The sequence below is a fragment of the Reichenbachiella agariperforans genome, from assembly GCF_900142205.1.
GTDB lineage: Bacteria > Bacteroidota > Bacteroidia > Cytophagales > Cyclobacteriaceae > Reichenbachiella > Reichenbachiella agariperforans.
This window is the reverse complement of record NZ_FRAA01000001.1, coordinates 975,188-1,090,530: the sequence shown is the minus strand read 5'-3', so window position 1 is coordinate 1,090,530 and position 115,343 is coordinate 975,188. Positions and strand designations below refer to the sequence as shown.

At 43.7% G+C, this 115,343-nt stretch carries 83 protein-coding genes and 3 tRNA genes (1 of these 86 cut by a window edge); 42 read left to right on the top strand and 44 right to left on the bottom strand.

Going from position 1 to position 115,343, the window contains the following annotated elements:
• The first annotated feature begins 86 nt into the window (after positions 1–86).
• A complete protein-coding gene (locus BUB99_RS20680; RefSeq protein ID WP_073119653.1) occupies positions 87–2,021 on the top strand; it encodes a T9SS type A sorting domain-containing protein in 1,935 nt (644 codons plus the stop codon).
• A gap of 50 nt (positions 2,022–2,071) precedes the next feature.
• Here the strand turns inward: BUB99_RS20680 and fabF are convergent, their stop codons facing one another.
• The gene (fabF, locus tag BUB99_RS04150; protein ID WP_073119651.1) at positions 2,072–3,322 is read right to left on the bottom strand and encodes a beta-ketoacyl-ACP synthase II; all 1,251 of its coding nucleotides are present in this window, start codon (positions 3,320–3,322) and stop codon (positions 2,072–2,074) included.
• Between the two features lie 267 nt (positions 3,323–3,589).
• Here fabF and BUB99_RS04145 point away from each other — a divergent pair, with 267 nt between their 5' ends.
• Positions 3,590–5,167, top strand: coding sequence for a SulP family inorganic anion transporter (locus tag BUB99_RS04145; protein ID WP_073119649.1), 1,578 nt, complete (start codon positions 3,590–3,592; stop codon positions 5,165–5,167).
• Positions 5,168–5,377: 210 nt separating this feature from the next.
• Here BUB99_RS04145 and BUB99_RS04140 read toward each other — a convergent pair whose 3' ends face one another.
• Positions 5,378–6,550, bottom strand: a complete 1,173-nt coding sequence (locus BUB99_RS04140; RefSeq protein WP_084190333.1) for an OmpA family protein — start codon at positions 6,548–6,550, stop codon at positions 5,378–5,380.
• Between the two features lie 112 nt (positions 6,551–6,662).
• On the opposite strand from BUB99_RS04140, the gene BUB99_RS04135 reads away from it, so the two are divergent.
• From BUB99_RS04135 to guaA, 3 genes are all read left to right on the top strand, one after another.
• Positions 6,663–7,439: a hypothetical protein gene (locus BUB99_RS04135; RefSeq protein ID WP_139280889.1), complete on the top strand. Its 777-nt coding sequence runs from the start codon at positions 6,663–6,665 to the stop codon at positions 7,437–7,439.
• Entirely contained in the window at positions 7,411–8,091 is a 681-nt protein-coding gene (locus tag BUB99_RS04130; RefSeq protein ID WP_073119644.1) for a DUF6048 family protein, read from the top strand. Before BUB99_RS04135 ends, BUB99_RS04130 begins: the two co-directional genes overlap by 29 nt.
• Positions 8,092–8,188: 97 nt before the next feature.
• Complete coding sequence (guaA, locus tag BUB99_RS04125; RefSeq protein WP_073119642.1) at positions 8,189–9,718, top strand: glutamine-hydrolyzing GMP synthase; 1,530 nt, start codon at positions 8,189–8,191, stop codon at positions 9,716–9,718.
• Between the two features lie 3 nt (positions 9,719–9,721).
• On the opposite strand, the gene BUB99_RS04120 is transcribed toward guaA, so the two are convergent.
• Positions 9,722–10,090 (bottom strand): Hpt domain-containing protein, encoded by a 369-nt coding sequence (locus BUB99_RS04120; protein ID WP_073119640.1) that lies wholly within the window; start codon positions 10,088–10,090, stop codon positions 9,722–9,724.
• A gap of 312 nt (positions 10,091–10,402) precedes the next feature.
• Here BUB99_RS04120 and BUB99_RS04115 point away from each other — a divergent pair, with 312 nt between their 5' ends.
• Complete coding sequence (locus tag BUB99_RS04115; protein WP_073119639.1) at positions 10,403–10,885, top strand: deoxycytidylate deaminase; 483 nt, start codon at positions 10,403–10,405, stop codon at positions 10,883–10,885.
• Positions 10,886–11,001: 116 nt separating this feature from the next.
• Here BUB99_RS04115 and BUB99_RS04110 read toward each other — a convergent pair whose 3' ends face one another.
• Together BUB99_RS04110 and BUB99_RS04105 are read right to left on the bottom strand one after the other, a co-directional pair.
• Positions 11,002–11,703 (bottom strand): LytR/AlgR family response regulator transcription factor, encoded by a 702-nt coding sequence (locus BUB99_RS04110; protein ID WP_073119637.1) that lies wholly within the window; start codon positions 11,701–11,703, stop codon positions 11,002–11,004.
• A 34-nt stretch (positions 11,704–11,737) separates the two neighbouring features.
• A complete protein-coding gene (locus BUB99_RS04105) occupies positions 11,738–12,325 on the bottom strand; it encodes a riboflavin synthase (protein WP_073119635.1) in 588 nt (195 codons plus the stop codon).
• Between the two features lie 132 nt (positions 12,326–12,457).
• On the opposite strand from BUB99_RS04105, the gene BUB99_RS04100 reads away from it, so the two are divergent.
• From BUB99_RS04100 to BUB99_RS04090, 3 genes are read left to right on the top strand one after another with little or no spacing between them, the layout of a single operon-like run.
• The gene (locus tag BUB99_RS04100; RefSeq protein WP_245816789.1) at positions 12,458–13,084 is read left to right on the top strand and encodes a protein-L-isoaspartate(D-aspartate) O-methyltransferase; all 627 of its coding nucleotides are present in this window, start codon (positions 12,458–12,460) and stop codon (positions 13,082–13,084) included.
• A 1-nt stretch (position 13,085) separates the two neighbouring features.
• On the top strand, positions 13,086–13,610 hold the full coding sequence (locus tag BUB99_RS04095) for an acyl-CoA thioesterase (RefSeq protein WP_073120588.1): 525 nt from the start codon (positions 13,086–13,088) through the stop codon (positions 13,608–13,610).
• Positions 13,603–14,121 carry a hypothetical protein gene (locus tag BUB99_RS04090; protein WP_073119631.1) on the top strand — a complete coding sequence of 173 codons (519 nt, stop codon included), beginning with the start codon at positions 13,603–13,605 and terminating at the stop codon, positions 14,119–14,121. Before BUB99_RS04095 ends, BUB99_RS04090 begins: the two co-directional genes overlap by 8 nt.
• Before the next feature lie 12 nt (positions 14,122–14,133).
• Here BUB99_RS04090 and BUB99_RS04085 read toward each other — a convergent pair whose 3' ends face one another.
• The 3 genes from BUB99_RS04085 to alaS are packed head-to-tail and all read right to left on the bottom strand — an operon-like array spanning position 14,134 to position 19,378.
• A complete protein-coding gene (locus tag BUB99_RS04085; protein ID WP_073119630.1) occupies positions 14,134–15,237 on the bottom strand; it encodes a peroxiredoxin family protein in 1,104 nt (367 codons plus the stop codon).
• A 46-nt stretch (positions 15,238–15,283) separates the two neighbouring features.
• Positions 15,284–16,735 carry an Asp-tRNA(Asn)/Glu-tRNA(Gln) amidotransferase subunit GatB gene (gatB, locus tag BUB99_RS04080; protein ID WP_073119628.1) on the bottom strand — a complete coding sequence of 484 codons (1,452 nt, stop codon included), beginning with the start codon at positions 16,733–16,735 and terminating at the stop codon, positions 15,284–15,286.
• 3 nt (positions 16,736–16,738) lie between these two features.
• Positions 16,739–19,378, bottom strand: coding sequence for an alanine--tRNA ligase (alaS, locus tag BUB99_RS04075; protein ID WP_073119626.1), 2,640 nt, complete (start codon positions 19,376–19,378; stop codon positions 16,739–16,741).
• Positions 19,379–19,535: 157 nt separating this feature from the next.
• Here alaS and BUB99_RS04070 point away from each other — a divergent pair, with 157 nt between their 5' ends.
• From BUB99_RS04070 to dprA, 4 genes are all read left to right on the top strand, one after another.
• A complete protein-coding gene (locus BUB99_RS04070; protein WP_073119624.1) occupies positions 19,536–20,519 on the top strand; it encodes a M23 family metallopeptidase in 984 nt (327 codons plus the stop codon).
• Positions 20,520–20,642: 123 nt separating this feature from the next.
• Positions 20,643–21,833, top strand: coding sequence for a CapA family protein (locus BUB99_RS04065; protein WP_073119622.1), 1,191 nt, complete (start codon positions 20,643–20,645; stop codon positions 21,831–21,833).
• A 5-nt stretch (positions 21,834–21,838) separates the two neighbouring features.
• A complete protein-coding gene (locus tag BUB99_RS04060; RefSeq protein ID WP_073119620.1) occupies positions 21,839–22,183 on the top strand; it encodes a MerR family transcriptional regulator in 345 nt (114 codons plus the stop codon).
• 102 nt (positions 22,184–22,285) lie between these two features.
• Entirely contained in the window at positions 22,286–23,395 is a 1,110-nt protein-coding gene (gene dprA / locus BUB99_RS04055; protein ID WP_073119619.1) for a DNA-processing protein DprA, read from the top strand.
• Here dprA and BUB99_RS04050 read toward each other — a convergent pair whose 3' ends face one another.
• The 3 genes from BUB99_RS04050 to BUB99_RS04040 all read right to left on the bottom strand — a co-directional run bounded on the left by BUB99_RS04050 (position 23,396) and on the right by BUB99_RS04040 (position 28,254).
• Positions 23,396–24,247: a hydroxymethylglutaryl-CoA lyase gene (locus tag BUB99_RS04050; RefSeq protein ID WP_073119617.1), complete on the bottom strand. Its 852-nt coding sequence runs from the start codon at positions 24,245–24,247 to the stop codon at positions 23,396–23,398.
• A 1,132-nt stretch (positions 24,248–25,379) separates the two neighbouring features.
• Positions 25,380–26,771, bottom strand: coding sequence for a sodium-dependent transporter (locus BUB99_RS04045; protein WP_073119615.1), 1,392 nt, complete (start codon positions 26,769–26,771; stop codon positions 25,380–25,382).
• An 85-nt stretch (positions 26,772–26,856) separates the two neighbouring features.
• The gene (locus tag BUB99_RS04040; RefSeq protein WP_073119613.1) at positions 26,857–28,254 is read right to left on the bottom strand and encodes a nicotinate-nucleotide adenylyltransferase; all 1,398 of its coding nucleotides are present in this window, start codon (positions 28,252–28,254) and stop codon (positions 26,857–26,859) included.
• Positions 28,255–28,416: 162 nt separating this feature from the next.
• Here BUB99_RS04040 and BUB99_RS04035 point away from each other — a divergent pair, with 162 nt between their 5' ends.
• Positions 28,417–28,962: a hypothetical protein gene (locus BUB99_RS04035; protein ID WP_073119612.1), complete on the top strand. Its 546-nt coding sequence runs from the start codon at positions 28,417–28,419 to the stop codon at positions 28,960–28,962.
• 79 nt (positions 28,963–29,041) lie between these two features.
• Here BUB99_RS04035 and BUB99_RS04030 read toward each other — a convergent pair whose 3' ends face one another.
• The 4 genes from BUB99_RS04030 to BUB99_RS04015 form a co-directional block, all read right to left on the bottom strand.
• Complete coding sequence (locus tag BUB99_RS04030; protein ID WP_139280888.1) at positions 29,042–29,926, bottom strand: NHL repeat-containing protein; 885 nt, start codon at positions 29,924–29,926, stop codon at positions 29,042–29,044.
• A gap of 102 nt (positions 29,927–30,028) precedes the next feature.
• Positions 30,029–30,463 carry a peptidylprolyl isomerase gene (locus BUB99_RS04025; RefSeq protein ID WP_073119608.1) on the bottom strand — a complete coding sequence of 145 codons (435 nt, stop codon included), beginning with the start codon at positions 30,461–30,463 and terminating at the stop codon, positions 30,029–30,031.
• 98 nt (positions 30,464–30,561) lie between these two features.
• Positions 30,562–31,266: an RsmE family RNA methyltransferase gene (locus BUB99_RS04020; RefSeq protein WP_073119606.1), complete on the bottom strand. Its 705-nt coding sequence runs from the start codon at positions 31,264–31,266 to the stop codon at positions 30,562–30,564.
• Positions 31,267–31,434: 168 nt separating this feature from the next.
• Positions 31,435–31,521: transfer RNA gene (locus BUB99_RS04015), tRNA-Leu, on the bottom strand.
• A 262-nt stretch (positions 31,522–31,783) separates the two neighbouring features.
• Between BUB99_RS04015 and BUB99_RS04010 the strand changes: the two genes are divergently transcribed.
• Together BUB99_RS04010 and uxuA are read left to right on the top strand one after the other, a co-directional pair.
• Positions 31,784–33,931 carry an alpha-glucuronidase family glycosyl hydrolase gene (locus BUB99_RS04010; protein WP_084190332.1) on the top strand — a complete coding sequence of 716 codons (2,148 nt, stop codon included), beginning with the start codon at positions 31,784–31,786 and terminating at the stop codon, positions 33,929–33,931.
• A gap of 21 nt (positions 33,932–33,952) precedes the next feature.
• Entirely contained in the window at positions 33,953–35,116 is a 1,164-nt protein-coding gene (gene uxuA / locus BUB99_RS04005; protein ID WP_221407482.1) for a mannonate dehydratase, read from the top strand.
• A gap of 845 nt (positions 35,117–35,961) precedes the next feature.
• Here the strand turns inward: uxuA and leuS are convergent.
• Both leuS and BUB99_RS03995 read right to left on the bottom strand, forming a co-directional pair.
• On the bottom strand, positions 35,962–38,745 hold the full coding sequence (gene leuS, locus BUB99_RS04000; protein WP_073119602.1) for a leucine--tRNA ligase: 2,784 nt from the start codon (positions 38,743–38,745) through the stop codon (positions 35,962–35,964).
• Positions 38,746–38,929: 184 nt separating this feature from the next.
• A tRNA-Met gene (locus tag BUB99_RS03995) sits at positions 38,930–39,003 on the bottom strand.
• A 113-nt stretch (positions 39,004–39,116) separates the two neighbouring features.
• Here BUB99_RS03995 and BUB99_RS03990 point away from each other — a divergent pair.
• Positions 39,117–39,500, top strand: a complete 384-nt coding sequence (locus tag BUB99_RS03990) for an START-like domain-containing protein (RefSeq protein ID WP_073119600.1) — start codon at positions 39,117–39,119, stop codon at positions 39,498–39,500.
• On the opposite strand, the gene BUB99_RS20360 is transcribed toward BUB99_RS03990, so the two are convergent.
• Positions 39,501–39,662 (bottom strand): hypothetical protein, encoded by a 162-nt coding sequence (locus BUB99_RS20360; RefSeq protein ID WP_158584011.1) that lies wholly within the window; start codon positions 39,660–39,662, stop codon positions 39,501–39,503.
• Positions 39,663–39,802: 140 nt separating this feature from the next.
• Here BUB99_RS20360 and BUB99_RS03985 point away from each other — a divergent pair, with 140 nt between their 5' ends.
• Positions 39,803–40,354 carry a thioredoxin family protein gene (locus tag BUB99_RS03985; RefSeq protein ID WP_245816788.1) on the top strand — a complete coding sequence of 184 codons (552 nt, stop codon included), beginning with the start codon at positions 39,803–39,805 and terminating at the stop codon, positions 40,352–40,354.
• Between the two features lie 34 nt (positions 40,355–40,388).
• Here the strand turns inward: BUB99_RS03985 and BUB99_RS03980 are convergent, their stop codons facing one another.
• The 6 genes from BUB99_RS03980 to BUB99_RS03955 form a co-directional block, all read right to left on the bottom strand.
• Positions 40,389–41,606: an MFS transporter gene (locus tag BUB99_RS03980; RefSeq protein ID WP_073120584.1), complete on the bottom strand. Its 1,218-nt coding sequence runs from the start codon at positions 41,604–41,606 to the stop codon at positions 40,389–40,391.
• A gap of 89 nt (positions 41,607–41,695) precedes the next feature.
• Entirely contained in the window at positions 41,696–43,009 is a 1,314-nt protein-coding gene (locus BUB99_RS03975) for a TolC family protein (protein ID WP_073119594.1), read from the bottom strand.
• The gene (locus tag BUB99_RS03970) at positions 43,002–46,157 is read right to left on the bottom strand and encodes an efflux RND transporter permease subunit (protein ID WP_073119591.1); all 3,156 of its coding nucleotides are present in this window, start codon (positions 46,155–46,157) and stop codon (positions 43,002–43,004) included. The genes BUB99_RS03975 and BUB99_RS03970 overlap by 8 nt, the downstream gene beginning before the upstream one ends.
• A 3-nt stretch (positions 46,158–46,160) precedes the next feature.
• Positions 46,161–47,279, bottom strand: coding sequence for an efflux RND transporter periplasmic adaptor subunit (locus tag BUB99_RS03965; protein WP_073119588.1), 1,119 nt, complete (start codon positions 47,277–47,279; stop codon positions 46,161–46,163).
• Positions 47,280–47,282: 3 nt separating this feature from the next.
• A complete protein-coding gene (locus BUB99_RS03960) occupies positions 47,283–47,753 on the bottom strand; it encodes a MarR family winged helix-turn-helix transcriptional regulator (protein WP_073119587.1) in 471 nt (156 codons plus the stop codon).
• A 90-nt stretch (positions 47,754–47,843) separates the two neighbouring features.
• Positions 47,844–49,226: a D-alanyl-D-alanine carboxypeptidase gene (locus tag BUB99_RS03955; RefSeq protein WP_139280887.1), complete on the bottom strand. Its 1,383-nt coding sequence runs from the start codon at positions 49,224–49,226 to the stop codon at positions 47,844–47,846.
• An 85-nt stretch (positions 49,227–49,311) separates the two neighbouring features.
• Here BUB99_RS03955 and BUB99_RS03950 point away from each other — a divergent pair, with 85 nt between their 5' ends.
• Positions 49,312–50,343: a zinc dependent phospholipase C family protein gene (locus BUB99_RS03950; RefSeq protein ID WP_245816787.1), complete on the top strand. Its 1,032-nt coding sequence runs from the start codon at positions 49,312–49,314 to the stop codon at positions 50,341–50,343.
• A gap of 31 nt (positions 50,344–50,374) precedes the next feature.
• Here BUB99_RS03950 and ettA read toward each other — a convergent pair whose 3' ends face one another.
• Positions 50,375–52,054: an energy-dependent translational throttle protein EttA gene (gene ettA / locus BUB99_RS03945; protein WP_073119583.1), complete on the bottom strand. Its 1,680-nt coding sequence runs from the start codon at positions 52,052–52,054 to the stop codon at positions 50,375–50,377.
• 93 nt (positions 52,055–52,147) lie between these two features.
• Between ettA and BUB99_RS03940 the strand changes: the two genes are divergently transcribed.
• Both BUB99_RS03940 and BUB99_RS03935 read left to right on the top strand, forming a co-directional pair.
• On the top strand, positions 52,148–53,419 hold the full coding sequence (locus tag BUB99_RS03940) for a DUF349 domain-containing protein (RefSeq protein WP_073119582.1): 1,272 nt from the start codon (positions 52,148–52,150) through the stop codon (positions 53,417–53,419).
• 169 nt (positions 53,420–53,588) lie between these two features.
• The gene (locus tag BUB99_RS03935; protein WP_073119581.1) at positions 53,589–53,810 is read left to right on the top strand and encodes a DUF2795 domain-containing protein; all 222 of its coding nucleotides are present in this window, start codon (positions 53,589–53,591) and stop codon (positions 53,808–53,810) included.
• A gap of 55 nt (positions 53,811–53,865) precedes the next feature.
• Here BUB99_RS03935 and BUB99_RS03930 read toward each other — a convergent pair whose 3' ends face one another.
• The 9 genes from BUB99_RS03930 to BUB99_RS03890 all read right to left on the bottom strand — a co-directional run bounded on the left by BUB99_RS03930 (position 53,866) and on the right by BUB99_RS03890 (position 63,327).
• On the bottom strand, positions 53,866–54,546 hold the full coding sequence (locus BUB99_RS03930) for a 2-C-methyl-D-erythritol 4-phosphate cytidylyltransferase (protein ID WP_073119580.1): 681 nt from the start codon (positions 54,544–54,546) through the stop codon (positions 53,866–53,868).
• A 69-nt stretch (positions 54,547–54,615) separates the two neighbouring features.
• Entirely contained in the window at positions 54,616–55,662 is a 1,047-nt protein-coding gene (queA, locus tag BUB99_RS03925; protein ID WP_073119579.1) for a tRNA preQ1(34) S-adenosylmethionine ribosyltransferase-isomerase QueA, read from the bottom strand.
• Positions 55,663–55,903: 241 nt separating this feature from the next.
• Positions 55,904–56,134 carry a hypothetical protein gene (locus BUB99_RS03920; protein ID WP_139280886.1) on the bottom strand — a complete coding sequence of 77 codons (231 nt, stop codon included), beginning with the start codon at positions 56,132–56,134 and terminating at the stop codon, positions 55,904–55,906.
• A gap of 130 nt (positions 56,135–56,264) precedes the next feature.
• Entirely contained in the window at positions 56,265–56,825 is a 561-nt protein-coding gene (gene pth / locus BUB99_RS03915; protein ID WP_073119577.1) for an aminoacyl-tRNA hydrolase, read from the bottom strand.
• Between the two features lie 108 nt (positions 56,826–56,933).
• Positions 56,934–57,545, bottom strand: a complete 612-nt coding sequence (locus tag BUB99_RS03910; RefSeq protein WP_073119576.1) for a 50S ribosomal protein L25/general stress protein Ctc — start codon at positions 57,543–57,545, stop codon at positions 56,934–56,936.
• Between the two features lie 10 nt (positions 57,546–57,555).
• Positions 57,556–58,488: a ribose-phosphate pyrophosphokinase gene (locus BUB99_RS03905; RefSeq protein WP_073119575.1), complete on the bottom strand. Its 933-nt coding sequence runs from the start codon at positions 58,486–58,488 to the stop codon at positions 57,556–57,558.
• 53 nt (positions 58,489–58,541) lie between these two features.
• Positions 58,542–58,614, bottom strand: a tRNA-Gln gene (locus BUB99_RS03900).
• 95 nt (positions 58,615–58,709) lie between these two features.
• Entirely contained in the window at positions 58,710–62,378 is a 3,669-nt protein-coding gene (purL, locus tag BUB99_RS03895) for a phosphoribosylformylglycinamidine synthase (RefSeq protein ID WP_073119574.1), read from the bottom strand.
• Positions 62,379–62,481: 103 nt separating this feature from the next.
• A complete protein-coding gene (locus tag BUB99_RS03890; protein WP_073119573.1) occupies positions 62,482–63,327 on the bottom strand; it encodes an alpha/beta fold hydrolase in 846 nt (281 codons plus the stop codon).
• 111 nt (positions 63,328–63,438) lie between these two features.
• Here BUB99_RS03890 and BUB99_RS03885 point away from each other — a divergent pair, with 111 nt between their 5' ends.
• The 4 genes from BUB99_RS03885 to BUB99_RS03870 are packed head-to-tail and all read left to right on the top strand — an operon-like array spanning position 63,439 to position 70,084.
• Complete coding sequence (locus tag BUB99_RS03885; RefSeq protein ID WP_084190330.1) at positions 63,439–64,059, top strand: TetR/AcrR family transcriptional regulator; 621 nt, start codon at positions 63,439–63,441, stop codon at positions 64,057–64,059.
• Entirely contained in the window at positions 64,052–65,401 is a 1,350-nt protein-coding gene (locus BUB99_RS03880; RefSeq protein WP_084190329.1) for a TolC family protein, read from the top strand. The genes BUB99_RS03885 and BUB99_RS03880 overlap by 8 nt, the downstream gene beginning before the upstream one ends.
• Positions 65,402–65,434: 33 nt before the next feature.
• A complete protein-coding gene (locus tag BUB99_RS03875; protein WP_073120579.1) occupies positions 65,435–66,601 on the top strand; it encodes an efflux RND transporter periplasmic adaptor subunit in 1,167 nt (388 codons plus the stop codon).
• A gap of 3 nt (positions 66,602–66,604) precedes the next feature.
• Positions 66,605–70,084 carry an efflux RND transporter permease subunit gene (locus BUB99_RS03870; RefSeq protein ID WP_073119572.1) on the top strand — a complete coding sequence of 1,160 codons (3,480 nt, stop codon included), beginning with the start codon at positions 66,605–66,607 and terminating at the stop codon, positions 70,082–70,084.
• A 113-nt stretch (positions 70,085–70,197) separates the two neighbouring features.
• On the opposite strand, the gene BUB99_RS03865 is transcribed toward BUB99_RS03870, so the two are convergent.
• Complete coding sequence (locus BUB99_RS03865; protein ID WP_084190328.1) at positions 70,198–71,991, bottom strand: ATP-binding protein; 1,794 nt, start codon at positions 71,989–71,991, stop codon at positions 70,198–70,200.
• Between the two features lie 163 nt (positions 71,992–72,154).
• On the opposite strand from BUB99_RS03865, the gene BUB99_RS03860 reads away from it, so the two are divergent.
• Positions 72,155–72,832: a SiaB family protein kinase gene (locus BUB99_RS03860; RefSeq protein ID WP_073119570.1), complete on the top strand. Its 678-nt coding sequence runs from the start codon at positions 72,155–72,157 to the stop codon at positions 72,830–72,832.
• A 78-nt stretch (positions 72,833–72,910) separates the two neighbouring features.
• On the opposite strand, the gene BUB99_RS03855 is transcribed toward BUB99_RS03860, so the two are convergent.
• Complete coding sequence (locus BUB99_RS03855; protein WP_073119569.1) at positions 72,911–74,398, bottom strand: dihydrolipoyl dehydrogenase family protein; 1,488 nt, start codon at positions 74,396–74,398, stop codon at positions 72,911–72,913.
• 163 nt (positions 74,399–74,561) lie between these two features.
• Here BUB99_RS03855 and BUB99_RS03850 point away from each other — a divergent pair, with 163 nt between their 5' ends.
• The 9 genes from BUB99_RS03850 to BUB99_RS03810 all read left to right on the top strand — a co-directional run bounded on the left by BUB99_RS03850 (position 74,562) and on the right by BUB99_RS03810 (position 88,541).
• On the top strand, positions 74,562–75,062 hold the full coding sequence (locus tag BUB99_RS03850) for a paraquat-inducible protein A (protein ID WP_073119568.1): 501 nt from the start codon (positions 74,562–74,564) through the stop codon (positions 75,060–75,062).
• 158 nt (positions 75,063–75,220) lie between these two features.
• Positions 75,221–75,649: an IPExxxVDY family protein gene (locus BUB99_RS03845; RefSeq protein WP_158584015.1), complete on the top strand. Its 429-nt coding sequence runs from the start codon at positions 75,221–75,223 to the stop codon at positions 75,647–75,649.
• Positions 75,650–75,663: 14 nt separating this feature from the next.
• The gene (gene pyk / locus BUB99_RS03840; RefSeq protein ID WP_073119566.1) at positions 75,664–77,088 is read left to right on the top strand and encodes a pyruvate kinase; all 1,425 of its coding nucleotides are present in this window, start codon (positions 75,664–75,666) and stop codon (positions 77,086–77,088) included.
• 80 nt (positions 77,089–77,168) lie between these two features.
• On the top strand, positions 77,169–78,992 hold the full coding sequence (locus BUB99_RS03835; protein WP_073119564.1) for a hypothetical protein: 1,824 nt from the start codon (positions 77,169–77,171) through the stop codon (positions 78,990–78,992).
• Positions 78,973–80,265: a glutamate-1-semialdehyde 2,1-aminomutase gene (gene hemL / locus BUB99_RS03830; protein WP_073119562.1), complete on the top strand. Its 1,293-nt coding sequence runs from the start codon at positions 78,973–78,975 to the stop codon at positions 80,263–80,265. Before BUB99_RS03835 ends, hemL begins: the two co-directional genes overlap by 20 nt.
• 5 nt (positions 80,266–80,270) lie before the next feature.
• Entirely contained in the window at positions 80,271–82,793 is a 2,523-nt protein-coding gene (priA, locus tag BUB99_RS03825; protein ID WP_139280885.1) for a replication restart helicase PriA, read from the top strand.
• Between the two features lie 98 nt (positions 82,794–82,891).
• Complete coding sequence (locus BUB99_RS03820) at positions 82,892–87,106, top strand: CHAT domain-containing protein (protein ID WP_073119560.1); 4,215 nt, start codon at positions 82,892–82,894, stop codon at positions 87,104–87,106.
• Between the two features lie 14 nt (positions 87,107–87,120).
• Positions 87,121–87,777, top strand: coding sequence for a M48 family metalloprotease (locus BUB99_RS03815; protein ID WP_139280884.1), 657 nt, complete (start codon positions 87,121–87,123; stop codon positions 87,775–87,777).
• Positions 87,759–88,541: a hypothetical protein gene (locus BUB99_RS03810; RefSeq protein WP_073119557.1), complete on the top strand. Its 783-nt coding sequence runs from the start codon at positions 87,759–87,761 to the stop codon at positions 88,539–88,541. The genes BUB99_RS03815 and BUB99_RS03810 overlap by 19 nt, the downstream gene beginning before the upstream one ends.
• A gap of 6 nt (positions 88,542–88,547) precedes the next feature.
• On the opposite strand, the gene smc is transcribed toward BUB99_RS03810, so the two are convergent.
• Entirely contained in the window at positions 88,548–92,093 is a 3,546-nt protein-coding gene (smc, locus tag BUB99_RS03805) for a chromosome segregation protein SMC (RefSeq protein ID WP_073119555.1), read from the bottom strand.
• Between the two features lie 56 nt (positions 92,094–92,149).
• Here smc and BUB99_RS03800 point away from each other — a divergent pair, with 56 nt between their 5' ends.
• The gene (locus BUB99_RS03800) at positions 92,150–92,635 is read left to right on the top strand and encodes a hypothetical protein (RefSeq protein WP_073119554.1); all 486 of its coding nucleotides are present in this window, start codon (positions 92,150–92,152) and stop codon (positions 92,633–92,635) included.
• Between the two features lie 81 nt (positions 92,636–92,716).
• On the opposite strand, the gene BUB99_RS03795 is transcribed toward BUB99_RS03800, so the two are convergent.
• The 6 genes from BUB99_RS03795 to BUB99_RS03770 all read right to left on the bottom strand — a co-directional run bounded on the left by BUB99_RS03795 (position 92,717) and on the right by BUB99_RS03770 (position 102,307).
• On the bottom strand, positions 92,717–93,955 hold the full coding sequence (locus BUB99_RS03795; protein ID WP_073119552.1) for a hypothetical protein: 1,239 nt from the start codon (positions 93,953–93,955) through the stop codon (positions 92,717–92,719).
• Positions 93,956–93,977: 22 nt separating this feature from the next.
• Positions 93,978–94,511: a YceI family protein gene (locus BUB99_RS03790; protein WP_073119551.1), complete on the bottom strand. Its 534-nt coding sequence runs from the start codon at positions 94,509–94,511 to the stop codon at positions 93,978–93,980.
• 389 nt (positions 94,512–94,900) lie between these two features.
• The gene (locus tag BUB99_RS03785) at positions 94,901–96,241 is read right to left on the bottom strand and encodes an MFS transporter (protein ID WP_073119549.1); all 1,341 of its coding nucleotides are present in this window, start codon (positions 96,239–96,241) and stop codon (positions 94,901–94,903) included.
• Positions 96,242–96,248: 7 nt separating this feature from the next.
• The gene (locus BUB99_RS03780) at positions 96,249–97,613 is read right to left on the bottom strand and encodes an alpha-amylase family glycosyl hydrolase (protein ID WP_073119547.1); all 1,365 of its coding nucleotides are present in this window, start codon (positions 97,611–97,613) and stop codon (positions 96,249–96,251) included.
• Between the two features lie 143 nt (positions 97,614–97,756).
• Complete coding sequence (locus BUB99_RS03775) at positions 97,757–99,760, bottom strand: glycoside hydrolase family 97 protein (protein WP_073119546.1); 2,004 nt, start codon at positions 99,758–99,760, stop codon at positions 97,757–97,759.
• Positions 99,761–99,892: 132 nt separating this feature from the next.
• Positions 99,893–102,307 (bottom strand): glycoside hydrolase family 31 protein, encoded by a 2,415-nt coding sequence (locus BUB99_RS03770; RefSeq protein WP_073119544.1) that lies wholly within the window; start codon positions 102,305–102,307, stop codon positions 99,893–99,895.
• A gap of 326 nt (positions 102,308–102,633) precedes the next feature.
• Here BUB99_RS03770 and BUB99_RS03765 point away from each other — a divergent pair, with 326 nt between their 5' ends.
• On the top strand, positions 102,634–103,722 hold the full coding sequence (locus BUB99_RS03765) for an SGNH/GDSL hydrolase family protein (protein ID WP_073119543.1): 1,089 nt from the start codon (positions 102,634–102,636) through the stop codon (positions 103,720–103,722).
• A gap of 19 nt (positions 103,723–103,741) precedes the next feature.
• Here BUB99_RS03765 and BUB99_RS03760 read toward each other — a convergent pair whose 3' ends face one another.
• A complete protein-coding gene (locus BUB99_RS03760; RefSeq protein WP_073119541.1) occupies positions 103,742–104,776 on the bottom strand; it encodes a LacI family DNA-binding transcriptional regulator in 1,035 nt (344 codons plus the stop codon).
• 501 nt (positions 104,777–105,277) lie between these two features.
• On the opposite strand from BUB99_RS03760, the gene BUB99_RS03755 reads away from it, so the two are divergent.
• From BUB99_RS03755 to BUB99_RS03735, 5 genes are all read left to right on the top strand, one after another.
• On the top strand, positions 105,278–108,289 hold the full coding sequence (locus BUB99_RS03755; RefSeq protein WP_073119539.1) for a SusC/RagA family TonB-linked outer membrane protein: 3,012 nt from the start codon (positions 105,278–105,280) through the stop codon (positions 108,287–108,289).
• A 23-nt stretch (positions 108,290–108,312) separates the two neighbouring features.
• Positions 108,313–109,929 carry a RagB/SusD family nutrient uptake outer membrane protein gene (locus tag BUB99_RS03750; RefSeq protein WP_073119538.1) on the top strand — a complete coding sequence of 539 codons (1,617 nt, stop codon included), beginning with the start codon at positions 108,313–108,315 and terminating at the stop codon, positions 109,927–109,929.
• Between the two features lie 75 nt (positions 109,930–110,004).
• Positions 110,005–111,090 carry a SusE domain-containing protein gene (locus BUB99_RS03745; protein WP_073119536.1) on the top strand — a complete coding sequence of 362 codons (1,086 nt, stop codon included), beginning with the start codon at positions 110,005–110,007 and terminating at the stop codon, positions 111,088–111,090.
• A gap of 145 nt (positions 111,091–111,235) precedes the next feature.
• Positions 111,236–114,001, top strand: a complete 2,766-nt coding sequence (locus tag BUB99_RS03740) for an alpha-amylase family glycosyl hydrolase (protein ID WP_073119534.1) — start codon at positions 111,236–111,238, stop codon at positions 113,999–114,001.
• A gap of 114 nt (positions 114,002–114,115) precedes the next feature.
• Positions 114,116–115,343 carry the 5' portion of an alpha-amylase family glycosyl hydrolase gene (locus BUB99_RS03735; RefSeq protein WP_221407481.1) on the top strand. The gene runs 296 nt beyond the window's last position, so 1,228 of the gene's 1,524 nt are visible here — the first part of the coding sequence; the start codon lies at positions 114,116–114,118; its stop codon lies off the right edge, out of view.

Here is a 115,343-nt window from a genome sequence, read left to right as displayed (position 1 = left end):
CAAGGTATCTAGTGACGGTGATCCCGTCTGATTTACATTATTTTATGGTGTATTGTTTAATTTGCAAGATGTATAAACTAGTTGGTATGAAATATAGTGTTTGTTTTGGTCTGATTCTACTGTTGGTGGTTCTAGGAGGGGAAATAGAAGCGCAAGAAGTAATTAATGCTTACGCTCGTGTTACTGACGTCTCGGGTACGATACTTACTATTTCTGATGCAGACGTGACTAATGATGATTTTGCGGTAGGAGAACAGTTGATCATTATGCAAATGCAGGATGACGTAATCGGGGGTAATACGGGGAATAATCCTTCTTTTGGAGATATAAGCACCATAGCTAGTGCAGGGCTCTATGAAAAAGCGACTATCGCATCTGTAGATATGGGGACGAATGAAATAGTATTGACTAGTACACTGTCCAATACCTATAATACTGGTGCTAACTCATTGGTACAGGTTATTTCTTTCCCTTCATTCGAAAATTTTTCTACTACAGATGATCTGACAGCTCTGGAATGGAATGGAATTATCGGGGGAGTTTTTGCAATAAAAGTCACAGGTACATTCACACTAAACCATAATATAAATCTTGATGGAGCAGGTTTTAGAGGAGGTGATTTGAATCCGAGCAATGAATCTAATGGGAATTGTGAGGCCTCTGTATATCGTACGAATGACGGTCAATATGGTCGAAAAGGGGAGGGGGTCTATTTAAATAGCAATACAGCCTATGAAGGGGCGCGAGCTAAAATGGCCAACGGTGGAGGTGGTGGTAATAAGCACAACTCTGGTGGTGGTGGTGGTGGTAATTTTACCGCTGGTGGGGCAGGTGGCCCAGGTTATAACGAAAGTGACAATGCAGCTGGATGTTACGATGATCCCGCTGGAGACGCAGGTACCGGTGCAGGAGGATATGGTGGAGTTGATTTGAGCGACTATGTTACCGCCAGTCGTATATTTATGGGAGGAGGCGGAGGTGGTGGCCAACAAGACAACTCAGCTGGTGGGGATTCTGAAGAAGGTGGAGATGGTGGTGGGATCATAATGATTCAGGCCAATACAGTTTCTGTTCCTTGTGGTTCAGGAGTGTCTATTACAGCAAATGGAGAAGGATTCCCATATCCAAGCGTAGACGCAGGTTGGGAAGGTGCTCCTGGTGCAGGTGCAGGTGGTACATTGCTATTTCAAGTTAATACATGGGCACTTTCTTGTTCTTTGGTCACAGAAGCCAAAGGGGGTGAGGGACAGTCATCTACTTATACGCTTCCACACGGTGGAGGAGGTGGTGGTGGAAAAGGGGTGTCTATTTTCTCTGGATCTGTGCCTGCTTCTAATTTTAGCTCAGACAATAGTCAAGGGGCTGGAGGGATTAATGGGACAGAGCCTGCTTCGGGATCAGCGGAGCAAGGGAATGACACCCCCGAAAACCCTGCCTATCAAGGAGGAGCATCCAATGGTGTAATTGAATCAGAAGAAGGTCCATTGCCAGTGGTTTTACGTAGTTGGGAGGGTACTTACGAGAATGGGTACAACTTATTGAAATGGGTTACGGTGAGTGAAATTGAAAATGACTATTTCACTATAGAAAAATTAAAGAATGAAACCGTCTGGATGCGAATAGCTACTGTAAGTGGAAACGGCACCACTAATCAACCAAATGAGTATCTCTATAGAGATCTAAGCAGAGGAGAAGGGACGGCTTATTATCGACTGTCTCAGACAGATTTTGATGGAACAACAGAGCGTTTTGATGTGATCACTGTGTTGCCAAATGTCGAAGTAGGCAATGTATTGGTTTATCCCAACCCGAATAGTGGGCTCTTTACAGTCCAGTTGCCTTTGGACGGTAACTTTGTAAATTTTGAAGTAGTAGATATTATGGGTAAAACTATTGAGGTAGTTTATCGAAGAGTAGGAGATAAAGTCGAGTTTGATATGGGGCAGCAGGCCAAAGGAACTTATTTGCTTAAGCTCAGTACAGAAACTGTTGTGCAAATACAACGTGTTCAGTTGAGATAATCAAAAGGCTTCAACTAGAAAGTTGGAGCCTTTTGATTTACTTGATTGCTTTATTTTAATTCTCTAAACAGAGCGATCCCGTTGTGTCCTCCGAAACCAAAAGTGTTACTCATGGCTATTTTTACTTCTTTTTCGCGGGCTTCTTTGATGACGATATCTAAATCATCGCCTATGACTGGGTCTATGGATTCGGTATTGATAGTAGGAGGAATGATGTTGTGAATGATACTGTTGATCGATAGAATCGCTTCTACTACGCCTGCTGCGCCGAGCAGGTGGCCTGTCATCGATTTGGTACCGCTGATGGATGCGTTGTTGGTTTGACCTTCCATTAACCTGCGAATTGCCTGAGGCTCACTGATATCACCGACGGGCGTGGAGGTCGAGTGGGTATTGATATAGTCTACTTCGGACGGATTGATATGGCCTTCGTTTAGGGCAAGTTTCATCGCTTGATAGGCACCTAATCCTTCTGGGTGTGTGGCTGTCATGTGGTAGGCATCATTAGTCATAGATGAACCAACTAGTTCGGCATAGATATGCGCTCCACGTGCTTTGGCATGTTCATAGTCTTCGAGTACGAGTGCGCCACCTCCTTCACCCATGACAAAACCATCACGATCTGGATCATAGGGTCTAGAAGCGGATTCTGGGTTGTCATTTCTGGTGGATAGTGCTTTCATCGCACTGAACCCGCCAATGGATGCTTCAGTCACGGGTGCTTCCGAACCACCTGTGACGATGATTTTGGCTTTGCCGAGCTTGATATAGTTCATGGCATCCATGATTGACGTGTTGGATGTAGCACATGCCGACACGGTAGAGAAGTTGATGCCCATGTATCCGTATTTGAGTGCGATCATGCCTCCTGCCATATTCCCGAGCATTTTAGGGATGAGGAAGGGGTTGAACCTTGGTTCGAACCCGTTGGTAGTATAGTTTTGAACCTCTTTTTCGAGGGTTTCGAGACCACCCTGTCCTGTACCCCAGATGACGCCCACATCAAACGGATCCATTTTATCAAATTCAAAACCTGCGTCATCGATGGCTTGTGCCGCAGCATCTATCCCGAATTGGGTATATAGATCGGTTCGTTTGATTTCGTTGCGTTCGAGCCGTAGTTTGGGATCAAAATCTTTGACCTCACAAGCGAACTGTGTTTTGAATTTTTCGGGATTGAAACGGGTGATACGGGCTGCACCACTGACACCATTTACGGCATTCTCCCAAAAGGTTTTAACATCATTACCTAGGGGTGTGACAGCTCCCATTCCTGTGACTACTACTCTTTTATCTGACATAACTATGCTATTGACTCAATTGTGCTGATGATTAATCGGGCGCAAACATAGCCACACTTTCAAAAAGTTCCAGAATAGAGATTTGAAATCTACAATGGTGGTCGATTTTGAGATTTATTACTGCCTGTTAAGAGGCGCGGTTTGGCCTTAGCTTGTTGTATGATTTTATCGGTAAAATTCCTAATTATTTGATATTTCATAATAATATCTGTGTTTGATGGGTATGCTGACTAAGTTTGCGCTCCATTTTAGAAATACACGATTGTTATGATTGAATTGATCAAGAAGAAATCTAAAAACGCTAAGAATGATGTTTTGTCTGGGATCACTGTGGCTTTGGCTTTGGTGCCAGAGGCAGTAGCCTTTGCCTTTGTGGCAGGGATTGATCCATTGATAGGTCTTTATGGTGCCTTTATGATGGGGTTAGTGACTGCTATATTTGGTGGTAGACCAGGGATGATTTCGGGAGCCACAGGAGCTTTGGCAGTCGTGATGGTGGCGTTGGTCGCTGAGGGTAATGAGCTGATGCCTGGTGTGGAGAATGGTGGAGTGCAGTATTTGTTTGCGACGCTGATTTTGATGGGACTCATGCAGGTGGCTGCTGGTGTATTCAAACTCGGTAAGTTTGTTCGTTTGATTCCACATCCTGTGATGCTTGGTTTTGTCAATGGTTTGGCAATCGTGATCTTCTTATCTCAGCTTGGGATGTTCAAATCTGGTGGCGAATGGCTGGCAGGGTCAGATTTATTGGTTATGCTAGGTTTAGTCGCTTTGACCATGGGAATCATGTTTGGGCTTCCCAAACTCACCTCTAAAGTACCAGCAGGATTGGTAGCAATCGTAGTAGTCACGCTAGTGGCGGTATTCGGAGGAGTAGATACTGCGACAGTGAAGACCTTTATCGTTGCGAATGGAGGTGAAGGAATAGAAGGTGGTTTGCCATCCTTTTTGATTCCACAGGTACCGTTGACTTGGGATACTTTGGTGTTTATATTTCCTTATGCATTGATTTTGGCGGCTATTGGCTTGATAGAGTCTCTGATGACACTGACCCTGATCGATGAAATCACAGAGACGAGAGGTAGTAGCAATAGAGAATGTATCGCACAAGGAGGAGCGAACCTGCTGAACGGTTTCTTCGGAGGAATGGGTGGATGTGCCATGATCGGTCAGTCCATGATCAATGTGAACTCAGGGGGTAGAGGGCGACTATCAGGTGTAGTTGCAGCGCTGATGTTGTTATCGTTCATTTTGTTTTTCTCTCCTTATATAGAGCAGATTCCTATTGCGGCCTTGGTCGGAGTGATGTTTATGGTAGTGATTGGGACTTTTGCTTGGTCTAGTTTCAGAATCCTGCACAAGATTCCATTGGCGGATGCTTTTGTACTAATACTGGTGTCAGGTGTGACCGTAGTGTTTGACTTAGCGATCGCAGTAGTATGTGGAGTGATTGTATCGGCACTGGTGTTTGCATGGCAAAATGCGACGAAAATTCGTGCGCGCAAGACCATGAAAGAAGACGGCACCAAAGTGTATGAGATATGGGGACCATTGTTTTTCGGATCTGTAACGGCATTCAATGCGAAGTTTACAGTCAAGGAAGACCCAGACCAAGTAGAAATTGACTTTATCGACTCTAAAGTATCGGATCATTCGGGGGTAGAAGCGATCCAGACGATTGTTAATAAATATGAGGAAGCGGGTAAGTCGCTGAAATTGAAACACCTTAGTGCAGATTGTAAGAATATTCTGACGAAGGCCAATCCAAAACTAGAGGAGATTATCATCTCTGATGTAGACGATCCGAGGTACTACGTGATGGCTAATGTTGCTATGGATGCCTAATAGGTTTTAGAGAATGCCTGTGATAGTTGTCGACTGTCGGGTATCAAAAAAGCGCTGAACCGGAAAGTGAATCTTCCAGTTCAGCGCTTTTTTTATCGTAGAATAGCCTGTAGGGTTTAGCTCGCAGAAGAGTTCCCCGATCCCTTGAGTTGAGGTGATTGATTGCCTTATTAGAGAGTTAATGTCTCGTGGATTTGCTCAGAGGATGATTTAGTTCTCCAAGATAGAAAATTCGACCCGGCGATTGAGTGCACGGTTTTGTGGTGTGTCGTTGGGGACGATGGGGTAGGAGCTACCATGTCCGATGTACTCTAGGCGAAAATCACTGATGCCATTGGCAATCAGGAATTCTACTACGGATTTGGCTCTTTCGGTCGATAGTTTTTGATTGATCTCACGAGACCCCACATTGTCCGTATGTCCTTCGATTTGGATTTTGATATGGGGGTGTTTTACCAGATAGTCTTTTAGCTTGTTTAGTTCTAGGAGTGAACTACGCAGTAGTGTGGCTTTCTCAAATTCGAAGTAGATATTCTGTAAAGTAAATTTCATACCAACTTCAGCGGGTCCATAATATTCGATATCAATAGGCTGCATAGCTACAGTTTCAGGGAATATCGGCTCGGTAGGATCTACTGGTCTGACGATGATGTCATCGATGAGATAGTAAGCGATCATGGGTTGGAGATGTTTGGGTAGGTTCTTGTCGCGACCTGTGATGAATTTTCGTTTGGTACGCTTGGTCTCTAGGGAAGAGTCGGGTAGGAAGGTGCCTAGTGTCAGTGCCAGTTCGCCTCCCTTGGCAGTGAAGGTGCCAGAGACCTTCGTCCACTCCTCGTTATCATCTAGTTGTTGGTCTGGGTCACTGTTTATTTGAGCTTTGTAGTGATGGAAGTTCATGGTCTGCCAGTCAAAGTTAGGCATGTCTTTGGTGAAGTACATGCCGATGTTGTTGATAGAGAATTCGCAGGCGTCTACTAGATTGACCCAGAATTCACCGTAGTATTCATTGCCCGCGACGAGAGGCTTGGTTAGCTGCACCATGACATATTCTCTATGGTTGGCAGGGACTTTCCAGCCACGACCACTACGAGAGGTGAGGTAGCAGATCATCCCGACGTAGGACTCGCCAGAGTGTGCTGTTTGCTCTCCGAACATGTTGTTTGGGACTCCCATGAAACCATCACTGGCACATCCGTGGAAAAAATCTGGAGAGGGGTCTGCCGTCCCGAAAGGAAACCAAGACTTGACATACTTCAGTTGATCCATGGTATATGGGCAGTCCCATATCTCCTCAAAACTAGGGTTGATGACCATATTTTGAGAATGGAGTTGACCGACATAGAAGCAACAAAAGAATACTAATACGAATACTTTGACCATCGCCGCAAGATAAGTGGAAATATGAATTAGTCCGCTGTTATCTTTTGACCATATATTTAAAGAGATAATTTTTCTCGTCAACTAAAGAAGTCTAAGTCTAAAGTGATTTAATATGGCTAATGGATTAAGTTTGCGAAGAATGGAAATGAGTCGATTTTTTGTAAAACATGTCGGGCTGGTACTAGGTCTCAGTCTAGGATTTTTGGCGATAGTATCCTGCGAAAAGGAAAGTGATTTAGTGGAAAGAGATCCTACTATTGATCTAGTCTTTTACAACATCGATAGTTTAGTGCAGGTGGAGGATACGCTGGAAATAGTGGCTGATTCTATAGAAGTATTGACAGATACTTTGACTCACTTTGCAGATAGTGCAAGTGTCTTGACAGATAGTATTGCTGTGTTGAATCAGTTGATCAGTCAGGGGGATGATTCATTGATAGCTACTCGTGATGAATTGTTAGAGGAACGTCGTCTTGTTAATTTGGATTATGCCTATTTTGATCAACAAGATTCGATCATGAATGTTTCCAAAAAGAAATGGACATCAGTCCAAACGACTATAAATAGCGGTGACTTGCTGGTCTCATCTATTACCAATAAAGCCAATAATCGAACTTTATATTATACGGATAGTGCTGTTTTTTGGTCTGTCCCCTTAGATATGAATAGTGATTTTTCTTTGCTATCAGTAGAGATTGATGGGGAGTTCTATGATTTGGATATTTATAGGTATTCTAAGAATATCGTAACAGACGAGTACAGCAATGTATTGATCGAAACCTATGGTTTTGATGAGAGGAATATGACACATACGTTTGATAGTCTACAGTTAAATTGTAAAACATCTGATTGTTTTGATTTTGAATCATCGATATACATATATTTTTAGTCTGATTCTGTTTTTGGGCGTGGTGACTCATCGAGGGGCAGCGCAATCAACGGGTGCATCTGATAGTACGCGTATGCCTGTTCTGTCTTCTGCTTCTATATTGGTGGATTATGGTAAGTTAGCGACTGGCTTGTTCATGGAGAGTGAGACGAAATATGAAGGAGGAGTGCAGCTAGAATTTTGGAACAAGCTGGTGCTCATAGGCGAGTATGGTATGGCACGTTTAGAGCCAAGAGGAGCCTATGTCAATGCTAACTATGTGTCAGAAGGGAGCTATTACCGAGTAGGGTTGGGATACAAAATCGATATGAACCCTAAGAACAACTTTGTCTTCAGTGTTCGCTATGGCAACTCAACTTATTCGGATAGTGGAGAAGCAGTGATAGAGAGTGCGTCAGGGCTTTATGATCCGTTTGTACTGCCGTTCGAACGACAGGAGGTTTCGGCTTTTTGGACAGAAATTGTGATGAGTTCTGAACGACGAATATGGAAAGGTCTGTACACAGGTTTTCATGTCAGGTTGCGTGTGATGGTAGATTATGATGATCAAGCACCATTGGATGTGTTTTCTATCCCAGGCTATGGTCGTACTTTTGACAAGAGTGTCCCTGCATTCAACCTATATATCAAGTATTCTTTAGAGCGCTTCTGATTTTTCTACCTATAGAATAAGTCTGTTCAATTCACGTTTTGTTGAAATCTATTTTAGAAAAAGGTTGTGCGAATGCTATGTGGTGTTAATTTTGCGCATGGCAGAAAAGATCATCATTCTCGACTTTGGTTCTCAGTACACACAATTGATCGCTAGACGCGTCAGAGAGCTAAATGTATATTGCGAAATCCACCCTTTTAGTAAAATACCAGCTTTTGACGACAATGTCAAAGGGCTTATTTTGTCTGGTAGTCCTTGCTCGGTAAGGCAAGAAGAAAATCCAGATATTGATCTAGATGCCTTGGTAGGAAAAGTACCGATCTTAGGTGTATGCTATGGTGCACAACTCATTGCACATAAGTTAGGGGGAGAGATTTTACCCTCGGAAATTAGAGAATATGGACGTGCTAACCTATCGCAAGTGGATCAACACAGTGAGTTGATGAAAGAAGTAAACATCGGTTCGCAGGTGTGGATGTCTCACGGCGATACCATTTTAGAAGTGCCAGCAGGATTAAAGGTGATCGCTAGTACAGATTCTGTCCGAGTTGCTGCCTTCCAGAGTACTGAACACCCGATGTGGGGGATACAGTTTCATCCCGAAGTGACGCATTCGGATGATGGAAAGAAACTTTTAAGGAATTTTGTGGTTCACATCTGTGAATGTAGTCAGGACTGGACACCAGACATCTTTGTAGAGGCGACAGTCGAGGGGTTGAAAGAGAGACTAGGAGATGATCAGGTCGTGTTAGGTCTTTCTGGAGGTGTTGATTCATCTGTAGCAGCCATGCTCATCCATAAGGCCATCGGCAAGAACCTTCACTGTATTTTCGTCGACAATGGTCTACTCAGAAAGAACGAATATGAAGATGTCTTAGAGTCATACAAGGGGATGGGACTCAATGTCAAAGGCGTCAATGCTTCTCAGGAGTTTTACGCGGCACTTGCTGGGCTGACTGATCCAGAGGACAAAAGAAAAGCAATAGGTCGTGTGTTTATCGAGGTGTTCGATAAGGAGGCACATGCGATTCAGAATGTAAAATGGCTAGGTCAAGGAACGATCTATCCAGATGTGATCGAGTCGGTATCTGTTAATGGACCTTCTGTTACGATCAAGTCTCACCACAACGTCGGTGGTCTGCCTGAGAAAATGAAAATGAAAGTGGTAGAGCCACTCAATACCCTCTTCAAGGACGAGGTAAGACGAGTAGGTAGAACCTTGGAAATAGACGAGAGCATTTTAGGGCGTCATCCTTTCCCAGGACCAGGTCTTGGTATTAGAATTCTGGGAGATGTCACTGCAGAGAAAGTAAGAGTGCTGCAAGAGGTAGATCATTTCTTTATCAAGGGATTGAAAGACGCAGGGTTGTACGATGAGGTGTGGCAAGCAGGAGCGATGTTGCTACCTGTGCAGTCAGTAGGTGTGATGGGTGATGAGAGGACTTACGAAAGTGTAGTTGCACTCAGAGCAGTTGCTAGTGTGGATGGTATGACAGCAGACTGGTGTCACCTGCCTTATGATTTCTTAGCCAAAGTGTCTAATGATATCATCAACCGCGTCAAGGGAGTGAACAGAGTGGTCTACGATATCAGTTCGAAACCACCTGCTACTATCGAGTGGGAATAAAAATTAATAATCGTCCGAAGCGATGTCTTTCTTGATTTCGGATACCAACAGATCGCAGAATTCCTTGAGTTCTGCGATCTGTTTTTTTATGGTTGCTGGGGCTGCTTGTGATTTAGCGTTGCTTTCCAGTGACTTGACCAAGTCTGTCAAGGAAGCAATGTTTAGCAATAGAAGCGAAGGCTTTAGTTTGTGCACTGAGCGTGCTAGTTCGTTCCATTTTTGACCTTGTTCTGCTGCACCGATTTCGTCCAGATTTCCAGGGGTGTTTTTTACAATCGTGTCCAACATGTCTTTGATGAAATCTCGGTCATTGTCACTGATTTCATACAGGTATGAGTAGTCTATAGGGAGTGGTATGCTGATATCGCTCATGGGATATTTATGAAGTTTTGAGATGATTAATCTGAGGCAAATTAGTACTTTATTCTCATTTATTAAAACAACTTTCTCTCGATAGATTTAGTATAACTTCTCTGATAGATAAAATTGATATAGCTGTTTTAATTTATTTTAACTCAGTTGTTTGCAGTCGGTAATGTAAAGTGATACTATTAATTGGTTAAGTGCAATTTGAATTGTTGGAACGATGGAGTTTGTTTCATTTAATATAGAGACCCTTTTACGAATAGGTCATGGATAATGCCGTGGGTTCATTAATTTAGCCATGGGTAAAAGAATAGAGAAATGGATAAGCCGGCTTTTGAGGATATTTTTATGGAATTGGCAGTGAATCTAGCCAAGCGATCTCATTGTATCAAACGTCATGTTGGTGCAGTACTGGTCAAGGATACACGGATCATTTCTATAGGTTACAATGGGCCTCCATCGGGTACGCACAACTGTGATGAAGAGTTCGCAGGAGAAGGGTGTGCCAGAGACTCGAAAGGCAGCTGCTCGCTGGCGATTCATGCCGAGCAAAATGCCATTCTGTATGCTGTAAAAAATAAGGCTTCCGTAGAAGGATCTACACTTTACGTGACGCTGTCTCCATGTCTCTCATGTGCCCGCATTATTTTTTCTATGGGGATCAAAGAAGTCATTTATCTTAAATCTTATGCGGAATATAAAGGTTTAACTAGTGACGAAGGTGTTGACTTTTTGGAGACTTTTGGCGTTAAGTGCAGCAAGTACAGTGGTGACATAGCACATGTCACTGAGATGATATAGGGTCGAGCTATGGATCAGGATAGTTGTATTAAAACGATCACTAATTTTTCCAAAGTTGTTTTCTAGCTAAGTAGATAAAAGATAAACTTTGGAAAAGCTGCAATCCATTGTCGTACTTATAGCATGTTTAGCCGATCGAATACTTTTTCACGATAGGAGACTCCCACTGGGATGTACTTGTCGTTGATCACTACATTCATGTCTTCAAAGTATTCGACCTTGTCAAAGTTAATGATGTAGGATCGGTGCACGCGCCCAAACATACTGCCGGGCAGTTTTTTCTCGATACCTTTCATCGTATGGTGAACGATATGTTTGCCCTTGACCGTATTGAAGATGACGTAGTCTGCCATGGCTTCTATGAAGAGGATGTTTTCCAACCAGATTTTGTAGATTCTAGAGTCAGACTTAACATAGAGTTCATGAAACGTCTCTGCTTTTTTGCGTTGATTTTCGAGTGTTTCGTTGGCTTTGACGGCCGCTTTGAGGAAACGACCGTAGCTGAACGGCTTGACCAGATAGTCGGTAGCATTTTTTTCGAACGCACGAACGGCATATTTTTCAGCCGAAGTAATCATGATTACTTGATAGTCTGAGGTCAGTGATTCCATCAGTTCTATTCCTGACATTTCAGGCATTTCCACGTCTAAGAAGATGATGTCTACATCAGGGTTGTCCTTTTGCAACAGGATGTTGGATGCTTCGATACCACTGGATAACTCATGCGTTAGCTCTAAGAAATCAGTCTTCTCCACATACTTTCGAATCATTAGTCTTGCTAACTCATCATCATCAACTACCATGCACTTTAATGCCATTCTACTTAGGGGTTAGATTTACCAAACAGTTAATTTAGCGGTTATTTAAAAGTTTAGAAACATATTTTCCAATTATATCGAACTCTAGGTTTACTTCATCGCCTGATTCGAGTTGTTTAAAGTCTGTGTGCTCCATCGTGTAGGGGATAATGGTCACTGAGAAGGTGTTTGTTCCTGATTTAAAACAGGTTAAACTCACACCATTGATACATATCGAACCTTTTTCTACCGTTACATTTCCTAGGGCTGCATCATACTCAAAGTCAAAAATCCAGCTGCCATCTAGTGTTGTTTTTGCTGTGCAAACAGCGGTTTGGTCTACGTGTCCTTGAACTACATGACCGTCGAATCGACCATTGGCGATCATGCACCTTTCGAGGTTGACTTCATGTCCTATTTCTAACTGCTTCAGGTTAGTTTTTTTTAACGTTTCATCTACTGCAGTGACCGTGTGCGTACCGTTGCCCATTTTAACGACTGTCAGGCAGACACCATTATGAGCTACACTTTGATCGATTTTGAGTTCGTGGCTCAGCGGACTTTCCAGTGTGAAGTGCAGGTTGCTACCTTCTTTTTCGATCGCTATGACCTTACCAAGGGTTTCGATTATTCCTGTAAACATGAGGCTTGACGCTTAGTTTTTTGAGATTGTAATGTTAGCAAAAATATGTTTTGCTGAGGGGATCAGTTGTTAAATATTGCCCTATTTTTGAAATTCAATATGGGGGTAAAGGATAGTTATAAACATAAAGGAATGCGTCGCTCTCTCGTGAGAATATTACGAGAAAAGGGAATCGTGAATGAAGGAGTTTTAGAAGCCATAGGGACAGTGCCTCGTCATGTTTTCTTCGATGAGATATTTGATAGTCATGCCTACCAAGACAAGGCATTTCCTATCGCTGAAGGACAGACCATTTCTCAGCCTTATACCGTCGCATTTCAGAGTGATTTGTTAGATGTCAAACCTGGGGCTAAGATATTAGAGGTAGGAACAGGCTCGGGGTATCAGTGTTGTATTCTGCTAGAATTGGGAGCAGATGTAGTGACGATCGAGTACAAAGAAAAGCTCTCTATGCTTGCCAAGCAGATGCTTGGGAAAATGGGGTATCATGCACATTTTTTGGTGGGAGATGGGTCCAATGGCTATCCTCAATTAGGCCCCTACGATGGAATTATTGTTACGGCTGGAGCACCTATACGGGCGATTGATCCTTTGGTAAAGCAGCTCAAAGTAGGCGGTAAATTGATTATTCCTGTAGGGGATTTGAAATCCCAAAAGATGCTTCGTATATCTAAAATCAGTGAACAGCAGATAGTACAGGAAGAATTCAATAATTTCGCATTTGTCCCGCTACTTGGTGACAATGGATGGAAAAATTAAAATGACAACAGCAACCCACAAAACACCCAACGAATCGGAGGTCGTAATGACCGAACTCGTACTACCTAACGACACCAATACCCTAAATAATCTGATGGGAGGTAGACTCCTGCACATGATGGATATTGCATCTGCAGTATGCGCGCAGCGTCATTCTCGTAGTATTGTAGTGACTGCTTCGGTGGATAATGTGTCTTTCGCTCAGCCCATCGCACTGGGTGAGGTAGTGACACTCAAGGCCAAAGTGACACGTGCATTTAACTCGTCGATGGAGGTTTTTATCGAAGTAACTGCTGAGGATATTCCGAATGGAAAACTGAAGCAGAGTAACTCTGCCTACTACACCTTCGTGGCGGTGGATGATGCTGGGAAACCGAGGCGTGTGCCAGAAGTGACGCCAGAAACTGCGGTGGAAAAATCACATTATGAAGGAGCATTGCGCAGACGACAAATGAGACTGGTGCTAGCCAATCGTATGAAACCACAAGAAGCTAACGAACTAAAAGCTATATTTTTCGATGAGTGAAAGTCAGGAATTTTTAAAATATCTGATCAATGAGACCTTGTATCAGATTGATCCTGTGGAGATGTCTTCTGCCGTGAATGAAGTAGCAGCGACCAAATCCCCTATTCAGCAGCCATCTGCTTCTAAAGTAGAAGCAGTACCACAGGTCAGTGATCCCAAACCTTCCTATCAAGCACCAATCAATAAGGTGCTGATCCTGTTTGAAAACCCAAATGGGGAGGAAATGCTCGCAGTGCAAAAGGACTATTTGACCAAAATATTAGGGGCAGTTAAACTGACATGGGATGGAGTCGATAGTAGAAATGTACGAACGTTTCCTCTGGAGCAGCCCCCGGTACATCAGTATGTGATTGCTTTTACAGCGGCACATGAATTGGGCGTATTGTCTCCTTATCAAATGGGAGTAAAGGGAAACCAAAAAGTGGTGATGGCGCATGATTTATCAACCATAGCTGCCTCCGTAGAATATAGGAAACAGCTATGGTCTGCTTTGCAGCAAATGTTCTTGTAAGCCCTGCCTAACTTATCCGAAGATTTCCTTCAGCTTGGCTTCTAGTGCTGGTCCTCGTAGGTTTTTAGCCACTATTTTGCCATCAGGACCTATCAAAAAGGTGGCTGGTATGGCGTTGATTTGGTAGGTAGCTGCAGCTTCTGACTGAAAGTATTTCAGATCCGAAACGTGTGCCCAAGGCAATTGATCTTTTTCTATGGCTTCTACCCAAGCATCCTTTTTTCTATCCAGAGAAACACCTAGGATTTCAAACCCTTTGTCATGATAGGTATTGTACATTCTGAGTACATTAGGGTTTTCCATTCTACAAGGTCTACACCATGCAGCCCAAAAGTCTATCATGACGTAGTTGCCTCTAAAAGAGCTCAACTTAACAATGTCTCCATCTGGATTTGGTAGGCTTATTTCAGGTGCTTCTGACCCGATAGCCAAGTTTCTCATGTCATTGACACGATTTTGTAGGCTGATGGTATAGCTCGAGTTAGGCAGTTGTTCGTTGTATTTTTTCGCTAGGCTATCTAGGAAGCTAAACTCATTTTCCTCGTCCAAGAAAGAGGTTGCTAGGAGTCCAGCGATCGAGTTGTCCATCTTCCATATTTCTTTTTTGATATCTTGCGTGCTGGCTGCTTGCATTTCCATGAATTCAGCCTTGATAGCTTCTAGTGCTTCTATGTCATTTTCGTTGCGAGCAGTCATGAATTCCTCATTGAGACCTTGGATTTTATTTTCAAAAACCTTTTTCAAGTCGGTGAGGATGTAGATGTAGTCAGTATCTTTTGATCCTTTGATTCGGTAGGGTTGATCTATGTCATCTTCCGATTTGAGGAGGGTTACTTCGTCATCATTGTCTAGCACCATATTCACGATGTGCTTGTTGTAGAAGTTTAAACGCAAAAATGAGGGCTCATCTAAGAGGACAGTACTAGAGAATTTTCCAGATTTATCTATGTAGAATGAATCTATAACGGCTAATTCATTGTTTTTGATAAGTTCTAATTTGACTAATTCATCAGTAATCGGATTTTCGTAAGTGCCAGAGATGCTGGCACCTTCTTTCTTCTCCGAACATGAAAATATGACTAGGCTAATGAGTACTGTATAAAACGTGTTTTTCATTGTGTGTTTTTTTACTTTCACAACGTAGTGATGTGAAAAGGGTTTGTTACTTGCTGAGCGTTTCGTTGAGTAGTTTAGTTGTGATCTGTGGATTGGCTTTGCCACGAGACTTTTTCATGACTTCTCCTACGAATAGCCCCATCAGTCCTTTTTTACCTTTCTTGAATGCTGCGACCTTGTCGGGCATACCCTCAAGTACTTCATCCACTATTTTTTGAAGTCCAGACTCGTCATTGTCCTGAAAGAGCGCTAGGTCTTTGGCAGTTTCGCTGGCCGATTTGTCAGGATTGGCAATCATATCTAGAAAAACCTTGGTGGAGGCCGTGCTGTAGTTCAGTTTTCCACTTTCTACCAAATCGATCAAGTCGTGGAGTTTTTCAGGAGTAATACTGAATTGGGCTAAACTCTGGTTGTGTTCTGCTAAGTAGTTTTGGATAGGACCTATCATCCAGTTCGCGATCTTTTTGTAATGAGAACAGATTTTGGCAGTATGAAAGAAATAGTCCGCACGATCTTCGCTCTCTGCGATGATGTCAGCATCATACTCTGTTAGATTAAATTTTTCTTGCAGTTCTTTGACAATCTCAGCGGGGAGTTTTGGCATCATAGCCTTGATCTCTGTGAGATAGCTATCAGATATCTTGATAGGTAATAGGTCGGGACATGGGAAGTAGCGGTAGTCATTTGCTTCTTCCTTGCTACGTTGTGAGGTAGTTTTGCCCGTCGCATCGTCAAAACCTCTGGTCTCTTGTTTGATCGTTTTTCCCTGATCCAAAAGGTGCGATTGTCTCGTGACCTCATGCTGGATGGCTCTCTGTACGTTTCGGATAGAATTCATGTTCTTGATTTCTACTTTCTGTCCTAGCGTTTGTGTTCCTTTTGGTCGGAGAGAAATGTTGGCATCACACCTGAGTGATCCTTCTTCCATATTGCCATCTCCAACGCCTAAGAATCTGACTATTCTTCGGATTTCGGTGATGAGGTTGCCAGCCTCTTCGGCTGTACTGATGACGGGCTCTGTGACCATTTCTATGAGTGGCGTTCCAGCACGATTGTAATCCAACAGCGTGCCTTGGTGCGCTGCATCATGCATTGATTTGCCTGCGTCCTCTTCTACATGTATCCTGTTGAAGTCAATGCGTCTCATGCTTTCACCGCTTTTTACATCCAAGTAGCCACCGATACAGATGGGCTGGTTGTCCTGAGTGGTTTGATAGCCTTTAGGTAGGTCTGGATAGAAGTAGTTTTTGCGATCAAAACTAGTCACCTTGGCAATCTCGCAATTGCAGGCCAGCCCCATTTTGATAGCGTACTCTATGGCTTTTTTATTAGGTTTTGGGAGCGTACCAGGATGAGCCAATGTAATTGGACTCACGTTGGTGTTGGGAGCATCCCCAAAACTGTTTTTGTCCGAAGCGAACAGCTTGCTTTCTGTGGCGAGTTGTACGTGTACTTCTAGACCTACTACTAATTCGTATTTAGATGATTTTTCTTTCAAACCTTATGAATGACTGGTCATACTTTCGATTAATTCTTTTGCTTTGGTCACAGCCTGTGGCAGCCCATTGATTTCCTTGCCACCAGCAGTTGCGAAAAATGGCTGACCACCACCACCGCCTTTGATTTCCTTGGCAAGCTCTCTCACCATATTGCCTGCATGAAGTGCATGCTCTTTGACGAGATTGTCCGAAATCATCACGGCTATCTGCGGCTTGCCCGCAATATTAGCAGCAATAACCATGATAAGGTTCTCTACTTCATTTTTAAATTCGAAAGCTAATTTTTTAAGTGCATCTGCATTGGGTAGCTCCGCTTGTTCTATGAGAAGGTTGAATCCATTGACAGCCTGAACTTTTTGCTGTAGTAGGATTTTCTGCTGTTTGCCTTTTTCAAGGTTGACTTCTTCGATCTCTTTGGTCAGTTCGAGTTTCTCTTTTACCAATGCCTCGATTGCCTTGACGGTGTCTTTAGGGTTGTTGAGTAGTTCGTTGACTTGTTGTAATACTTCGTTTTGCTTGAGTTGGTAGTTTTCAGCAGCTTCTGCAGTGAGTGCTTCGATACGGCGTACACCAGCAGCTACGGATCCTTCAGAGATGATCTTGAATTGCCCAATGTTGCCCGTGGCAGGCACATGTGTACCCCCGCAGAGTTCTACGGAGTAGTTTTTGTCAAATGTAATGACACGAACAAAATCCCCATATTTCTCTCCAAAGAGCGCCATTGCACCGAGGTTTTTGGCTTCCTCAATTGGTACGTTGCGTTGCTCATTGAGCTGAATATTTTCTCTGATTTTTTGGTTCACGATTTTCTCTACTTCGAGGATTTCTTCATCTGTCATTTTAGAGAAATGCGAGAAATCAAATCGCAAGGTTTTGTCATTGACCAAAGACCCTTTTTGTTGTACATGTGTGCCCAATACCTGTCTCAGTGCAGCATGTAGTAGGTGGGTTGCACTGTGGTTGTTTTCGGTCAATCGACGTTTGCTTACGTTGACTACTGCTTTGAAATTCGCTTCGAGGTTTTTGGGTAGCTCCTTCGCAAAGTGGATGATCAAATTGTTTTCTTTTTTGGTGTCTATGATGGTCGTCTTTTGGTTGCCATCTGCTAGATATCCTGTATCACCTATTTGTCCGCCACTCTCAGCATAGAATGGTGTTTGGTCTAGTACGATGTGGTAGAGTGTTTTGCCTTTCTCTTCTACTTCTCTGTACTTTGATATCTGAGCGGAAGAGGTCACAGCGTCATACCCTAGGAAGGTCACCTCATCTATGTGTTTTATTTCTATCCAGTCACCTTTTGCAGTAGCAGCGTCTTTTTTAGAGCGGCTCTTCTGTACCTGCATTTCGTTTTTGAATCCTTCTTCGTCCACACTTAGTCCATTCTCTCTGGCGATCAGGGAGGTAAGGTCAAATGGAAACCCATAGGTGTCGTATAGTTCGAAAACTATTTTCCCTTCTATAATCTTGCTGCCTGATTCCGCTTGTTTTGTGATGACGTCTAGCTTAGTGAGCCCCTTGTCCAGCGTTCGGAGGAAAGAAGTTTCTTCTTCTCTAATCACCTTAGCAATGAAATCCTGCTGAGAGATTAACTCAGGAAACACACCATCGAACTGACCTGCCAGTACAGGGAGCAATTGATATAGGAACGGTTCTTTGAAGTCCAAGAAGGTATAACCATAACGTACGGCTCTTCTTAATATACGTCGGATGACATATCCAGCTTTGTTGTTAGAGGGGAGCTGGCCATCTGCTATTGTGAAGGCAATCGCACGAATGTGATCCGAAATCACGCGTAGCGCGATGTCTGTTTTTTCGTCTTTGCCATAGTCTACACTTGCTTTGTTTGCGATGAAATTGATCAGCGGAGAGAAGACATCTGTGTCATAGTTGGAGGTCTTTTTTTGGATGGCCATTGCGAGACGCTCAAAACCCATTCCTGTATCGACATGTTGTGCAGGTAGTTTGACCAGCGACCCATTGGCCATGCGGTTAAACTGCATAAAGACCAGATTCCATATTTCTACCACCTGAGGGTGATCCATATTGACCAAGTCTTTTCCAGGGATTTTTTCCACTTCTGTTTCAGGACGTAAGTCAATGTGAATTTCGGAACAAGGACCACAAGGCCCTGTTTCTCCCATTTCCCAGAAGTTGTCTTTTTTGTTGCCGTAGACAATTCGGTCTTCAGGGATGATGCTTTTCCAGAGGTCTAAGGCATCTTGATCCAAAGGCATATTGTCTCCTTCGTCTCCTCCAAATACTGATGCATAGAGTCGGTCTTTCGGGAGCTGAAACTCTTCTGTCAATAATTCCCATGCCCATTCGATTGCTTCTTTTTTGAAGTAGTCACCAAAAGACCAGTTACCCAGCATCTCGAACATTGTATGATGATAGGTATCGAGTCCTACTTCTTCGAGATCATTATGTTTGCCAGAGACACGCAGACATTTTTGGGTGTCTGCGATACGTTTTGAGGAGGGGTCTGCATTGCCCAAAAAGAAATCTTTGAACTGATTCATCCCCGCATTGGTAAACATCAAGGTAGGGTCATTGTGTATGACTAGGGGGGCAGAGGCAACTATTTCATGTTGTTTTCTCTTAAAAAATTCTAAAAAACGCTGTCTAATCTCTTTCGACTCCATCTATGCTTTTCCTCGATCAGACCTTGTAAAGGCTGATTTTCTTTTAGTTTTAAAATTGTATTAAATTGCGGTTATATTTACGAATCATTTAAGCCGTAAGCGAAAATATTGACTACCAATCAAAAACGAAGCACAAAGTTAGATATTCTGATTTAATATGGCTAGAATAAAATACTATTACGACACGGAATCATGCAAATATGAACGTGTCAAGGTGTCCACCTGGGATATCATATTAAATGCGCTAGGATTTTTATCACTTTCGGTGATGTTGTCCGTAGGGATGTTTATTGTCTACAATAAGTATTTTAAATCCCCTGTAGTAGCACAGTTAGAGAAGGAGAACGAGGAGTTGGTCTATTACTATGAGCGCTTGCAGGACGAGATGGCAGATGCGTCACAAATGCTGACTTCCCTACAAGAGCGTGATGATAACGTTTATCGTGTGATTTTCGAAGCTGAGCCGATTCCTTCTTCTATCCGAAATGCGGGTGTGGGTGGAACTGATCGATACAAAGAAGTTTCGGAAAAGGGGCTAGAGAGAGAAGATTTATTGTTGGAGGCATATACCAAAATAGATAAGCTCAAAAAACAGATGTACATCCAGACCAAGTCTTACGATGAACTCATAGAAATGGCTAGTAACAAGGAAGCGTTCTTTGCTTCGCTACCAGCGATACAACCTGTGTCAAATAAAGAATTAAAGCGTTTTTCATCAGGTTTTGGGTATAGAACCGATCCTATATTGAAAACGAGAAAGATGCACTGGGGAGTGGATTTTTCAGCACCCAAAGGGACGCCTATTTATACGACTGGCGATGGAGTGGTAAGCCGAGTCCATTCTAGTTTTGGTGGGTATGGGAAGCAAATAGAGATCGATCATGGATATGGTTATGTGACTAAATATGCACACATGAGCAAATTCAATGTAGAGAAAGGACAGAAAGTTAAAAGAGGTGAGTGTATAGGTTATGTGGGAGATTCAGGAAAGTCTACTGCGCCACACTTGCACTATGAAGTGAGTAAAGATGGAAAGAAGATTAATCCAGTTCACTTCTTTTATAAGGATTTGAATGCTGCAGAATACGAAGAGATTCTCCGGTTAGCTGCGATAGAGAACCAAGCTTTGGGTTCTTATTAAGCGTTGTATGATTCAAGTTATTGAACCCTGGTGCTGTAAGTGTCAGGGTTTTTTATTGGCTATTGTGGAAAACTTGACCGTTGACATGTCGACTCTTTTCGAATTGCGGTATAATTTTGAATCATGAAGAAAATCTTGGTGGTAGGTGTTTTGGCGATGTGGCTCGCAGGGTGTAAGACTCAGCGTCATATGCCACAGTCGGACATGACTGTACCTCAAGATACCGTAGTGATGGATACGGTGGTTCAAGAACCCGTTTATTACATCACCGCGCAGCAAGATACCCTTATGTCATTAGACGAAGAGGTTGATGTTGAAATCCATCGTGTACTGAAGGATACGTTGACGATCATAGGTGTAGGGGATATTATGATGGGGACTAATTTTCCAGAGAAGGGCTATCTACCACCGAATAACGGTAGAGATCTATGGTCTGAAGTGTCTGACACCTTGCAGCAAGCTGACGTGACTTTTGGTAATTTAGAAGGCGTTATTTTGGATGAAGGTGGAGATCAAAAGAAGTGTAATAACCCTAAGGTTTGTTATCTGTTTCGATCGCCAGTTTCTATGCTTTCTAATCTCACGGATGCTGGGTTTGATGTAGTGAGTCTGGCGAATAACCATGCAGGAGATTTTGGGGACGCAGGTCGCCAGAGTACTATGCGTTCGTTGGATACTTTGGGGATCAATTATGCAGGGCTAATAAATGCACCATATACTATCTTTGAGCGCGATGGGATGAAGTATGGGATGGTGGCCTTCTCTCCCAATAAAGGTACGATATTGATCCATCATCACGAACAAGCGAGGAAACTGGTGGCTCAGTTGGATTCTATGGTGGATGTGGTGATTGTTTCTTTTCATGCGGGAGCAGAAGGTAAAGAACATCAGCATGTAACACGCACCTCTGAGTACTATTATGGCGAGGATAGGGGCAATGTGTATGAGTTTGCCCGGATGATGATAGACGAAGGAGCAGATGTGATCTTTGGACATGGCCCTCATGTGACACGAGCAGTAGATTTATACAAAAATCGATTTATTATTTACAGTATGGGTAACTTTTGTACCTATGGTAGGTTTAATCTAAGTGGTGTGAAGGGGGTAGCGCCCATAGTCAAAATTCAGACGGATGGTACAGGTCGATTTATACAAGGTCAGCTCATACCTATTTATCAGCCAGGCGCTGGAGGACCTAAGTTTGATTTGAATAATCGTGCCATTAAATTGGTGAAAAGTTTGACCGAAAAAGATTTTCCTGAAAGCAAATTGAAGATTGAAGATTCAGGTTTAATTACCTATATTGACAACTGAAAACTGTGCCTTACAAAGAGAAACAAATAGAAAAAAGATACTACACCATCGGAGAAGTCGCTGATGACTTAGGTGTGGCTACTTCCTTGATTAGGTTTTGGGAAACCGAGTTTGATATCATTAGTCCGAAGAAGAACCGCAAAGGGAACAGGCAGTTTACGATTGATGACATTAAGAAGATCAAGCTAATATATCATTTGGTAAAGGTCAAAGGATATACACTGCACGGTGCACGGGATTTTATCAAAAGTGATGTCAGTGCAGCAACTGACAAAATAGAAATGATAGAATCACTAAAGGGAATTCGTCAATTCCTCTCTCAGCTAAAAGACGGCTTACAGAAAAATTAATTATTAGAATAGTTATGGGTGAAGTTTGATGCTTCACAAAGAGCACAGTGAATCACTGTGCCCAAACCATAATGTGTTTGAACATTAATGTATTCGAAGTAAGTGGAAAAAGATTATGTATATATACTAGCGCTTAAGCTGACCACAGGTGTTGGTGATGTGCTGGCGAAGCAACTTGTTAGTTATTGTGGATCGGCGCAGGCTGTTTTTAATTTGCCTAAAGGTCGCTTACTCAAGATACCTGGAATAGGACCCAAAGTCGCTGAAATGTTGCTTAATAAGGAAGCATTATCAGCTGCAGAAAAGTGTGTAGCAGCCTGTGAAAAGCAAGCCATTCAAATAATTCCCTACTATCACCCTGCCTATCCCGATAAACTGAAAATGGTGAATGATGCGCCTTTGGTACTATACTATAAGGGAACTCAGAATTACAATCAAAGAAAAATAATTGGTATAGTCGGAACACGGAATGCTACCCAATATGGACGCCAGACTACTGCCAGAATCGTAGAGGGATTGAAAGCACATGATGCACTGATTTTAAGCGGACTGGCCTACGGGATAGATATAGCTGCTCATAAAGCTGCCTTGAAAAGTGACCTGTCAACCATAGGTGTATTGGCAGGAGGATTAGATATGATTTACCCCGCAGCGCACAAAGGTGTTGCCAATGATATGCAAGTAAATGGGGGGCTATTGACAGAGCATCCACCAGGGACTAAGCCAGATCCGCATCATTTTCCTGCCCGCAATCGCATCATCGCTGGGATGTGTGACGCCTTGATCGTAGTAGAGGCCGCAGCGAAAGGTGGCGCATTGATCTCTGCAAACATTGCTTACTCATACAATCGTGAGGTGTTTGCTGTGCCAGGGGAATTAGGTAGTACCTACTCTGAGGGATGCAATGCCTTGCTACGAGCCCAAAGGGCATTGATCTACACGGATATCAGGGATATCGAGTATAATATGAATTGGACTCCTGGAGATAAAGAAAAACCTAAGGCAGTGCTTGATTTGTCAACTTTTACGTCAGAGGAGCAGCGTATACTCACAGTGTTAAGCGAATTTAAGAAAGGAGTACATCTTGATGAATTGTGTTGGAAGACACAGCTAACGATCAATCAAGTCGTGACGATGCTTTTGAACCTGGAGTTTTCTGGTTTAATTGAATCCTTGCCGGGTAAACAATACCGTCTAATCCAGCGGATTTGATCATTTACCTAGGAAGAGACCTGGAGCCATGTTGATGGCTTGGTTAATGGCTTTGCCGTCATAGTTGACGGATACGCCTTTGTCTTCGAAATAAGCGAGTATAGTTTCGGTAGCGATGTTGCCGACTAGCTTGTCTTCTGCCATCGGGCAACCTCCGAAACCATTGATTGCACCATCGAACCGAGTGCACCCCGCTTTGTATGCAGCCTCTACTTTATCGATTGCCGAATCCAGATCTGAGTGCAAGTGTGCCCCAAACTCCGTATCAGGAAACTGCTCCGTCACGGCACGAAACGTCGTTTTGATCAGTTCTGGCGTAGCGAGCCCTACCGTATCGGCAAGAGAGATGATCTGTACGTCTAGTTTTTTGAGTTTCTCGATCATATCTATAACATCACTTGCTTCATAAGAGTCTCCATAGGGGTTGCCAAAACCCATCGATAGGTAGGTTACAAGTGTTTTGTTATGTTCTTTGCAGATGTCTTGGATGATCGTCAGTTCTTCTAGTGCTTGGGCTATGCTTTTTTTGGTATTGCGTTGCTGAAACGTCTCTGATAGAGATAGCGGGAAGCCTAAGTAGTCAACCGTATCGAATTCTGCTGCCTCATGCGCTCCTCTGGTATTGGCGATGATAGCGAGCAATTTGGTTTTGGTGTGCTTGAGGTCTAGTGAACTTAGCACTTCTTTGGTGTCTCGCATCTGAGGGATAGCCCTGGGAGAGACAAAACTCCCAAAATCAATGGTGTCAAAACCCACACGTAAGAGTTGGTTGATATATTCTATTTTCTGTTCGGTAGGGACAAATCCATGCAAGCCTTGCATGGCATCACGTGGGCATTCGATGATTTTCATTCTCAGGTAGTTTGATTAGGCTAATATAATTGACATTGGTTAGAAAAGCGTACCTTAAACGGAGGAGCTGTTTAGATATGCCGCAGCGCTGATTGGATAGAACGCTGGGCTCATACATTGGTCAAAGCAGAAGGACTAGTTGAGCAGGAGTAGGATTCGGGTGTTGATTCCTGAGGTATGGCCTATCTTTCTGACTCGATCATCCCCCACTTCGTAAAAGCACAATGAAGTGCAGGGGGTAATCGTAACTCTTTTTAATAACCTGAGTAATCAGGCTATCCCCCATCAAGGTCTTGAATGTGGTTTTGTCTTATGGTTTATTGGTCACAGTAGGCGTTAAAACGATGCACTTTAGAGCATCTCGCTTTAGCTTCTACCAACCTCAATAGGATACTAGTATTTAGATAAAAATTTGATGCTTTTTTGTCTGCCATTATAAACTCTTGGAGAGGTTGCTAAGATAGCCTTGACCTTCAAGGCAACTGTTATTTAGCATCTAACTCAGGTTAGTAATTGGGCACAAGAGGGTATAGATGTAAGGTGATGCTGTATGACTCCACAGCATCTTACAACAAAAAGATATATATCTAAATATAAAACAGTATATATCTAAACTTAAAAAGATTTATATCTAAAATGGTTTAGATATATATCAAAATGCTACAACCTAACGAGGTTTAATACACTTTGTGCTTATGTCTCATGCTCATCTACCTTTTAACCTGAGTTCGATTAAAAATGAATCATGCTCTATATACTTTATTCAAGGGGTTTGAAAATTATACTGTTTGAGCGGTAGCGCGTTTATAGGTTTCTAGCCTTTTAGCTTCTTTCATTGATAATGAAAAAGAGGGGGTATTTATCTACCGGAGACATGGTCTATCTGGCTTGAAGACAAAGTATGATTGATGCATTTCCGACAAGGGGTTAATGAAGGTTGAAATCGACTCAGGTTAATAGGTGATATGGTGGGGTAGTCTTTGTGTAGTTGATTGGTAATCCAGCTTCTATATGGTTGTTTCTATAGAGTTAACCAACTAAATGTTGTTTTCCTAGCAGAAAATTGGGGCTCTGATTTTCCATCTAAGTCAAATCAGAGTAATGTGTGAAGCGGTGTTCTTTAAAACTTATATTAGTTGATGATATCGATACCAAAGAAGTTGTTGAGAACGACTAGTACGAATAGCATACCTAGTAAGGCTGGACATAGGTAGCTCACCGTGATATTGATAAAGGTTTTAACCCAAGACTGGTGGTAGCCTTCATGTCCTTGAGCGAGTTCTTCATGAAGATTGGCTTTCTTCCAGACATAGGCAGCAAAGGTTACGATTAAGAATCCTCCAAGGAGCAAGAATATATCAGCCAGCTGACCTAAGAATGTCATAAAGTCTGTCGGGTTATCTGCTCCGACATAGGTTATGAAATTAGTCAGCATATCGCTGTAACCGTTGCCTAATAGTGAGGGGATACCTGCTATGAATATGATGACAGCCATGATGATGACCGCAGTGTTTCTATTGGCTTTGTATTCATCTACAATGTAAGATACAGGTACCTCTAGCAGTGAGACTGTAGAAGTCAGTGCTGCAAATGAAAGTAGCAAAAAGAATAATGAACCGATCACTATGCCTAGTACGGGTCCTAAAGATTCGAAGACACCAGGTAGTGTAACGAATATTAATCCTGCACCTCCTTGTATGTTGCTCATGTCTCCACCGGTACTATAAGCCACCAATGGAAACAACATAAGACCTGCAAAAAAGGCTATCCCTACGTCAAAAAGCGTGATGGAAGCAGCTGAAGACACGATGTTTTCTTTCTTGGATAGGTAACTGCCATAGGTGATCAATGCACCCATACCGAGTGATAGGGAAAAGAATGCTTGTCTCAGCGCACCACCTACTACGCGCAGGTTGAGTTCCGAAAACTCGGGGACTAGGTAGTACTTGATACCTGTCATGGCATTGGGGAGTGTGAAAGAGTATGCCAGTATCCCGAGGATCATTAAGATCAGCGTAGGCATCAATATCTTAGCAGCTTTTTCTATCCCACCCGAGACACCTTTGGATACGATGAGTGCGGTAGCTCCCATGAATAGGATCGCGTATACTGCTATTCTCCATATATTGGTGATGTAGTCGGAGAACTGATTGCCAATGTCAAAATTGCCCTGAGCCATTTCGATAAAGTAACCAAATGCCCAGCCAGCTACGACGTTGTAGAAGGATAGGATGATGATCCCACTGATGATCCCGAGTACACCGAGATATTTCCATTTTGGGAATCCCAAAGCGACAAATGCTCCTGCAGGGTTTTTCTCTGTCTTTCTGCCAATGGCGATCTCTGTGACTAGTACAGGAAAGCAAAGGGTGAAACAGAAAATCAAATAGACCACAACAAATGCTGCACCGCCTCCAGCTTCTACCTCGAATGGGAACTTCCATATATTACCAAGACCCACTGCGGATCCTGCTGCTGCTAATATAAAACCCAATCTGTTGCTGAAATTTCCTCTTGCGGCCATTTGTGTTGTATTTGTAAATCACGAAGATATATGAAAAACTATCATCCGTGAAATATTCGTGATGTACGGTGTGATATCCGTTTGATTATTTGCTCTGATAGCCAAACATACCGTGTTCCTTGATGAGTTCGGCGACTTTGGGTGGGACATTTTCTTCCCAGCTCATGTCTTGGCTTTTGATTTTTTGGAGCACCTCGATGGTTTGGATGTGTTGGATGTCACGCTTGGCAGTAACTATGTCCTCAATGAAGTTATTCTCCTTCAGGTAGAGGTAGAGGTGCTCAAGATGTTTTGGAGGTGTAAAATTGATAGACGTCTCTATTTTTCCTTGGTAGAGAGTAGGGTAGATGAGCAGCTTGACATTAGAGCCAAAGAGTCGACTAAAAGATTCTAATAGCCCACCTTGTAGGTTCTGGTAGTAGGATTCGTCGAACATCTTGCGTAGATTTTCTGTACCTACTACGAAGGACATGCGCTTGCCTTTGGTGAACTGGTAGAGATAGGCGGCTAGTTTGTAGTGTTCTGAATAGTTAGAGATGAGTACGTTGTGATCTAGCGAATTGAGTAATTCTACTCTATCGAGGAAGTCTTGTTCGTCTACTTTACCATCATGGGTTAGGTCATTGAGTGTGAGCTCAGTTGTGATCAGTAGCTTTTCGTGATCCAGTGTGGGGTCTAATTTAAACTGTGTAATAGCCGACTCTATCATGTCCTCACTGACCACTGTGACGGGTCTGAAGTACCCCCTAAGTACGCATATGTTCTTTTTGTAGAGGAAAGTGGAAGGTTGTTGGTTGTTGCCTCGCTTGTCAAACATCGCGGCGTGCGTCAATCCATACTTGACAAGTTTTAGACTCATCAGGCGGTTGTCGATGTTTTTAAAACTAGGACCTGAGACTTTGAAGTAGTCGATCTCCACTCTGCCTTCGCTGATGTTGTCTACGATGGAGACCATCATGCGATCCGCATTGGTATGGTGATTAAAACACGCGTAGATGAGATTGACTCCTATTTTACCCAGTACTTCTTGTTGCCAGATGGTTTCTGGGTCTTTAAGTACCACGTGAATGATAATGTCATTGTAGGGAGCATTAGGTTCTAGCTGGAACCGTACACCGAGCCATCCGTGTCCTTGGTTGGTTTTTTTGAAGTTGATCGTTTCGATTGTGTTTGCAAACGCAAAAAACTTGCTGTTTTCAGCTCGTTTGGTGAGTCGAACCGAAAGCAGTCCGTACTCTTTTTCGATCATTTTCATGAGTTTTTCTTCGCATACATATCGCTCAGTAGCACCGTAGATGGCATCCGAAAATTCCATGTCATAGGCCGACATAGTCTTTGCAATAGTGCCAGATGCGCCACCCGCTTTGAAAAAGTTGGAAGCGACCTCTTGTCCTGCACCGATTTCTGCTAGAGAACCGTAGATGGACTCATTTAGGTTAAGAGATAAGGCTTTTTCTTTTGTGGTATGTACACCTGATTCCATATGCGTTTTTCGTTTGAACAAAAGTATGGACTTGTCTATCTTTAACGAATATCAAGGCCTTTATTTTTTGATAAAATGTCTTATTTGAATGCCTTCTAAATCATTTCTGTTCTTTGTCAGAAATGAAGACGATATTTGTTCTCTTATAATAGAATCACAACCATGCAATTCGCCGAAATCATTCTAAATGAAGTGAGTGATGGCCTTCTACTGGGAGGCTTAGTCTTCTTCCTGTTGATCGGGCTGATACTCGTGGCATATTATATTGATTCGCTCAATCTGTTCTACTATCGCAAGGTTAATTTTCGCTATGAGGATATAGAAGTGACCTACTGGTACAAGTGGAAGCTACTGACCAGCAAAGGGTCTCCATATTTTATCTGGAGGAAAATTCGATTCGAAAACCATAGTACCAAAATGATCACCGAGCATGAAATCGATCCCGTCTCGGAGGAGGGGCATATTCTGTATTTCTATCTGGATCAAAACTATCAGACTCATACAGGGATGCTATTTGATGTCCTAGTAGTGAGAGACTCGGATGTTTCTATGGGGTTCGATGTGTATTCGCTGGATTACCTGGACAAGGCGTATGTCTACGAAAGGCGAGTAGGAGAGACCGAATATATCGGTATGGTCGAGCGTGGCAAATTTTACGAATCAGAAGGTATGTTTCGCAACGTCCAAAGCAAAGAGCTGAACTATTAGCCTCAGTTTGGTATAAGTGCTAGATTTTAGCCTCAAGGTCAATTCTAGAGCCTATCATCTAAAATCTAGCATCAGAAGATTACTTTTCGATTTTGTAAGCTGTTACGCTATTTGCGAAAAATGTTGGTACTAACAGCAGTTCTTTTTCTGGACTATACCAAATGTCTGCAGCATTGATTTTTGCCTCTCGGGTATCTTGTAGTAGTGTTTTTGTTCCGTCTCGGGTCACGTGATAGATTTCTCCAGCCCAAGTCGATACGACAAAGTTATCCTCAAAAGCAACAACACCATCTCCACCGCTGATCGAATCAACCAAAACTGTGGATTGCTGCGTGACTCTGTCCATTTGGATGAATGCGCCACTCCCTCCAAAGGAAGCGATGTATAGGTCGTCTCCATCGACCAGTAGTCCATTAGGCCCAGCTAGTGGTTCGCCCTCTTTGTAAAGTGAGAGCCTGCCGTTTTTGATCTGAGAGATTTGGTTGGTACCTGAGTCAGATATCAATACCGTACTGTCGGCGGTGACCGTGATGTCATTGAGGAATTTGGCTCCATCGACAAGGTAACTGCCGATGATTTTGGACTGAGCGATATCGATTTCGACGACTTGACTGATATCTGCCACAAAGAGGCTGTTGCCTACTATTCCCATGCCTTTGGGAGCAGAGAGGCCTTTTATCCATTTTAGATTCAGAATTTCACCGTTTTCGGGAGACACTTGTGCGATGAAACCGTCCCCATCTATGTTGTCAGGAGGGGTGTTGCCGATACAGGATACGAATAGTACATCTAATTCAGGATGGTAGATCACCGATTCGCTGGTGGTGAGTAGCGTATCAGATTCCCAAACTTTGGTGAGTAGAGGGGTTGAATTATCTGAGGAGGTAGTTTCAGATTTAGGGTTTTGCTGGCAGGCCATACCTGCCAGCAAAAATCCAAGTGATATGCTTTTTAGATTCTTCATGGTTATCTTTTGATGTCGGTACTAAGTTAGCCGATTGGGATATACATCAAAAGAGAATCCTGATGAGCTTGTCCACATCATTAGAAAAGAATCCGAATGAGACTAGTCTTCGGTAACGACTACTTTGTCCATCACATCGCCTTCTTTGATCGCGTCGATCACATCTAACCCTTCGACTACTTTACCGAACACGGTGTGGTTTCTGTCTAAGTGTGCCGTATTATCTCTGCTGTGACAGATGAAAAACTGAGAGCCACCTGTGTTTCTTCCAGCATGTGCCATAGATAGCACACCTCTGTCGTGGTACTGATTTTCACCATCTAATTCACAGTCGATTTGGTAACCAGGTCCGCCAGCACCCGTGCCATCAGGGCATCCGCCTTGGATGACAAAATTTGGGATCACACGGTGAAATGTCAATCCATCGTAGTAGCCTTTTTTAGCTAGATCAGTGAAGTTTTTAACTGTATTTGGAGCGTCCTTTTCGAAGAACTCTAATTTCATGACTCCTTTAGAAGTTTGAATTTCTGCTTTCATCTTAATAGAATTAAAAATTGAGTCGCAAAGCTAATGGATGATAAGCTAAATGCCGATAGAAATCCACGCATAGTCTATTATCTATTAGGAGGAGGGGATTACAGTTCGTTGGCTAGGTTGAAGGTATGAGCAGCAATGATACCTGCCGTCTCTGTGCGCAGGATGCTATTCCCGAGATGGATGGCGGTGGCTCCTTTTGCTTCTGCAGCCTGCACCTCTTCGGGTGTGAAGTCCCCCTCAGGCCCGATCATAATGAGCGTGTCTATGTTGGGTTTGATGAGTTTGTGCAGGGCGACTTCTTGGCCCGTCTCTACATAGGCGATGAAGCGCTGCGGTGTTTGGAGAGACGAACTATTGATGAAATTACCATAGTTTGTCAACTCTCCTATCTGACATTTCCAAAAATTCTTTGACTGCTTCATCGCGCTAATCGCTTTCTTTTCAAGACGTTCTAGATTCATCTTCTTGCGCTCGGTTCTTTTGGTGAGTAAAATAGATATCTGAGCCGTTCCCAACTCGCAAGCCTTTTCTACGAACCACTCCAGTCTGTCTATGTTTTTAGTAGGAGCAATAGCGATATGCACCTGCGCATGCGATCGAGCCAAATGCTCCTCTTCCACGATACGGAATCCACACTTCCTGAAATTAGCCTCAGTGATTTCTGCAACATATTTACCTCCCACTCCATCCATGATATGAATCTGATCGCCTACCTTTTTCCTCAATACCTTGATGGCATGAGCGGACTCCTCTCCACTGAGAATAGCGTCTGATGTAGGGTTGGGATGGTAGTAGTAATTCATGTATCAGATGTTTTGGCTAAAATATCAAATATTGTAGGAATGAGATAATTTTCATAGATGAAGAGTATAGTGAGAGCCATCATTATGTGGTCAATAGACCTACATCTTGTAAAGAATAAACTCTATAAAAAACAATACCCCACTGTAGTCATGTTACAGTGGGGTATTTGGTGCCCACGAAAGGAGTCGAACCTTCACGTCCATACGAACACTAGAACCTGAATCTAGCCTGTCTACCAATTTCAGCACGTGGGCAAAGCGGTTGCAAGATTAAGAATTCTTTCCGTCAAAGTAATATGATACGAGTGAAAAATCTCATGGATTGGGAAGGGACTGAGTTGCGCTGATCTAGAGCGTAATGGGAGAATTGGTTTCTAGGTTCTTGCGACGAGAGTGCTATTATATTATTTACGCAATCGATTGTGTTTCTTGTTGCATTGTTATTCTTTTGTTGGTGATAGGGAGCGTAAGCGTGATTTATGTTCGACGTTTTTATATAAGGATGACTATGAAGCATATGAAAAAAATACTATTGATCTATTTGGTTCTTTGGAGTTATGTAGCCACTGCGGAGGATGGACACGGGCTGTGGCTCAGATATACTCCCATTAGCCAGGAGGCTGTGTTGACCGAATATCTACAGACCGTCGATCACTTCGAGGTACATACGAGTAGCGAGACGGGACTACTGATCCACGAGGAGTTGACAAACGGACTAACGAGCATGTACCAGCAGGAGTTGGTTGCTACTGAGGGGTTGGAGCATTCGCTTCAGGTCTGCAAAACGGATCATTCGCTGGTGAAAGGACTCGGGATCGATGCGGGAATCAAAGAACAAATCGGAGCAGAGGGGTTTTTGCTTCGCTCAGTGCAGCGAGAGGGAAAATCCTTTTTGCTCTTGACTGCCAATACGGATATAGGACTGTACTACGGTACGTTTCACCTGCTCCGACTGATCCAGACTGAGCAGTCGCTGGTGGGCTTGGATGTTGTGGAGTATCCACGCATCGAGACCCGTATGCTCAACCACTGGGACAACTTGGATCGCAGTTCGGAGCGTGGCTATGCCGGGTTTGCAATTTGGGATTGGCATAGGTTGCCGGACTACCTCGACCCCATCTATGCAGAGTATGCGCGTGCCAACGCCTCGATTGGTATCAATGCCATGGTACCTGTCAATGTCAATTCGAATGCCTTGATTTTGACTCCCATGTACCTAGAGAAGGTAAAGGCCTTGGCGGATCTGCTGAGACCCTATGGTATCAAGATGTACCTCACGGCGCGATTTAGCGCGCCAAGCGAAATCGGTGGGTTGGCGACTTCCGACCCGCTCGACCCAGGGGTAGCGGCTTGGTGGGCTGACAAAGCAAAGGAGATTTACAGTTACGTCCCAGACTTTGGTGGATTCTTGGTCAAAGCCAATTCAGAAGGGCAGCCTGGCCCGCACGACTATCATCGCAACCATGCCGAAGGGGCCAATATGCTCGCCAAGGCTCTCGCGCCTCATGGGGGACAGGTGATCTGGAGAGCCTTTGTCTACAGCGAAGAGAATCCCGTCGATCGCCACATGCAGGCCAATGATCAGTTCGTGCCGCTGGATGGGCAGTTCGATGACAATGTGTCGATTCAGGTCAAAAACGGTGCGATAGATTTTCAACCTAGAGAACCTTTTCATCCGCTGTTTAGCGCGATGAAGGAGACACGGCTCGCGATGGAGTTTCAGATCACGCAGGAGTATCTGGGACAAGCGACGCAGCTTGTGTACCTAGGGACCTACTATGAGGAGTGTTTGGATGCGCAGATCGGGATCAAGAAAGCGACTGTTAGCGAAGTGATAGAGGGGCAGTCGAACGAGCAGGAGCATAGTGTCATCGCTGGTGTGGCCAATATCGGCACAGACCGCAACTGGACGGGGCATTTGTTTGGACAGTCCAACTGGTACGCCTTTGGGCGGTTGGCATGGAATCCAGATTTGGGTGCCGATGCTATTGCGGACGAATGGATCGCGATGGCTTTCGATCACGACCCACAGGTACATGCGACCATCAAGGACATCATGATGCATTCGCGTGAAGCGGCGGTCAATTACATGACGCCACTGGGGCTGCATCACCTCATGGCGACTGGTCACCACTACGGGCCTGGACCTTGGGTGAGTGAACTGGGTAGACCTGAGTGGAATCCAGTCTATTATCATCGTGCAGATAGTTTTGGGATAGGGTTTGACCGTACGGCAAAAGGAAGCGGGGCTGTGCTTCAGTACCAGAAGTCTATCGCCAAGAAGTTTGGCAATCTGAAATCCTGCCCTGAAGAATACCTGCTATGGTTTCACCATGTCTCGTGGGACTATGAAATGCAATCGGGCAGGACGCTTTGGGACGAAATGGGATTACACTATCAAAGTGGTGTCGATGAAGTGAGACGTTTTGCGTCCCAATGGGAAAGCCTAGAAGGGAAGGTCGATGCGCGGCGCTTCGAGGAGGTGCAGATGCTCCTGACCATACATGAGAAAGAAGCTGTATGGTGGAAAGATGCAAGTTTGCTGTACTTTCAGACGATTTCCAATCGACCGTTTCCTGCGGAGATAGAGACGCCAAAGGGGTCGTTGGCACATTACAAGCGTTTGAGATTTCCATATGCACCGGGCATCAAGCCTCAGTGGTAACCGAGAAGAAACATGTATTTGATGAAACAAACCATGAGGTGGTTTGGTCCTGGAGACCCGGTCAGCCTCAGAGATATCAGACAGGCAGGCTGTAGTGGAGTGGTCACGGCGCTGCACCAGATCCCCGTGGGAGAGGTGTGGACTGTGGAAGCAATCGAGGAGCGAAAGGCTATAGTGGCTGCCGAGGGGATGATCTGGACTGTAGTAGAGAGCCTGCCCGTGAGTGAAGCGATCAAGACGCGCTCAGAAGACTGTGCGCTACATATCAGCCATTACAAAACGAGTTTAGAGAATTTGAGTCGCTGCGGGATAGAGGTCGTGACGTACAACTTCATGCCGATACTGGATTGGCTCAGAACCGATCCGTTTCATGTGCGCCCAGACGGTACGCGTACCTTGCGGTTCGAATGGACGGACTTTGTCATCGTAGATTGGCTGTTGCTTCAGCGACCGGGTGCAGCGGAGGAGTATTCGGTAGCAGACAAAGAACAAGCGCAGGAGAAATTTGGACGTATGTCCGAGGATCAAAAGAAAAGACTGTTTGATAACATGCTGCTGGGGCTGCCGGGGAGCAAAGAGGCTTTTACCCCCGAGGGTATCCTCACCGCTCTCCAATCCTACGAAAACATCGATGAGAAACAGCTCAAGGAGAACTTGGCGCACTTCCTCCGTGCCGTGATCCCTACGGCAGAAGCCTGCGGTATCCAAATGGCCATCCATCCAGATGACCCGCCGTATTCGGTGCTGGGGCTGCCTCGGATCGTGAGTACAGAGCAGGATTTGGCGGATATCTTGTCATTCGCTCCTTCCCCTGCTAACGGACTATGCTTTTGTACGGGTTCGCTTGGTGTACGGGCAGACAATGATGTCTTGGGGATGTTGACCCGCTTTTCGGCACACATTCATTTCGTACACTTGCGCAATACTGCCAGAGATTCGGAGGGTAACTTCGAAGAAGGGGAGCATCTCTATGCCGATACCGATATGGTCGCGGTGGTGGACGGACTGCTGGACATCATGCAGCGTCGGCAGGTGAGTTTGCCGATGCGACCCGATCACGGGTTTCAGATGATGGATGATTTGTGGAAAGATACCTATCCCGGCTATACCTGCATCGGTAGGATGAAAGGCCTGGCTGAACTGCGAGGGCTAGAATTGGGCCTGGCGTATCGCAAGCAACACTAAAAACCTTCCTGCAGCCTGCGAGAAGGTTTCCGAGTCCTCGGATTTGCTCCTGTAGCTTGCGAGAAGGTTTCCGAGTCTTCGGATTTGTTCCTGCAGCCTGCGAGAAGGTTTCCGAGTCTTCGGATTTGTTCCTGCAGCCTGCGAGAAGGTTTCCGAGTCATCGGATTTGTTCCTGCAGCCTGCGAGAAGGTTTCCGAGTCCTCGGATTTGCTCCTGTAGCCTGCAGGAAGGTTTCTGAGTCTTCGGATTTGTTCCTGTAGCCTGCAGGAAGGTTTCTGGACTTTAGGAGTTGCTCTTGACGCCATAGGGAACTAAACTATCCTAAGGTTTGGAGTTAATGACGAGTGTTCTTTTTTAGAAAGTTGCTTTTAGATTCAAGTCGGATATACATTCATGATAGGTAAATAGTAGTTGAAATTGGACGAATATTCAATGCGTGTAATTAGCTATAAGTCATTGTTTTAGTTTGTTTCATTATTAACTAAAACCAACGTAATATGTATTCATTAAAAAGAAGATTTTCATCACTTGTATTAGTCGTTTTAATTCTAGGGATGCCATTTGTCTCAGAGGCAGCAAAACCATTCTTTGGGAAAGAGACCGTTAACGGGCAAATATTTGAAACCCCTGATCATAAGTGTCATCAGGCGGTGACGACTAATACTTACTTTTTCGGTATTAGAACATCTTCTAATACGGTATGGGTAGACGTTCCCTGCTAAGGTGTATCAATATACCATTCTGAAGTGTTTGTGTAGTGCTATTTTGGGATGGGGTACTGGATGCAAAAAGGGAGAGCCACTTGTGAGCGGCTCTCCCTTTTCGGTTATGTTTTTTCCGTGTCTCTACAGCACGATGTTGATGATTCGCTTAGGGACGATGATCACCTTCTTGGGTGCTTTGCCCTCAGTCCATTTGACTACTGTCTCATCGGCCAAGACGGATTTCTCTATCTCACCTTTGTCCATATCTACTGGGTAGCTGATTTTCGTTCTCACCTTGCCATTGATGGATACTGGGTATTCGTGGCTATTCTCTACCAGTAGACTTTCGTCGAAAGCAGGGAATGCCACTTGATTGATGCCTTCGCTATGTCCGAGTTTCTCCCAGAGTTCCTCACTGATGTGCGGAGCGAAAGGCGACAGAATAACGGTCAAGCTCTCCAGGATTTCACGTTTGTTGCACTTGAGAGCGGTCAAGTCATTGACGGCTATCATGAGCGTACTCACCGACGTGTTGAGGGAGAGGTTGTTGATGTCTTCCTCGATTTTTTTGATTGCCTTGTGTAGGATTTTGAGTTCCTCAGGCGTGGCTTTGTCGTCCGATACGTTCCATTCGTTTTGTTCGTCATGGAAGAGTCTCCATGCCTTGCGGAGGAACTTCGATACGCCATCGATCCCGTGCGTGTTCCATGGTTTGAACTGCTCCAGCGGCCCGAGGAACATCTCGTACATACGAAGTGTGTCCGCACCGTACTTCTCGATGATATCGTCTGGATTCACGACGTTGTACTTGGACTTGGACATCTTTTCTACCTCATAGCCGCAGACATACTTGCCGTCCTCGAGTATGAATTCGGCATCCGCCAAATCAGGTCTCCATGCTTTGAAGCCATCCGTATCCAATACGTCATTGTCTACGAGGCTTACATCCACGTGCATCGGTGTACAATCGTACTCACTTTGCTTGTTGAGGGAGACGAATTGGTTCGTGCCTTTTACGCGATAGACGAAGTTGGATCGCCCTTGGATCATGCCTTGGTTGACGAGTTTTTTGAAGGGCTCTTCTTCCTGTACGAATCCCATGTCAAACAAGAACTTGTTCCAGAATCGAGAGTACAGCAAGTGCCCCGTAGCGTGCTCGGTACCACCGATGTAGAGGTCTACATCCTTCCAGTATTTTTGTACGTCATTGTCTACGAATGCATCACTGTTGTTGGCATCCATGTAGCGATACCAGTACCAGCTTGATCCCGCCCAGCCCGGCATGGTGCTGAGTTCTAGCGGATAGGCTGTGTTTTCTCCTTTCGGTGTATAGGTATAGTTTTCTGCTCTAGCGAGTGGTGGATCACCATCCTCAGTAGGCAGGTATTTGTCGATTTCGGGCAGTACGATCGGTAGATCTTCTGTGGCTACAGGGTAGGGGATGCCGTCCTTGAAGTACACGGGTACAGGCTCGCCCCAGTATCTTTGTCTTGCGAAGATGGCGTTGCGGATGCGGTAGTTGATCTTGCCTGATCCGATGCCTTTTTCTTCGAGAAAGGCAGTGGCTTTGTCGGTTGCTTCTTGAAAGGTCAGTCCCTTGAGTATGCCTTCGTTGATGATTTTGCCTTCTTTGGTTGCGTCAGCTTCTTTGCTCACATCCATGCCTTCGTAGACAGGTAGGATAGGGAGGTCAAAATGCTTCGCAAAGTCATAATCTCTTTGGTCACCGCCTGGTACGGCCATTACAGCACCTGTGCCATAGCCTGCCAGTACATAGTCTGCGATCCATACGGGGATTTTCTCTCCGCTGAATGGATTGATCGCATACGCTCCCGTGAATGCGCCCGACACTTTCTTGACATTGGTCATGCGGTCACGCTCGGAGATGTTTTTGGCGACTTCTACATAGGCTTCTACCTCTGCTCTTTGTTCGTCCGTTGTGATTTTCTTGATAAGATCCAGTTCTGGTGCGAGTACCAAAAAACTGACTCCATAGACCGTGTCGATACGTGTCGTGAATACCGTGATCTTGTCATCATGGCCTTCGATATCCATGGTCATCTCAGCACCCTGTGATTTCCCAATCCAGTTGCGCTGCATTTCTTTGAGTGGCTCAGACCAGTCGAGTTGATCTAGGCCGTCGAGTAGTCTCTCAGCGAAGGCAGTGATGCGCATGCTCCACTGCTTCATTAGTTTCTTGACGACTGGGTGTCCGCCGCGTTCTGAGAAGCCGTCTTTCACCTCGTCGTTGGACAGTACGGTACCGAGCTCTGCACACCAGTTGACAGAAGTTTCGGATAGGTAGGTGAGGCGATACTTGAGTAGGGTTTCTTGTTGTTCTTTTTCAGAGTAGCCTTTCCACTCTGCCGCAGTGAAGGACACCGTGTCCTCGTCGCAGGCTGCTTGGACAGACTCGTTGCCTTCTGACGCAAAGATCGCTACGAGATCGTCTATCGGCCGAGCTTTTTGTTGGCTTTGGTCGTACCATGCATTGAATAGCTGGATGAATATCCACTGTGTCCATTTGTAGTAATCTGCGTCACATGTACGTACTTCTTTGCTCCAATCGAAAGAAAAGCCAATGTTCTTGAGTTGCTCTTTGTAGCGCGCGATGTTTTCTTCGGTAGTGATGGCAGGGCGCTGTCCGGTTTGGATGGCATACTGCTCCGCAGGCAATCCAAAGGCATCGAATCCCATGGGGTGCAGTACGTTGAAGCCTTTGTTGCGCTTGTATCTAGAGATGATGTCCGAAGCGATATAGCCTAATGGGTGACCGACGTGTAGTCCAGCTCCAGAAGGGTAAGGGAACATATCGAGTGCATAGAACTTCGGTTTGGAGGTGTCGACGTGGGCTTCAAATGATTTTTGGTCTTGCCAATACTTCTGCCATTTGTTTTCTATCTCGGAGTGATTGTAATCTGCCATGATATGAGGATTTCTGGATTTGATCTTTGCCCTACAAATCTATTTTTTTTGAGAAATATCACCGTGTGTTATCGGATAATATTCGGTAGAATTTGATGATTTGGGCGTGCTAATTAAAAGCTTAAAAAGTCTTTCTAAAAAAACAAAAACCCTTATATTACAAGAATACAAGGGTTAAAAATTGTAGCGAAGACGGGAGTTGAACCCGTGACCTCAGGGTTATGAATCCTGCGCTCTAACCAACTGAGCTACCTCGCCATTGATTTTGGAGGTGCAAAGTTATTATTATTGTTGATTTAACCATGGCTGATTAGAAAAAAAATGGATTAGCTTACGGGAAAAATTAACAGTGTCTTTATATCGATCTGATTATGAGTAAATTCAAGTACATAGGAGAGTATGAAATAAAAGCATCGAAAAAAATGCTGTATCCTTATATGTCTTCCGCTAGTGGTCTGGCACAGTGGTTTGCCGATGATGTCAATATCGACGAAGATAAGGTGTTTACTTTTATCTGGGATGGTGAAGAGAGTAAAGCTCGAATGATCTCTCATCGTACCAATAGTCAGGTTTGTTTTGAGTTTATATCTGATGACGAGGAACCTAATTATGTGGAGTTCAAGATAGATATGAATGAGCTGACGCAGGAGGTTTTTATTCGCGTGACGGACTTTTCAGAAATGGATGACGAGCAGGAACTACAAGATCTCTGGGAGAGTCTCATTTTTAATCTAAAGGAGTTAGTGGGCGGGTGATTAGACATGCTCTAGTCTCACGACTATCCCTTCGCATACGCCACACTTGCCCGCAAATAGTCCAGGTTTTCCTACTTCGGCATGACAATTTTTGCACCACATACGCCCACAGCCTCTGCATTTGAGCACTGCTCGCTTTTCACATTTATTGCAGTTTTCCATGATATAAGGTTATATCTGTCAATTTAAGATATCCTTGTTGATTTACAAAAAACTGCCCTGTTTGAAACTTTTAGCTCCCTGATTATGTACGCTATCTATTGAGATGAATTTCATACCTTTGTGAGGGTGATAAATATGCTATGATGAAAAAATATACGGTTATACTCGGTTCGTTGATATTGATGGCTTTGTTGAGTTCTGCTTTTGTGATGAAAGTAGCAGATCAAAAAGAGGAGGAGGTAAAGTGGTATTCTTTTGAAGAGGCTGTCGCACTGAATAAAAAAGAGCCTAAGAAAATCTTTATCGATGTGTACACGGATTGGTGTGGGTGGTGTAAGAAAATGGACAAGGCCACATTTAATCATCCAGAAATTGCCAAATATCTCAATGATAAATATTATCCTGTGAAGCTCAATGCAGAACAAAAGGAGAATATTGAGTTCAATGATCATACTTTTAAATGGGTGGATAGTGGTCGAAATGGTATCCACGAGCTAGCCTATTCATTGTTGAATGGAAAAATGAGTTACCCGACTGTTGTCTTCATGGATGAGGAATTTAGGATGTTGTCCCCTGTGCCTGGTTATTTAGAAGCACCTGTGTTTGATAAGATCATCCACTACTATGGAGAAGACGAGTACAAGGAGACTCCATGGAAAGAGTATGAGGAGAGTTACAAGTCTAGCTTGTAGATCTTTAGTGAATTAGTTGTAAGTCTTCGGTGTTTTAGGATAAGCGGCTATTGGCTATTTTTCTTTTGGTTTGATAGTCTGGGAAATAACGCTGTATAATGATAGCCATGGTGAAGCAGGCTATGGCTGCAAAGACAGCATTTCCAATAAAACCTATCTGAGTATATACTAGTCCAGCAAGCCCAGAACCCAAAGCCATTCCTATCTGACCAATAGAGAGCGTTAGACTCATCATCCTACCTCGATGTTGATCTTGGACGATGTCTCCAGCCAAAGTCTGAAAGGGAACACGACGCGCTACGATAAATACCATAATTACGAAAAATACAACTGGGTAAAATACATAGTGCTGATTGAGAACGAAAACGGATATTGGTAGTGCAATAGCCAATATGAGGTTGGTGAGAACGATGATCTGCCCACGTCCACGCTTGTCCGAGAGTCGGCCAGAAATTGGGCCTGCCAAAACAGTCGCTATACCGCCGATCAGGAACAGTATGGCGATTTCATAGTTATCGATTCGGAAAGAATTTTCTAGCCAAGTAGGGAAGTAGACAATGAAAATTGAGATACTGAAAAAGGACAAAATGTAGCCCATGGCAATGCTTTTAACTCCAGGTTCACGGAGTAGTTTGAGGTAGTCTCGACTGGCCTGAAATACTCCTGTTTTGCAGTTTTGATTGGGTAGAATGGGTTGTGGTAGTTTGATTAGAATGACTACAAAGGCTATGGCGATCATTACGCCAAAAAACTGGAAGGGAGCGTAAAAACCTATCCAGCCTGAGAGCAGTGTTCCCATTGGGATACCTATGATTTGTCCAGCAGCACTACCTGTTGCTACGATACCATTGGCCCAACCTCTACGTCCGATACTGAAATAATCTCCTACATAAGCGACACAACTACCTGCGAGAACACCTCCAGCGAGTCCAGCTAGAATTCGGAGGGTAAGTAGGCTATAGTAGTTATAGGCCAATGGGTGAAGTAAGAGAACTATGGCTGAACTTCCACAGCCAACTAGTAGTATTTTCCGTCTTCCGTAGCGGTCTGATATCGGTCCGATCATTAACGCCATGATAGCAAGTGATATGGCGTAGGCCGTGATCAGTGTTCCTAGCCATTGTTCTGGAATAGTGAGTTGTTCCCCGATCTGTGAGAGGATGGGTGACATGATGAAGAACTGGCTACTAGATGAAAACATCAATAACCAGAGTGAAAACAATACGATTCTTTCTTCAAGCTTTTTTTGCATGATTTTTTTGACCTGACTAGTCATACGAAGGAATCCGTCGTGGGTTGATGAGATCGACCGACGACAGATTCCTCCTGACCAATGTCTACTTAGAAGCTAGCTTGTAGCAAAGTGCCGCTCAGTTGTAAGAGTGCGAGCTCCGCCTGTTTGGCGCTGTACTTGGCTTGGTTGTAGTTGAGGTTGGCGTTGAGCAGGTTGAACTGCGCCTGTCTAAATTCAATCGAGGTGATCTGTCCGAGTTGGTATTGCTCTTGAGATCGGTCAAAGTTGCGCTCGTTGGTTTGCAGGTTTTTGGCTTCAGCCTGCATGACGAAGAGTGCCGTCTGGTAGATTGTCCAGGCGTTTTGCAACTGCGTCTCGAGGGTCAGCTCTGCTTTTTCGAGCGTGACTTGTTGGTTTTCATAGGCGAGTCTACTGTTTTGTCGCTGGATATTGGATTTCCCTCCATCGAAGATGTTCCAGGATAGAGAGGCACCTACCGTACCTGTGGTCGAGTTGATCTCGCTGAGGAAGTTGCCGGGTGCATTGTGGTTGTAGTTGTATCCGTAGGATCCGTTGATTCCGATTTTTGGAATGATGGCAGATTGAGCCGTCCGGATACCATAATGGCTACTGGTGAGGCGGCTTCTTTCTTGCAGTAAAGTAGCGTTGTATGCTTGTGCATTTTCTGCTAGGGTGTTGTACAAGAGGCCGTCAAATACCAACGTGGTATCTACCTCAAATTCCACGCTCACGTCTCGCCCCATCATCAAGTTGAGGTTTCGCTTTTCGTTGCGGAGCTGCTGCTGGATCGTCAAGTAACTGATACTATCTGTGTTGTAATCCACCTCGGCATTGAGTACATCCAGATTGGTGTTTTGACCATAGTCATAACTGTACTTGGCGCGCTGCAAGCGGTCACGAGAGATGTCCAACGTTTGCTTTTGATTGAGCTCGTTTTCGGTGAGGCGTGCGATCTCATAGTATCCCGTAAATAGGTTGATCAACGTGTTTTCCATCACAGCGCGTGCCTGTAGCTCGCTGAGTTGGTAGTTGACTTGTAGGATTTTGTAATCGTACAATCTACCCATACCATCAAACACCGTGTAGTTGAGCTGTACTTGAGCATTCGCACCGTAGCTGTTTGCTCCATTGATCGTGGTGTCTGCTCCGGAGCTGTAGGACAGGTTGGAGTTGGATACCGAATAGTTTCCAGCAGCAGAGCCATTGACTGTCGGCAGGTAGCCACTGTTGAGCAAACTGGCGTTGTTTTCGGCGACCTCTTGGTCGATTGTGGCTGCTCGGATGTCAAAGTTGTTTTCCAAGGCGATGGATACCGCATCGGATTTACTTAGTACTTCTTGTCCCAGGGCTGAGGCCATGGACCCCAGACTCAAGATTGCTATGATGATGTATTTATTCATGACCGTGTTCACCGTTTTCTACTTCTAATTCTTTTACTGCACGTTCTACTTCTTCTTGGGTTGGCTTCTTGCCATGCCATAGCCATAGCCAATAGACTTTGACGTCATTGCCTGTAGCGAGCATGAGTGGTAGCATGACCAGCGTCAGCACAGTCGCCATGACGATACCGTAGGCGATGGCTATGGCCATTGGGATCAGAAACTGTGCCTGACGACTCGTCTCAAAAATCAATGGAGCTAAACCAGCTACTGTCGTGATGGATGTCAAAAAGATGGCCCGGAACCTTGACTTGCCCGCTTCGATTAGCGCATCGTTGTAGTTCATGCCTTCTTTCAAGTTACTGTTCATCTTGCCGATGAGTACCAAACCGTCGTTGACGACTATACCGATCAATGCGATGATACCGAGGAAGGACAGCATATTGATCGGGAACTCATGTATCCAGTGTCCCCAAGCTACACCGATCAGACTAAACGGGATCATTAGCAACAGCAAGAGGGGCTGGCTAAACGACCGGAACGTAAAGGCAATGATCAGGAAGATGGAGAAAAAGATAATCGGAATGACTTGTGCCGCAGAAGTCTGTGTCTTGTTTGCTTCACGATTTTGTCCTTCAAATATCGGCGAGACGTTGGGGTATTTGGCTTTGAGTATAGGAAGCATGTCTTCCTTGATGGTAGCCATGACCTCAGTTGCACTCGTCTTCGGGTCTTTGAAATCCGCATCGACGCGTATTTCACGTTTCCCGTTGAGGTGATTGATAGAGATCTCACCACGAGCGATTTCATAATTCACAATTTCGCTGAGTGGTACACGGTCTCCTTGTGAACTCACGATACGCATGTCGTCTAAGTTTTTGATCGAGGAGCGTTCTTCCTCGTCGTAGCGTACCCAGACTTTGATTTCGTCTCTACGCCGCTGAAATCTCTGGGCTTGGTAGCCAAAGAAGCCATTACGAACTTGACCAATCACATCGTCGAGCCTGAAGCCCATGGCATAGGCGCGATCCTTGAGTGTGATTTTGATCTCCTTGATACCCTGTGGATCATTGTCTTGGATATCTTTGAGGAGTGCATTTTCTTTCATGTATTCCTTGAGATCCGCTTTGGCTCCTTTGAGCTCTTCGATGTTGTCACTGAGTAGGGAGATTGAGATCGGTAGTCCGCCGAAGTTACCCCCCGAACTGTACACCACGCTTTCTGCACTATGAATTTCACCTACTGCTTCGCTGACCGCTGTAGAGAGTTCATAGGATGGAAACATCCGTTCTTCACCAGGGAGGAGGTGGATGTACAGTGTGGCTTTGGATGTGCCAGGGCCAATTCTTCGGATGATATTTTCGATTGCATCCTTGTCTTGTTTCTGATCAAAGCGCTCACTTACTTCCCAGGTGATTCGTTCGATTTCTGTAATAATCGAGTCTGTGATGGACTCATGAGTCCCCTGTGGCATGGTGAGTGAGATGGTGACTCGATCACTGGCTATCTGAGGAAAGAAAGTCGTACGAATGATTCCAGCGTTCATTGATCCTATTGTCAGTGCCAGCATGAATATTGGGATGGCAAATCCTAGGAGTTTGTGATGCAAAAAGAACTCTAAGAACGGGACATAGGCTTTGTCCCTGAACCAATTCATGCCTTTCTCAGCATAGCGGTTGAACGCGTAGGTCTTTTGCTCTTTGGACAGGGCCTTGGAGTGTGCTACGTGTGAAGGCAGGATGATGAGTGCCTCTACTAGTGAGATACTTAGCGTCAAGATCACGATGGTTGCGACCTCTCCAAAGAACTCTCCGATACGTCCCTCCAAAAAGAAGAAGGTCGAGAAGGCTACCAATGTCGTCAGAATCGCCGAGATGATCGCTGGGAATACTTCGCGTGTACCGACTACTGCTGCTTGTATTGGGCTGAGTCCTCGTTCGTGGTGATAGTAGATGTTTTCAGCGATCACGATCCCGTCATCAACGAGGATACCGATCACGATGATCATCCCAAAGAGCGACAGGACGTTGATCGTCACTCCAGCAAATGAAGCAAACATAAACATCCCCAAGAATGCAATCGGCAAACCAAAGGCCACCCAAAAAGCGAGTCTTGGTTTTAAGAAGATCGCTAAGAAAAAGAGGACAAGTAGCATCCCCACTACGCCGTTTTCGAGCAGTAGCTGTGAGCGTTGGAGTACTGTGATGGAAGAGTCACGGATGATGTCCAGTTGGACATTGTCATGTGTCGCGTTGAATTCGGTGATGTAGGTCTTGGTTTTCTCTGCTACATCGATCAAGTCTTCGGAGATGGTCGCATCTGTCCGTAGGCGAACGGCCTGTTTTCCGTTGTAAAACAGCCTGTCAGGCGTCTCAGACCAGCGGTCACGCACAATAGCTATGTCGCGCAGACGGATGAGGTTACCATTGTCACTGGCTTTGACGATCAGGTGATCCAGTTCGTCACCGTAGTATGCGCGGTTGCTGACTCGGATCAAGTATTCCTCTGTAGGGGTCTTGATGGTACCACCCGTGACTAGGATGTTGGTCGAGGAGATGGCACGTGCCACATCTTCGAAGGTCAAGTCATAGGCTCTTAGTTTGTCTTCGCTCAGTGCAATTTCAATCTCTTCTTCGGGATAGCCGATGATATCTACTTGTGAGATTCCAGGGATGTTTTTGAGGTCTGTCTCGACATCTCGTGCCATGGATTTGAGAGAAGTTAACGGGACGTTGTCCCCGCTGAGGGTCATCGAGATTACCTCTGTGATGAATATCCCTTTGGATACTACGGGGGGCTCCATCCCGACAGGGAAAGAAGGGATACGATCGACGGCATTTTTGACATCTGCGAGTACGGCATCTATGTCGTATCCTTTGAGCACTTCGACGTAGATGCTGGCACTGTTTTCGGAGGAGGTAGAAGTGAACCTATCAATACCTACTAGTCCACGGATATTGTCTTCGATCTTGAGAACGATTCCTTCTTCCATCTCTTGAGGAGAGGCTCCAGGGTAGGTCACGCTGACCGTGATGTCTCGGCTTTCCACCAAGGGAAAAAAGGAAGACTTGAGGTTGAATAGCCCCGTTAGTCCCAAAAAGACAAACGCGATGACTATGATCCAGCCAGCGACTGGATACTTGATGAAATGATCAATAATTTTCTGCATGGTTTACTGCTTTTTTTCGCTGTACACTTTGACTTCCATGCCCTCGTAGGCACCTGGTACCAGTTTGGATACGATCTCTGTCCCATCAGTCAGGCCAGATACGATGACGGTCTCTTGCGTCTTGTGGATGACCTGAATGGAGACGAGTTTGAGTTTGTTGTCTACTACGGTGTATATTTTGTTTCCTCCTACGAGTAGCTTGCTGTCTAGCTCGTAGACTTGATCGACTTTTTGTCCCTCGATGTGCGCTTCGAGGTAGAGCCCCTCTTTGAGCCCTTCTCCCTTCACGTCGATGAATACGAGAACCGTTTGGGTAGTTGCGTCTACTTTGCCGTTGATACGGGCGACTTTTCCTACCCATGCTTGGTCAGATCCTGGGGATGAAACCATAACATTTTGGCCTGGAGCTAATGAGGAAATCATCGAATGACTAATTGCGATTTCTAGTTCGTACACTGACGGATCGATGAACTCACCGAGTTTTTGTCCTGTGCGGATGACAGTGCCTGGACGTACGAGAGCCTCAGTGACTACACCACTATATGGTGCGCGGATGTTGTATTTGCTCTGGACGATTTCTAGATTTTTGGTGTTGTAGTAGGTGGTATAGATGTTTTTGCCAGTGATAAAGTATTTTTCTTTGTCAGAAGCTGTCTCTGGCAGTGCAGGGATGGGTTTGTCTATGTCAAAGTTGATGACGTATTGGTTCCATCTCTCGAAAGATTCTGGATAGTCTAGTCTCAGATCTGGCAGAATGCTAGTGACCAAATTTTGGAGGACACTTTTCTGTGCTTGAAGATTGGCATAGGAGTCACTGCTCTTTATTTTGACGAGGACTTGTCCTTTACTGAACTGCACACCTGCTTTGAATTCCTTCCCTGTGGTTTGCATCACTCCTTGTACTTCGGCATAGATGTCTGCTTTGTTTTTGGCGGTGAGTCTACCACTTTCGGTGATGTTGATTGACTCGGACTGGTTTTTTACCGTCTCGGTAAAAATGGTGGAGAGTGCTTTTTCGGCAGGCTTCTTTTCATCCTTTTCAATGTTGGAGATTTTTTTGTACCCGAAGATACCTGCTGCGATTAGTGCGATCCCTAATACAATTGTAACTTTTCTGTTCATGATTTAATGCTTGCAAGGATTAGAAAATTCATCCGCGTTGATGTTTTTTCTAATCCTTTGTAATACCCCTAATGTTATAGATAATTCTTTTTTTGTGATGCCAGACTGTATCAGCTGGAGTGACTCTACCAATGCAGGTATGGCCTTGTCTAGTTCTTCTTTTCCTTGTGGTGAAATGAATACCAAATTGGTTCTTTTGTCCGTGTCAGAACCTTTTCGGTAGACGAGATTTTTTTTCTCCATAGTCGTGAGTAACCGCGCCAGTGTAGTTTTCTCTCGACTCGCAAAGCTTGCTAGGTCATTTTGCTTGATGCCCTCGTGTTTGGCAAGGACGCGTAGCAAGATGAATTGTGCCTTGGTTAGCTGGATACCACAACTGGCAAACATTTCGGTAATGAAATGATCCAATGCCTTGGTGGTTTTGCCAATCCAAGGTAACAATGACTCGTCTAATGGATGCATGTTTTTGCTCATCTTCGAATGGAATACGAAAGTAGATGGGGATGGTTGTATATGCAACCAACTATTTGTAAAAAAGGTAAATTGGCATGATGAGTGGTCGAGCTAGTAGGTCTCGTGAATATGCTTTAGAATTTTTTGCATTTCGGATTTGACGGGATATGAGCTGCCTCGGTAATTGTTGTTCATGAAGGTGAAAAGGAGGTCTTTTCCAGATTGGGTATGGATAATTCCAGTGAGGTTGTGATTGTTGCTGAGCGTTCCCGTCTTAGCATAAATATAAGGAGGTTGACCTTCTTCGGGCTTGTACCAGCCTTTAATCGTGCCATCTGTGCCACCTGTAGGTAGTAGGGATTTGAATCTGTCAATCGTGATTTCTGCTAAGATCAGTTTCATTAGACTGATCATAAACTGAGGGGTGACTAGGTTGTATCGAGATAGGCCAGACCCATCCTTCCAAACGAGTTGTTCTCTATAGGGGTAGAGTTCTCTTAGGAGCAGCTGGTTGCGAAAAGCTGTGGAATTCATTTCGATTTTTAGTTCGCTCGTGGCGAGATACTGCAATTGTTCGGCGATGAAGTTGTCGCTACGTTTGAGCATTAGTGCATAGATGTCGTTCGATTCTATAGAGTAGATGGTTTGAGGGTACTCAAATTCAAAGTTTTGAGCCAAGTGTACCTTGCGGTGGAGGGTGTCTTGTAGTAGGGCAAGTGTGAGTTCGTCAGAGGTTTGAAATGGAATTCGGTTTTTGTAAGCTGATCGAGCCGTATCAGGAGCGAAATGAAAGATGTTGGCATGGAGGTTTCTGGCATGTGAGTAAGTCTTTTCGAAAGTCTCATAGAGCTGAACCTGATCTTCGAAGAACCGAGGGAGAATGTCAAATTCGTGGCGCAAAGTGTCATAGATGAAATGCACTTCGTTGGCATAAACAGGAAATCCACTGCGTTCTGCCTGAAAGTAATATTCATAATCTTCCCAAGTCCAACCAGGTGCATGAATATCATCTTTGAAATTAGGGGTTACATAAGCTAGGTGTAGCGGTGAGTTGCTGATGAAGTCAAACGCAACTTGGTTGTTGAAGTCAGGATTCAAAAAAGTGGGGTCGCCAGTTCCTGTAAAAAAGAGGGTATCGTTTCTTGTTTCGTAGATCAGTCCAGGAATAGAATCGCCTAAGGCCATTAGTCCGCCATAGAAGGTGATCAGTTTGGTATTGGAGGCTGGTGTGAAGAATTTATCAGCATTTAGTTCTATGAGGTTTTCGTTGGCTTCAGGGTCGTGGAGGACAAAACCTGTAAAATGATCCTGTAACACTTCGTCTTCAAGGATGCTTTTGGTAATTTTTTTACTCTTGAGGTTTTGTTTCATGGTCACACAGGAGGTGACAGATATACATACGAAGAGGAGTGCGGCTACTCTGTTAAGAATCATGCTCAATGTTACAGGTTTCTCTTTAAAAAATAGGTGAGCATCGGGTGTGATTTCTGTCAAAAGGGTTATTTTTAATCGCAGGGCATAACCTGTTAAGTCTATTAGCTCTGCTAACCGCAGGGATAATGGATCGATTAGAAAGTTAATGCCTTGGGAGCTTGTCCCGAGGAGGAGTTATTCAACCAACCAACTCACTGCACTGATGTATAGAAAATGGATTCTTGGCCTGTTTTTGTTTTGTTCATCCTTGACGAGTACAGGAAGCTACTATTGGGGTTTTCATGCGCACCGCAAGATCAATCGACTAGCTGTATTTACCCTCCCCCCAGATTTAATTGATTTTTATAAGCGACACATAGTCTATATGACTGAAAATGCTGTCAATCCCGACGAGAGACGCTACGCCATCAAGGAAGAAGCGCCACGTCACTATATTGATTTGGATGTATACGGAGAGGATGCTTTGTCTATTTTGCCGCATCGATGGGATAGTGCCGTGGCGATGTTTACGGAGGATACTTTGCAAGCTTATGGCATTGTCCCTTGGCATATTTCGTTTATGAAATGGCAGTTGACTCGTGCATTTGAAGAGAGAAATTTAGAACACATTTTACGCTATTCGGCAGATATAGGTCATTACATAGCGGATTCTAATGTACCACTTCATACCACTGAAAATTACAATGGGCAGTTGACTGGACAGTACGGGATTCATGGGTTTTGGGAATCCCGATTGCCAGAACTGTATGATGAAGAGTATGATTTTTTTGTCGGTAGGGCAGTCTATGTAGATGATGTGAATAGTTATGTTTGGGATGGAGTCTCTCAGGCGCATCTGGCGTTGGATTCGGTATTAGGATTTGAAAGGGAATTAACGACAGATGTATCGGAGAGCAAGAAGTACTCCTATGAAGAGCGTGGCAATAGATCGGTCAAAGTGTATTCGAAGCACTACTCGAAACTGTATCATCAAAGGCTGAATGGAATGGTCGAGCGACAGATGCGGGCGAGTATCAAAATGGTAGGGGATATATGGTACACCTGCTGGGTGGATGCGGGACAGCCAGATGCTATTGACCTGCTACAGCTCAATTTGGACACCAAAGAAATCGAAAAGCTTAAGGAAGAGCGGGAGTCTTGGGAAGAAAGAACAGTTAAGAGCAGAGAGCATAATTGATCTCTGCTCTTAACCAGTATGCGTTTTATCGCTACTGAAGTTTTTTGTATTTGATACGCTTAGGCTCTGCATTACCTAGGCGCTTGATTTTGGCCTCTTCATAGTCAGAGAAGCTACCCTCAAAATATACTACTTGGCTATCTCCTTCGAAGGCTAGTGTATGTGTACATACTCTGTCCAAGAACCATCTGTCGTGACTGATGATCACTGCACATCCTGCAAAGTTATCCAAGCCTTCTTCGAGTGCTCGGAGAGTATTGACATCCAGGTCGTTGGTAGGTTCATCCAGTAGCAACAGGTTTGCTCCTTCTTTGAGTGTCATAGCGAGGTGTACGCGGTTACGTTCTCCTCCGGATAGATCGCCTACTTTTTTACCTTGATCTCCTCCTCCGAAGTTGAACTTGCTTACATAAGCGCGCGAGTTGATTTGTCTACCGCCAAGATCAATCAGTTCATTACCTTCTGAGATAGTTTCCCATACCGTTTTGTTTGGGTCTAGATGATCGTGCTCTTGATCTACATAGGCAATTTGTACCGTCGATCCTATGTCGAAGGTTCCAGTATCAGGCTTTTCTTTGCCCGTAATCATGTTGAAAAGCGTCGTTTTACCAGCTCCATTGGGACCAACGATACCAACGATTCCCCCTTGTGGGAGAGAAAAAGTGAGGTTTTCGTACAATAGTTTGTCTCCAAATGACTTGGAAACGCCTTCTACTTCTATGACTTTGGAACCTAGTCTTTCACCAGCGGGAATGAATAACTCTAGCTTAGATTCTCGTTCTGCTGCGTCTTGACCAGCCAATTTATCATAGGCATTCAATCTTGCTTTGGCTTTGGCTTGACGACCTTTTGGTGCCATGCGTACCCATTCGAGCTCGCGTTGTAGCGTCTTCTGACGTTTTGATTCAGTCTTCTCTTCTTTTTCGAGTCGTTTTTGTTTTTGCTCTAGCCATGAAGAGTAGTTTCCCTTCCATGGGATACCTTCTCCACGGTCGAGTTCGAGTATCCATCCTGCGACATTATCAAGGAAGTATCTATCATGCGTCACTGCGATGACAGTTCCTTTGTACTGTGTGAGGTGTTGTTCTAACCAGTGTACTGACTCTGCATCGAGGTGGTTGGTAGGTTCATCTAGGAGCAATACATCGGGCTCTTGGAGTAGTAGGCGACATAGAGCGACTCTTCTTTTTTCTCCACCCGATAGGTTTTCTATCAGTGCATCTGCGGGAGGAGTGCGTAGCGCATCCATAGCGCGATCTAGTTTGCTGTCTAGCTCCCATGCGTTGAGATTGTCTAATTTTTCTTGAACAGTGGCTTGATCAGCCATGAGTTTATCCATGGCGTCTGGGTTATCGAGTATTTCAGGATCAGCAAATTTTAAGTTGATTTCTTCGAACTTTGCGAGTAAATCCATGGTTTCTTGTACTCCTTCTTGCACAATTTCCTTGACCGTCTTTTTAGGATCCAACTTAGGTTCTTGTTCGAGGAGGCCGATGGAATAGCCATCTGAAAACACAACTTCGCCTTGGTATTCTGTGTCAACTCCAGCAATGATTCTCAATAATGACGATTTTCCTGATCCGTTCAGACCCAAAACGCCGATTTTGGCACCATAGAAAAAGGAGAGGTAGATATTCTTTAGAACTTGTTTTTGTGGAGGGTAGATTTTGGATACCCCAGCCATTGAAAAGATTACTTTTTCGTCACTCATTGTATCAATTATTTTCGACAAATATGGCGAAAATAATTCTGTCTTGGGCTTGAATGGCTAAATTGCAGCCAATTTTAATATTCTTTTAGTACGGTGGAAATACCTTTTGGACATATCGCAGATGGCATACTTTATAGAGATGCCGCTGGGGATTTTAAGCAGTTGGAGTTAAAAGCAGTGTCAGATGATGATGCAGTGTCAGTAGTCGCACAATACGTGGCTAGTTTTGAAAAGCTCTTAAATAAGTTTTCGGAAGTCGAAAACAAGATAAATACTTCAAACAACAAAGGCTCATTTCTATCTAGCCTGCTCAATATTAAAGATCAGTTACCAACGCATGCTGGTTTGGGTGATTATGTGAGCTTGCAAGAGAAGATCGATCTTAATGTCAATCTGCTGGAGGATTATGTTGCCCAAAACCGTCAAAAGAATACGGATATTAAAACAGCACTCCTGCTAGAGTTGGATGCCATTTTAGAGAATAACGATATAGATGAGGCTTTTGAGCAAATCAAAGGTCTCAAGTCGAGATGGATAAAAACGGGTAGTCCAGGAGAAGAAGTTAAGGAGGAGTTAGAGTCTAAGTTTAAGGCAGGGATGGATGCTTTTTTTGAAAAAAGAAACGCCTTTGACGAAGACAAAAAAGACCTACTCAACGCTAGAGTTGTCGAATACAAAGCCATTATTGCCAAGATAGAGGGCTTTATTAAAGCGAAGGATTTCTCCTCCTCATTGAGTGTTGTCAAATCTCTTCAGTCCGAATGGAAGGAGATAGGTAGAGTGCCAGAGGCGGAGTTCAAAGCGCTGAACGATCAATATTGGGAACTTTGTCAGCAGTATTTCGATCAAAAGAGATCTGTGCAAAAAGAGCAATCCAAAAATAAATCTAAGAGTAAAAAAGAGAGTCTGGCACAGCGTCAGGAGGTGATCAAGCAGATGGAAGAGGTTTTGCACGAAAGTTTGCGTGCAGATCAGGTTGCTAAAGTGAAACAGCTAGGTCAAGAATGGAAAAAGTGTGGTCCTCTATCTCGCAAGGATAATAGCGAGATACATGATCAGTATTTAAAGCTTTCTCGTGCTATACAAGAACGTCAGTTTGTTCTACAACTCACCAAAAAGAAGGTCAAGGATTTTAAATCCAAGGAAGATAAAGATAAACTTCACGCACTACAAAAAGTGATCAGAGACCTATTGAGAAGGGATGAAACAGAGCTGAGTTCGTTTCAGGAGAATTTGGAGAAGATGCATATCAACAAAGGGTCTTTTGTAGATATGTTGGAGGCTAAACTTCAGACGCAACAAGATAAGGTGACGACCAAACGTGAAATTCTGAAGGAAATTCAAGAGAAGATCAAAGAAGCTTAGTCTCAGATTATACATTCGTATTTTGTTAAGGTGACTCTTGTGTTTTTTTGATGTCTAGTGTATATTAAAAGAAATATAGTTGTTTATATTTTTCAGTATTGTTTGAAATGTCGTTTAAAAATATATTTTTGCAGACAAATTAAGAAACCACTAAAACAAGGGATTTAATATGTATTGGACATTAGAATTAGCGTCGTATTTGGAAGATGCTCCTTGGCCAGCTTCAAAAGATGAATTGATTGATTACTCTATCAGATCGGGAGCTCCTTTGGAAGTTGTTGAGAATTTACAAGAATTAGAGGATGATGGTCAGCCATTTGAAAATATTGAGGAGATATGGCCTGATTACCCTACAAAAGAAGATTTCTTTTTTAATGAGGACGAGTACTGATACAGTACCTACGTTTCTGATATAAGAATTGAATGCCTGATCTCACGATTAGGCATTATTTTTTTCTACTCTTTAGTATTGCTTCTGCTATCCAAATATCTTCTGGAGTCGTGATCTTGAGATTAGCGTAATCTCCTTCAACCAGATTGATTGTCTCTCCATAGTGCTCCAGTACACTTGCGTCATCGGTAAATTGGTCATGAGAGGCATGAGCGAAAGCGGCCTTGATCAATGAAATATTGAAAGTCTGAGGAGTTTGAATGGATACATATTCGGATCGGTCTACTGCATGGTTTTGATTAGTACTTACTCGTCGGAGAGAATCTTTTATAGCTACTGCTGCTGTAGCATTTCCATGTTTTTCTGCTTGATCAAACGTTCGTGCGATCACCGCTGATGAGATGAGCGGTCTTGCTCCGTCATGCACTGCTACGAGTCCTTTTGAGTCAATCACCGAGAGTCCGTTTCGGACAGATTCGAACCGTGAGCGCCCTCCATGAGTGATCTGATGAGGGATGGTAAAACGATGTGTGTCAATGAGTTGTTGCCAGTATGTCACATGCTCCTTAGGTAGTACTACTGTTAGTGTTATGCTAGAGTCATAGCTGTAGAATGCTTCAAGTGTGTGCATTAGTACTGGACGATCTTCAAGGAGAAGAAACTGCTTAGGTGTACTGGCCTGCATACGGCTGCCGATACCTCCTGCTACGATGATGGCATGTTTTAGTAAGCTCATGAGTGGCAAATGAACAAAAAAAAGCTCCAAACTAATAGCTGGAGCTTTTATAAAGTTTTTACACTGTTATTAGATAATTAGCATGGCATCACCATAACTAAAGAACCTGTATTTCTCTTTGATCGCTACTTGATAAGCATCCATGATTAAATCATATCCACCAAATGCTGCTGCATTCATCAATAACGTTGATTCTGGGAGATGAAAATTGGTCAACAAAGACTTAACAATTTTCGGTTCGTATGGAGGGAATATGAATTTGTCCGTCCATCCCTCATTGGCCTTTAATCTGTCGCTGGCTGATACCGATGATTCTAGTGCACGTAGTACCGTTGTACCAATAGCACAAACGTTCTTTTTCGTGTCCAGTACATTATTGACGATGTCCGCTGTGGCCTCTGGTACTATGAAGTTTTCAGAATCCATTTTGTGCTTTGTGAGGTCTTCCACATCGACGGGTCTGAACGTTCCCAAACCTAAATGTAGGGTGATAGGGTTGACGTCTACGCCAGCTAGTTCGAGTCGTTTGAGAACTTGCATAGTGAAGTGAGCTCCTGCAGTAGGTGCAGCCACTGCGCCGACTTTGTCCGCATAGATTGTTTGGAATCTTTCACGATCTTCAGGCTCTGTCTTACGTGCGATCTCTTTAGGTAAAGGAGTTTCTCCTAACTCGTCGATCGTTTTGTAAAATTCCTCATCTGTACCGTCAAATAAGAAACGAATGGTTCTACCTCTAGAAGTAGTGTTGTCAATGACTTCTGCCACTAGGTCTCCTTCACCAAAGTATAGCTTGTTTCCAACTCTGATTTTTCGAGCAGGATCTACCAGTACATCCCATAGGTGTAGCTCTTTATTGAGTTCTCTTAGTAGAAATACTTCGATTTTAGCGCCAGTCTTTTCTTTGTTTCCGTATAGTCTTGCGGGAAAAACTTTTGTGTCATTAATTATGATGCTGTCTCCTTCGTTGAAGTAATCAATGAAGTCAGTGAAGACTTTGTGCTCTATTTTACCAGAGTCTTTATGAATCACCATCATTCTGGCTTCATCACGATTTTCGGTAGGGTATAGGGCTAGTAGTCCTGGAGGCAGGTCAAACTTAAATTCTGATAATTTCATTCGCTAAAATTTATTGGATTGGTACCCAGATTGAATATTCCTTGAGAAGAAAATAGAATCATTCAAATTGTGTGTTTAAACAAACGCAAACTACGTTCATCTTAAAAATGAGAGGGCAAAAATAGCAAATTAATTTGATGTTTTATAACACCGGTAGATTTAAAATACTCGATAAACAAAAAGGACTCGCTAGCGAGTCCTTTTTGTTTATCGGAGACAGATATCTGTCCTGTTTTTTTGATTATTCTGCAACAAGGCTGTCAGCCTCTTCTGTAGCCAAAGAGTCAGCTTCCATTTCTACAACTGTAGAGTCAGCTTCCATGGTTTCTTCAGGAGTAGTTTCTACTACTTCTACTTCCTCTTCAGTTACTTCTGCAGTTTCTGTTGAGCTACTTTTTGATTCACAAGATGCTGCTGCTAGTGTGAAGACAAATGCAATAATTAATAAATTAACGTTCTTCAAAATTTTCATTGGTAATAAGTTTTGATTTAAGTGCATGAAAGTATGTCCTTAAATCCGAATTGTCAAATCTTGATCTGTACTTTTTTAATATTTAATTTAATTATTCGGTAAAACAGTTCGGAATATGTGGTTACGCAGTTTAATCATTAAATTCATTCATCGTTTTCTGGGCTCCAATCGTGCAGAATGATAAGGCCATGTCTGCAGCTTTGTCAATTTTGAGTGGTAGGTCTATCATTTCATCTTTAGAGAAATTTGATAGTACATAGTCTGCTTGTTGGCCTTTGTGGAAATTATCTCCAATACCAAATTTGAGACGAGCATAGTTGTTACCACCTGTAGAGTCATCTATGCTTTTAAGGCCATTGTGACCTGCATTGCTGCCCTTTAGGCGCATGCGTAGGTTGCCGTAGGGTAGTGCTAGGTCGTCTAGTATAACGAGGACGTTTTCTTTGGGTATCTTTAGTTCCTGCATCCAGTAGTTGACCGCTTTGCCACTCAGGTTCATGTAGGTCGTCGGTTTAATGAGGTGGATCGTTCGTCCCTTATGTTTAATCTCTGTTTTGTTGGCTAGTTTGAGATGCTCGAAGGTGGTGCCTTTGTCATCAGCAAGTTTGTCCAGTACTAGAAAACCGATGTTGTGTCTGGTTAATTCATATTCTGGGCCGATGTTGCCTAGTCCGACGATTAAGTATTTCATGTATCAGAGTAGATTAATTTTTCTTTGAACCTGTAATTTAGTCAATGGTGTAAAAAAAATCCTGTTCGGTGAGGAACAGGATTTGGTATTTTTAAAATGAAGTTTGAATTATGCTTCAGTAGTTTCCTCTTCACCTTCTTCACCTTCGTTAAGCTCACTTGCAGATTTACCTCTAAGTGCTCTTGGGATTTCAGCTACTGCGATAGATGCTTGCGGCGCATCTTGGATTTCGTAGTTTTCAGGAGTCAAGTCACCCACTTTAACTGCTTTACCGAATTCAAGCTTACTGATGTCAACATCAATGTGCTCAGGCATGTTTTTAGGCAAAGATTTGATAGAAAGAGTTCTTCTCTTTATGATCAAAGTACCACCGTTTTGAACTGCTGGAGATTGACCAGTGATATGTACTGGGATATCCATTTTAATGGTTGTACCTGCTGTCCACTTTAGGAAGTCTACATGTAGTAGTGTTTCACTTACTGGGTGGAATTGAAGATCTTGCATGATTGCGTCATACTCAGTACCTTCTACGTTCACTTTTACAAAGTGAGCCTCAGAGGTATAAACCAATTCTCTGAAAAGTATAGCTGGAGCATAAAAATGGGTCTGCTCACCTTCACCATAAACTACACATGGAACCATTCCTTCGTTGCGTAATTTTTTAGAGTCAGCTTTGCCGAGATTTGCTCTTTTATACCCTATAATCTCAATCGTTTTCATAATTATATATTTATTGTTCAAATAATTTGCTAATAGATTCGTGTCCATGGATTCTTTTGATTGCGTCAGCAAACAAAGGAGCCATACTGGCCACATGTATTTTGTCTGAGCTTCCTTTTAAAGGAATACTGTCAGTTACCACCAGTTCTTCTAGAGAAGAATTGTCTACATTTTCATAGGCACTGCCAGACAGGATAGGGTGTGTACAAAAAGCTCTGACTGATTTAGCACCTTTCTCCTTGAGAAGATTTGCAGCTTTGGTCAAAGTACCTGCTGTATCGATGATGTCATCGACTAGGATTACATTCTTGTCTGTGACATCACCTATCACTTGCATAGAGGCCACTTCATTGGCTCTTTTTCTGTGTTTGTCACATACGACCATATCAGCCTTGAAGAACTTGGCAAACTCTCTCACTCTTTTTGTGCTTCCTACGTCAGGAGCGGCAAAAATGAGATTGTCAAGATTTAAGTTGTTGATGTATGGTACGAAGATCATACCTGCGATGAGGTGGTCTACTGGGATGTCAAAAAATCCTTGGATTTGATCCGCATGAAGATCACATGTCATCAGTCTAGTCGCGCCAGCTGCTTGAACCAAATTGGCCATAAGCTTCGCTGCGATGGATACTCTTGGTTTGTCCTTTCGGTCTTGACGAGCATAGCCGTAGTAGGGAACAACCAAGTTGATAGTTTTAGCACTTGCTCTTTTGGCAGCATCTATCATCAGTAATAGCTCGATGATGTTGTCAGATGGCCCGTTAGTAGACTGAATTAGAAAAACGTCACAACCTCTAATAGATTCATCAAAGCTGTAATAAAGTTCTCCGTCACTAAATTTTCTTGAGGTGGATTTGCCTAAATCTTGACCGTAGTGCTTTGCGATTTTTTGGGCGAGGGCATCTGATCCAATACCTGCAAAGAGTTTGACTGATGATGACATTTTCTGGTGTTTAGTATTAAAAAAATCCCGGCATTAGAGCCGGGATTTTTCTGTTGGTCTACTAGGGCTCGAACCTAGACTCTTCTGGACCAAAACCAGACGTGTTGCCAGTTACACCATAGACCAATCATTTGCCCCTTGATTTGGGAGTACAAAAGTAGAATTTAGTTTCAATAAATCAAACTTTCATTGATAAAATTCACCTTAATTTTTACTCTTTTTTAGTTATGCTTTGATATCCAATCTTTTGCATTCATGAAAGCTTGAATCCATGGAGTCACTTGATCCTTTCTATCTAAAGGGTAGTGTGCCCAGTTCCATGAGAAAATCGATCGTTCTAAGTGAGGCATCATTGCGAGATGTCTGCCGTCTTTGGAGTAGATACCAGCCACATCATAGTCTGACCCATTTGGGTTGGCAGGGTAGGCGCTGTAGTTGTATTTGAGACAGGTACTGTATTCGTTTTCTGCGAGTGGCAGCTCAAACTTTCCTTCCCCATGTGCTACTGCAATACCGAGACTGCTGCCAGACAGGTTGCCAAGCATGATGGAGTCATTGTCTGGGATATTGACGGATAGGAAGGTCGATTCGAATTTACCCGATTCATTGTGCTGCATTTTAGGATGGTTTTCCATTTCAGGGAAAATTAGTCCAAGCTCCATCATTAGCTGACACCCGTTGCATACGCCGAGGCTCATCGTGTCTGGTCGTGCATAAAAATTCTTGAGTGCTTTGTTGGCTTTCTCGTTGTGTAGAAATACTCCAGCCCAGCCTTTGGCCGATCCTAGTACGTCGGAGTTGGAAAACCCTCCTACAAATACGATCATGCTGACATCTGAGAGATCGTCTCTGCCAGTCATCAAATCGGTCATGTGTACGTCTTTGACATCAAAACCTGCAAGATGTAGGGCGTATGCCATTTCTCTATCTCCGTTGACACCCTTCTCTCTAATGATGGCTGCTTTGATACCGCTAGACGTTTTTCTATGTTGATCTAAACCAAGGTCTGTAAGTTGTCCTTTAAAGTTTTCAGGAAAATTGTAGATGAGGGGCTGTACCTCATAGTTGTCAAAGCGGTCTTTGGCTAAGTAAGGCTTTGTTTGATGGGTGTCTAGCAGGTACGAAGTTCTCATCCAAGTGTCTCGTAGCTCGTCGATGTTTAGGTGAATTTCTTCTGCATCTGATTTGACAATGAAGCTGCGTTCGTGATTGATCTGCCCGAGTGTGATGTAGTCAAGACCTGAGGCAGAAATTGCTGCTTCTTCAATGTCTCGCACTTGTAGTACTACTGCAGGACTTTCACTAAATAGGACTTGGCTCATCGATTGATCAAATGAGGACAAGTCTACCGTTGCTCCACTGCATATTGCAGGGAAATGCATTTCTAATAAGGTTGTGATTAGCCCACCTGCAGATACATCATGACCTGCCAAAACGTGATTTTCTTTGATCAACTGCTGTATAGTTGCAAAGGTCTTGATGAAGTGTGTGGGTTCGGGTGAACCTGCTGGAGTGTTGCCTAGCGAGTTTTTGGTTTGAGCATAACTAGAGCCGTCTAATGAGAATTTATTGTCGGATAAGGGGACGTAAATCAATGAAGTATTAGGAATCTCTTTGATGTCTGGAGTGACTGTCAAGTTGATGTCGCTGACTTCTGCTACGCTGGAAATAATGACAGTACCTGGCGAGTCCACTGTTTTGCCATCGCTATACTTTTGTGTCATTGATAAGGAGTCCTTTCCTGTAGGGATGTTGATTCCCAGTGCAATGGCATAGTCGCTGACAGCTTTGACCGCATTGTATAGCCTTGTTTTTTCTCCTTCGGTCTTGGTAGGCCACATCCAGTTGGCGCTCAGGGATATTCCTTCAAACCCATGTGTCTGTGGTGCGAATACCAGGTTGGTCAATGCTTTGGTGATGGCCAATTGAGAGCCTTTGACAGGATCACAGATGGCTGCTACGGGAGCGTGTCCTATAGAAGTTGCGATCCCTTTGTTGCTGGCAAAATCCATCGCCATGACTGCCACGTTGTTGAGAGGGAGTTGGATCTCTCCACAGGTTTGCTGTGTAGCGACGCGTCCTGTGACGGATCGATCTACTTTGTTGGTCAACCAGTCCTTACATGCTACTGCTTCGAGTTGTAGGAGATGGTTGAGGTCCGATTCGAAGGTTTCATTGCTTGCTGTGACCGCTTTGTACTTTTTGTTGAGCGTTTTGTCCTCTAAGATAGTTTTTGGCGAAGAGCCAAACATTTTGTCCAGTCCCCAATTGACTGCTGCTTTTTCTTTTCCTTCACGAGCAAAGGTGAACTGCATGTCTCCGGTAGCTTCTCCTACTTCGAAGAAAGGAGCTCTTTCGCGAGCAGAGATTTCTTTGAGTTTTGGGATGGCAGATGCAGGAAGTGCGAGTCCCATTCTCTCCTGTGATTCGTTTCCGATGATTTCCTTGTCCGAAAGGGTAGGGTCGCCCACAGGGAGTTTGTTGATGTCTATTTTTCCTCCCGAATCTTCGACGAGTTCAGATAGACAGTTGAGGTGACCTCCTGCTCCATGGTCATGTACAGAGTGTATTGGGTTGTCGTCACCCTCGACCATCGCACGGATGGCGTTGGAGACTCTTTTCTGCATTTCAGGGTTGGAACGTTGGATGGCGTTGAGCTCGATCGCATTGGCAAACTCTCCCGTAGTGACCGAAGATACAGCACTACCTCCCATGCCGATGCGGTAGTTGTCACCTCCCATGATGACGATTTTGTCACCTGTCAGTACTTCTTTCTTTTGGGCGCTTTCTTTCTTGCCATAACCTACACCTCCAGCCATCATGATGACCTTGTCAAAACCTTGCGTTTCGTTGTTTTCTTCGTGCTCAAAGGTCAAAACACTACCACAGATGACTGGCTGACCAAATTTGTTACCGAAATCACTCGCGCCGTTGGATGCTTTGATGAGTATCTCTAGAGGAGTCTGGTAGAGCCAGTCTCTGGCTTGTATGTTGTTTTCCCAAGGCTTCTTGCCGTCGAGTCTTGGGTAGGATGTCATGTAGACGGCTGTGCCTGCGAGCGGGATGCTGCCTTGTCCACCCGCCATACGGTCTCTGATCTCTCCTCCCGATCCGGTGGCAGCACCGTTGAAGGGTTCTACGGTCGTTGGGAAATTGTGGGTTTCCGCTTTGAGCGAAATGACCGAATCAAAATCCTTGGTCTCGAAGTAGTCAGGTTTGTTTTGTGTCTTGGGAGCGAATTGCTGTACTCTCGGTCCTTCTATGAATGCAACGTTGTCCTTGTACGCCGATACGATTTTGCCTGGAGTGGCAGCAGATGTTTTCTTGATGAGTTTGAAGAGGGTGTCTTCTTTTTCTTCCCCATCGATGATGAACTTGCCATTGAATATCTTGTGACGGCAGTGCTCAGAGTTGACTTGTGAAAAGCCAAATACTTCACTGTCCGTTAGTTTGCGTTCGAGATCGGTCGCTACTCCTTCCAAGTAGGTGACTTCTTCGTCGCTCAGTGCTAGTCCTTCGGCTTGGTTGTAGGCGGAGATGTCGTCAATCTCTAGGATGTCTTCTGCGTCCTTGCTGATGATGAAAGTCGACTGATCTAATGTGTCGTATTTCTGGTTCAGCATGGGGTCAAAATTCCCTCCGGTGAAAAATTCCTCGATACGATAGATGCCTTCTATACCCATGTTTTGGGTGATTTCTACGGCGTTGGTGCTCCATGGAGTGAGCATTTCTTTTCTCGGTCCGATGAATGAGCCTGAGATGGAATCCACCTCCAAGTGCGTCGCTTCACCAAAAAGCCAATTGAGCTTTTCTATGTCAGTGGATGATAGTTGAGATTGTGAACCTACGAGGTAGTAGGTGGAGTCATTTTTCTTGAATATTGAAATCATCTATGGAAGGACTTTAATAAGCCGCAAAAATAGAAGTATTTAGGGAATTTATGGAGTGATGGCTGTTGAATATTTGAAGACGGTGGTTTGGCACTTGTAGGCTCTAATCACCAGAGGGTAGGTGGTGGGGGGCGTTATGGTCGTGGTGCAGAAGGTCTTGGATGAGAGGAGTGGCGTTCTGTACGAGTTTGTGGTGGCCGTAGGGAAGGATGTGTGTGTGGTTTTGCGGGATTTGGGCCAAGAATCTATGATGTGCCTGAGGAGCTATGATCCTGTCTTTTGTTCCGAAAATGAAGGTGATTGGTAGCGATTGGCTATGGATGAGTTGGAGCAATTCCTTTTGTGACATGCCAAAATATTTGAAGGCTGTCCATGTGTGGTAGACGAGGGTACGGTGTGTCGCAGATTGCAGTTGTGTACGAGCAAATTTGAAAAGAGAAGGGTTGAGGATGCCGGTTGCTTCGAGGCGATTCATCATCCAGAAAAAGGACGTGGGGTGCGACATCCAATACCGAAAGAGCCGGCAGATCAAGGGTGCAGTGGCGAGTTGGTAGGAGAAGCGTTTGACAAGGCCGTCTGCTGCGACGAGGATTACCTGCTCGACTCGCGAGACGAAGCTGGATAATGTCGCCAGTGCAAATCGGCCGCCCATCGAATAGGCGAGAAGAGAGAATCGGTCAATCTGCAGTTCGCTGAGAAAGTCTGCGAATAGTTCTTTCCACTCGGGAGTGCGTAGGCGTCCCGGTGCATAGGGAGAACGACGACTGCCTCCATGATAAAAGAGGCGGATGGAGACCAGGGTGTGATTGGGTAGGTGCTCTTCTAAGCAGGCAAAGCTGTCCGTATTTTCTCCAAAACCATGAAAGCATATAAGTGTCTGGTTTCCAGTGCCAAAAGTCTGGTATTCTAATTGTGCCCCAGAGGCATGTGAGTAAATGGAAATGGGCATTTTCAAGTTTAATGAAAAAATAATGGAATAACCGAACCCTAAATCAAATCACACCGTAGAAACTCAGGAAACTTTTAGGAAGTCAGTAGTTTCCTAGGTTTCTTTGCCAAAATGATTTGTAAGATTCACGATAAGATAAAGGAAACAGCGGGACAGCTGTTTAGTAGATACGGGATTAGGAGCGTATCGATGGATGATATTGCCAGGGAGTTGTCTATATCCAAAAAGACAATCTATCAGAACTTTAAAGACAAGGATCAGATAGTGATGATGGGAGTGGAACAACACATCGAAAAGGAGAAGAAGGAGTTTGGAGAGGTGATGCGTGATGCAGAGAATGCTATCGATGAGATACTTCGTTTTTCGAAATGCTTGCGCAAGAATATTGCAGAGGTGAACCCGACGGTACTGTTTGATCTGAGGAAATTTCATCCTCAGGCTTGGGAAAAGTGGTTGAGTTTTAAGAACGACTTCATCAAAAGGACGGTGCTGTGTACCATTGAGCGAGGCAAGAAGGAGGGATTGTTTAGAGAGGAGATCAAGGCAGATATCCTGGCGACCTATCGAATAGAGACAATTGAGATGACTTTTGATCCGAAGATTTTTTCGACGGAGAAGTATGAATTTATAGAGCTGCAAATGGAGCTGTTGGAGCATTTTGTCAGAGGGATGCTGACCAGAAAAGGATACGATGTATACGAAGAATTGAATAACACCATAAATAATGAATAGGAATAAACGAACAAGTGTCACACTAGTACTGATGATGTGGCTGCTATCTACTGCTGGATATGGCCAAGAACAACAAACGAGCTTCTCGCTGGAAGAAGCGGTCAATTTTGCTATTCTCAATAACCAAACTGCAAAAAATGCGAGGTTGGATATGGAGATCGCAGAGCGGCAGGTCGACGAGATCGTCTCGACAGGCTTGCCACAGGTCAATGCCAATGCGGATTTTACGTACAACTACAAGATTCAGGAGATGGTCTTGCCAGCGAATACTTTTGATCCTACGGCAGATCCTAATGCTACGATTGCCACGGAGTTTGGGATTGATTACACCTCTACTTTTGGTTTGTCGGCGACTCAGATGATTTTTGATGGTTCGTTTATCGTCGGACTGGAGGCTGCCAAGACCTTTACAGAGCTTTCCAAAAAAGACAACATCAAGAACAACATCGATGTAGCAGAAGCAGTGTCCAAGGCCTACTTTGGTGTGTTGGTCAACCGGGAGCGTTTCGAACTTGTCAAAAGCAACTTTGCCCGGGTAGACTCTCTACTCAATGATACGCGCTTGCTGTACGAAAGTGGTATGGCAGAGAAGATAGACGTGAGTCGTGTCAAGGTGCAGTACAACAACTTGAAAGTAGAGTTGGACAACTATGAGGCAGTGGTGCATTTGACCGAGTCTTTGCTCAAATTTCAGATGGGCTTGCCCTCCAATGCTACCGTAGAGTTGACAGATGATATTCAGAGTATCAACTTTTTTGACTTCAGTCTAGCCAATGACTTTTCGTACGATCACCGGATCGAGTATGCTCAGCTCAATGTGCGTCAAGATTTGAATGAACTAGATATCAAGAACGTCAGAGCACAATACTATCCCAAAGTTGATCTCTTTGCCAGCTACGGTCGCAATACAGGGAATACAGAGTTTAGTGGAGTGTTTACGGACCAGTGGTTTGGCGCGGGCGCAGTAGGGCTTCGGTTTAGTATGCCCGTTTTTGACGGCATGATGAAGCGTCGACAAGTGCAGCAAAAGCAATTGGCAGCACGGCAAATCACCAATCAGTTTGAGTTGCTACAGTACAATATCGACTATGAGATCGAACAGGCAGAGGCCAATTACCGCAAGCAAGTAGAGAACATCGAAGCACAACGTGAAAATATGGATCTCGCCCGAGAAGTCTATGACGTAGCAAAGATCAAATACGAAGAAGGTGTAGGGTCCAACATCGAAGTGATCGATGCAGATCGAGAATACAAAGAAGCACAAACCAATTTTTACAATGCTGTCTATGAGGCATTGATATCCAAAGTAGAATTACAAAAAGCATACGGAGTACTGCTATAACAACCGATGAACGATCCATATAAAAAATCAAAAATGAAGAATACTGTACTAATACTAACGGTCCTGTTCCTAGTCGTGGGATGTGGCAAGAACCAATCGGTCAGCGATCTGATAGAAGATGCTGACGTAGAAAAAATCAGAGAAAGGAAGAACGAATTGTCTCTGAAGCAAAAAGAAATCGAAGCGGAGATTGCGTTGTTGGACGAGGCGATCATGGGGCAGTCTGAGGAGAAGTACTCGCTCATCACTACACTCCAAGCCAAGCAGCAGGAGTTCGTGCACTATGTGGAGTTACGTGGAGATGTCGCGACCAAGAAGAACGTATTGATCTACCCTGAAGTGTCAGGAGTGCTGCTCAAAGTCTACGTCGAAGAAGGACAGTCTGTCAAAAAAGGGCAGTTGCTTGCGACGATCGACAATGGGGGAGCAGCGAGTCAGTTGCAACAGATGAAGACGCAACTGGAGCTCTCCAGAACGACCTACGAAAGACAAAAGAGACTATGGGAACAAAAAATCGGGACGGAGATCCAGTACCTACAAGCTGAGTCTAACTATGAGGCGCAGAAAAAATCGGTGGAGCAGATGCAAAGCCAATTGGGGAAATTTAGAATCACTGCGCCGTTTTCGGGACTTATCGATGACGTGATCAAGGACGAAGGAACAGTGGTCGCTCCGACGGGGCCAGGTTCGGAGGTGTTCAGAATCATCAACCTCTCCGAGATGCGTATCGAGGTACCAGTGCCCGAAAACTTCATTGCGAGCATACACTCAGGGACCAAAGTGATCGTCTACTTCCCGGTACTGGATGAGACTGTAGAGTCAACCGTGAAGCAGACAGGGAATTTTATCAACCCAAACAACCGCTCGTTCAACGTGGAGATCCCTGTGCCCAATGACAAGAAAAGTATCAAGCCAAACATGACGGCTCAGGTACGTATCAATGATTACTCTAGTCCAGAAGCTATTTTGATTGCACAGAGCGTGATTTCTGAAAATGCCGAAGGAGAACAGTACGTCTACGTGGCTACCGATATCACCAAAGAAAATGTAGCCGTAGCGCAAAAGAGAATCATCACTACAGGAAAGACACAAGGAGACGATGTGGAAATCTTATCTGGAATCAAGGCAGGTGAAAATATCATCCAAGAAGGAGCTAGAAGTGTGAAAGACGGCCAGAAAGTTAAAATTCTAACAAGATAGTAGATGGATAATCAAGTCAATAATAAGAACAAAGAGTTTCGGTTGGCCTCATGGTCCATCGATAATCCATCAGTGATCTATGTGATGATTGGGATATTCTTTTTCATCGGCTTGTCGGCGTATTTCGACATGCCACGGGAGGATTTTCCAGAGATCATCGAGACCAAGATATATATCAGTACTCCCTATCCGGGAAATACTGCCGAAGATATAGAGCGGCTGATTACTGATCCTCTGGAGGATGAATTGAAAAACATCAGCAATGTGGTGGAGATCATCTCTACCTCACAAGAGGATTATTCGATCATCACTGTGGAGTTTGATGAGGAGATCACCGTGGAGTTGGCCAAGCAAAAGGTCAAGGACAAAGTTGATGGAGAGAAGGCCAACGAAGACTGGCCGCTGTTCAATGATGCCAAGGTAGAACCGAATGTGTTTGACCTGAACCTCTCAGAGGAAGTGGCAATCATGAATATCAACATCTCTGGAGACTATCCAGTAGATCGACTCAAGGAGTATGGTGAATACCTCGAGGATGAGATCGAAAATTTGCCCGAGATCAAAGGGGTAGATATCCGTGGGGCACAAGAGAAAGAAGTAGAAGTAGCGGTCGATATTTTCAAAATGATGGCTGCCAAGGTGAGTTTCGATGATGTACTCAATACTATTCGAAATGGAAACATGACGCTCTCTGCCGGGAATATCAAAACCAGTGGTCAGCGCCGTACCATTCGCATCATTGGTGAAATCGACAACCCTATGGAGTTGGAAAACTTCGTCGTGAAGACGGAGAAGAACTCACCCGTGTACCTAAAAGATGTGGCCAAAGTCAGTTTTAAAGAAGAAGATAAAACGACATATGCTCGTGAATTTGGTCACAGCGTAGTGATGCTAGATGTCAAAAAGCGTGCAGGAAAAAACATGATTCACGCAGCAGACGAAATCAAATTGATACTCCAAGATGCACGGGAAAATTACTTTCCACATGACTTGACGGTCACTGTGTCGAACGATTCGGCCCCTCGTACGCTCAATCAAGTAGAGGACCTGGTCAACAACATCATATTTGGTATTCTACTAGTGGTTGTTGTACTGATGTTCTTCTTAGGTTTTCGCAATGCCTTGTTTGTCGGGTTTGCGATCCCTATGTCGATGTTCATGTCGTTCATGATCCTCAATCTCATGGGTTACACACTCAATACGATGATACTTTTTGGTCTCATCATGGGACTAGGGATGCTTGTTGATAACGGGATCGTGGTAGTCGAAAACGTCTACCGTCTGATGGAAGAAGAAGGGATGTCTCGAATCCAAGCGACCAAAGTGGGTATTGGAGAGATTGCCTTTCCGATCATCATATCTACTGCTACTACGGTGGCGGCTTTTGTTCCGCTCGGACTGTGGCCTGGGATATTTGGGCAGTTTATGAAGTACTTCCCGATTACCTTGTCGGTCGTGTTGGGCTCGTCCCTATTTGTGGCGGTATTCATGAACTCCATGTTGGTTTCCAAGTTTATGGAAATAGGCGACAAAGAATTGAGCCTCAAGAGCCTCATTCGCTTGACGATTATTCTGGTTGGGTTTGGTACATTCATCATGATCGTGGGAGGTGATGCGCGTGGCTTGGGTACGCTGATGATATTCACGGCGATATTGTTTTGGGTCTACAAATATGCGATCAAGCGATTGGCGAATAAGTTTCAGAGAAGTGCGTTGGTCAAATTCGAGAATTTCTACGAAAAGCAACTGCTCAAAGCGGTAAGAGGAAACAATGTATACTGGTACTTCGGAGCAACTTTTATTTTGCTCATTGCTTCGTTCGTGTTTTTTGGGATGTCAGTAGGAGGAGGGAGAACCAAAATTGAGTTCTTCCCGGACAATGTGCCGAACCAGATCATCGTCTACATCGAGTATCCTCAGGGTACAGCGATCGAAAAGACGAACCAGATCACCAAAGAGATAGAAGAGAAGATGTACTCTATCCTCAATGCCGAGGAGTACTTGGATGAAAATGGGGACAATTTCCTAGTGGAGTCTGCAGTCTCTCAGGTGGGCGAAGGAGCAGGAAATCCACAGACCGACGGTGGTTCAGCGGCAGAGATGCCTCACCGTGGCAAAATCACCGCTTCGATGCGTGAGTACAAGTACCGCCGAGGCAAAGATACGGAGGAGTTGAGACAGAAGGTCCAAGCAGGATTGACAGGGGTCTACCCTGGAGTAGCTATCTCTGTAGAGAAAGAGGCCTCTGGCCCACCTGCAGGATACCCGATCAATATCGAGATAGATGGCAAGGACTATGATGAGCTGATCGTCACTGCAGAGAAAATGAGGAATTTCATCAATGAGAAAAATATCGATGGGATAGAAGAACTCAAAATTGACGTAAACAAGGACAAGCCTTCGATGGTCGTAGATGTAGATCGTAAAAAAGCTGGAGAATTGGGCGTGGCAGTAGGCCAAGTAGGGAGTCAGTTGAGACGATCATTGTTCGGCGAGAAGGCTGGTGTCTACAAGAAATACGGCGATGACTATGATATCAATGTGCGCTTCAACGAGGATTTGAGATACAATACGAGTGCGTTGTTCAATCAGAACATCATCTTCAGAGATCAGTCTTCGGGACAGTTGAAAGAAGTGCCGCTATCGACCATAGCTTCGCATCGCAATACCTCTGCTTTCAGTGCGATCAAGCGTAGAGATACGCGTCGTGTGGTGACGGTATATTCTGGGTTGAAGCCGGGCTTTACTGATGCTGGTGCGATCGTGTCAGAGATTCGTGATGAAATGGCGAGTTTCACTGAGCTGCCTGAGGGGGTACGCATAGACTATACAGGACAGCTCGAGGAGCAAAACAAGCAAATGACCTTCTTGGTGGGGGCGTTCTTTACAGGGCTCGGATTGATTATGCTGATTTTGATTTTCCAATTCGGGGGTGTTTCCAAGCCAGCGATCATTATGGTTGCCATCTTTTTGAGTTTCATAGGCGTGTTTGGAGGATTGATCATCACGGGGTGGTCATTTGTGATCATGATGACCATGATGGGGATCATCTCTCTCGCAGGTATCGTGGTGAACAATGGCGTAGTGCTACTTGATTATACACAGCTGCTCATCGATAGGAGAAAGGACGAGCTGAACATGCCGAAGGAAGAATATCTCTCCAAAGCTGAAGTGAAGAAGGCAGTAGTCAAAGGTGGGAAAGCGAGGTTGCGCCCTGTATTGTTGACTGCCATCACGACCGTGCTTGGGTTGGTGCCATTGGCCATAGGACTCAATATTGACTTCTTTGCATTGTTTACGGAGTTCAATCCTCATATCTACATGGGAGGAGACAATGTGATCTTCTGGGGACCATTGGCTTGGACGGTGATCTTTGGTTTGATCGTAGCGACATTCTTGACGCTGATCATTGTACCGGTGTTGTTTACGATAGTTTATAGGATGAAATTCTGGTTTTACACGAGACGAGTAAAGCGAGCGTAGATTTTAAAATTGATATAATGTAAAGCGAGGGACTCATGTCCTTCGTTTTTTTTATGTTCATTTTTGTCGAAAATGGGTCTAATGAGTGGTCTAGTTTAGCCTTTAGAAGCGGTTTATACTAGACTCAACTTAACTGTAAATGTAGTGCCCTTATTGGGTTCAGAGTCGCAACTTAGTTCTCCTCCGAGAAGACCAATGTACTTATCCACTATGGAGAGGCCAAGACCTGTGGATCGTTCGCCTGCGGTTGCTTTTGCAGTCAGTACTTGGAATTTTTTAAACATATTCTGCTGATCCGAAGCGGTCATACCGGGGCCTTCATCTGAAATGTTCGCAATGGCTAGGTGGTTTTGCGCAACTAGGTTTACATATACTTTTTTGCCGTGCGGTGAAAATTTAATGGCATTAGATAGAAGGTTTTCAAATACATGGAATAGGTATTGTTCGTCTCCCAAGACTGCTATTTCATTCGCCAAATCAGTGACGATTTCAATTTTTTTGGATAACGCTTGGGTTTGATAGTTACCTATGACATGGAGTAGAATCTGACTCAAGTTAATCCGTTCGAACTGTTCGGAAGTTTTCGATTCTATTTTTTCAATATCTAGTATGCGTGTGACCATTTTATTGAGACGACTGGACTCGGTAGCGATATGTTCGATCATTCGCAGTTGATCCGCATTGAGGTCTTCTTTACTCATTGTCAGGATTTGAGATAGCCCTGTGATATTATTGATCGGTGCTCTCAAGTCATGGGAGAGGATGTGGATGAAGTTGTTTTTTTCTTCATCTCGACTAACGAGTTCTTCATTTCGCCGTGAGAGTAATATGTTTTGTTGCTCTATCATCTGGCGGTGTTTGGTTAGAATCTCATTTGCTTTAGATTTTACACGATTGCTATTGTAGAGGAAATATGCGATGGTGAGAACCAGAACTATAGATATGAGTAGGATGTTTTGTACGTGATTTTGCTCTGCGGCTTGTTTTTCTTTTTCATCCAATTCATGATTTATGAATTTTTTCTCTTCTTGCAATAGTACTACGTCCTCATTTTCGCCTTCTGCGATAGAGTGGATTAGCTGGTTGACATCATCACCCAAGTACTTTCGTATCCCTTTGGTTTTTAGGATCTCAAATTCCTCACTAGCTAGGTATTCATTGAATGGGGTATGCCAGTCACTATTTATATTAAAAATGAGGCAATAGCCAAACCCTTTTTTTGATAAAAGATTTTGTCTTTTGATATTTTGGTTTTTATTGAGAGCCAAGATGTAACTCGGTAAATCTACGTAACCAAAGGTGTTTGCATTGGTAGCAATAGTCTGGATGATGTCATTGCTGGAGTTGATATGAGTGATGTTAAAGTCCACATTATGTTTGTCACGTAGCTCTCTCAGATAGATATCATAGGTAGTAGCTGGTACTGCTATGCCTTGATATTCACTGAACAGCGTAGAGAAGTCTTTTCTAGAGGTGAGGGTGGGAGCTTTTCGATTGGTAATGAATACTTGTATGTCAGGGAAATAGGGGACTGAAAACTTCACTTCTTTTTCTCTTTCAGGGATTTTGGAGATGATGTCTAGCCCCAGGTCACCTATCTGCGAGCTGTCTCGGATGTAGGCATAGATTTCTCTGAAGTTGTTTTTTTTCTTCCAATTTAATTTAAGATTATAACCGTATTTATTCTGAAGGTAGTATTTGAATCCTACCAGCATCTCGTACTCGAGCCCGCGTAACGTGCCATTTTCGTGAACGATTAAGAAGGGGTCAGTATTCCGGTAGTAGATCGTGATTTCGCCCTGTTCGTTTTTCTGAAAAGTCTCCCAAGATAGGTCTGACCCGCTCGACAAAAAGGAATACGCAATAAGGAAGGCAGTTAGCCAGATTATGTTTGGACTCTTTATCACGGTCTAAAGATATGTATTATGTCAAGGAAGATTTGTAATTAAGTCAAATTTTGAAACTACTATGAAGTATCTGTCTCTGCTTTTTTAAACTTTTTGATTATTTAGAGAATAATATTATATTTTTGTACTTTTAAAGGAAAGTGGGATTTGCTTTCATTCGATTATGAATCAACTATCAAAACAGATATTAGGTGCGTTTGATGAATGGAAAGAGGAACAAACCAAAAAGACAGAAATGATCGATCAGGCAAATAAAGAGACTAAGTCAAGTAAGCAGGTCAAGGATGTTAATGATTTCGATTTATACAATAAGATATATAATGAGAATATCCTATTGATGTATAAGGGAGCTATTACTTTCGACTTGGTGACTTCTGTGATAGAAACTTTGGATAGAAAGGTCGCTCAGGTAGAGTCTGACAAGAAGGTGCAAAAGCTGTTTTATAGCGCGGCTGTAGAAGTGGTTCATAATCTCTATCATCATATGGATGAGATCAAGGGGCAGTTCGAAGGGGTGTCAGAGCATGATGCTAAATCTGGATTGATTACTGTTTTAGCTAAAGAAAAATATTATAATATCCTTACGGGTAATTTTATTCCTACAAAAAATACTTACGACCTAAAAGCCAAAATCGATGAGGTCAATACGACGGATAAAGATGGATTGAGAGCGTTGTACAAGGAAACATTGAGTAATGGTCAGTTTTCGGATAAAGGTACGGCAGGGCTGGGGCTCATACAGTTGGCTCGTAAGACAGGAGAGAAACTCAATTATAAGTTTGATAAGGTCAATAGTGAATATTCTTATTTTACTTTTCAGATCAAAATTAATAGGGTGTAGGAATTAACAAAATAATAAACAAAAGGGGCTGAATTCTTGAATTCAGCCCCTTTTGTTTTAACACACATGGTAAATGTGTTAAATGAATTCTACGTTTTTCAATTCTCCATTGTGGTAACTGGCGCAGCGCATCGCTTGGCGGAGGACGCCTGGTTTGAGCATGGATTTATTGAGTAGCATACGTACGCACTCTTGGATACCTTCTATGATAGAGGGATGAGGGTGGATCAGTTCTGCCAACTCCCCGATACCTTTTCCCATGGATATTAATAGCGCAACTGCTTCGATAGAGCTAGAGGCGTGTTCGCCGACTACTCGCATACCTAGTACCCTCATTTCTTCATCGTTAGATACAATAATTTTCATGAACCCATCAGTATTTCTCATTGCAATAGCGCGTGATATACAGCTATAATCTAAACAAACGACCTTGTAGGATATCCCTAGTTCGCGGGCTTTGACCTCATTGAGACCTACGCCTGCGACTTCAGGTGCTAAGAACATGATCGTAGAGATGTTTTCGTAGATGAGCGGTCGTTCAGGTTCTCCAAATATTTTTTCGATGGCATAGCGGCCTTCTAGCTCTCCTACGTTTACCAATGCGATATCAGCAGTTATATCACCTACAGCGAAGATGTTTGGGATGGAGGTTTGGGTAAGGTCATCGATGATGCCCTTGTTGTCTTTGTTGATTTTGACCGACCCAGAGATTAGATTTTCGTAGTTAGGAACTCGGCCTACTGATACGAGTGCTTTTTCTACATGGAAGATTTCTCTGGACCCATTGTTGTACTCCAGTGTGTAGACCACCATGCCGTTTTCAATTTTCATGTCCACGAGCTGAGAGTTGCGATGTATGAGTACTTCTTTGCTCTCCAGGTTGCTTTCTATGATGTCAACAATGTCCGAATCTTCAAAGGGAAGAATCCGGTTTCCTTTGTCTATCATGTGAACTTTGGTCTGTCCAAAGTTGGAGAAGATGGTAGCAAACTCACATCCAATCACTCCCGCACCGACGATTACGATACTTTTAGGGAAGCTTTTTAGGTTTTCGATACCATCACTGGTCAGAATAGTTTCTTCATCTATGGGTATGTTGTCGAGTTTTCTAGGTCGACTACCAGTGGCGAGTATGATATTGTCTGCCTCGATTTCTATATCTTCTCCTTCTAGTTTTTTGATAGATACGACCGTATTGCCGACCACTTTTCCGATTCCTTGTACATAGTGGAAATACTCCCCTTGACTGTTGAGGTTGATGTTGTGCATGTGATGCTCGAGAAGGTCGCGGCGTTTGCCTACAGCTTTGTCTACTTCTGATTTGAGAATCTGAAAATTGTGGTCGGGACTAGGGACGTTGGTGGATTTGCAATGTACCCGAAGAGCGTAGGCTTCTCTGGATAACTCCCACCATGTTTTACTAGACAGTGCACCATTTTGTATTCCTGCACCACCTATTTTATTTTTTTCTATTAGAAGTACCTTTTTTTTGAAATCTACAGCTCTCATAGCCGCAGCGTATCCTGCTGGCCCTCCTCCAATTACACAGACATCATATTTCTCCATTCGAGTTGTTTGGTTTAGGTTGATAGATTGCTGGTTGAACTTAATATTAAGTAAATATTCCCAATTTCTGGAACGAAATTAGGGCTTATTGATTCCTGTCAGATCACACTAGGATTATTCTTATATTAGTTATTATTGTGGTTATAAACGTAGCCCGATTCATATGCTCGCAAGAAATATAGTAGCTCTTTTCCTTACCATTGTCTCTTTGGTTATACTCTATCCAGGGCTCACTTTTCCGATGTTGAACATTACTGTATCTACCGAACTACCTATATTAGGTAAGACCTATTTTCTTGACCAATCACAGAGTGTTTTGCAAACCATTGATACGTTGTATAGTAGTAACAATCGTTTTGTAGCGATGTTGATTTTATTATTCAGTATTGTCGTGCCTATAGTCAAGGGTGTAGTAGTTGTTTCTGTCTTGCTGGTTAAGCAATTTGGACTGAAAATTAAACTATTCAAACTAGTCCATGCGATAGGTAAATGGTCCATGGCAGATGTCTTTGTTGTTGGGGTTTTTATGGCGTTTTTGTCTTCACAATCGAACGGTTTTATCGAGGCTGAACTGCTCAGTGGATTCTTCTATTTTTCTACGTATTGTTTACTTTCTCTATTGGCCATTCAGTTGGTTAAACTGCCCTTAGGAGAACCAAAATAGCGAGTCGTTGAACTAGGTATGTTTACGTAGTTTTTATGGAGGGCTAGATGCTTCAGTGTACGGATTATCAATAAAAGCTTATTCTAATATTAATATCTTCAACGAAAGTTTGATATTGTTGAAATTGTTAACACTTTTGAATCTCAATTATGTCCAGAGTGAAAAAGCTAAAGTTGAGAACAGATTATCGTTACGACTTTCACTTGATAGGAATAATTTCAAAATCCAAAGAATATACGGTTTCATGGGCTGTTAATCAAGCACTTGGGATCGTATTGAAAAAGGAATCGGATTTAGAAATAGAGATGAAAAATCAAGGTGTGATTCGTGTATCTAACTATCAGTTTGAAGACGATCTGTTGCGATACGCTCTATTGTCGAATGTCCTGATTCCCGGACCAACAGGGACCCAAAAACTACTTGTTCCGTCACTTGGAACTTTTGACTACTTATTGAAGATAGAGGAGTTTGAAGAAGCTTCGGATTTAAGTACTGTCTTTACCCAGCTGAGGAATGCAGCTAAAATAGATTCCTTGGTCAAGTTAGACGTCAATAAAATTAAGGAAAAGGAGAGTTTTTTATTTTAACTAAACAGTAATTGATGCAATCAAAAAGGGCAAAAATCATCGCTACTTTAGGGCCAGCGAGTGAAGACAAAGAAACGATCAAGAAACTCATTCATGCAGGAGCGGATGTTTTTAGATTGAACTTTTCACATGGCACTCACCAAGATCATTTGGAGAGAATCAATACGATCAATGAGGTCAACGAAGAGTTGGGAACTAATGTTTGTAAACTTCAGGATTTACAAGGTCCTAAGATTAGAATTGGTGAGATGGAGAATGGAGGAGCAGAAATTGTTTCTGGTCAGACCTTGACTATCATTACCGAGGATATCGTGGGTACTAGTGATAAGGTGAGTACGACGTACAAGCCACTTGCTACAGATGTATCTGAGGGTGATTTTATTTTGATTGATGATGGTAATCTTCAAGTAGAGGTTGTGTCTACTAATGGGTCGGAAGTAGTGACCAAGGTGATTCATGGTGGGATTTTGAAATCGCGAAAAGGAATTAACCTACCAGATACGGCTATTTCATCTCCGTCATTGACTGAGAAGGATAGAGAGGATCTAGAGTTCGGTCTGGAACACGATGTGGACTGGGTAGCGCTCTCATTCGTAAGAAATGCGAAGGATATCGAAGAGCTTCGTGAGATTATAGCAAGCAAAGGAAAGACGACTAAGATCATCGCCAAAATCGAAAAACCAGAGGCTGTAGCAGATATCGATGAGATCATCGAGGCAACAGATGCGATCATGGTAGCGAGAGGTGATCTCGGGGTGGAAGTTCAGATGGAAGATGTACCTCCTATCCAAAAGAGCATTGTTAAAAAATGTAATAACCTAGGCAAGCCTGTGATCGTGGCGACTCAGATGCTAGAAAGTATGACTGATAACCCTAGACCTACAAGAGCAGAAGCCAATGATGTGGCTAATTCGATCTTTGATGGAGCGGATACTGTGATGCTGTCTGCAGAGTCAGCATCTGGTAAATTTCCTGTAGAGTCTGTACGTAGCATGGCGAAGTGTATCTCTGCGATAGAGAAAGCATCTGATGCCGTGTTCAACAAGCCATGGGAAGAGTCAGGTAGAACGGATTTAGGTGCTAGTAGCCTGTTGGTGAGCTCGGCATGTAGGCTGAGTAGAGCTGTAGGTGCTAAAGCGATCATCGGTATGACCAAGTCAGGTTACACAGGATTGAGTTTAGCAAAAAACAGACCTGAGGCTGATATCTATATCTTCACGGATGATAAGAGAGTATTGCACTCACTGAATCTAGTGTGGGGTATCAAAGTATACTACTATGATGCGCAGAAACCTATCGATGAGACATTCGATGATCTAGTAGCGATATTGAAAGAAAAAGGACATTTGGCAACAGGAGATACTTACGTGACTACTGCGGCTATGCCACTACACTGGCAGTCCAAAACGAACATGATGAAAGTAGATGTGGTAAAATAATTTACCGCATTTGATAGATTGCGAAAGCCAAATTTTATAGTTTTAAGCCGTTTTATTTTCACAAATAACCCACCGGCTTGATGCAACTTATAAAGTTTGGCTTTGCTTTTTTATCCCTTATAGTTTTCTCGTATTTTTCTGCTGTAGCTCAAGAGGATGAAGCTACCTATCTCAAAGCAAAAGAGTACTTTCAGGCTGGAGATTATACTTTTGCGATGGAGTATTTTCGCAAGGTGTCTGCTAACCCTAAATCCAGCGCGTACAAAATTTATGCTTCGTTCTACTATGCTTTGTCTGCCTATGAGGCGGGGGAGCTTTATACGGCCAAATCCATGTGGCTACAGATGTCGCAGAAATATCCTAGTTGGTCAAATCAATCAGATGTTAATTACTGGTTATCGGAGGTTTACTTTCAAGAAGATGACTTAGCCAATGGTGTACTCTACGCCAAAAAATCTGGTTTGCCTGAAGGGGCAAAACTTATGTCGCAGCAGTTGGCTAAAATTGACAGTGTAGAGCAGTTAGAAATTCTGCATTATCAGTTTCCTAACGATGAGCTTGTGGCTAAAGCACTTGCGACACGCATTGCATCCAAACCCGTGTCCTTCAGAAACAATGCGCTCCTATATGGCGTTGTTGAAAAATTTGAGCTAAACCCAACAGAATTTGGGAGACCTGACATAGGAGAGAGCCAGCTTAAAGATACTTATCAAGTAGCGGTGCTGTTGCCGTTCATGTTTGATGGTTTGGATAATCCGCGACGTACCGTTCGCAACAGGTTCGTCATGGATTTGTTTCATGGCATGAGAGAGGCTGCGGATAGACTCAACCAAGATGGCAAGCGAGTAGAACTGTTAGCCTATGATACGAGGAGAGACTCTGCTGAGACGGCTAAGCTACTGATGATGCCAGAGATGAAAGGAATGGATTTGATCATTGGGCCATTATTTCCTATGCCTAGTAAACTAGTAGCTGATTTTAGCTTCCAAAATAAAATTAACATGATCAATCCGCTATCTACCAGTACGGAGGTGATCGGTAGCAATCCATTTTCTTTTCTGTTCAATTCCAGTATAGAGGCCAGAGCATTGACGGCCGCTCAGATAGCGATCGATAGTGTGAGCAATAAGAATGCGATGATCTTCTATGAAGACAACAAAAGAGATTCGCTGAGTGCCTATACTTATGCGCAGCGTATCATGGAGCATGGGTTCGAAGTAGTGATGCTGGAGCCTGTTCGAGATACGACAGTGAGAGCGACCTATGATTTGCTCACCGCAAAATATGAACGTAGATACAGTGAAGGGCAAAAGGATTCTATATTGAATGACGACCCCACGCGCATAATCAAACAGCGAAGATCTATCAAAGAGAAGGACGTAATTGATTATTATGAGGAATTCTTTAGAATAGCTCCAGACAGTATAGGTCATATCTATGTAGCGTCATCGGAGACTTTGATTGCTTCTAACTATATCAGTGCATTAGAGATTAGAGCAGATAGTACCAAAATTATTGGACGTGGCGAATGGCGTGATTCGGAGACTTTGACACTGGAAGAAATGGAGCGTTTAGGCGTGTACTACATAGACCCTATGTTTGAAGAAATGACGAAACCGGCCTATATGGATTTCAGGAGAAATTACATGAGTCGATATAAGAAACTGCCTAGCCAGAATGTGATGATTGGGTATGACCTGATGACCCTAGTGGGCGATCTGATGATCAAATATGGCAATTATTTTCAGCAGGGCACAGTTGAAGAAGGTTTCGTGCCAGGACAGATTTTTATGGGCGTGTTATATGATACAAAAAATTATAATCAGTACGTTCCGGTGACGCAGTTTAGTGAGTCGGAACTCAGAATAGTAAATAAGCCAAGTGATGGAAAAAGGGAAGAGTAAAAGCGTATTTGCACAAGCACAATCAACAATACCAGGAGGAGTGAACTCTCCAGTGAGGGCATTTAGAGCAGTAGGGGGAGAGCCCATCTTTATGGAGTCTGCTTCTGGTGCGTATATGACAGATTTAGATGGCAATCAGTATATAGATCTCATCAATAGTTGGGGGCCTATGATTTTGGGTCATGGTAATACGCTTATATCTGATGCAGTCAAAGAGGCAGTTACTAAATCCTTGTCATTTGGAACACCAACTTATGCGGAGGTAGAGATGGCTGAGCTGATTTGTAGTATGGTGCCGTCCATCGAAAAAGTGCGAATGGTTAACTCTGGTACTGAAGCGACTATGTCTGCGATTCGCGTGGCACGTGGTTATACCAAACGAGATAAAATCATAAAATTCGAAGGTTGTTATCATGGACACGGAGATTCATTTTTGATTGCGGCAGGGAGTGGGGCCGCTACTATGGGCGAACCAGATAGTCCTGGAGTGACACGTGGTACGGCTCAGGATACCTTGACGGTCGCTTACAATGATATGGAAGCACTGAAGGCTACAGTCGCCGAGAACAAAGACGAGGTTGCAGCGATTATCCTAGAGCCTGTAGCGGGAAATATGGGCTGTGTCACGCCTGTGGATGGCTATCTTCAAGCGATGAGGCAGCTATGTGATGAAGAAGGAATCGTCCTCATATTTGACGAAGTGATGACAGGATTTAGGTTAGCTCCAGGTGGCGCACAGGAATTATATGGTGTGACTCCTGATATGACGACTCTGGGTAAGATCATCGGTGGTGGAATGCCAGTAGGCGCTTATGGAGGGAAAACAGAAATCATGGACATGGTTTCTCCCAAAGGTCCAGTATATCAGGCCGGGACGCTTTCGGGCAACCCTGTAGCGATGGCTGCTGGTCTCCAGATGCTTCGCTTTCTCAACGAGAACCGATCGCTATACCAGCAGCTAGAAAGTACACAGCAAAAAATCGTAGCAGGTTTCAAATCCAATATGGACAAGCTCGGGCTCAATTATAGCATCAATGCTGTGGGCTCTATGTTTAGCATTTTCTTTACGGATCAATCAGTGAAGGATTTTGAAACGGCTAAATCTAGTGATTTGGAGGTGTTTGGGAAGTATTTCAATGCAATGCTCGAACGTGGAGTGTATTTGGCACCATCACAGTATGAGACGTTGTTCTTATCCACAGCCATCGGAGAGGCTGAAATCGAAAAGATCGTGACTTCTAATTATGAAGCACTGAAAGAAATTCATAGCTAAGCTGTTTGAGTCAGCTAGAAATAAATAGTTCAAACGAAGAAGATCAGCAGGATTTTGTCACCTATTTTGCTGATGTCATTATCCCTATTCCGCTACCTGGCACCTATACTTATAGAGTTCCCAGAGCCATGCAGGATTATCTCGTGCCAGGCTGTCGCGTCATCGTTCAATTCGGGCGAAAAAAGATATATACAGGCATCGTGTCAGCCGTACATACCCATGCTCCTAAAGTGTATGAGGCCAAGCTAATCATAGAGTGCTTAGATACTAACCCATCGGTTAATGATTACCAACTGAAGTTGTTTTCATGGATGGCAGAGTATTATATGTGTACGGTCGGAGAAGTGCTCAATGCTGGGTTGCCTAGTGGACTCAAACTTAACAGCGAGTCATTTATTCAGCTCAATCCAGATTTTACTTCCACAGATGATGTTGTTTTTTCTGATCAGGAAAACAAAATACTGGATGCGTTAGAGACGAATGATCGCTTGTCATACGAGGATGTAGCTGCTGTTTTAGGAATCAAAATGATACATCCTGTACTCAAGGATTTGATCCAAAAAGGGCGAATTCTACTCTATGAACAAGTCAAAGACAAGTACAAGCCTAAGCGGAAACGAATAATCGTATTGGATGATAAATATCTTGATGCTGAGCAAGAACTCCAAGCGCTTTTTGCTGACCTAGAAAAACGTCCAAAACAGCTCGATGTACTACTGAAGTATCTTAGTCAGATTGGGATGGATGGCAATCAGCGCAGCACTGTATCAGTAGACAAGTCTGTATTGACTGAGGCAGGTGTATCAGCTTCCGCACTGAAAACACTCTGCAAGAATGAAATTTTTCATGAGCATGAAGTGATCGTGTCGAGATTAGATTCTAGTGTGGGACGATCCAGTCATGAAGGGGCGCTTTCGGAGGGGCAGTTGGCTGCTTTGTCAGAGATTACTGAAGGTTTTCAGGCCAATAAGCCAGTGCTGCTTCATGGAGTCACGGGGAGTGGGAAAACTGAGATTTATATTGAGCTCATCAAACAGGCCATAGAGAGTGGAGGTCAGGTGCTCTATCTGTTGCCTGAGATCGCACTGACTACCCAGATCGTAGCTAGACTGCACAAAGTGTTCGGTAGTGAGCTGGGAATTTACCATTCTAAATACTCGGACAATGAGCGGGTGGAGATTTGGAATCAGGTCAACGAGGGTAAGGTGAATTTGGTAGCAGGTGTTCGTTCGTCGGTTTTTCTGCCTTTTCAGGAGCTCAATTTGATTATCATCGATGAGGAACATGAGTCTTCTTTCAAACAGTATGACCCTGCGCCGAGATATCACGCTAGAGATACCGCCATTTGGTTGGCGAATCTGCATCAGGCCAATGTACTGCTAGGGACAGCTACCCCTTCGTTGGATAGCTATCAAAATGCGCTGGATGGCAAATACCACTTGGTGGAACTATTGGAGCGATTTGGCTCAGGGAGTTTACCGAAGTTCAAGCTTGCCAATATTTTGACCTCTCGAAAGAACAAGCGTATGCAAGGTGATTTTACACCTGAGTTGATCGATGAAATCACTCAAGCATTGGAGCGAAAGGAGCAAGTGATTCTTTTTCAGAATCGAAGAGGTTATTCGCCTTACCTGATCTGCAATGATTGTAATCACGTGCCCAAGTGCCAGAGTTGTGATGTGAGCTTGACCTATCACATGCACTCGAACCATCTGGTGTGCCACTATTGTGGATTTAAAGATGCTGTGCCTGCTACCTGTGAGGCCTGTGGTTCTACGGCTATTCGCACCGTAGGCGTGGGGACAGAGAAGATCGAGGAGGATCTCAAGATTTTACTTCCTGAGGCACACATCCAGCGTATGGATCAAGATACGACACGTAGCAAGTATGCTTATCAAAACATTATTGATCGTTTTGAGAATGGGGAGACGGATATCCTAGTTGGGACACAAATGCTGAGCAAAGGGTTAGACTTTGATAATGTGTCATTGGTGGGGGTGTTTGATTATGATCGCATCGTTCACTTTCCCGATTTTCGATCTCACGAACGTGCCTTTCAGTTGATTACGCAGGTAAGTGGACGTGCCGGACGAAAGGATGACAAAGGATTGGTCGTGATTCAAACGGGAGAACCGGAGGGAGGACTTCTGCAGTTGATTTTGAGAGGGGATTATAAAGGGTTCTTCCAACAGGAGATTCTTGAGCGGTCTAGCTTTAATTACCCGCCTTTTTATCGGATGATCAAAATCGTGTTGAAACATAAAGAGCAGCATGTTTTACAACAGGCAGCGATGGCTTATGTGGCTACATTGATGGCCGAATTAGGGAAGAAACGAGTTCTTGGTCCTCAGACGCCAGTAATAGGCCGCATCCGAAATCTATATATTGAGGAAGTGTTTCTCAAGGTGGAGAAGAAAGGGGTAAGTATACAAAAGGTTAAAGAATTGGTGTATCGATTGAGCATAGACTTAAAGAAGAAGAAAGAATTTAATTCACTGCGTTTATATTTTGATGTAGACCCAGTTTAAAATACAATCATTGGTGTCATTGCTCGTTGGTAAATTGATGCCATGTGCATATTTTTGAGAATTGCACGCTAAATAACGTTGAACAAGAACAACAACAAATGAAACTAACAAAAACCTACCTGACCGTACTACTGCTATCGGTGGTATTCGTAGCAGGAGCACAAACCAAATATGATAAGAAGTTAGAGAAAGCGGATGAGGCCTATGAGTTAGGTCAATACGAATCTGCTCGTTCTGAAATCGAAAAAATAAAGAGTAAATCCACTAAGAAATTAGGAGCTAACAATGACTTTATGCCGATTGCCCTAATAAAGGAGGCTATGTACGATGTGGCATTGGGTAAGCTTGATAATATTCAAAATTCGGTATCCAAGGGACTGGAGTTGAGTGTGACTATCAATGGAGCTCATAGTGAGGTACATGCGTTATTGCTTAAGGAAGCCACTGATGTGATGATACAGTATGGTAACTACGTGATAGCTAAAACATATCTAGATCAGGCGAGGGTTATTCTGGATGGAGCGGGAATGGATCCTGATTTGGAAGCCAGTATGGATGTTTTGGAAGCGCAGATTTTGGTAGGGAGAGGGTTTTATACGGCAGCCTTGTCTTTGATTGATGAGCGTATGCCGTTTTATCTCAAGAGATCATTGGACGAAGACGGTAGGCGAAAAGTAGTGAGAGAACGTAAGCGTGAGCTTGCCCGCATGATGATATTTAAGGGGAACGCTTACCGAAAAATGGGTAACTACCTCAGTGCTGATTCTTCTTTTGTTTATGCAGATCAATGGATTAAGAAAAATTTAGGCAGAGCAGATATTTTGTATTCCGAAAACCAATTTTGGAATACCTACCTGTTGGAAGAAAATGGCTTGGAGATAGGGACCGTTGTAGACTTGTATGAAAAAGCATATTTCAATACGATTCGTAAGTATGCGCGTTCGCACTATGTCACGGTGATGATTCAAGAGCGTCTCATCAAAAGTTACATTAAAGATGGAAACAAGGGTAAACTAAGAACCCAAGAGGAGTTATTTACTAAGACCATCAAACAGGACTATGGTAAGAATAGTATGTATCGTCTGATGCTAGAGACCTTAGAGTATGATGTACTTATGGGGGGCAAGGATGTAGGTCTAGAACGTGATGTGGATAAGATTTTGAGTGGAGAGTCTCTCATTCCTCCATTTCATCCGAAAAGAATAGAGCTTTTGGTTTTTGCCAATAAGATTGCTGTAATCAACGGTAGAGTAGATAACTCGCACGTATATCTGAAAAAAATTCTAGATATCAAAGAAGTCCTGTATGGAAAGGAATCCCCAGAGTACAACCTATCCAAAGTGCACTTGGCAAACTTCTATGTTGACTACACAGAGAAATTTGATGAAGCACTGGAAATCTATAATACGAGCTGGGACGAAATCGTCAAAAAAGAAATCACAGAAGGACATTTAGATTATGTAGATATTCTTGATCATCAGGCAATCTTCTATGAGGAGAATGATCAGTATGACAAAGCTTCAGAAATATTGGATATTGCGTTGGAGGCATCTAGACGTAAGTATGACGATCAAGACCCAAAGTATGCGTTGGAATTAGATAAGATTGCTAACCTGCAGTATAAGATTGGTGAGTATGAGGATGCAGAGAAGAATATTGACATTGCATTGGCAATTTTGAAAAATTCAGATACTGAGTTCTCACAATCGTATTATGCTCAGTCTTTGATTACGCATGCTACTTTACTTGCGATTAAAGGAGAGTATGATGATGCGGAGGACAATATCAACAAGTCAGAGACTTTACAAAAACATGGTGTGCGTACCGTGGAGACTTCTGGTATTGAGATTGAAGATGAGCTTTCAGAAGTGTATTTGGATATCGGTAGGTATAGAGAGGCCCAAAAGCTCATCGAACAGGACCTTAAGAAAAAACAAACGCGATTTGGAGACGACTCTAGACATCTCAATGATCCATTGATCTTGAAAGCTCGTGTCAAAATGATCCTTGGAGATTATACTGTAGCGGAGCAACTCGCTCAAAGAGCAAATGATATTACGACTAATATCTTTGGTACTGAATCTTCTAAAGTGACACCAAGTTTGATGACACTTGCCAACATCAATACGCTCGTAGGGGACTATGAGACAGCCATTGATATCTTAGAAAAGGTTATTGAGATTAGAGAGAAACAGTTTGGTAGATCTCATATCGATGTAGCACGTGCTGTATCAGAACTCGCACTTGTTAAGTTCTATAACAACGAGCCTACTGACGAAGTAGAAGAGTTGTTCTTGAGAGCAGAGAAGATCATAGGTAGAAAATTAGGGGCTTCAAACCCGATTTATGCCACGATTTTGAAAAATCTGGCAGTTGTATATATCGCTGATGCTCGTTACAACGAGGCATTCTCGTTCTTGGATGAGGCTGAATCTATATGGAGCAAAAAAATAGGTGCACGAAACAATATTAATGCCGCTGCAATCAATATTCTCAAAGGGGATATTCACTATAGTAAAAGGGAGTATGGCAAGGCAGAAGACTATTACGAGTCAGCTAAGAAGCTTTATGTCAAATTCTTTAATAACAATCACCCGGAGTATGTCAAAGTGCAGTCTAAGCTGTCCAAGACTTATTTCATGCAAGGTGATGTGAAAAAAGCACAAGGCGCTTTGGAAGAAGTACTGGCGAACTATTCGACTTTTATCAAGGAGTATTTTCCTGCATTGAGTGAAAGAGAGAAGGCTAAGTTTTGGAATACTATTAAATCCGATTTTGAGTTTTATAACACTTTGGTCATTAACTACAATAGAAAAAATGGTGACATGATCGGCAACCTGTACAATAACGCCCTACTAACAAAGGCGTTGTTACTCAGTTCGTCAATTAAGATTCGTCAACGAATTTTAACTTCTAATGACGAAGAGCTTAAGGCAATTTATAAAGATTGGGAAGCCAAAAAGGATTTGTTGACAAAGGTGCTTTCCATGAGTACAGAACAGCTGATGCAAGCTGGCATAGATGGACAAGTACTACTCGGACAGGTAGAGGACTTGGAGGTACAACTCAGTGAGAAATCTGAAGATTTTAGTTCAAGTTTTGATAAGAAGGTAGTGACATGGGGTGATGTAAAAAATGCTTTGGGACCTAACGAAGTAGCTTTAGAAATGATTCGTTTCAGGGTGTTTGATCATACCTTTTCTACGGACTCTATCATGTATGCAGTCTTGTATGTGAAAAATGAAGGTAAGAAAAGTGCCCCAGGGTTGATTCTACTCAAGAACGGAAAAGATTTGGAGTCCAAGTATTTAAAATACTATCGAAACAGCATCAAGTACCGTGTAGACGATCCAAAGTCTTATGAAAATTTCTGGAAACCAATACAGGACGTAGTGGGTAACCCAGGTAGTATTTACTTATCAGCAGATGGTGTGTACAATCAGATCAATCTAGAAGCTATAAAATTAGAGGATGGGTCCTATGTGCTGGACAGGTCGAATATTGTCTTGGTTAGTAATACGAAAGATTTATACCTAGACAAAGTGACCACACGACTGACACAGCAGGCTAATACTGCTACGATGTTTGGAGATCCACAATACTATGTCGCAACCCCTCCAGGAGAGTGGACGGGTAGAGCTTCTATGCGTGGTGGCAACCCTGATGTGGTTGATCGCTTAGTAGGTACGGCCAAAGAAATTGAAGGGTTAAAGGATATGCTGAGAAGTGATGGCTGGATTACAGAAGACTACATACAAGATGAGGCGACCGAACAAGCGGTTAAGAATATGGATAATCCTAGGATTTTTCACGTAGCGACGCATGGATTCTTCGCACCTAATGCGGACTTGTCTGCTGAGGATATCGCTATGAACGAAAATGCTGCGGCACAAAACCCATTGTTAAAAACCGGGCTATTGATGGCTGGTGCTGGTGATGTACTTAATGAGACCACCTCTAATTTCAACGTAGATGATGGGATACTTACGGCTTATGAGGCAATGAACCTGACCTTAGATAAGACTGATCTTGTGGTCTTGTCAGCCTGTGAGACTGGGTTAGGAGAGATAGAGGCCGGAGAGGGTGTATATGGTCTTCAAAGAGCTTTCTTGGTAGCAGGAGCTCGTACGATTATTATGTCACTGTTCAAGGTGTCTGATGAAGCCACGCAGAAGCTTATGGTTAAGTTTTATAACAAGTGGTTAGAGACGGGGGATAAACGTGAGTCTTTCATCTTTGCGAAGCAGGAGATAAAAGAGGAATACAAAGACCCGATTTTTTGGGGACCATTTATAATGATTGGATTGGATTGATCGAACAAGTGAAATTGAAAATTTATATAGTAACAGCCATCATTATGATGGCTGTTACTTTTTATAGTCATGCACAGTATGACTCGACTTATGTATTGAAGGAAATTTGTGTTGCTGATTGTGCTAAGGAGATTTTTGGGAGTAGAGAGGGGGGTACGATGGGGGAATATGATGACATGTATTCCAAAAGAATACTTGATGTCAACATGGAGCTCAATTTGTATCTGATTGATATGGCAGAGAAAGGAAGCTTTTATGCGTCAGATACCATTAGTCGATATGCCAACCAAGTGATGAGAGAACTAGCAAGTAATGCCAAACTAGAGGTATTTACAATGGGAGTTTTGATTGCTTGGGATTCAGAGGTCAATGCATTTAGCCCAGGTCAAGGCTCAGTGGTTCTCAACAATGGTTTATTGGCACAGTTGACTACTGAGGAGGAGTTGGCATTTGTGATCGCACATGAGTTAGCACATATAGAACTAGATCATGTATTGACCTCTATTAAAAACATAGAGCGTATCAAAGTGGAGATTCAAAATCTCCAAAAAGCGTATCGAAAGTCACTATTGAAATATGATGTGTACACTCTTGTTTTGACAGATTTAAGAGAAGAATTTTATGAGATGGCCAAAAGTATCGTGAGCAAGAATTGGCAGCAGATTCGTTAGGTTATTTGATATATAAGGAGACTTGCGCAAACAAGACTGCACCTCTAGAACTGATTGAATTATTGGGTATTGGCTCAAACGGAGGTATACTGTTAGGAGACAGACTTTTAGACGATTTGTACTTTGAAGAATATCCTTTACAAATAGATTGGCTCAAAGGGGACTTGAGCGTGTATGCTAGAGAGCCTGATCATCTAGGTTCTGGATTGTTTGAGGTTGGTAAGGTTAGTACACACCCGTTTAATGAGAAACGAATAGTAGCACTGAAACAGTTGATCGCGGAGGATGTTGAGGACGGGGGTAAGAGGTGTGAAGTTGGAGATAGTCTAGCAATATTTAGCGAACCTTCTTTGTTCGAAAATGTACATTCACTGTATAAGGCAAAATCTTTTGATAAGGCACTATATGCTGCTTTGCAGTTGAAGTCTATTTATCCTAATAATAGTTATCTAAGCCAAATGATAGGTCAGGTACTGTGGCAAGTGGCATTGACTAAAAAATCAGGGGAGTTTGATCGCTTTTTCAATCGCTGGACTTATTCCTATTCGGAAGAACTGAGACTAGTCAGTAATTTGGTTCGTAACATTGACTCAGAGCAAGCAATGTATTTGAGTTATCATTTTATGAAGCACAGCGGTAATTTTGAGATCCATGATAGATCACACTATGAATTGCTGAGCGAACTATGCAAGGCTATGGGTAAGAAGGCAGAACACAAACAACTAAGGCAGCGTTACAAAGTGATGTTTTCCGAATCTTTGTAGTAGAGACTAAACCAACTCTTTCAAATCCACGGGAACGACTCTGGAGACACCCTGCTCCACCATGGTGACACCATAGATGACGTCAGTCGTAGACATGGTGCGTTTGTTGTGTGTCACGATGATGAACTGCGACTCGTTGGAGAAGTCACGGATGATATTGTTGAACTTGTCAATATTCGCATCATCTAGTGGCGCATCGACCTCATCGAATATACAGAAAGGAGCGGGTTTTAGCAGGTAGATCGCGAAGAGCAGGGAAGTAGCGGTTAGGGTTTTTTCTCCCCCAGAAAGTTGGTTGATGGATAAGGGACGCTTGCCTTTTGGCTTAGCGATGATCTCAATAGAAGATTCTAGTGGATTGTCGGGATCGGAGAGGAATAGGTCACATTGATCTTCGTCTGTAAATAGAGATCTAAATACCCGGATGAAATTCGCTTTGATGTTTTCAAAAGCTTCTGTAAAGGTCTCTTTGGCTACACTGTTGATTTCCTCTATGGTAGAGATTAGTGATTCTTTGGCTTTGAAGAGGTCTTCGCGCTGCGCAGTGATGAAGTCGTGACGCTCTTTGATCTCCTCGTAGGCTTCCATAGCCATCGGGTTGATAGGTCCCATGCCATCTAGTTTGTTCTTCAGTTTTTTGACCGTGTCTTTTAATTCCTCTTCGTCGAATCCCTCATATCGTTCATTTTTATCATCTTCATCTCCCTTGTCGATCAGCAGTTGGTCTATGTCTACATTGAATTCTACTGAGAGACGTTCCTTTATACCACTCAATTCCAGACGAGTTTCGTTGAGCTGACCTTGGATGCTCATGAGTTGCTCGTCGTTAGATTCACGCGTTCGTTGTACCTCACGAGAACCTTTTTCTACCTCATCTATTTTTTCACGCTCACCGTAGTAGGCCTTCTCAGCTTCTGTAACCCCCACTTCGATGCTTTCTTTCTCCTCATACATCTCGATGAGTTGGTCGTCGTTAGAGTCGGACTTTTCGATGAGTTGTCTGATTTCCTCATCGGTTTGTTTGAGGTCACTTTGGTTTTTTTCGATTCTTTCTTTGGCAGCTTGTAGGTTGGAGGCTTTGTGAGAGATCTCTTGTGCTATGCTGGATACTTTGTTTTGCTGCTGGTGAAAGAGTAGGTTCTCTTGGTTGAAAGCGGATGATTTTTCGTTCAACTGATCGTTGAATGTAGCAATCTCTTCTTTGAACGAACGGTTCTTGAGTTCTAGTTCTGAGAGGACTTGTTGCTCTGAGGTTTGTTTGGGTTCTATCTCAGCGATTTCATCTTGTAGGATGTTGATCTGCTCCAAGATGTCTTCACTCTTCATCGCATTCTCTGAGAGCAATTTGGAGAACTGCTCTTGTTTCGTGGTTAGCGAGATATATTCTTCATTGACCTTGTTGAGGTCATGTAGTACAGTTTCTAGGTCTTGTTCGTAGTTGTTCTCTCTGAGACGTTCTATGTCGGCAACTTTTTCTTTTAGATTTTGCTTGACCTCATCGAGCTTTTGTGTCAACTTCTTGATCGTGACGGATAGTTTTTCGAGATTTTTAGCCCGACCTATTTTCTTGCCTTCGAACAGTCCTATCGATCCACCTGACACACTGTATTGTCTGTTGATTACCTTTCCACTTTTGGTGATCAGAACAGCATTTTTGTTGTCAACTTGACCTGTTTCGTTGTTGGTGATGTAAACATTGTCTAGGATGTGGCCAATTAGTTTTTTGTACTTCTGATCGTATTCTACCACTTCGGTAGCGGGTACGGCATCATGTAGTAGCTCAGATTGGGTAGGGCGGAAGTTGTCGAATCTGTCAAGGATAAAGAAATGTGCTTTGCCCTTCGCTGCATCACTGAGGATATTAATGGCTTTGAACGCTTCTGCTTCGGTTTCTACAATGTAGTAGTTCATGAAGGGCTCCAGATAGTTTTCTACTGTGATGCGGTACTCTTCAGGGCAGGTCAGTACATCGGATAGTAGGGGGGCATTTTTGCTCCATCCTTTTTCTTTCTTTAGGAATTTGATCGCCTCGGGAAAGCCTTCCAGATTGTCCACTAAGGACTTGGTTAGGTTGTATTCGTTTTGAGACGAATCCAGTTTTCTATTGACTTGCTGCAATTCCTCTCGGATGACTTCTACTGTCTTTTCCGAATGTTTGATGCGGTTTTTGAGTTCCTCATCTTTTGATTTGAGGTAGTCGTATTCTTCTTGTTTCTTTTTCTTCTCCGTTTCTACTTCGGTGATACTTTGCTCAAAGTCACGGAGATTTTCGGACCTAGAACTACTGTCGTTGGCTGCTTTTTCTAGCTCTTGTTTGAGAGAACTCATCTGGATGTTTTTGATTTCCAGAGATTTGGTTAGCTGATAGACTTCTTCTTTTTTGAGCGAAAAATTGTTATTGAGTTCTTCTGCTTGTGCTTTTATCTCGGTATTCTTTTCTTTCTCCTGCTCATATTGGGTTTGCAGGTCATTGAGACGGTGATTGGTCTCGCTGAGGATTTTTTCTGCACTCTGCTTTTCGTTTTCTAAGCTAGATACTGAAAATGCAGCACGCTCGCTACTCTTTCGGTCCTGCTCTATGAGGTCTTTTAGATTGTCGCTTTTGTCATTGAGAAACCTTAGTCGCTCATTCTTGATTTTCTTTTCGCTCTCGTAGCTTCTGATTTTTTGTACGTGTTCGTTGAGAGTTTTTTGACGTGTAGCGAGTAGTTTTTCCTTACTGATTAGTTCAGTCTTGGCTTGTTCTAGTTGTGCTTCTCGTTCGGATAGTTGTTTGTTGAGACTAATCTTTAGGTCATTGCAGGACTGAATCGCCGTATTGAGCTCGTTCAGTTTAGACTTTTGCAACTGGACAGTTTGTTTGGCTAGCTCGACGCTGTAGCCTTTATAGTCTTCCTTGATTTGGTAGTATTTCTGTGCTTGTTTGGCCTGACGCTCTAGTGATTTGAGGTTTTTGTCTATCTCATAGAGTAAATCCTCGACTCTTTCTAGGTCTGCATCCGTGTCACCAAGCTTTCGCATGGTTTCCTTTTTTCGGATTTTAAATTTTGAAATCCCTGCAGCCTCCTCAAAAAGACCTCTTCGTGAGTTGTCTTTGTCATTGAGAATGTTGTCGACCATGCCTAGTTCGATAATCGCATAGCTGTTCGATGCGATTCCTGTATCGAGAAATAGGCTTGTAATGTCTTTGAGTCGGCAGGTCACCCCATTGAGCTGATATTCGCTCTCACCAGATCGATAGTATCGTCGGGTAATAGTGACATTAGAGTATTCGGTAGGGAGGAGGTTTTTGGTGTTTTTGAACGAAAGAGAAACTTCCGCGAGTTGTGTTGCTTTTCTGTTTTTGGTCCCGTTGAAGATGATGTTTTCCATCTTTTCGGAGCGCAGTGATTTGACTTTTTGCTCCCCGAGTACCCACCTGATAGAGTCTACTACATTGGATTTTCCACAGCCATTTGGACCTACGATTCCAGTGATCCCTTCATCAAAATTAATGACAACTCGGTCACCAAAACTTTTGAAGCCTTTAATCTCTAATTTGGTTAATTGCATGTGGTTTTCGGAAATTCAGAATCGACAAATTTAAAATAATTCCTTAGATTTGATTCATGGATGATTCTAATATTTTGTATTACATCGTACTCGCCGTGATCTATATCATATCGCGTGTACTGAAGAAAAAAAAGCAAGACCAAACGACTGCTGAATCATCCACGGATGATACGGGTTCGGGTAGTCAGCAGACAACTCAGTCACAGCCCACTTTCGAAGATTTATTCAAGCAAATTACGGGGGAGAGTTTTGGGACACCAAAGACTACTGAGCCTGTGACTCCTGTGGGCTATAGCGATGACATAGAGACAGAATATGACCCAACTCCAGAACCAGTGTTGGAAGACTATGTGTACAAGGAGGAAAGGACAAAACCAAGAGAGAAAATAGCAGATATCATTGACAAGAATCGTCGCGCCGAGAATTATGAAATCCGAGAAGATGAAGGAGATGAAGGAGATGCGATTCGCGAAATGCTCCAAGATGAAGACGGTCTACGTCGTGCCGTGATTGTTAGCGAAGTGTTTGGACGTAAATATTAAAGGTTTTTTTTAGCCTCTTGTGGTTAGGATATAAAAAAGGCAGCTCCATAGAGCTGCCTTAGTTTTTTGTAGTGATTTAGTTTAGAATGCTATCGTAGCTTCTAGTACAATGCCATTGAACTCAGCTCCTTGATATAGTGTACCGTCATAAGCTGCACCATCGTATGTTTGATTGACATATTCTAGTTTAGCCATTACATTCTGTGTCATGAACCATCCACCACCGATGTTGAATCTTGCGATTTCTTCATCTAATGCAGCATCTGTTTTGTTTCCTGTCACACTGTTATATCTACCCGCAGCATAGAACTGCTCTTTGCCTCCAAATCTATATAGTGCTTCAGCGCCCAGTTGTGTGTAGTTGCCTCCTATGTCACTGTTGCCATTGTTAGCGAGTTCATATACACCAAAGAATTCAAAGCCTTTGAACTTAACGAATGGGTTGATTTGTATAGCGGTCTGATACCCAAACCCAGGATTGACACGGCCTGCAAAATCTCCACCGTCTAGTACTTTGAAGTAGTTAGCACCTGCTCGATCACCTCCATATATGTAGTCTCTGGTGCTTTTGTCAGAACTAGTATATAATGATCCGGTCAATCTGAATCGTAGATCGTCACTCATTTGTTTGTCATAGCCTACTTTTCCATAGAATACGAATCCATCATCTCCAGGGGTCGGACTTTGATTTAAGCGACCATTAGTGAACCCTACCACACCTAAGAAACCTGCATTCTGTACTGTAACTTCAGCAAAAGGCTCTGTAGTGAATGCATCCATCAAATAGTTGCCTACAAAAGGATTGAAAATAGTATTGGCATTGTCTGATCTTCGGAAGTGCGTGTCTCCGTAGTTGATGTCGTCCATACCAACTTTGATTGTGGTGTATTGCATTACACCTTCTAAGAAACCTGGTTTAACAAAGTCTAATTTATCGATTTGAATATAGCCTCCTTTGACATAGGCTTCTGTGTGGTGTCTTGAAGATAGGTATGTACGCATGTGCAATCTCAACCCATCATCCAACTGTACATCTAGGTTTAGATTGGCACTTGGCAAATTGAAATTGTTAGATAGTTCAGTCAAAGAATCACCTGAATTGGTTTGGCTTAAACCTTGGAATTGAAGGTTGAAGTCACCACCCACACGGACTTTGATTCCGTCAAATTGAACTGTGTCATCCTTGCTGGTCTCGAATACATTGATTCCACGTTGGTCGTTGTATCTATAATACTGCAAGTCGTTGCGCTGTGAGAATGTAAGCCCAGTGATGAACATGAGCGCAAAACTGAGCATGATGCTGATTTTATGATTTTTCATGATATTGGAATTAATAGGTTTATTAGTATTGAAATTTGATGTCGTATTTGATGGTTACTTCATCTCCGGTGATCAGTGAGCCGAACATGGCAGTTGGCGGCTCTATGCCATACTGCGTCATGTCTATTTTATTGGCTCCTTGTATATGGATTTGACTGTTGTTGTCAGAGATTACTTTTCCACTGATAGCGATTGTTTTGGTTTGTCCTGCCAAGGCTAGTTTGCCAGAGCCAGTAACTTTTCCATCTGAAATCGTGAGTTGATCAGCTTGTAGTGTGATCTGAGGGTGATCCTCTTCTAGTAGTGCATCATAGGTTTTTCCATCCATGATTGATTTTCCACTTTTGATGGATTTGGTAACCATGGTTACTTTTAGGTTCTTGATGCTATTGCCATCCTTGTCTCCCCTGATGTCGAATGTATTGACTGTGGATTCCCAGTCATGTACGGTAGATGTACCGAAGATGGTGATGGAACTTTTTTCCTTGTTAAGTTTCAGCTGGGTTTGTCCAGCTAGTAAGGCTATCACAGCGAAAATGATTGTTGTTAATTTCATAAGAGCGGTTTTTTTTGAGTGAATCGTAATTCCTTTTCTTGAATTACTTATAGCAAATGTAGATAGCTGTCTAATCCAAAAACATGACGTAGGTCGTCTGATTAGATGATTTGGATTGGGTGTTTGCTTCCTAGGTGAGACCTAATTCAACAATAGAACTAATGGATGAATAACCATTTGGTCTCCGTCGTATGTGAGAGTAAAAGAGTCTTTTGTTAAAAGGGAGTTGGTCTCAAGAATTGGAGACCAACGAAGTTATATAGTGGGGGATAGCAATTGTGATAAGGCTGGGTGGAGGCCTATATATGAGTTAGCTAACAATCGTTTATTAACAAAAAAGACTGCCCAATAGACAGTCTTTTTTGTTAATAAGTTTATATGAAATGGAGTTATACATCTTTTACGCGGAGGCAAAGTGCTGCGGCGATGATGAATGAAATCCCAGAGGTGAGCAGTGCAAAGACTGGATTGCCACCATAAATATACTTGACCATAGGGCCGCCGATAAGTGCGTTTAATATCTGAGGTAGTACAATGAAAAAGTTGAATATCCCGATGTATACGCCCATTTTTTTGGCGGGGATAGACCCAATCAATATGGCATAAGGCATGGCTAAGATACTCGCCCACGCTACACCGATACCGATCATGGCTAGTATGAGCCAGTTCTCGTTCGGAGCAAAATAGATAAATAGGAAACCCGCAGCACCGATGAGCAGTGAGATGGCGTGTGTTTTGACGCGTCCTACCTTATTGGCAATCGCTGGGAGGAAGAAAGCATAAATGGCAGAAATACCGTTGTAAACTCCGAATAGTATCCCTACCCAGTCGCCTGCATTTTGATACTGAATAGAACTAGAGTCGCCTAAAGGCAACCCGTAGATGTGATGCGCAACGGCAGGTGTGGCATACACCCAGAGCCCAAATAGCCCGAACCAAGAGAAGAACTGAACGGAACTCAACTGCCGCATGACAGTGGGCATTTTCTTAAAGTCGGTGAAGATACTCATCAGTCCTTCGCTTTCTTCTGCTGTGATTTCCTCGTCTGAGGCGAATTGATCCAGTTCCTCTGGTGAATATTCTCTAGTGGTGAAGATGGTGACGAGTATGCTGCCTACCAATACGATCGCACCGATCACAAAGGAGATAAGCAGGTTCATAGGAACTTCTCCTGCAGCAGTAGCATTACTCACACCGAACCAGTTGGTCATGGCATAAGGTAGCCAAGAGCCGACGACTGCTCCGATACCAATGAGTACAGTCTGTATGCTAAAGCCGAGCGTTCGTTGATCGGAGGGCATCATATCTGCCACCAGTGCACGAAATGGCTCCATCGCAATATTGAATGAAGCATCCATAATCATCAGCATCCCAGCACCTACCCATAGCGCAGGCAACAGAGCGGTAAGCATACCGGCATTGGGAAGAAAGATCAGACCAAAGGCTGCTAGTAGTGCACCTGTCAAGAAAAACGGTTTCCTACGCCCCAGTTTGGTCCATGTACGGTCGCTGTAGTGACCGACGATGGGCTGAACGATCAAACCAGTGAGGGGTGCTACGATCCAAAACCAGGAGAGTTCGTGCACGTCTGCTCCAAAAATCTGAAGGATACGACTGGCATTGGCGTTTTGCAATGCAAACCCCATTTGGATTCCCAAAAAGCCAAAGCTTAGATTCCATACGTCCCAAAAGGACAACTTAGGCTTAGATAATTTTTCGTCTTTCGTCATGCTTGATTCAATTAGTGAAGATCAGGTATTGCCAAGGGTCGAGCGTTAGTGTTTCTGATGATAGCGTATAGTTCGTGCCCGTGAAGTAGTCTGCATAGTCACCATATACACCTTCGTCGGTGAGCTGTAGGCTTTGTGATTGATCGCTCATGTTGATGATCCCGATAACTTGATTGCCATCTTTGATTCTTTTGAAAGCATAAATGTTTTCGTCGGCGTTGATGCGCTCAGGTGGTGCACCAAAACCTCCATTCCAGAGGGCTGGATTGTCTTTCTTGAGCGAGAGGAGTTGTTTGTAGAAACGACTGAGTCCTTTTGGATCAGTCCAGTCGATACTGTCTTTCTCGAAAAATTCAAGGCGTTTGTCTAAACCTACTTCCTGTCCATTGTAGATCATGGGGAAGCCATAGGCTGAGAAGATGAATGTAGCAAAGGCTTTGTGTCCTTCACCATAGCGTTCGAAGACTGTGCCTGCCCACGAGTTTTCGTCATGGTTGGTCGTGATGGTCATACGAAATGCCTTGCGACCATATTTGGCTTGGTCTTTTTTTATAAAGTCGGCTATGTCATCGGCAGTTTTATGCCCCTTAGCTACATCTTCAGTTAGGTGTAGTAGTTCCCACGAGTAGGAGGCATGGAACATGCGGTGTAGACGTGGTTCATCCCATTCGGCCAGCCAAAAGAGGTCTTTCATTGAGTTGAGTTGATCAGTAGCCTCTTCCCAGAAGTAAAGCGGGATTTCATGTGCAGCATGGTCACAACGGAAGCCATCGATATCAGCTTCTTTGATCCAAAATGCCATTTCCTCTATCATAGATCTTCGCGTGCCAGGATTGCGGTGGTCTAACAGTGCGATATCTGTCCAGTCTGCTTCGTAGGTGATGTTACCTAGGCTGTCTTTGGCGTAGTATTCAGGATGTGTTGTGATCCATGGATGATCCCATCCAGTGTGGTTGGGTACCCAGTCGAGGATGACGACCATACCCATGTCATGCGCTTGTTGGACGAGGGATTTGAAATCTGCCAAACTGCCAAATTCTGGATTGATGGCACTATAATCGGCGATGGCATAGTAGCTCCCCAGTGTCCCTTTTCGGTTTTTAAGGCTGATGGGTTGAACGGGCATGATCCAGAGCATTTCTACTCCGAGTTCTTTGAGACGAGGCAAATGCTGCGCAAATGCTTGGATCGTTCCTTCTGGTGTGGCTTGTCTGATGTTGACCTCATAGACTGCCATAGCAGCGGCACGTTCTGGGAAGGTGACTGTAGTGTCTTTGGTAGGAGTTGATGAGTCTGTAGTAGAGCTAGAGTTTTGTTGGCATGCTGCCAGCAAAACGAATAAGGCTATAATGTAGTTAATCTTGGTCTTCATGTCTGGTGTCTCAATCTGCTAAACAAAAGTTGCTGAGCCATGACTCAGCAGGTATAAAGAAATCTTGGTGATTGGACGTTGAAAACTAACCAATGATTAATAGTACTGTATTCAACGTCCAATCCTTATCCAAGATCGGGGTATTACTTTTTAGGAACTAAACTGATCGCTGCTCCTCCACCTGGTGCCAAAGTGAGCGTCAGGTTTGAAGTAGAAGTTACTTCCATTTCTTTGATTTCATAAGCTGACGGATTGGTCTGGTAGTGCGTATCTGCCGCATCTCCATAAATAGTCGCTGTGTAGGTCGTATTCGGGTCTAGGAAGGCAAAAGAGATGTCTAAGTCTCTACCTTCTTCGTTGGTGATCGATCCGAGGAACCATCTGTCTCCGTTTCTTTCTTGTCTCGCTACGGTTACGTAAGCACCGATTTTGCCATTTAGTACTTTGGTGGTTTCCCAGTCTGTGACGACATCTTTGATGTACTGGAATGCTGGATGACCCTCATAGTTTTTTGGTAGATCGTTGGCCATTTGCATCGGAGCGTAGATCACAGTGTAGAGTGCTAGTTCCTTGCCTATCGTACTTTGTACTTGCTCAGAAGTCGTTGCTACTTCTAGATCGAAAACACCTGGTGTGTAGTCCATCGGTCCCGCGAGTAGTCTAGTGAAGGGTAGTACCGTCACGTGGCTTGTAGGATTACCGCCCATAGCATTGTATTCCTGACCTCTGGCACCTTCTCGGGAGACCATGTTAGGATAAGTTCTTCTTTTTCCTGTCGCTTTGATGGGCTCATGTGCCACGATCATGGTTTTGTACTTTACTCCCATATCGATCACACGCTGAAAGTGGTTGACGAAGTACTGCCCGTGGTGGTAGATACCTGTTTTTGGTAAGGTGTCACCATTTTCTACATAACCCGTTTTGACGGCTTTCATGCCGTATTTGTTGAGGAAGTTGTAGGCATCATCGAGTTGCTCTTCGTAGTTTTCGATATCGGCACCTGTCTCGTGGTGACCGATGATGTAGACACCACGGTCTGCGGCGTATTTGCTCAACGCGTCTACGTCATAGTCAGGGTAGGGTTTGGTGAATTCAAATTTGGTACCGCCACCCATCCAGTTGCCATCCCATCCGTAATTCCAGCCTTCGACGAGTACGCCTTTGAATCCATTGGCCGCTGCGAAATCGATGTATTTCTTGACATTCTCTGTGTTGGCTGCATGTTTTGGTCCCTGGTGCCAAGTCCCTACGTTGATGAACATCTCCCACCATACGCCGACGTATTTGCCTGGTTCTACCCACGATACATCACCTAGTTTGTTTGGCTCGTTTAGGTTGAGGATCATGTAGTTGGTCATGAGGTCTCCTGGTTGCTCACCGATTTGAACAGTTCTCCATGGTGTTGAGAATGGAGCTTTCAAATAAGCTTTGACAGGGTTGGTTTTGCTGTAAGGAACCAAGTCACACTTGAGAGAATTGTCGCCTTGGTTTTTGATCACCATACTAGGATAATCGTATAGCGCCGCCTCATGGAGGTGTAGGTAGAGATCGTTGGTCGTCTCTAGTGTAAAGGGGGTGTGCACTCTCTCGATCTCGCTGATGGGAGAATTGGTATAGATGTATTCGTAGCGGTTGCCTGCATAGGCAGGAATCCACCATGCACTATGGTCGTCTGACATGTTGAACTCTGTGAGTTCGTCCATCACTTTGAATTCCTTGAGTGCGTCTTGACTTGGGAACTCGTATCTCATCGCGATTCCTTCGTCAAATGCTCTGAAGATAACGTTCAGTTTTAGCCCTTCTGGGTTTTGGAGGTTGATCGTGAGTTCGTTATAGTTGTTTCGGATGAGTCGCTGTTCGCCCCATGGTTGCTCCCAAGTGTCGTCAAATGTATTGGTACTGGTAGACAGGATGGTTAACCCTTCGTTGATGGCCATGCTATCGCCTAGAATGAAACCAAGTGCAGAGCTATCTATGACAGACTTGTTTTGGTAGCTGGAGTAGTAGGCAGGCTTACCTTCTTCGGTCAGATAGAAAGTGATCTTGGTGTTGTCGTTAGGAGAGCTTACCTCTGTCAAGGGGTTTTTCTGCTCTGGCTGGCAAGCAAATAACCCTGCTAGCAATGCGATAATAGCGATTCTTCTCATTGTTTATTTATTTCAAAAAAGTATAACCTGTTGAATTTTACTGGGCAGTTTGACTTTTTCCTTAGCCCCACTCATTCTTCTTGGTAGTATTTGTTCTGTTTTCTATGCTTAATTTAAAAACTATTGATCAGGTCAAGACCATGATATTTTGATTTCATTGATCCCTAGATTTATGTCTGTGTAAGGTAGTTTCGGTATATAATAGTCACTAATGCTATCCCCCAATGGATCAAAATCTGTCAAAGGGTGAATGAATCGGTAGTCTTCTTGGCCAGTTTTTAGGGTATTCAATTCTTTCATGTCATATCCATGGAAGTATATTCTAGCCTTTGAAAATACGGACTTATAATCTCCTTTTGTTTGGGTTAGCGTCAGCGTCTTTTGTTTTGGGCTAAAATGCATGGTTCGTTGATGAAACCCTCCGCCTTCAAAATCATAGCTCGTGCCATCGTCCTCATAGTATACAAAACTGTTGTCTGCTTCGCCATTATAGAGGTGGATTTCTAGTTGCTCATGAGGTGTTTCTTTGGTGGTACTGACTTTGGATTGCATCGGGATTATCGCAGATTCCTTGGCGAAAACAGGTAGTTTTTCGATAGGGCACTCTACGATGGTTTCTTTGCCTCCTTCGTAGCAGCTGTCTGTGAATAGGTCGTACCATTTCCCTTCTGGGAGGTAAATTTTTTCAATTACTTTTTGACTAGAAACAGGGGCTACCAAGATGGAATCTCCAAAAAGGAATTCGTTTTCATAAGCTTGATCGTAGACTTTCTCGTCATGTGTATAATCCATAGCGAGTGATCGATTGATCGGAATACCGCTCTCAGATGCTTCGTAGAACATGGCGTAGAGATAGGGCATCAGTCTGTATCGTAGATTGATGTAGTTTCTGGAGATTTCCTCCGTATGTTCGCCATATGCCCATGGCTCGCTGTCTCTGGTGTTGACGTTAGAGTGTCCTCTGAAGAATGGCGTGAAGGCTCCCATGGAGATCCACCGAGCAAAGAGTTCTTCGGTGGCATTGCCTACGAATCCCCCTGTATCGAATCCTGCAAAAGGAATCCCAGATAGTCCCATGCTATTGAGCATGCGCATGCCTAGCAGCATGTGTTCGTCTGAGGCGACATTGTCACCTGTCCAGACGGCAGCATAGCGCTGTATTCCTGCGAAACCCGCACGAGTCAGGTTAAAGGGGCGCTTGCCATTTAAGTTTTCTTTGGTACCCTCGAAAGTACTTTTGGCCATGAGCATCCCGTAGACGTTGCGGGCATTGCGCGTACTGGCACTGTCACCATCAAAATCAAATTCGATCAACTCAGGTAATGTTTGCCCCCAAGTGGCGATTTCGTTCATGTCGTTCCAGTAGCCTTCTATGCCAAGTGCTGTATAGGTTTTGAGCTGGTTTTGCCACCAGTCTCTCGCTTTTTGGCTCGTGAAATCAGGAAAGTGACACCATCCAGGCCATACCTGTCCTTCGTAGTTGGTGCCGTCAGGGTATTTGATGAAGAGGTCTTGTTCTAGTCCATTCTCGTAAGCTTCATATCCTTTTTCGATTTTGATCCCAGGATCACACATCACGACTACTTCAAAACCCAAGCTTTTCAGTTTGAGAATCATACTCTCTGGATCGGGAAATCTTTCACCGTCCCAAGTGAATATTTTGTACTTCTCCATGTAATGGATATCCAGTACGATGACATCTGCAGGGATTTCTTTGTCTCGAAAGTTCTGGGCAGTACTGAGCACCTCCTTGTCAGGATAGTAGCTGTAGCGGCACTGTTGGTAGCCTAGCGACCATTTGGGCGGCAAAGTCATTTTGCCAGTCAGCGTACTGTATGCAGATACAATCTGGGTTACACTGTCATCATGGATGAAAAAGTAGTCCATATCTCCTGCGTCTGCCGAAAAACTGGAAAATCTATTGTTGGATGCGCCGAAATTGAAATGAGTCTTGAAGGAATTGTTTAGGAAGATACCGTAGGATCGTCCGCTGTGTACACCTATATAAAAAGGGACGGAACAGTAGATCGGATCTGCCTCTGTGCCATAGCCGAAGTGATCTGTATTCCAGTTTTGGAAGCCCCAGCCGCGTTTGTTTAGTGGCCCGGTCTTTTCTCCTAAGCCTATGAATTTCTCCTCAGCTTGTAATTTTTTGTATGTAGTGACTTGCTCTCCTTGCCACGAAGTACCAAAAGCAGTATCGTCCTCGTTGAGGACATTTCCTTCCCTGTCAAGAAACCGGAAACGTAAAGGAGCTTTGCTGATTTCAAGCGAAATAAGTGAAGTGGATACTGTGATCGTATCGGTTTCTTCCTTGATTTGATGCAATGAGGATTGTGCTTGGCTCACGACACTATACTTGAGTTCGTTGAACTCATCGTTTTGCGTGATTCTAACTCTGATGGTAGAGGCAGAGTAGACCTGTACTTCGAACAGTTCTTGATCCGTCTTACCTACGAGCCCACATTCAGTAGTTTGATAGTTAGTCAGACTGCCCAATGCTGCGCTCCGTGATAGAGCCCGCTTCTCGCTTTTGTTTATAATCATGAGTCTATAGGGTTAACAAAAGCAGACAAGTGTTGATTTCAAGAAGGGAATAGTAATCTTTAAAAGCAAGGTAAAGCTAGAAATAGCCTATGTGTATTGCAAGGTGTTGCATGCAGAGGGTAGGGGTTTAAGTGGTTTTTTGACTGTTATATCACAGTTTTCATGCGAAATTATCGTTTGCAACCGTTTGCGGTGAAAAGCGAATTATTTTGAATATATCTAAGCTAAGGAGATGTTAAATCAAGGGTAATTCCAGATTTGAATCGATTGGACATCTCTTTTTGCACTAGATTTATCGAATTATTATTAGAATAAAACGTCACATCATGAATCAGTGGAAAGCATTATTATTTCTCATCAGTATAACTACTTTGTCAGCCTGTTCTGATCCACAGCCTACTGTATTGGATTTTTCTGATGGGGAGATAGATTACTCTGGAAGGATTGATAGCACCAGCGGAGTTGCTGCCGATTTATATTGGTCAGGTACTTCGATTAAGTTGGATTTTGAAGGAGAATCTATCTCTGCATTGATGCAGGATGAGAGAGGGGATAATTATTACAATGTCATTATTGATGAAGACAGTATGTATGTTTTGAGACCTGATACGACCAAAAAGTATTATCAGTTGGCGTCAGGTCTGTCTGGAGGGAAACATAGCGTTGAGTTGTTCAAAAGGACAGAATGGGACAGAGGGAAGACGATCTTTTATGGTCTCAAAATAGAGGGGGATGCGAAGGTGTTGCCTAAATCGAGGGAAGAGAAAAAGAAAATTGAGTTTTACGGTAACTCGATTACAGCGGGGTATGCTGTAGACGATTTCTCTGGGAAGGATCGTTCGGATAGTATTTTCACCAATCACTACTTGAGCTATGCGGCGATTACCGCTAGGCATTATGATGCTGAGCGTCATACGATTTGTAAGAGCGGTATAGGGATAACGATTAGTTGGTTCCCTATGATTATGCCTGAGATTTATGATAGAATCAATCCAGAGGATCCAAGTAGTTCATGGGATTTTTCACTGTATACCCCCGATTTGGTCGTGATTAATTTGCTACAAAATGACTCTTGGTTGGTGAATATGCCAGAGCGAGAGGAGTTCAAAACCAATTTTGGTGATACTGCTCCGACAGACGAATATCTGACTCAGGCGTATCAGGGTTTTGTGTCTCAGATCAGAGGACACTACCCTAGTGCAAGTATCATTTGTATGCTGGGTAATATGGATGCAACTCAAGAAGGATCGAAATGGCCTGGTGTTGTAGAAAGTGCTGTTGATGCGCTTCAGGACGAAAATATCTATACTTATTTTCAGCCTTTCAAAAATACAAGCGGTCATCCCTCGATCGAGGAGCAGCAGATCATGGCAGATGGATTGATACAGTTCATCGATGAGAATATTACTTGGTAGAAGGAGAGGAAAAGGAAGTCTACTTCTGAGTCGATCGTGTAGAGCCACGGACGATGATGTCGGTCTTTAGGACTTGATCCACAGGAGGTAAGTCTTCGTCTTTGGCCTCTAGTTCGAGTATCAATCGACGCGCTGCGGCTTTACCCATTTCTATTCCTGGCTGGGCGATAGAGGTCAGTTGTGGTTCGGTGAGCGAGGCGAATTGCCAGTTGCTAAACCCCATGATCGCGATATCTTCGGGGATTTTGAGTCCTGCATCTTTGATGGCTTTCATGGCACCATAGGCTGCCACGTCATTGTTGGCGAAGATTGCGTTGGGGCGTTCGGATAGTTTTAACAGTTCGTTGGTACAGCGGTATCCTTCTTCAAAATCCCCCTTGCCACAATACTGAACATAGCCTTCTTCAAAGTAGAGTTTATGTTTCTCTATGCCTCGTTTGTACCCTGCCAGACGCTGCTTGCTGATGTTGAGGTTTTGTGGACCTGCTAGATGTGCAATTCTTAGGTGATTTTCTATCACGAGGTGATCTACCGCCGACTCTGCACTTTCGAAATCATTGATGGTGATGGTGCTACAGTGGAGCTCGTCGGTGGGAACTCTGTCAAAAAACACCAATGGGATATTCTTTCGTTGTATTTCACGAAAGTGGTCAAAATTGGTCGTTTCCTTAGAATAGGAGATTAGCAGTCCGTCTACTCGGTGGGCCAATAATGCCTTGGTATCGATCACTTCTTTCTCATAATCTTCATTGGATTGACAAAACATAACTGTATAGCCTTTCTTATATGCGACCTCTTCTATACCTGAGATTACGGTCGAAAAGAAGAAGTGTACGATTTCAGGAATGATGACACCTATCGTATTGGTGCGTTTGCTCCTGAGACTCATGGCTATGGTATTGGGTTCATAGTCGAGCTTTTCGGCCAGTGCATTGACTAGGCGCTTTGTTTCAGGGCTGATGTCTGGATGATCTTTGAGTGCTCTCGAAACAGTAGAGGGCGATATGCCCAGTTCTTTGGCTAGATCCTTTATAGTGACGGCTGACTGTTTCATGGTATAGTTTAAATCACAATAATATCAGAGAATGTTCAATTATCAATTGTTGGGCATCCAGGTTTGGACTAGATGTAGTTAGTATTGAATATGTGGTTGTGTAAAAAGTACAATTTACGCTTATTAGTTTTGTATGTCCAAGAGATGTGTACTGAAAAAGGGTGTTTTTGAAAAATTCGTAAAAATTGTTGAAAATATTTTTTCACCGCAAACGTTTGCGGTTTCGGTTTCGGACGAAAAAGTGCTGTTCAGGACATTGAAAACTCTTGTTTGATAAAATATTATCGCTATAATTGGATGTTGACTAAAGTGAAGCATGTGTGAAGAAAGACTATCTCCCGCCCTTCATGATTAGTAATAACCTAATCTTTTGTTAAGAATTTTTTAATAATGCCATAAGTGAGATAAGTGTCGATTTCTAAGAAAGGATAAGTATTCTTTAAAAGCAGACTTAGAATAGTACAATTATTGAAAAACTTAATTATTTTAAAATCAAAGGTTATGAAAAACTATTACCTGTTTAATTTCAGGGGACTATTGGTTTTAGGCGCATTGCTGCTGACTACAGCGATACAAGTCTATGCACAAACCAAGGTCGTCACTGGAGTAATTAAAGATGCTGAGTTAGGAGATGCCCTCCCGGGTGTCAATGTCTTGATTCAGGGGACGCAAACTGGTACTGTATCCGATTTTGATGGGAGATATTCCATCTCTATTCCTTCGGATGAAACAGTTCTCGTATTTTCTTTTGTGGGATACCAATCTAAGGAGACTACTGTTGGATCGAGATCGAACATAGATGTATCCATGGACTATGATGTATCTGCACTCAATGAAATCGTCGTAATAGGATATGGAGAAGTAGAGAAGAAGGATGCTACAGGTTCTATCGTGGCACTGGGTAGTAAGGACTTCAACAAAGGAGCAATCTCTACACCACAAGAGCTAATCGTAGGTAAAGTGCCTGGTGTAGTGGTCACTACTGGAGGTGGTGCTGCGGGGACAGGTTCTACTATTAGAATTCGTGGTGGATCTTCTCTGAGAGCCAACAACGATCCGTTGATCGTAGTAGATGGTATGCCGCTAGAGAGTTCTGGTATATCTGGAATGGCCAACCCACTCGCGACCATCAACCCTAATGATATCGAAACTTTCACAGTACTCAAAGATGCTTCTGCGACCGCTATCTATGGGTCTAGAGCTTCTAATGGTGTGATTATCATCACTACTAAGTCAGGTGGAGGAGACAAACTCAAGTTCAGCTACAATGGCAATGTATCGATCGGTGTACCAGTTAAGACGCTAGATGTCTACAGCGGTGACGAATACAGAGCATTGATCCAAGATAGAATCACTAATCATGGATTGACGGACGTAGCGGATAATACGCTAGGTACTGCTAACACGAATTGGCAAGACGAAATCTATCAAAATGCGATTTCTACAGATCACAACCTAAGTGTATCTGGAGGAGGTGAGATATTGCCATATAGAGTGTCTGTGGGATATACCAATCAAGACGGTATACTCAAGAAGAACAATATGGAAAGAACCAGTTTGAACGTATTGTTGACGCCATCATTGCTCAACGATAACTTGAAACTGTCTATAAATGCCAAAGGATCCATCATCGAAAATGATTTTTCCAACCCAGACGCGATTGGTGCAGCGGTACAGTTCGATCCCACGCAACCGATCAAAAACGGAAATACGCGCTATGGCGGATACACCGCTTGGACGACTGACCCGAATGATATCAATAGCTTACCCATCACGATTGCAACGAGCAATCCAGTGGCGCAGCTAGAGTATCGTGACAACAAGGCGACAGGTAAAAGAATGATCTTAGGTGGTAAAGCGGAGTACAGATTGCCATTTGTGGATGGATTGAAAGCCACTGTCAACGTAGGGTATGACTATTTTAACTCCGTAGGGCATGATGTAATGGATACCTTGGCGTCATGGTCATACAGAGAGCCTAGCAATCAGGTGAAAAAATACGAGCAAACAAAGGAGAACTCTTTGTTAGATTTCTATCTCAACTATAACAAAGGGCTAGAGTCTATTGATAGTAAGATTGATCTGACCGGCGGGTACTCTTACCAGCATTTCTACAACGAGGGCTTTAGTAGCAACAGACCTGTTGCCATGACTGATGGTGTTTTTGAAGGAGCCAACAGAGATGATTATAAGAATGAATACTATTTGATCTCTTTCTTTGGTAGACTGAACTATACTTTCAAAGGTCGTTATCTTTTGACGGGTACGGTCAGACAAGATGGTTCGTCAAGATTCGGTGAAGACAACCGATGGGGGCTTTTCCCATCAGTAGCTTTTGCATGGCAGATCAAAGAAGAGAGCTTCTTGAGAGATGTAGATGCCTTGGAGACTTTGAAACTAAGAGTGGGCTGGGGACAGACAGGTCAGCAGGATATTGGGGATACCTACTATCCATATATCCCAACATATACGGGTAGTCAGACAGGGGCATACTATCAGTTTGGCAATAGCTTTTATCCTACGCAGCGACCAAACGCTTATGATGCCAATATCAAATGGGAAACGACTACCACGCAAAACATCGGATTGGACTTTGGGTTCCTAGATGGCCGAATCAGTGGTTCGGTGGATGTGTACCACAGAGAGACTGAGGATCTGATCAACGAAATTCCGATTGCGGCAGGGACTAACTTCAACAACTTCCTAGTGACTAACGTCGGTTCTTTGGTCAACCAAGGGGTGGAAGTAGCCTTGACAGGTGCGATTATTTCTACACCAGACTTGACATGGGAGCTATCTGGTAACCTGACATATAATGAGAACGAGATCACCAAGATGACACTCGTGGATGATCCGTCCTATACTGGAGCACCTACAGGTGGTATCAGTGGTGGTGAGAATAACAATATTCAAATCAACTCAGTGGGTAGACCGATCAATACTTTCTACATGTTCGAGCAGATCTATGATCAGAACGGCATGCCTATCGAAGGATTGTATGTTGACAAGACAGGAAATGGCGGAAATGTGTCAGGGGATAACCTGAACAAGTATTACCTCCAAAATCCAGCACCAGAGTATTTGATAGGGATTTCTTCTCGTGTTAACTACAAAGGATTTGACTTCTCGTTTTCGGGAAGGTTGAACTTGAATAACTACGTGTACAATAACAACGCGTCTAATCTTGGTATCTACCAAAACCTCTACAACCAAGCAGGCTACAACGCCAACATCTTGACTGATGTAGAGAAGACGCAGTTTATGACGGCACAGTATTGGTCAGATTTCTACCTAGAGAATGCTTCCTTCTTCAGAATGGATAACATCACCTTGGGGTACAGCTTTGAGAAGTTCTTCACGGACAAAGTCAATGGTAGAATATCCTTTACTGTCCAAAACGCATTTGTGATCACAGACTATACAGGATTGGATCCAGAAGTATCAGGAGGAATAGATAACAATCTCTATCCAAGACCAAGAACCTACATGGTAGGTCTAAATCTTAATTTCTAAGAATCGATTTAAAAGACAAAGAGATGAAAGAATCTAAAATAATATATACAGTAGTGCTTTTCGTAAGCATACTATTGGGTGGATGTGTGAATGACCTAGATGTCAGTCCGATCGATCCAGATGTCAATACGCCAAACAACGTGTTTGACAGTGAAGAAGCGTACAAAGAGGCATTGGCCAAGTTGTATGCCAGTTATGCTCTCAGTGGTCAACTAGGTAACGGTGGAGGAGATCCAGATATCTCTGGGATCGACGAGGGATTTGGTAACTACATTCGCCAGTATTGGAGTTTGCAGCAGTTGTCTACGGATGAAGCGATCATGGCATGGGATGATGCTACGATCAAGAATTTTCACTGGCAGACTTGGGCACCTAATGATACATTTATTGCAGCGATGTACTCTAGGATATTCTATACTGTGACCATCAGTAATGAATTCATTAGAAATGTAGATGCAGCCATAGGAGATGCGTCAGGGACGTTCAAGACGGACTTAGAAGCATACAAAGAAGAAGCGAGATTTATCAGAGCATTTTCTTATTGGCATGCGATCGATATGTTTGGCAATGTGCCTTTCGTGACCGAAGAGGATCTGCCAGGCGCTTTCTTTCCAGAGCGAATTTTGAGAGCAGATTTGTTCGATTATATCGAGACAGAATTATTAGACATAGAGTCTAAAATCACTGCAGTAGGTAACAATGAGTATGCACGTGCTGATCAAGGTGCAGTATGGATGCTGTTGGCTAAACTGTATTTGAATGCCGAAGTGTACACTGGTACAGAGAGAAATAGCGATGCACTGACTTATGTAGAGAAGATCATCGGTGGAGGTTACAGTTTGGAACCTGTATATGAGAACTTGTTTCGTGCGGATAACAACCTGAGCAACGAGATTATCTTCCCGATTGCTTTTGATGGACAGAATACACAGCAGTACGGTGGGATGACTTTTCTTCTCCACGCATCTGTAGGTGGCGATATGCCGCTCAACGGAATCGATGGTGGATGGGGTGGTATTCGTGCCATTCAAGACATGGTAGAGAAATTTGGCGTATCAGAGTCAGATTTTTCGACGGCTGACCCTGAGTTTACAGCCATCACGGACAAAAGAGGAATGTTCTACTACGATCCAGCGAGCTGGGAGTGGGACATCACCAACGTAGGTACTTTCACCCAAGGGATCGGTGTGACCAAGTTCAAGAATATCAGTTCGGATGGAGGAGAAGCGCCTAATGCACACCCTACTTTTGTGAGTACTGATTTGCCAGTATTTAGATTGGGAGATGCGTATTTGATGTACGCAGAGATCGTCGTAAGAGGCGGAGGTGGAGACATGGGGACCGCGGTAGGCTATGTCAATGAACTCAGAACGAGAGCCGGTGTAGGCTCTATCACTGCTGCAGATATGGATTTGGATTTCCTTTTGGATGAGCGATCTAGAGAGCTATACTGGGAAGGACACAGACGTACTGATTTGATTCGTTTCGGCGAGTTTACTGACGGTACAGAACACTGGGAGTGGAAAGGAAACGTTCAGTCTGGTGTAGCCACTGATGCTTATAGAGACCTTTTTCCTATCCCGTCCAATGACCTCAATGCCAACCCGAATTTGGAGCAAAACGATGGTTATCCGCAGTAAAGAAGTGGACGTGTCAGTTCGGCTGGCACGCTCATGCTATTCTTTATTATCAATCAAAGACTAAAAAGAAATAAGATGAAAAATTTTATATACATCACATTGACACTGTTGGTTGGCTTAGGGCTGGTGACAGGATGTGAACAAGAAGAGGCTAAAAAAGTAGTAGATCTATCTGGTGAAAATTCTGAAGCACCGATGATAGAGAATGCAGCGACAGGGTCAGCTGATCTTAGTATGGAGACGTCTGGTGACGTATTCGAAGTATTTAATTGGACGGCTGCTGACTATGGTCAAGCCGTGGCAGTAGGCTATGTCTTGAAAATGGATATAAACTCCGATTTCAGTACAGCAACCAATCTGATAACTACTGAAGAGTTGACCGCTAGTGTGACGGTCAAGCAGATCAACGACGCTGCGATCCTATTGGGTGCAGTGACAGGAGAGGAGATCGATATCTATATTAGAGTCGTGTCTCAGATCAATGGCGTAGATGAGTCAGCGATCGCATCGTCTGATGTAGTGAGAACGGTGACGCCTTATGAGGTTATCATAGACTACCCAGCGATCTACGTGCCAGGGGCGTATCAAGGTTGGTCTCCAGGTGCAGAAAACGGGAGGTTGTACTCGTATGACTTTGACGCAGTATACGAAGGAATCATTCGTGTCATCGACGCAGCTAATCCTACTGGAGATGTCAGTTTTAAGGTTACTCCTCAAGCTGATTGGTCACCTACTGCTTGGGGTGGTACATTGACTGCTGCAGGTACTGGGTACACTGGTGATCTTGATGCATCAGGTGGAGATTACTCAGTAGCGGCAGGCGTATATGCTTTTAAAGTAGATACTGAAGGTATGACTATTGAGATGACCAAAGTTGATGATTGGGGTATTATAGGTGATGCCACTCCAGGTGGATGGGATAACGATACTGACTTGATCTACAACGGCCAACTCAAAGTGTGGGAAATCACAGTTGATTTAGTAGTAGGAGGCCTCAAAATTAGAGCCAACGATGAATGGGTCTCTGACTATGGAGATGACGAAGCGGATGGTACGCTGGATGCAGGTGGAGCGAACATCTCTGTAACCGAAGCAGGCAGCTACACGCTACAGTTCGATTTGGAAGGCTTGACCTATACGATGACTAAAAACGAAGAATAGTTTATTGAGACTACCTCAGGATTCGTCCTGAGGTAGTTTTTTGCTTTTAGTAGGCTGATGCCTGTCTTACCCCACTTATAACTAAGTCTTTGTCAATAGTTCTTAGTTCTCATTACAACTATACAATTATTAAAAAAACATTTCTATGAAGATTCGGCTCCTAGTCTTTCTGATGTGCATGACCACTTGGTGTTATGGACAGTTTACTACCGATCCTGCGATACCTATTGCCGACCAACCGATGACCTTGACCGTCGATGTGACGGGGACGCCACTGGCGGACTATACTGATGATATATGGCTATGGGCTTGGGTAGAGAATGCCACCGCAGATGCCGATGCACCGACCAATGTCAATCCTGCTACCGATGATCAGAGTGATGCACTAATGACCAGATCTGATTCAGATGCCAACGAGTACACGATTACGCTGACGCCTACCACTTTCTTTGGCAAAGAAGCCAGCGAGATAGAAGAAATGGGCTTTTTGCTCAAAGGCCGTGACTGGGCCAATGGCCAAACGCCAGACTATGCTATAGAGATTGTCTCTAATCAGTTTGTAGTCAAAATAACTACGCCCAATACGAGTACACTGCTAGTGGATGCAGGAGAGACGATATCCGTGGCAGCTTCTGCCAGTGCCGCTGCTACACTTACGCTAAAAGTAGATGGAGTAACTGAAACGACTGTACCCAGTGCTACCGAGTTGACTTATGATTTGACCGCTCTAGCTAGTGGTACTCATAGAGTGACCGTCATGGCTGACAATGGAACAGACCAGTCTGCAGATGAATTTACCTACACGGTTCGTGGGGTGACTGTCGAGCAAGAAAGACCTACAGGAATAGTCGACGGGATCAACTATCACGCTGCTACAGATAAAGTAACCTTGTCGGTATGGGCGCCCCTCAAAAGTTCAGTTTACGTGGTGGGAGAGTTCACCGACTGGCAAGTAGATGCAGCCTTTCTGATGAAGAAAGACGGAGAGCATTTTTGGCTCGAAGTGGATGGCCTCACAGCTGGTAAAGCCTATGGCTTTCAGTATTTGGTAGATGAAACGATTTGGATAGCCGATCCTTATGCAGACATGATTTTGGATCCAGATGATGTCTGGATCATTGATGATTCCTATCCCGATCTGATAGATTATCCAGCGGGGGCGATGCATGACAACTGGTATGAAAACAGGGTAGCGGTCTTGGAGACAGGGCAGAGTGAGTATGTATGGACTGATAGCAACTTCGAGCAGCCCGACAAAGAAGATTTGATTATCTATGAGTTATTGGTTCGAGATTTTCTTGGAGAGGAAAACATGAACTACCAAGCACTCATCGATACACTGGATTATATCCAAGGTTTAGGTGTCAATACCATCGAACTGATGCCGATCATGGAGTTCAATGGGAATGATAGCTGGGGCTACAACCCGACGTTTATGTTCGCTGTAGATAAAGCCTACGGTACAAAAAATGACCTAAAGGAATTTATCGACGAAGCACACGGTAGAGGCATGGCGGTCATACTAGATATGGTGATGAATCAAAACGATATCCCATCACCCTATGCACAGATGTACTTTGACTATGATGCCTTTGCACCGACGGATGAGAATCCATGGTTCAACAGGGTACCAAAGCATCCTTACAACGTATTTGCTGATATCAACCATGAAAGCAGTTATACGCAGACATGGTTGGACTCGATCAATCACTATTGGATCAAGGAGTTTCATTTTGATGGCTATCGATTTGACCTATCCAAAGGCTTTACGCAAGTGGATTCTGGAGATGATGTAGCCAAGTGGGGCAACAAGGACGATAGCCGCATCGCGATTTTGAAGCGAATGGCTGACCAGATTTGGGCGCATTCGCCGGATGCCTATGTGATCCTAGAGCACTTTGGTGACAATGACGAAGAGACCATTCTTGCAGACTATGGCATGATGCTTTGGGGCAATAGTCATGGAGACTTTAAAGAGGCGAATCTGGGCTATGCCAGTGGTAAGTCAGTAGAATGGGCTTATGCTGGCACACGGGGCTGGCAAGACAATCATGTGATTGCTTACATGGAGAGTCATGACGAGGAGCGCCAGATGTTTGATATGCTAACCTATGGTAGCAGTGATGGCAACTACAGTACACGTGACTTGAAAAGCGCGGCAGATAGACTCAAAATGTCAGCGACGTTTTTCTTCAATATCCCTGGGCCAAAGATGCTGTGGCAGTGGGGCGAGTATGGTTATGACATCTCGATCGAAGAAAACGGCAGGACAGGTAGAAAACCTGCTCATTGGGAATATCTAGAAGAGGCCAATAAAGCGAGTGTCTATCAAACTTACAAGGAAGTACTGGCACTCAAGGATCGTTATCATGTCTTTGCAGATGGAGACTTTACTTGGCAGCCAGATGGAGAACTTAAGGCCATTCACCTGTCGAACGCCGATACGAGTGTGGTGATCCTGACTAATTATGGATTGAAATCTCAGTCTATCGCTCCGGAGTTCCAGCATACAGGTACGTGGTACGATTTTTTTACGGGAGACGAACTAGAGATAGATAATCTCAATATTGAATTGATCTTTGATCCAGGAGAGTATCACATCTATACCGATCACAAACTACATACACCGGATATCGATGTGGTATTAGGTGTAGCAAGCGTGGGTAACGAAGGGATGGAGGTGTATCCAAACCCATCGAGCAACCAATTCAAAGTGGACTTAGGATCGTCAGGCTGGAATCAGTCAGCGGTCAACTGGTCACTTATCGATATCTTAGGCAGGACAGCGTTAGCAGGCAGCGGGCAGGTGCAAGATCTTTCTATCCCTGTGCAGCAGATTCGTAGCGGAGTGTACACACTACGGGTGTCGCAGGGTACACATGTGCTACAGCGTAAAGTCATTGTACAATAAATCCATAAGCCAAAATCTATCATGATGAAATTTCAATCCGCAATCAATATTGGTCTTTCTGCTCTAATTCTCTTATTTTCTTGTCAACAAACGGATCAGAAAATGCCAGAGACCATGAAGCAAAAAGAAGACTACAACAACGCAGTATTCTACGAAATATTTGTGCAGTCCTTTGCCGACTCTAATGGTGATGGGATCGGAGACATCCCAGGGATGACTGCCAAGCTGGATTATCTAGACGACCTTGGGGTCAATGCGATATGGCTCATGCCTATGTCACCTTCGCCGAGCTATCACAAGTATGACGTGATAGACTATGTAGGAATACATCCAGATTACGGGACGATGGAGGATTTTAAGGTTTTTATCAAAGAAGCACACGCAAGAGACATTCGCGTGGTGATGGATTTTGTGATCAATCACAGTTCGTCCGAGCACCCGTGGTTTTTGGATTCCAAAACAGGAAAGGATGCCAAGTATAGAGACTACTATGTGTGGGCTGACAAGGATTCTATCGCAGAACAGATCGCCAAGAAAGAGACTTCTTTTGACTCTGATAATATTCGCCAATGGCACCCCGTTACGGAGGAGGATACCGTTTCGGAGCATTATTATGGATTCTTCTACGGAGGGATGCCAGACTTCAACTACGATAACCCTGCGGTTCGCAAGGAGTTTTATGATGCAGGTAAGTTTTGGTTGGAAGAGATTGGTGTAGATGGCTTTAGACTGGACGCAGCAAAGCATATTTATCCAGACGATAGAGCGGAGGATAGCCATGCGTTTTGGAAGGAATTTAAGTCCGAAATGGAAAAGGCCAACCCAGATGTCTATCTCATCGGGGAAGTTTGGTCAGATGCCAAAAATGCCTCGCCTTATGCAGCAGGCTTTACTTCTCTGTTCAACTTTGACCGTGCTTTTAGTATCCTAGAGTCGATTAATGAAGGAGAACAAAAAGCCGCACAGATCGCTGGTCATGGCTATGAAATGAATGCAGATGTACATGTCGCAGATGTGATCAACGAGTCGCTACCATGGTTCAAGAACTACAACAAGGATTTCATTGAAGCGAGTTTCTTGAGCAATCATGACCAAAACCGCGTGGGTTCTGTGTTGGGAGGAGATAAGGAGAAGATTAAACTTTCTGCAGCGATCTTGATGACACTACCGGGTACACCCTATATCTACTATGGCGAGGAACTAGGGATGCTAGGGATGAAGCCAGACGAGAACATCCGAGAGCCTATGCTGTGGGATGTGAAAGCCAAAGATAGCTACCGTACGACATGGATGACGCCAGCGTATAGCACAGAGAAGACGGTCACGCCAGCTTATATACAGC

Excerpts from the sequence above, each read along its gene's own strand:
- BUB99_RS03930 (WP_073119580.1), bottom strand. The coding sequence starts at position 54,546 with ATGAGCTTACTAAAACATGCCATCATCGTAGCAGGAGGTATCGGCAGC.
- BUB99_RS04110 (WP_073119637.1), bottom strand. The coding sequence starts at position 11,703 with ATGGCATTAAAGTGCATGGTAGTTGATGATGATGAGTTAGCAAGACTA.
- fabF (WP_073119651.1), bottom strand. The coding sequence starts at position 3,322 with ATGTCAGATAAAAGAGTAGTAGTCACAGGAATGGGAGCTGTCACACCC.
- BUB99_RS03780 (WP_073119547.1), bottom strand. The coding sequence starts at position 97,613 with ATGAAGACCAAGATTAACTACATTATAGCCTTATTCGTTTTGCTGGCA.
- BUB99_RS03985 (WP_245816788.1), top strand. The coding sequence starts at position 39,803 with ATGATGAAAAAATATACGGTTATACTCGGTTCGTTGATATTGATGGCT.
- ettA (WP_073119583.1), bottom strand. The coding sequence starts at position 52,054 with ATGAGTGACGAAAAAGTAATCTTTTCAATGGCTGGGGTATCCAAAATC.
- BUB99_RS03795 (WP_073119552.1), bottom strand. The coding sequence starts at position 93,955 with ATGAAAAATCATAAAATCAGCATCATGCTCAGTTTTGCGCTCATGTTC.
- BUB99_RS04010 (WP_084190332.1), top strand. The coding sequence starts at position 31,784 with ATGAAAAAAATACTATTGATCTATTTGGTTCTTTGGAGTTATGTAGCC.
- BUB99_RS03775 (WP_073119546.1), bottom strand. The coding sequence starts at position 99,760 with ATGAGAAGAATCGCTATTATCGCATTGCTAGCAGGGTTATTTGCTTGC.
- BUB99_RS03860 (WP_073119570.1), top strand. The coding sequence starts at position 72,155 with ATGAATCAACTATCAAAACAGATATTAGGTGCGTTTGATGAATGGAAA.
- BUB99_RS04040 (WP_073119613.1), bottom strand. The coding sequence starts at position 28,254 with ATGGAATCAGGTGTACATACCACAAAAGAAAAAGCCTTATCTCTTAAC.
- BUB99_RS03855 (WP_073119569.1), bottom strand. The coding sequence starts at position 74,398 with ATGGAGAAATATGATGTCTGTGTAATTGGAGGAGGGCCAGCAGGATAC.
- purL (WP_073119574.1), bottom strand. The coding sequence starts at position 62,378 with ATGATTTCAATATTCAAGAAAAATGACTCCACCTACTACCTCGTAGGT.
- BUB99_RS04085 (WP_073119630.1), bottom strand. The coding sequence starts at position 15,237 with ATGAAAAACACGTTTTATACAGTACTCATTAGCCTAGTCATATTTTCA.
- BUB99_RS04115 (WP_073119639.1), top strand. The coding sequence starts at position 10,403 with ATGGATAAGCCGGCTTTTGAGGATATTTTTATGGAATTGGCAGTGAAT.
- BUB99_RS03755 (WP_073119539.1), top strand. The coding sequence starts at position 105,278 with ATGAAAAACTATTACCTGTTTAATTTCAGGGGACTATTGGTTTTAGGC.
- BUB99_RS04065 (WP_073119622.1), top strand. The coding sequence starts at position 20,643 with ATGAAGAAAATCTTGGTGGTAGGTGTTTTGGCGATGTGGCTCGCAGGG.
- BUB99_RS04120 (WP_073119640.1), bottom strand. The coding sequence starts at position 10,090 with ATGAGCGATATCAGCATACCACTCCCTATAGACTACTCATACCTGTAT.
- BUB99_RS03745 (WP_073119536.1), top strand. The coding sequence starts at position 110,005 with ATGAAAAATTTTATATACATCACATTGACACTGTTGGTTGGCTTAGGG.
- smc (WP_073119555.1), bottom strand. The coding sequence starts at position 92,093 with ATGCAATTAACCAAATTAGAGATTAAAGGCTTCAAAAGTTTTGGTGAC.
- BUB99_RS03770 (WP_073119544.1), bottom strand. The coding sequence starts at position 102,307 with ATGATTATAAACAAAAGCGAGAAGCGGGCTCTATCACGGAGCGCAGCA.
- BUB99_RS04100 (WP_245816789.1), top strand. The coding sequence starts at position 12,458 with ATGCGTCGCTCTCTCGTGAGAATATTACGAGAAAAGGGAATCGTGAAT.
- BUB99_RS03890 (WP_073119573.1), bottom strand. The coding sequence starts at position 63,327 with ATGCCCATTTCCATTTACTCACATGCCTCTGGGGCACAATTAGAATAC.
- BUB99_RS03935 (WP_073119581.1), top strand. The coding sequence starts at position 53,589 with ATGTATTGGACATTAGAATTAGCGTCGTATTTGGAAGATGCTCCTTGG.
- BUB99_RS20360 (WP_158584011.1), bottom strand. The coding sequence starts at position 39,662 with ATGGAAAACTGCAATAAATGTGAAAAGCGAGCAGTGCTCAAATGCAGA.
- BUB99_RS04135 (WP_139280889.1), top strand. The coding sequence starts at position 6,663 with ATGGCTAATGGATTAAGTTTGCGAAGAATGGAAATGAGTCGATTTTTT.
- guaA (WP_073119642.1), top strand. The coding sequence starts at position 8,189 with ATGGCAGAAAAGATCATCATTCTCGACTTTGGTTCTCAGTACACACAA.
- BUB99_RS03910 (WP_073119576.1), bottom strand. The coding sequence starts at position 57,545 with ATGAAAACGATTGAGATTATAGGGTATAAAAGAGCAAATCTCGGCAAA.
- BUB99_RS03885 (WP_084190330.1), top strand. The coding sequence starts at position 63,439 with ATGATTTGTAAGATTCACGATAAGATAAAGGAAACAGCGGGACAGCTG.
- BUB99_RS04035 (WP_073119612.1), top strand. The coding sequence starts at position 28,417 with ATGCAATTCGCCGAAATCATTCTAAATGAAGTGAGTGATGGCCTTCTA.
- leuS (WP_073119602.1), bottom strand. The coding sequence starts at position 38,745 with ATGGCAGATTACAATCACTCCGAGATAGAAAACAAATGGCAGAAGTAT.
- pth (WP_073119577.1), bottom strand. The coding sequence starts at position 56,825 with ATGAAATACTTAATCGTCGGACTAGGCAACATCGGCCCAGAATATGAA.
- BUB99_RS04050 (WP_073119617.1), bottom strand. The coding sequence starts at position 24,247 with ATGAAAATCATCGAATGCCCACGTGATGCCATGCAAGGCTTGCATGGA.
- alaS (WP_073119626.1), bottom strand. The coding sequence starts at position 19,378 with ATGGAGTCGAAAGAGATTAGACAGCGTTTTTTAGAATTTTTTAAGAGA.
- uxuA (WP_221407482.1), top strand. The coding sequence starts at position 33,953 with ATGAAACAAACCATGAGGTGGTTTGGTCCTGGAGACCCGGTCAGCCTC.
- BUB99_RS04140 (WP_084190333.1), bottom strand. The coding sequence starts at position 6,550 with ATGGTCAAAGTATTCGTATTAGTATTCTTTTGTTGCTTCTATGTCGGT.
- BUB99_RS03880 (WP_084190329.1), top strand. The coding sequence starts at position 64,052 with ATGAATAGGAATAAACGAACAAGTGTCACACTAGTACTGATGATGTGG.
- BUB99_RS03970 (WP_073119591.1), bottom strand. The coding sequence starts at position 46,157 with ATGCAGAAAATTATTGATCATTTCATCAAGTATCCAGTCGCTGGCTGG.
- BUB99_RS04045 (WP_073119615.1), bottom strand. The coding sequence starts at position 26,771 with ATGGCCGCAAGAGGAAATTTCAGCAACAGATTGGGTTTTATATTAGCA.
- BUB99_RS03875 (WP_073120579.1), top strand. The coding sequence starts at position 65,435 with ATGAAGAATACTGTACTAATACTAACGGTCCTGTTCCTAGTCGTGGGA.
- BUB99_RS03765 (WP_073119543.1), top strand. The coding sequence starts at position 102,634 with ATGAATCAGTGGAAAGCATTATTATTTCTCATCAGTATAACTACTTTG.
- BUB99_RS03975 (WP_073119594.1), bottom strand. The coding sequence starts at position 43,009 with ATGAATAAATACATCATCATAGCAATCTTGAGTCTGGGGTCCATGGCC.
- BUB99_RS03785 (WP_073119549.1), bottom strand. The coding sequence starts at position 96,241 with ATGACGAAAGACGAAAAATTATCTAAGCCTAAGTTGTCCTTTTGGGAC.
- BUB99_RS03740 (WP_073119534.1), top strand. The coding sequence starts at position 111,236 with ATGAAGATTCGGCTCCTAGTCTTTCTGATGTGCATGACCACTTGGTGT.
- BUB99_RS04030 (WP_139280888.1), bottom strand. The coding sequence starts at position 29,926 with ATGAAGAATCTAAAAAGCATATCACTTGGATTTTTGCTGGCAGGTATG.
- BUB99_RS03820 (WP_073119560.1), top strand. The coding sequence starts at position 82,892 with ATGAAACTAACAAAAACCTACCTGACCGTACTACTGCTATCGGTGGTA.
- BUB99_RS03980 (WP_073120584.1), bottom strand. The coding sequence starts at position 41,606 with ATGCAAAAAAAGCTTGAAGAAAGAATCGTATTGTTTTCACTCTGGTTA.
- BUB99_RS03790 (WP_073119551.1), bottom strand. The coding sequence starts at position 94,511 with ATGAAATTAACAACAATCATTTTCGCTGTGATAGCCTTACTAGCTGGA.
- queA (WP_073119579.1), bottom strand. The coding sequence starts at position 55,662 with ATGAAATTATCAGAATTTAAGTTTGACCTGCCTCCAGGACTACTAGCC.
- BUB99_RS03920 (WP_139280886.1), bottom strand. The coding sequence starts at position 56,134 with ATGAAAATTTTGAAGAACGTTAATTTATTAATTATTGCATTTGTCTTC.
- BUB99_RS04145 (WP_073119649.1), top strand. The coding sequence starts at position 3,590 with ATGATTGAATTGATCAAGAAGAAATCTAAAAACGCTAAGAATGATGTT.
- BUB99_RS03850 (WP_073119568.1), top strand. The coding sequence starts at position 74,562 with ATGCTCGCAAGAAATATAGTAGCTCTTTTCCTTACCATTGTCTCTTTG.
- BUB99_RS03905 (WP_073119575.1), bottom strand. The coding sequence starts at position 58,488 with ATGTCATCATCAGTCAAACTCTTTGCAGGTATTGGATCAGATGCCCTC.
- BUB99_RS03760 (WP_073119541.1), bottom strand. The coding sequence starts at position 104,776 with ATGAAACAGTCAGCCGTCACTATAAAGGATCTAGCCAAAGAACTGGGC.
- BUB99_RS03870 (WP_073119572.1), top strand. The coding sequence starts at position 66,605 with ATGGATAATCAAGTCAATAATAAGAACAAAGAGTTTCGGTTGGCCTCA.
- BUB99_RS04105 (WP_073119635.1), bottom strand. The coding sequence starts at position 12,325 with ATGTTTACAGGAATAATCGAAACCCTTGGTAAGGTCATAGCGATCGAA.
- BUB99_RS04020 (WP_073119606.1), bottom strand. The coding sequence starts at position 31,266 with ATGAATTACTACTACCATCCCAACCCTACATCAGACGCTATTCTCAGT.
- BUB99_RS04025 (WP_073119608.1), bottom strand. The coding sequence starts at position 30,463 with ATGAAAGCAGAAATTCAAACTTCTAAAGGAGTCATGAAATTAGAGTTC.
- BUB99_RS03965 (WP_073119588.1), bottom strand. The coding sequence starts at position 47,279 with ATGAACAGAAAAGTTACAATTGTATTAGGGATCGCACTAATCGCAGCA.
- BUB99_RS04070 (WP_073119624.1), top strand. The coding sequence starts at position 19,536 with ATGGCTAGAATAAAATACTATTACGACACGGAATCATGCAAATATGAA.
- BUB99_RS04090 (WP_073119631.1), top strand. The coding sequence starts at position 13,603 with ATGAGTGAAAGTCAGGAATTTTTAAAATATCTGATCAATGAGACCTTG.
- BUB99_RS03750 (WP_073119538.1), top strand. The coding sequence starts at position 108,313 with ATGAAAGAATCTAAAATAATATATACAGTAGTGCTTTTCGTAAGCATA.
- BUB99_RS04095 (WP_073120588.1), top strand. The coding sequence starts at position 13,086 with ATGACAACAGCAACCCACAAAACACCCAACGAATCGGAGGTCGTAATG.
- hemL (WP_073119562.1), top strand. The coding sequence starts at position 78,973 with ATGGAAAAAGGGAAGAGTAAAAGCGTATTTGCACAAGCACAATCAACA.
- pyk (WP_073119566.1), top strand. The coding sequence starts at position 75,664 with ATGCAATCAAAAAGGGCAAAAATCATCGCTACTTTAGGGCCAGCGAGT.
- BUB99_RS03950 (WP_245816787.1), top strand. The coding sequence starts at position 49,312 with ATGCCTTGGGAGCTTGTCCCGAGGAGGAGTTATTCAACCAACCAACTC.
- BUB99_RS03990 (WP_073119600.1), top strand. The coding sequence starts at position 39,117 with ATGAGTAAATTCAAGTACATAGGAGAGTATGAAATAAAAGCATCGAAA.
- BUB99_RS20680 (WP_073119653.1), top strand. The coding sequence starts at position 87 with ATGAAATATAGTGTTTGTTTTGGTCTGATTCTACTGTTGGTGGTTCTA.
- BUB99_RS03800 (WP_073119554.1), top strand. The coding sequence starts at position 92,150 with ATGGATGATTCTAATATTTTGTATTACATCGTACTCGCCGTGATCTAT.
- BUB99_RS03835 (WP_073119564.1), top strand. The coding sequence starts at position 77,169 with ATGCAACTTATAAAGTTTGGCTTTGCTTTTTTATCCCTTATAGTTTTC.
- BUB99_RS03960 (WP_073119587.1), bottom strand. The coding sequence starts at position 47,753 with ATGAGCAAAAACATGCATCCATTAGACGAGTCATTGTTACCTTGGATT.